Genomic DNA, 113913 nt, shown 5'->3' with positions numbered 1-113913 from the left:
GCATCCTTCCTATGTCTTCCTCGAAAACCGCATCTTCGGCGATACGAGGGTGCATTTCTTCCGGTATCAGCCGCAATAAGCGGGGGCGGGCGTGCAGCAGGCAGAGATCATCAGCCCGAAACTGCCGGCGATCAGTGATCTCCCGACGGTCGCCGTCGCATTCGGCGGCGGCGGTGCGCGCGGGCTTGCCCATATCCATGTGATCGAGACGCTCGACGAACTCGGGATCCGGCCGGTGGCGGTATCAGGCTCGTCGATGGGTGCGATCATGGGGGCCGGCATGGCCGCCGGCATGTCCGGCGCCGAAATCCGCGAACATGCGCTGGCGACCGTCGGCAATAGGACGGCCGTCGTCAGTCGCATCTGGGGCCTGAGGCCGGCGACGGTGCGGGATGCGGTGGCAAAGGGCATCCGCATCGGCCAGTTCAATCTGGAGCGGATCCTCAAGGCCTTCCTACCGTCCGAGCTGCCGGCCCGCTTTGAAGATCTGCGGGTGCCGATGAAGGTCATCACCACCGATTATTACGGGCAGTGCGAAGTCATCATCGAGGAGGGCGAGTTGTTTCCGGCACTCGCCGCTTCGTCCGCCATCCCCGCCGTCTTCATGCCGGTGCGCCTGCGCGACCGCGTGATGATCGACGGCGGCATCAGCAATCCGGTGCCCTACGAATGCCTGATGGATCTTGCCGACATCGTCGTCGGCATCGATGTCGTCGGCGCGCCGGAAGGCGACGGCACCCATATCCCGAACCGCATGGAGAGCATCTTCGGTTCCGGCCAGCTGATGATGCAGACGGCGATCACGCTGAAGCTGAAGCTCCGCCCGCCGCATATCTTCCTGCGCCCGGCAGTCGGCCGCACCGGCGTCATGGATTTCCTCAAGGCCCGCGACGTGCTGGCCATGTCGGTCGGCGTCAAGGACGACCTGAAATTCGCCCTCGACCGCGAGATCGAAGCGCGGCTGAAGCGCTAACTATTTAATCTAATGCATGTCGCAGCGGATCGGGGATGCGACATGCATAAAGACAACGAGCTTAGCGGTCATTTCGCGTCATTGGGCATGGACCTCATGGCCGCCGCCGGCGCCATTTGATGCCTCGTTCATCATCATGACTGTGCCCTCGAAGCTTGAGAACAGCGCGAGCGCGGAAGGATCGAGGCCGGCCTCGGCATCCTTCAGTTTCGCAGCCAGCCCGGCGGCATCATTTGCCGAGATCCCGATCTTCTCGAGCGTCCCGGCGTCCTTCAGGCCGTCGCCGCTGCAAAGATAGATGCTCCAGCCATGATGCGTCTTTTTCAACAAGGCGCGTCCACCGCGTCCGTCCTGGCGCCAGCTGGCGATCGCCCAATCCGCCTGAACGACGACCGGGGCAATGTCCAACGGCTTGTCCGGCGTTTCGAACATCGCCTTCAATCTTGCCGGGATCACTTGCTGTGGATCGTCCTCTGCAGATGCCATGGCTGCGAGCAGCACGCAGGCAAGAACAGCAATGATTTTCTTCATCGAATGGTCTCCCTCACGCGAGAACGCGTTTCAACACGGGCACGAGCCGCACGACGATCTGGTCGAAGGCGATCATGGCAACAATGGCGACCCCGCTCATCGGGAAGGCGATGGCAAAGATCCCTGCGATCACCCACAGGCCGTAGTAGATCGAGCGCTTTGGCGGCATGGGTGGCACGCCAAGCCGGCCGGCCGGTCGCCGTTTCCACCACATGATGACACCAGTCACGCAGCTCAGAATGATTGCCAGACAGGTCGCGAGCATCAGCAACTGGTTGAACCGCCCCCATTCCTGCCCCTGGTGGACATTGATGCCCCACTCGATCACCTTGCCGAGGAATGGATACTGATTGAAGCCGATATCGATCAGCGGTTTGCCGGAATACTGGTCGATATGGAGGGTGCGTTCGTCGGCGAGATTGTCGGGAAAGAGCGAGGCGGTATAGACGCCCGTCTGGTCGGAGGGAATTGCCACGTCGAAGCCCGGCGCCATGCCCAGCCGCTTGGCAATCTCCACGGCTTTGTCGAGACCGATCGGCTTGGCCGACTGCGCTGCGGCGATATCGGAAAGCGGAACCGGCGCCTTTTCGACGATCCAGCCGCTCTTCGGCAGGATGTCCTCGGTGACCTTCTGCGACTTCGGCACGTCGTCCCAGAGCTGGACGGGATAACCGAGGCCGTGTTCGGTCAGCCAGGCATTGGCGTTCGCCCCCCAATAACCCGACCACGGCATGCCGGTGATCGCAAGGAAGAAGATCAGGACCCCGGCGAAGGCACCTGTCACCGCATGCAGGTCACGCCAGAAAACCCGACGGCCCGGCTTTCCCCGCACGCTGACGACACCACCCGGCCGGCGTCGCGGCCACCAGAGATAGATGCCGGTGACGACGAGCATCATGGCAAAGCCGCCGGTGATCTCAATCAGCCGGTTGGTTATGCCGCCGAAATAGGCCAGGCTGTGGATACGCTTGACGACGTAATTGAACTCGTCGGTCGATCCGACCACATCGAGCACCTTGCCGTCATAGGGGTTGACGAAGACCAGCATCGCGCCGGCATCGCTGGCGACGGTGACGATGGCCGATCGCTCGGGCAGGGCCGGGTCCTTGTAGGAGGTCGCGGTCGAGCCCGGCACAGCGGCGGCGGCGATCGCTGCGATCCGCTCGGCCGGCAGCGCTTCGCCGGTCGGCTGAACGATGTAACGGGTGCGGAAGACGGTGCCGTTGATCTCGTCCTTGAAGAGATAAAGCGATCCGGTAACGGCCAGATTGAGCATGAAAGGTATGACGAGAAGCCCGGCAAAGAAGTGCCAGCGCCAGATGGCACGGTAGAGCGAAACGCCGTTGGCGGCGTCCTCCGCCGGTCCGGCGGCAGTAAGAGTCGACATGATGATGGGTCCGTATCCACGGCCGACTGCGGGAGCGCAGTTCAGCCGGCGTTGAAGGCGCGTCACGGCGCCGCCGCGACACGAGGTTCAGGTCAGGATCGGATCGGAAGGGGGAGCGCGAGGACCGGTATTCGGCGGGAAAAGCTGGCGATGGAAGACCTTGGCCCGGATCGGCAATTCAACCGCGACCGCAAAGCCAATGGGAGCGCCGGCCACATCCATCGGCGCCGGCAGCAGGGTCGAGGCGCCGATCCGGCAGGCCTCGCAACCATGTGAATGGGTTTTGTCGTGCTGGCCTTGGTCGGATTGGTCGGTGGCGGTGACGCAAAGCGTCGGCAGCGTTCCATCAGGAAGCACATATTGGGCGAGTTCAGCCGGACCAGCATCGCTGGCGGCTGCGACCGGAGCCTGATGGGCGAATGCGACAAAAACGAGGGCGGCCGCGCACAGGATGCGCAATGCCCATTGTTCGATCTGTCTCGCCCGTCTGATCAAGATTCCCTCTTGGATCGCTCCGATTGCCCGGTGATAAACGCCGCGGAGCTCATATTCAATGCGTCAATTTCGCGAAGCCCGCCAGTGCTGATCAGGCTTCCGCCGTCGCATCCACGGTGCCTGCCAGCGGATCGTCGTCGAAAGCATCGGCGGCGCGTTTCGGCTTGACCAGCGGTTCGGGGCGGACGGGATGGGAAAACAGCATGTCGCGGCCGGCCTGCAATCCTTCGGAAACCTGCAGCACCAGGCGCGCCTCATCGCGCTTGCGGATATCCTCGCCGATCTCATAGGCATCGACCTCGGGCACACCAAGCGCCTCCAGCGTCCGCCGCCCGAACAGCAGGCCCGATTCCAGCGTTTCGCGCAGTTCGTAATCGACACCCTTGTTGCGCAGCTCGATCGAATGGATGCGGTCGTAGGAGCGCACGTAGAGCCTGGTGTGCGGATAGTCCGCCTGCACCAGTTCCACCACCCTGTCGGTGATTTCCTTCTTCTGCGTGCAGACGAGCACGATCTTTGCCCGGTCGATGCCGGCTGAGCGCAGCACGTCCTTGCGGGCGCCGTCGCCGAAATAGATGCGAAAGCCGAAGGCGGAGGCCTGGCGGATACGGTCCGCCGAAAAATCGATGACGGTGACGCTGCGCCCGCCGGCAAGCAGGATCTGGGCGGCGATCTGGCCGAAACGCGAGAAGCCGACCATCAGCACGTCGGCGCCGGCGCCCTCGAAATCCTCGTCCAATTCCTCATGTGCGTCGCCCCGCAACAGCCGCTTCGAAAGAGCCGCGCCGATCGGGGTCAGCGCCATGGACAGCGTGACGATCGCGACCAGCAGCGATGCCGTGCTCGCCGACATCAGCCCGACGGTAGCCGCCGCGGTAAACAGCACGAAGCCGAATTCGCCGCCCTGCGGCAGCAGGAAGGCGATGCGGATCGCATCGTCGTGCGGGGAGCCGGAGATCCGGCAAAGCCCGTAGATGACGATCGCCTTGACCGCCATGATGATCGGCACCGCGACGATGACGAAGAGCGCGTTGTCGGCAAGCACGTCGAGCTGCAGCGACAGGCCGACGGCGATGAAGAAGATGGCGAGCAGCACGCCGCGGAAGGGCTCGATATCGGCCTCCAGCTCGTGCCGGTAGGAGGATTCGGCGAGCATCACCCCGGACAGGAAGGCGCCCATCGCCATCGAAAGCCCGGCAAGCTGCATCAGGCTTGCCGATCCCATGACGACGAAGAGGGCGGCGGCAATCATCGCCTCGCGTGCGCCGGTCCGGGCGATGATCTGGAAGAGCGGCGTCAGCAGATAGCGCCCCATGACGACCATCGCCGCGACCGCGCCGATGGCGACGGCAAAATCGGCAAGCGGCGCATTGCTGCTGCCCTTGCCGCCACCGTCGAGAACGGTGATCAGCGCCAAGAGCGGCACGATCGCCAGGTCCTGGAACAGCAGCATCGAGAAGGAACGCTGCCCGTATTTCGTATTGACGTCGCCGTCGCCCTCGAGAATTTGCATGGCAAAGGCCGTTGAAGACAGCGCCAGGCCAAAGCCGGCGACGATGCTGCCGCGCCAATCGAGAACGTGGGAAAACCAGGCGAGCGCCGTCAACGCCAGCCCGGTCACCACCACCTGCGCCGTGCCGAGGCCGAAGATGTCGCGCCGCATCTGCCACAGGCGCGTGGGTTTCAATTCCAGTCCGATGATGAAGAGCAGGAAGACGACGCCGAGTTCGGCGACGGCGAGGATCTGTTCGCCGTCGGTAATGCCGTGGAAAACCGGGCCGATGACGATGCCGGCAGCGAGATAGCCGAGCACCGTGCCGAGCCCGAGCTTCTTGAAGATCGGCGCGGCGACCACGGCTCCGCCGAGCAGCAGGATCGTTTCGGAAAAAAAGGCATTGGGCGCGGACATCAGGGCAATTTCTTTCGACGGCGGAGAGCAGGCAGGCAACCCCGACAAAGAATCGGCGGCGGCGGCCTTGATGCTTGGGAGAGTGCACAATAAATGGAAGCCGAAGGAAAGGCCAAATCATGTCCTCAGAAATTGATTCCTCGACACTTCTTTCCCGCGCAAGTCAATTGATCGATCTGGCCAGGAAGGCGGGGGCCGACGCCGCCGACGCCGTCGTCGTCCGGTCGCGCTCGCAATCGGTCAGCGTCCGTCTCGGCAAGGTCGAGGGCACGGAATCTTCCGAAAGCGACGATTTTTCGCTCCGCGTCTTCATCGGCAAACGCGTCGCCAGCGTTTCGGCCAATCCGGGCTTCGATCTCCAGGCGCTTGCCGAACGCGCCGTCGCCATGGCCAAGGTCTCGCCGGAAGATCCGTTCGCCTGCCTGGCGGATGAGGCGAGCCTTTCGAAATCCTATCCCGACCTGCAATTGCTGGATACCACCGAGGTCTCCTCCGAGATGCTGCGCGAGGCGAGCCTTGCCGCTGAGGCAGCCGCCCTGGCGGTCAAGGGTGTGACCAACTCCTCCGGCGCCGGCGCTTCGGCCGGCATGGGCGGCCTCGTTCTTGCCACCTCGCACGGTTTCAAGGGCAGTTACATGGCCTCGCGGTTCGGCCATTCCGTCAGCGTTATTGCAGGCGAGGGCACCGGCATGGAGCGCGACTATGACTATGACAGCCGCCTCTACTATGCCGAGCTCGACGATCCCGCTGAAATCGGCCGTCGCGCCGGCGAACGGGTGGTAAAGCGCATCAATCCTCGCCAGGTGCCGACCGGCAAGGATGTTACCGTGATCTTCGACCCGCGCGTCGCCCGTGGTTTCGTCGGCCATATCGCCGGCGCGATCAACGGCGCTGCCGTCGCCCGCAAATCCAGCTTCCTGCGCGACAAGATGGGCCAGCAGGTGCTGAAGGCCGGCCTGTCGATCACCGACGATCCCTTGATCGTGCGCGGCCCCTCCTCACGGCCCTTCGACGGCGAGGGCGTGTCGGGCGAGCGGCTGGTGATGATCGAGGACGGCGTCTTGAACCACTGGTTCCTATCGACCTCGACCGCCCGTGAGTTGGGTCTGGAAACCAATGGCCGCGGCGTGCGCGGCGGCACCGCCGTCTCGCCGTCCTCCACCAATCTTGCCCTTGAACCCGGCGACATCTCGCCCGAGGAGCTGATCCGCAGCGTCGGCAACGGTTTTTATGTCACCGAATTGATCGGCCACGGCGTCAACATGATCACCGGCGAATACAGCCGCGGCGCCACCGGCTTCTGGATCGAGAACGGTGAACTCACCTTCCCGGTTTCCGAGGTGACGATTGCCTCGAACCTCAAGGACATGTTCATGCGCCTGACGCTGGCAAATGACATCGACCGCAAATTCGGCGTCGCGGCCCCAACCTTCGCCATCGAAGGCATGACGTTGGCAGGCCAGTAGGAAACGGCTAGCAAGAAACGGATTTGACGGGATGAGCGATAGGGAAAAGTCTCGCTGGCAGAGCGATCTCACGCTGATCGTCGATGCTGCGAAAGAGGCCGGCGCGGTTGCTTTCGGCTTCTTCAATCAGTCCCCTGAGGTCTGGTGGAAAAACGGCGACCGCTCCCCCGTCAGTGCCGCCGACTTCGCCGCCAACAAGACGCTCGAGACCATTCTGCGCAAGGCCCGGCCGGATTACGGCTGGCTGTCTGAGGAAACCGACGATGATGCCGACCGCCTCTTGCGTGAGACGCTGTTCATCGTCGATCCGATCGACGGCACGCGCGCCTTCCTCGGCGGGCAAAAGGTCTGGTGCATCAGCGTCGCGGTCGTTCATCGCGGCCGGCCGGTCGCCGGCGTGCTCTATGCCCCGGCGCTCGAGGAACTCTATGAGGCGGCCGAGGGTGGCGTGGCGATGAAGAATGGGGTGACGTTCACCGTCTCCGCCGCAGGACCGGAGCAGGTGAGTCGCCTGGCGATCGGCGAGGATCTGTTGAAGACCTTTGCGCCGGAGTTTCGTGAGCGGGTCACCCGCCAGAAGCACATCCCCTCGCTTGCCTATCGCATCGCCATGGTGGCGGACGGTCGTCTCGAAGGCACCTTCGTCAAGGGCAATTCGCATGATTGGGACCTTGCCGCCGCGGATCTGATTCTCAGCTGCGCCGGCGGTGGCCTCGTCGACCTTGAAGGTCGGCCGATCGTCTATAATCGGGCCGCCGTGACCCATAACGTCCTCTGCGCTGCACCGACGCCCCGTCTCGACGAATTCCTCGCGGCCTTTGCGGGACGACGAGACAGTTGACGTTTCCGTCAAAATCCCGCAGATGGGATGGCGGAGGAGAATAGCAGAAAGAGAACAAAAAATGACTGACTCCGGTGACAAGAAGCAGCTTCTGCATCTCGTTTTTGGCGGCGAACTGGAAAGCCTGGATGACGTCCAGTTCCGTGATCTGAACGGTCTCGATATCGTCGGCATTTTCCCGGATTATGCCACGGCGCTGACGGCCTGGAAGGCGAAAGCGCAACAGACGGTCGACAATGCGCATATGCGCTACTTCATCGTCCACATGCATCGTTTGCTCGATCCGCAGGAAAAGGCCAGGGGCAACTGACCTCGCCAGAAACAGGTTGATTTCAGGCCGGGTCGGCCCCAAGTCTGAATCCTGTTCTGGATTAAATGGTTAGAGCATGGTGTCATGAGAAAACCGCTCGCACTTTTCGGCATCATGCTGTTGTGCCGCCGGCGAGCGAGGTTTTCCTGCATCCGGCGCCTGTCGTTCCGGATTGTTTGACGCATTCTGAACAAATTGATCGGTCATTGCGGCCGCAACGATAATGAGGGAATGGGTTTGATGTCGATCTTGGATCGGAGGCTGGCACGATGAGTTCCCGGATGGCTCGGTTCGGTCTGAGCGCATACCGTCTGGCGGGAACCGTGGCCTCTCCTGTTGTCGGCCTCTATATCACCTACCGCACCGCCAAGGGCAAGGAAGACCGGGCGCGCCGCCTGGAACGTTTCGGCTATCCGAGCGCCAATCGGCCGCAAGGCCCGCTCGTCTGGTTCCATGCCGCAAGTGTGGGTGAAACCAATGCCGTCATCCCGCTGATCCGCGAAATCCGCCGCCGCGATATCCATGTCATCTTGACCACCGGCACCATCACCTCCGCCAAGCTCGCCGCCGAGCGGCTCGGTCAAGATGCGATCCACCAATATGTGCCGCTCGACCTGAAGCCGTCGGTCAGCCGCTTCCTCGATTACTGGCAGCCCGATTGCGCCATCATCGCCGAATCCGAGATCTGGCCGGCAACGGTGCTGGAGCTCGGCCGCCGCCGCATTCCGCAGATTCTGATCAATGCCCGCATGTCGGACCGCTCCTTTACCCGATGGCGGCGCCGCCCGGCAATCGCCGAAGCCCTGTTCGAGAATCTGGCCCTCGTCATCGCTCAGTCGGATATGGATGCCGAACGTTTCCGCGATCTCGGCGCCGTTCCCGTCATTACCTCCGGCAATCTGAAAGTCGACACCGACGCACCGCCCTATGACGGTGCTGTCCTTGCCCGCTACAAGAAGCAGATCGGCGACCGCAAGACCTGGGCGGCAATCTCGACCTTCGACGGCGAGGAGAATGCCGCTGCCATCGTCCATCGGGCGCTGAGGGAGCGCGATCGGCAATTGACGATTATCGTGCCACGCCATCCCGAACGCTGCGACGAGATCGAGGCGGCCCTGGTCAAGCTGGGGCTGAAGGTCGCCCGCCGCACCCGCGACGATGTCTTGTCGGCCGATGTCGATATTTTCCTCGGCGATACGATCGGCGAAATGGGCCTCTATTTGAGACTGACGGAAATCGCTTTCGTCGGCCGCTCGCTGTTTGCCGAAGGCGGCCAGAACCCGCTGGAGCCGGCCATGCTCGGCTGCGCCGTTCTCTCCGGCGGCCATGTGCAGAATTTCCGCGATGCCTATCAGAAGCTTGCCCGCAGCGGCAGCGCCCGCATGGTGCGCGATACCGAAATGCTGGCCAAGGGCGTGCATTACCTGCTCATCAATGATGAAGCCCGCCGCAATATGATCGAGGCCGGGATCACCGCCGTGCACGAAATGCGCGGTGCGCTGACCGCGACCGTCAAGGGGCTGGAACCCTATATCAATCCGCTGACGGTGAAGGCGCGGCTGCTGCCCAAGGCCGTGGCCCAGGTCTGAGGATATATCATGTCGGCAGCGTCTCCTATCAAAGGCATTCTCTTCGACAAGGACGGCACGCTGCTCGATTATGACGAGAGCTGGCTGCCGGTGAACCGGGAGCTTGCCCGCATCGCCGCCGAAGACGACCCGCTTCTCGCCGACCGGCTGCTGTTGGCCTGCGGCATGGATCCGGTGACCGGCCATATCGTTCCCGACAGCCTGCTTGCCGCCGGCAACACCCGCCAGATTGCCGAGGGCCTGGTTGCCGCGGGCTCGATGGTCGATGTCGGCGAACTGACGGTGCGCCTCGACGCTCTGTTTTCCAGCGCCGCCGAATTTTCCGTGCCGGTGACCGACCTCGCCGGCTTCTTCGCAAGGCTGCATCGGCGCGGTTTCAAGCTCGGTGTCGCCTCCAGCGACAATGAGCGGTCGATCCGCCAAACGGCCGAACGCTTCGGGTTCGCCCGCTACATCGATTATATCGCCGGCTATGACAGCGGTTTCGGCGTCAAGCCGGAGCCGGGCATGGTGCTCGGCTTCTGCGCCGCGACCGGACTTTCGCCTGAGGAAGTCGCGATGGTCGGCGACAACAATCACGATCTGCACATGGGGCTGAATGCCGGGACCGGGCTGAGGATCGCGGTGCTGACCGGCACCGGTTCGCGCGATTCGCTTGCCGCCGCGGCCGATCATGTGCTCGACGATATCACCGCTCTCGAGACGCTGCTGCCGGACCTGCAGCCGGCTTGACTGGTAAGGGCTTGCATTTTCATCGGTTTTGGCTTCTCAATCCGGCCTGTCGAGAAAAGCAGGGGTCTGGCCGCAATAAAGGCGGGCAGGGGAGCGGGACGGCAAGATGATATCTGAAGCGCCGCCGTTCTGGTGGCGGAAAGCCGATTGGCGGGCCTGGCTGCTGCTGCCGCTTTCCTTTGTCTACGGCCGCATCGCCGGCCACCGCATGGCTCATGCGCGCCGCGCCTCGGTTCCCATTCCCGTCATCTGCGTCGGCAATTTCACCGTCGGCGGCGCCGGCAAGACGCCGACGGCGCTGACGATTGCCCGTGCCGCCAAGGCGAAAGGGCTGAAACCCGGTTTTCTCAGCAGGGGGTACGGCGGCTCGCTCGATGTGACGACGGTGGTCGATCCCGCTCATCACCGTGCTGTCGCCGTCGGCGATGAGCCGCTGCTGCTTGCCCAAGAGGCATTGACGGTGATTTCCCGCCGGCGCGTCGACGGCGCTCAGCGTCTGGTGGCGGAGGGCGCCGATCTCATCATCATGGACGACGGTTTCCAGAGTGCGCGGTTGGCGATCGACTATGCCCTGCTGGTGATCGACGCGACCCGCGGCCTCGGCAACGGCCATCTCGTGCCCGCCGGCCCGGTGCGGGCGCCGATCGGCCAGCAGTTGCGTTCGGCCACGGCCCTGTTGAAGGTCGGTGGCGGCAATGCCGCCGACAGGATCGTTCGCATGACGGCGCGCGCCGCAAAGCCCTATTTCACCGCATCGCTGAAAGTGCGCGGCGACAACACGCTTGCCGGCATGAAGGTGCTCGCCTTCGCCGGCATCGCCGATCCCGCCAAATTCTTCCGCACCGTTGAATCGCGCGGTGCCGAAATCGCCGTCGCCAAGTCCTTCGGTGATCATGAGCACCTGACCGAGGACGAGATCGACGACATCCTGACGACCGCCGAGCGTCAGGACCTGCTGATCGTCACCACCTCCAAGGATTTCGTCCGCCTCTCCGGCCATCCCGGCAAGGCGGCGCAACTCACTGAAAAGTGCCGGGTGATCGAGGTCGACATGGTCTTCGAAGATCACCTCGCTCCCAGCCTGATCATCGACCGGGCGATCGCAGCCTGCCGCGAGCGGCGTTTGCGGGAGATCAAGGCCGGGGTTAAAGCGATTCCAGGAAAGGCTGAACCGCTCTAATCGGGCCGCTATGGGCCTTCTTCTCGATCCGCTCGGAGCGGATGCTGATGGAGCAACGGCTACCTCTCCTCCAAGATGCCGACCGTTCCTTGCATAGCACTGCTCACATCTGTACATGCACGATCGAGCGAAGCAAAGTTTCGCGCGCGGAGATCAGATGCGACCGACAAGCGTGATCGATCAAGGTGATATCGCGGCTTTCGAGAGCATCGATCAGCGCGATATGTTCGCCGATGGCGACCTCGTTCCGCGCGCGTTCATCACGCTTGTTCCACTGATAATGATAGTGGAAGACCATGGCGATCACGTCTTGGAAGCTTTCGATAAAGCGGTTTGGCGCGACAGCCGTAATCAGCCGATGGAATCGGCTGTCCAGCTCCGAGAAATCCTGAAACCGGGCGTCGATATCCGCGAGCAGTTCCAAATGCGCCGCCCGTACAGCACGAACCTGCTTCCAGATGGGCGAGCCGTGGGGCAGGGTAGCGAACAGTCGTGCGGAGCGCATTTCGAACATCTCTCTGATCTCGAACAGCTCGAGTGCAAAACTCGCTGTGAATCCTTTGAAAACCCAGCCTGCATTCGGACGCTTCTCGATCAGCCCATATTTCTGAAATCGATTGAGAAATTCACGAACTATCGTTGTCGCGACGCCGAATTTTCTCGCTAACTCCGCCTCATTGATTTCTGTGCCCGGAGAAGCATCGCCGCGCAGCATCCATTCCATGAAACTCGTCTCGACCTGTTCCGAGATTGCTAAGGTTTCTTCCTTCGGATAGCGCTCTGTCTGCCGCGGCTGCTGACGTATGATCCGCCCGTGCGCTTCAGATACAATGATTCCACGTGCGGACATCCCCGCCAGCACCTTCCTCACCGTCGTTCTGCTCACGCCAAGCTGGGCGCGCAGCGCGTTTTCGGACGGCAATTCCTCCCCGAGATCGAGCGTCTGAAGGATATCGATCATATCATTGAATGCCCGCTTAAATGTCGTGTCCGTTCGCATACGGCAACTCCAGGTATGATTAGATATCCATAAAAAACAAGTTGACGTACGTGTATCATATGTTTCTTATGTTTAAAAAACCAGGGAGGCTAGGGGAATTTGGAAGACTCCGGAATTCTGCCTCAGAATTCGTCCCGGCCTGGCGGTGCGCAGGATGCAACCTTCCAACCGAGGCAATCGGGCATCACACTAGCACTGAAGCTATTGAGCCTGGGCCCTCTGTTGATCCTCGTTATACTCATCGCCGTCGTCAGTTTGATCACGCCGGCATTTCTAAAGCCCATGAACCTGGGAAACATCCTGGCGCAGACAGCGGTGATTGCTGTTGTGGCAATGGGGCAGCAACTCGTTATCCTGACACGCGGGATCGACCTGTCTGTCGGCTCGAATCTCGCGCTGGCGACAGTCATCGGCGGACTCGTCTACCAGCAGGTTGATTCCTCAATCGTCGTCATTATGGCCATGCTGCTCGCGGGTGCTGCTATCGGTGCGGTAAACGGCATAGTCTTTGTCCATGGTCGGCTGCCACACCCCTTCATTATTACCCTTGCGACCTTGAGTATCTGCCGCGGCCTGGCGCTTGCATTGGCGCCCGGCCACACCACCATGCGCGGGATGCCCGATGCAATTACTGCGATCGGTGGCGGCACGACGTTTGGTGTGCCCAATTCCTTCTTTGTCGTCGGGATGTTCGGGTTTCTTTTTCTGATGCTGACGAAGTCGATGGTCTGTGGCCGATGGATCTATGCGGTCGGCGGCTCGCCGAGTGCCGCCAGAAGCATGGGTATACCGGTAAAGGGCGTTCTGCTCTCGACCTACATTATCTCCGGCTTTTGTGCCGGTACCGGCGCGGTACTGCTCGCAGGCAGGACCGCGGCCGCCTCGCCAATCTACGGCAATCTTTTGGAACTCGACACGATTGCTGCGGTGATTATCGGTGGCGCGAGTTTTCTTGGCGGACGAGGCCATCTCGGCCACGCCCTGATCGGCGCCGTGCTGATCGGCGTCATCCGCAATGCCCTTAACCTTCTCGGGGTCGACGTGTTTTTTCAAATGATCGCGATTGGGCTGGTCATCGTCATCGCCGTAGAGGCCGATGTGCTTCGTAACCATCTCGAGGCGCGCGCGCGTGTGCTTCAATCGGCGAGAGTCCAATGAACCCTGCATCCACCATACCGGCACTTTCGGTTCGAAACGCGCAGAAGCGCTTTGGCGCCATCCATGCCCTGAAAAACGTAAGCTTTGATGCCTATGCTGGCGAGGTAACCGCTCTCTTGGGTGACAACGGCGCTGGCAAGTCGACCCTCGTCAAATGCATCAGTGGGCTTCACAGTCTCGACGAGGGAGAGATCCTCGTGGATGGAGCTCCCGTATGGCTTCATTCAACGGCGGCGGCCCGCCGCGCCGGCATTGAAACCGTCTATCAGGATCTGGCGCTTTTCGACAACCTGACCCCCGTCCAGAATTTCTATTGCGGGCGAGAAATCTCTTTCCCTTCTTGGCTGCCGCGCCCGCTCCGCTTCCTCAACACCGGCGTGATGAAGCGGGAAGCAGCGCGTGTAATCGATCGCCTGAAGGTCAAGCTGCCGAAGTTCGACGCGCCGGTCGCGATGATGTCTGGTGGACAGCGACAGGCGATTGCGGTCGCGCGCGCCATTGTGTTTGCACGCAAGCTGGTGATCCTTGACGAACCGACGGCCGCCCTCGGTGTTCGCGAATCTCGCCAAGTTCTCGACCTTCTCAATCAGCTGAAAGCTGAAGGCAATGCCGTGATCATAATCACGCACAATATGGAACATGTCGTCGAAATCGCCGATCGGGCGGTGGTGCTGCGGCAGGGGCGCAAGGTGGGTGAACTGAAGCCAACGGAAGCGAACAAGCAGGACGTTGTCGCGATGATTGTCGGCGCCGAAACTTAAGGGAGATCGCTGCTTCGTTAGGGCAGCGGACAACGAGATCGCTCTAGAGGAGGGCGGTCGAAACATGGGAGGTGTATCATGAAACCGCAATCCCTGCTGGGAGCTCTTGCGTTCCTGGCTGTCGCTGCAGTCCCGTCCTTGGCGCAGGAGCCGGTCAAGCTCGGCTTTATAACCAAGTTCCCGGTACCGTTCTTCGCAACAATGGAGAACGCAGCCAAAGATTATGCAAAGAAAAATCCCGGCGTCGAGATCATCTACGGGCAGGGTACGTCCGCAACCGACATCGAGGGCCAGATTGCACAGATCGAGTCCATGGTGACACGAGGCGTGCAGGGCATTGCCCTCACGCCCGTCGATCCAACCGTGTCCGCAGCCCTGGATAAGGCGGTGGCTTCAGGTGTCAAGGTCGTCCTGATGGATAACAATATTCCGGATTGGAAAGGCAGGACGGCGCTTGCCACGACCGATAATTTCGCCGCGGGCAAAATCGCCGGCGAATATCTCAAAACTGTTCTTAAAGCCGGCGACACGCTCGGGATTCTCGAGGGCGTGCCCGGTGTGCCAGCGCTTGATGACCGCGTGAAGGGTATGCTTGAAGGGCTCCAGGGTCTTGACGTCAAGGTCGTCGGGAAAGGCGCGACAAACTGCACCGAGGAACTCGGGATCAGTGTCGCCGAAGATCTGCTCACGAAGAACCCGGACCTCAAGGCCATTTACGCCGCTTGCGGCCCGCCCGCTGCTGGCGCGGCGCGCGCAATCAAGAATGCCGGAACTGCCAATGACAAGATTGTGCTGGTCGGTTTCGACTTCTGCTGCGGCGAAGAGGAAGCGCTGAAGAGTGGAATCGAGGATGCTTCGGTGGCGCAGTTCCCCACCAAGATGGCTGAACTCGGTGTGGATGCGCTGGTAAAATCGATCCGTGGAGAGAAGGTTGAATCTTTGATAGATTCCGGCGCCGCGCTCGTGACGCCTGAGAATATGGCGCAATTCAAGTAAGCATTGCCGCTCTGTGCAAACGGCCCGTCCTGCAGGGGGCGGGCCGGACCTGTGGCCGCTCGCACGCGGCCGCGCTTTAACCTTTGGTTCTTACGCAATTCCGGACGGAAAAACCGCTTCGCACTTTTCCTGGAATTGCTCTAGAACAGGATGATTTTAGGCCCGGTTGGCCTAAAATCTGAATCCTGTTCTAAATTAAAGAGTTAGAGCATGATGTCGCCCGAAAACCGCGTACACTTTTCGGCATCATGCTCTAGCGCCGCTGGTTCGGCAGCACGCCGGCGCGTTTGTCGGCTTCGATGGCCGAGATCACATCGGCATAGGGTTCCTGCCGGGCGACGCTCCAGTAGCGCAGCTCGTCGAGCGGGACCTGCTTTCCCGTCATCGCGCAGACGACATAGGCGCCGGGCGAGAGAATCTGGAAATCGCCGTCGAGGTACCGGATCTTCGCCTCGCGGTTTCCGTGTCCTTCGAACAAATTCATGCGCTCCGTTCCCTGCAGCCTGTCATTAAAGCATGTCGCGCAAAACTGTGCCGCTGTTTTGCGATCACGACATGCGGAAAACCAAAGACCTAAAGCGTGGGCCAAGCGAATCTAAGAGATCGCGGCACGCTTTAGTCTGCCATACTCCCGCAACGGCTGCTTTTCCAGCTTTTTTAGCTTCTGCCGAAAAGCCGCTCGATATCGCTGAGCTTCAATTCGATGTAGGTCGGCCGGCCATGATTGCACTGGCCGGAGCCTGGCGTCACTTCCATTTCCCGCAGCAGTGCGTTCATTTCCTCCGGCCGCAGCCGCCGTCCGGAGCGCACCGATCCATGGCAGGCCATCGTCGCCGCCACATATTCGAGCTTGGCCGACAGGCCCGAGGCCGTATCCCATTCGGCAATCTCGTCGGCAAGCTGGCGGATCAGCCCATGCGCATCGACCTCGCCGAGCATGGCCGGCGTCTCACGCACGGCGATCGCCCCGGGACCGAAACGCTCGATCGCCAGGCCGAGTTCGGAAAGCTCGGCTGCATGCTGCATCAGCCGGTCGCAATCCTCTTCCGGAATGTCGACGATCTCCGGGATCAATAGCACCTGCGAGGCCAGTCGCTTCGAATGCAGCGCCTTGCGCATCGCCTCGAAGACCAGCCGCTCGTGTGCGGCATGCTGGTCGACGATGACAAGCCCGTCCTCGGTCTGGGCGACGATATAATTGGCGTGAATCTGCGCCCGCGCCGCGCCGAGCGGATAGCGCCCGGTTGTTTCGGGAGAGGCCGTCTCGGCTGCTGCCGGCTGCGGCGAAAACTGCGGCTCGGCCCGCGCCGTCGGCATCGACAGCCCGTCGAAGGAGGCCTGTGGCCGTTCGGAAAAACCCGTTGCCGGTTGGTAGGGCCGGAAGGGCGAGGTCTCGGCCGACCATGCCGTCTGCGGCCGCTGCGCCTGAAAGCCGGGGCGGAAGGAGCGCAGCATGTCGCTTGCCCCGGTCGTTGCCGCCCGGCTGCCGTCTCGCGCAAGCGCCTCGCGAATGGCGCCGACGATCAGGCCGCGCACCAGGCCGGGATCGCGGAACCGCACGTCGGATTTTGCCGGATGCACGTTGACGTCGACGAGCGCCGGATCGAGCGTGATCGACAGCACCGCAACCGGATGGCGCCCGGACGGGATGGTCTCGGCATAGGCGCCGCGGATCGCCGAGAGGATCAGCTTGTCCTGCACCGGCCGGCCGTTGACGAAGGCGTATTGATGGGCGGAGTTGCCGCGGTTGAAGGTCGGCACGCCGGCAAAACCGGTCAGTGAGATCTCCTCGCGCTCGGCGTCGAGCGCAATGGCGTTGTCGCGGAATTCCTTGCCGAGCACCTGCGCCATCCGCGCCAGATGGTCGTCGCCGGTTGCCGGAAATTCCAGCGTCGTGCGGTCCGAGCCCGACAGCACGAAGCGCACAGCTGGAAAGGCAATTGCCATGCGCTTGACGATCTCGGTGATGGCGCCGGCCTCGGCTTTCTCGGTCTTCAGGAATTTGAGCCGGGCGGGCGTCGCGAAGAACAGGTCGCGGACTTCGACGATCGTGCCGGGATTGGCGGCCGCCGGGCGCATATGCGCAATCTTGCCGCCGTTCACGGCAATCTCGTGGCCGCCGGCGCTGTCGCGTCTGCGGCTGGCAATGCTGAGCCTCGCGACCGAGCCGATCGAGGGCAGCGCCTCGCCGCGGAAGCCGAGCGTGCGGATATCCTCGAGCGTCTCCGATAGTTTCGAGGTGCAGTGCCGCCTGACCGCCAATTCGAGATCGGCCGCGTCCATGCCCGAGCCGTTGTCGCTGACGCGCAGCAGCGCCTTGCCGCCGCCTGATGTGGCGATCTCGATGCGCGTCGCGCCGGCATCGAGCGCGTTTTCGATCAGCTCCTTGGCAGCGCTTGCCGGCCGTTCGATGACTTCACCGGCGGCGATCTGGTTGATGAGCGTTTCGGAGAGCTGTCTGATGGCCATGGGCTATTTTCGAGGATTCGGGGGCCGGAGGGAAGGGGCTTCGATAGGCTTTCCGAAGCGTGATCCGGGGTTCCCTCAAACTTGGGGGCGCCGCTGCATAATTTCATCCTTAAATCGGAACCGATTTAAGGATAAAATTATGCAGCAGTTCAAAGTGTTACAGCGTCCTATGCGCGCCTGGAAAAGACGCTGGGCGCTGTAATGTTAAGCCGGTTTTAACATAAAACTGGCATTTCTATTCATATACCTCCGGAAGCTGTGAAATCGAACAGATGTGGGACGCAATGGAATGAGTGCCGGCTTCGAAAAGGCGGACACATCATCGGAAACCGACGGGATTTCCGCCGATGCCGATCTGCAGACGGCGCTTTTCGATGTGGTGTGCGACAGCCTTGCGGCAGCTTTCATCATCTATGACAAAAACGATCATCTGATCTTCGCCAGCCGCCAGACGCTGGAGTTTTTCCCGCTGCCGCCCGAAATGCTGAAGCCCGGCACACGGCTTCGCGATTTTCTCGGCGCGATGTACGACACCGGCATTCGCCAGCAATATGATGTGAAGCAGCGCGGCTCGCTGAGCCGCGAGGACTGGCTGTCGCAGAAAATTGCCTCGCATTGGCGCGAGCGTTTTGACACCGTCGAGCGCCACGGGACCGACAGCTGGGTCCGTTTCGTCAAACGCCGGCTGCCGGGCGGTTACGGCGTTACCATCATTTCCGACATTTCCGAAGACAAGAAACGCGAAGAGCAATGGCGCTCGGATCTGGAGCGCGTGCAGCTCACCGAGGACATTCTCGACAATCTGCCGTTCCCGCTCTTCGTCAAGGACCGCAACCTCACCTATGTCGCGGTCAACCTCGCCTTCTGCGAGAAGTACCAGACGACAGCCGACGAGGTGCTCGGGCGCAAGAGCGCCGATCTTTTTTCAGATGAGATTGCCAAACGCTTCGAAGAGAGCGACCGCCATGTGATGGAGACCGGCGAGATGTCGATCTCCCGCCAGCGGCAGATCTCCCGCGACGGTATCGAGCGCGACATCGTCAGCCGCAAGCACCGCATCGGCAAGTCGGGCCGCTATTTCCTGGTGTCGACCATGCAGGACCTGCCGCGCGACGGCGCCGATCTCGACGAGTTCGGCCATGCATCGGCGATCACCACCTCCAGCAATCAAAGCTATCGCCGGGCCTATGTGCCGGCGCCGAACGCCGTCGAGCGCCGCGAGCCGGCCGCAATGGAAGCGATCGTTCCGGAGAATTTCTCCGGCCGCAAGGTCCTTGTCGTCACTGCTGACCTCGCCGCCGAGACCGCCGCGCTACGGACGCTGTCGAAATACGGTTTCGAATCCTGCTCGGTCCGCGGCGAGGACGAGGAGGAGCGGTTCCTGGAAATTGCCACCTCCTCCGGCATTTCGCTCGATCTGCTGATCATCGATAATCAGATGGGCATGCGCTGCCTCGAACTGTCAGAGCAATACGGTATCCCGGCGCTTGTTATGGACGGCTTCCAGATCGCCAACGAGCTTACTTTCCAGATCGCCCGCCATTTCAACCGTAACAGCCGCAATAGCAGCGCTGGCGCGGATACGGATTGGGAGATCAGCATTTCCGATGACGTCGTCGGCCTGCAGGTTCTCGTGGCCGAAGACAATGATATCAATCAAATCGTCTTTTCGCAGATCCTCGAAGGCCTTGGTTATCGCCATATGATCGCGGCAACCGGCGACGAGGTCGTGCGCCTGTGGGCCGAGCACCGGCCGCAGATCGTGCTGATGGATATTTCGCTGCCCGGCTTCAACGGCTTCGAGGCCGCCCGCCTTATCCGGCAGATGGAGGAGACCGGTGGCGGAACCCGCACCCCGATCGTCGGCGTACTCACCCAGGCCTTCGAACGAGACCGCGCCGAATGCGTCAAATCGGGCATGGACGACGTCATCATGAAACCCGTCAGCCCTGATATGCTCGAGGCCGTATTTCAGAGGCACCTGATCGAAGAGGCCGTGCGAGCGCGAGGCTAGCCGGAAATCGCCGACTCCCTGGATTTCGGAGGGGCCGACGGCAAGGGCTGCTGATTTACTATCGAATTGTTAAGATATGCCGGTCATTCTCTGCGTGGCGCGGGAAAGCTCGGGTGGATAATGAAATCGGCGGAAATGGCCTTCTCGACCGTCGGTCAGAATGAGCTTCAGGCGATGGCCTATACCGATCCGCTGACCGGATTGGGAAACCGCAATCGCATGCGGGATAAGGTCTTGCAGATCTCTTCGGAGCGCGCCAGCGATCCGGCTCCCTTCACCATCGGCATCGCCAACCTCGACAGTTTCAAACCGATCAACGATCTCTTCGGCTCGACCGCCGGCGATGAAATCCTGTGCCAGGTCGCCCATCGCCTCAGGGCCTGTATTCCGGATGGCGCGCTGGTTACCCGCCATGAAGGCGATGAATTCGCCTTCGTGCTGCCGCTGATTTTCGAGCGGGCCAGTGCCGAGAAATTCGGCCAGATGATCCGCGAGGTGCTGTCGGCGCCCTATGACCTCGGCGGCCGCAACGTCCGCCTCTCCGCCTCCCTCGGCTTTGCAATCTACCCGTTCGCCGGAGAAGATTGCGAGGAACTGCTGAAGAGCGCCGAAACCGCACTCTACCGTTCCAAGCGCCGCGGCCGCGGCCAGGTCACCGTCTATTCGCGCGAAATCGCCCAGGAAATGAAGCGCGCGACGCAGCTGGAGCAGGCGCTTCGAAACGCCATCATCTCCGACGCGATCGACGTGCATTTCCAGCCGATCGTCTCGCTCTCCAACAATCAGGTCGTCGGCTTCGAGGCGCTCGCCCGCTGGAACGATCCCGATCTCGGTTTCGTTTCGCCCGGCGTCTTCGTGCCGCTCGCCGAAGAGCGCGGCTTCATCGATGCGCTGTCGGAGGCGCTGCTGCGCAAAGCCGCCGAAGCGGCCCTTTCTTGGCCGCGCGAACTGTTTCTGTCGTTCAATCTCTCCTCGGCCCAGCTGATGGATCCGGGCACGAGCAGCAGCGTCCTGTCGATCCTCGGCCGTGTCGGTTTCGATCCGCATCGCCTGGAGCTGGAGATCACCGAGACCGCAGTCATGAGCTCGGCCGATACCGCCCACCGGATCATCGCCGATTTGCGCGCCGCCGGTGTGCGCATTTCGCTTGACGATTTCGGCACCGGCCAGTCGAGCCTCGGGCGCCTGCGCGACTTCATCTTCGACAAGATCAAGATCGACCGTGCCTTTGTCTCCCGCATCAATTCCGACCGTGCCTCCGAACACATCATCAAGGCGATCCTGACCATGTGCGACGGCCTGGACTTGGAAGTCGTAGCCGAAGGCATCGAGGATTACGCCGAGGCGGTCAAGCTGCGCACGCTCGGTTGCGGCATGGGGCAGGGTTACCATTTCGGCCGTCCGGCCGACGGTATCGCCACGCTGCGCTTCCTACACGAGAACTATTATGATCCGGCCATGGTGGAGCGTGTCAGCGCATAAAGCATGATGCCGAAAAGTGTGTGCGGTTTTCGGACAACATCTCTAGCTACCGACATAGCAAAAAGCGATGGCGCCCCTAGGAGCGCCATCGCCTACGCTATACTACCGCGCGGTTTTTGTGGCCCGGCTGTCCTAACGCCAATTACTTGGGCGTTGTCGAGCCGGTGGCCGTGGTGTCGGTGCCGGTCGCAGCCGGGGCCTTTTCGGCTGACTGCATGGCCAGCGTCTTGAACTCAGGTGCGGCCTTCAGCGATTCAGCCGTTTCGCTTGTCGTCAGCTTGACGCTGCCGTCCTGGGTGTTCTGAGCGACGGTGATCTTTTCCATCGGCACCGCGACATTCTTTTCGCCGATGCCGAGGAAGCCACCGACGCCGACGATCGCAGCAACGAAGCCGCCGTCCTTCTTGAGGATCAGGTCGTTGACGCTGCCGATGCTTTCATTATTGCCGTTATAGACCGACTGGCCAATATAGGTGTTGGCGCTGACCTGGTCCGGAGCCTGTTCCGTGATATAGCCGGCCTGCGCCGTGTCTGCCGTCGGTGCTGCAGCCGGAGCCTGTGCGGCATCGCCGGCGGGCTTGGTGACATCAGGGGTCATCGGCTTCGGGGCTGCCGGATCGGCAGGCGCTGCCTGGGTGGAAGCAGCTGGATCTGCCGGCTGCGGGGCCGCCTGCGAGAATGCCGCCGGTGCGAAAGCCGTGGCAAACAGGGCGCCAGCAGCAACGGTCGTCAAGAGTTTGCGTGTCATTTCGAACCTACCTTCATTTTTCCTGGAGTAGTCGCTGACCCGGCAATATCTGTGTCATTGCCGCGCCGGTTCGAAGAGAAAATGACTGGTGCGCCGATTGGTTCCGATTGAAAACACGGAAAATTTCTCGATTTTCACGGAACATTTTACAACAGGCGGCAGCCGAAATAAGAAAAGGCGCCCCGGTCGGGAGCGCCTCTGGCAAGCAAATCAGGTGATCCGATGTTCAGATCACATAGACCGGATCGAACACGCCTTTGACCTCGATGCCGAGTTCCAGCAGCGCACCGGCGCTGGGTTGCGCAGAGCGCGCATCCTCGTCCAACCCCTCCCAGGCGGTCGTCACTGCCAGCCGGTCGGCATTGACGCCGATAAAGGCGGGGCAGGAGGGCTGGACGGCGGGAACCTTGTAGCGCGAGATGCGCAGGCCGTCGGGATTGTAGCGATCGACGACGCCGGCGCCCCAGCGCGAATTCCAGATATAACCGTCGGCATCGACCACCGAGCCGTCGATGTCGCCGGGCTCGTTGGCGCTGTCGACCAGCACGATCGGCTCGCCTGTGGGCAGGCCGGTGTTCGGATCGACCATGACGCGCATCAGCCGGTTGAGGCGGGAATCCGTGTAATAGCCGATCGTGCCATCAGGCGAGAAGCAGATCGAATTCGGGATGCTGATGCCGTTGAAGATCTTCGTCACCTTGCCGCTGGCGACATGATAGATGGCGCCGGCCTGGTTTTCCGCCCGCTTGCTCATCGTGCCGATCCAGAGCGCACCGGAAGGATGGGTGCGGCCGTCGTTCGAACGGTTTTCCGGCCTGTCGTTTTCGAGCGCGGCGTAGAAGGTAAGGTTGCCGCTGGCCACATCGCGGACGAAAAGCCCTTCTTCGGTCGCGATCAGCTGCCGTCCGGCGTCGATACGGGCAAGCACGCTGGCCATGGCCGGCAGCGAGTGCACCTTTTTCGCGCTCGTCGAAAGATTGAGCTCGTGCAGTTCCTTGCCGAGGATGTTGAACCACCAGACGGTATTGCTGTCCGGATCATAGGTCGGGCCTTCGCCGAGAACGGAATTGGTGTTGCAAAGGGTCTTGCCCTCGAACTCATAGATATCGGTCATACGTTCACGCTCCCAATGGCTGCATCATAGGCGTAAATGGTCGCCTTGGCGCGCTCGGCAACCTCCGCCGCGGTCATTCCCGGCTTGTAGAGGCTGGTGCCGAGGCCGAAGGAGAAGATGCCGGCCTTGGTATAATCGCCGAAATTCTTGTCCGATACGCCGCCGACCGCGGCAATTTTCAGCTCCGGCGGCAGGATGGCCCGGATCGCCGTGATGCCGGATGGACCGAGCACGCTGGCCGGAAAGAATTTGAGACCGGTGGCGCCGGCGCGCGCGGCGGCCAGCGCCTCGGTCGGTGTAAACACACCCGGCATCGTCACCATGCCGTAGTCGCGGGCCCGGATGATCACCTCGGGCTCGACATTCGGCGTGACCAGCAGCTTGCCGCCGGCGGCATGCAGGCTGTCGACCGCCTCGACCGTCAGCACCGTGCCGGCACCGATCAGCACTTCGGCCGGCGCCATCTTGGCGGCGATCTCGATGGATTTGAACGGTTCCGGCGAGTTGAGCGGGATCTCGATCGCTGTCAGGCCATTGTCGATCAAGGCGCCGACGATGCTCTCGGTCTCGTCAGGCCGGATGCCACGAAGGATGGCGATCAGCGGGCGCTGCATGTCGGGGAAGGGGATACGGTTCATCGTGTCAGCTTTCTCAATTCGGCCAGATGGCTTCGGCAGCGGCCGAAAGCCCGCGGCGCACGGCGGCGTCCGCATCGATGGCGGTGAAGGGAAGGGCGAGTGTTCTGAACGCCTGTTCGTAGACCGCCTGCAGGCGTCCGGAAGCGATGAGGGTAATGTCTGAGTTGGCGGCATCCTGCAGCGCGCCGGCGATTTCGAGACCGATCAGCGTGCCGGAAAGCCGGGCTTGCGCGGCAGCGGCGGATATGCCGTGCAGAAGCTGGCCCGAGCGGGCGGTAAACAGCAGGTTGGAGGCAAGTGCTGGACGCTGGAAGGCCGCCGATACCGCCGCCTCGAAGGTTTCCGTGTCCGCCGGCTGCTCTCCCGCACCGGCAACGGCATGCGAAAGGATCGTGTGTTTGGTGATGACGTCGAACAGTTCGCCGGTCATGAAGGTCGAAAAGCCGGTGACCTTGCTATCCTTGACATGCACCCATTTCGAATGGGTGCCGGGCATGCAGACCGCCTGCGCGCCCGCGCTTGCGGTGCCGAGCGCGCCGAGAAGCTGGGTTTCCTCGCCGCGCATGACGTCTGGCGTCGCGCTATCCCGCTGGGCAAGGCCCGGCAGGATGCGGATGTCGCGGCTTTCGCCAGGCACGGAGACTGCCGCGGTCAGGATCGAGGTGAGCGGGGCCGGCACGTCGATATAACCGGCCTCGATCCAGCCCTGCCGGGCGCCGGCCATGCCGCAGACGATCACCGGCAGGTTTTCCGGTGCCTCGACGGCGGCGAGATGGGCCGCAAGCACTTGGGAAAAACCGGTCTTTGCTGCGCTGGTCATGCCTTCGCCGCTGCGGCGCTCGGCAAGCACGCTGCCGTCCCTGGCGATCAGCCAGAGCCGGAAACTGCTGGTGCCCCAGTCCACCGCGACATAAGCGGGATTTGTCATTACAGAACGCCTCCATCGACAATCAGTGACTGGGCGGTCATTCCAGCCGCGCAGTCGGATGCAAGAAACAGGCAGGGACCGACGATCGCGTCGGCCTGGAGCGGAACTTTCAGGCACTGCTGCTCGACCGAGCGCGCAATGCTCTCCTCCGTCAGCCAGAGCTGCACCTGCCGTTCGGTGACGACCATGCCGGGCAGGATGCAGTTGACCCGGATGTTCTCCGGCCCGAGCCTGCCCGCCATGCTCTTCGTCAGCCCGACGACCGCAGCCTTCGCCGCCGCATAGGAGGGAAAGCCGCCCATGTTCAGTTTGAAGGCGATCGACGACATATTGATGATCGCCCCGCCGCCGGCCGCCCGCATTGACGGCGCCACCGCCTGCGAGGCGAAGAATACATGCCGCAGATTGACCGCCTGGTTGTTGTCCCAATAGGCCTCGGTCACCGCGTCGAAATCATGGCGGTCGTCCCACGCGGCATTGTTGACCAGCACGCGGATCGGCCCTGAGTTCGCAACGACAGTATCGACCGTGCGCCGGATCGCCTCGATGTCGCGCAGGTCGGCATGGTAGAAAGAGACCGGATGGGTCGTCTCCCGCGATAGCCGTTCGGCGAGCTCGCGGCCTGCCGCCTCGGCGATATCGATGAACGAGACCTTGGCGCCTTGGTGGGCGAAACCTTCGACGATCGCAGCACCTATGCCCGATCCGCCGCCGGTGACCAGCACGGCTCGGTCTTTAAACTCGGGAAATTGTGCTGCTTGCATCATGGTCATCGTCTCCTCCCGACTTTGCCAGTGTTCCATTATTTGGAACTCAATTTGACTATATGGAATTATCGGTTTACGCTGGCCTTTCTGTCAAGGGGTGGATGAGGCGATGAATTCAAACGGCGAAGGCGCAGCACAGGCCCGCGAGACCGGCACGCTCGGCAAACTGATGGTTCTGCTCGATCTCGTCACCCATGCGCATGCGCCGCTACGCTTCACCGATATCCTGGCCCTTGCCGGCCAGCCGCGCGGCACATTGCATCGCCAGCTGAGCCATCTGCTGGAGGAGGGTCTGCTCGAACTCGATGGCGACGGCCGTTATGCGCCCGGCCTGCGCCTGCTCGACTTCGCCGCGCGCAGCTGGGCGCGCAACGAATTCCGGTTGATTGCCGAGCCGCACCTTTCCGATCTGCAGCAGGCGACCGGCGAGACGGTGCATCTCGGTGTTCTCCGGGGTCAGTCGATCATCTATCTCGATAAGGTCGACGGCCGTCAGCCGGTGCGCATGTATTCGCAAATCGGCAATGCCTCGCCCTGTTACTGCACCGGCGTCGGCAAGGCCGCGCTTTCGCTGCTTCCGGCCGAAAGCCTCGTCGATCTCCTCGCCGGGCTGAGCTTCACCAGCTTTACCGCCTCGACCCATCGTTCAGCCGAAACGCTGCTGGCCGAAATCCGCGAGATCGCCGACCAGGGTTATGCTTTCGACCGCGAGGAGCATGAGGCCGGCATCTGCTGCGTCGCCGCACCCGTCTGGTCGCAGGACCGGACCTTTATTGGTGGCATTTCGATCACTGGCCCGGCCTACCGCTTGTCGATGGAACTTCTGCGTCAATGGGCCGTTCCGGTTCAGCTGGCGGCTGGAAGGATCATGGAAGACATGCGCATCCGGCTCGGCCCCCGCCGCTAGGCCATGATGCCGAAAAGTGCGCACGGTTTACCGACGACATCATGTTTTGGAGAATAAATTACGCTCCGCCCCTTGCCGAATGCAATCTGAGAGCATGCTTATGATGAGGGCGATATTGAGATTTGCCGGCGAATCACGACAACTGCAAATAGTCTGCGAAATCGATTAACCACTTGCCGGCCGAACGCTGCATGCCGAGGCCAATTCCGTTTGATCCAAGCGATCGTCATTCCCCGATGCAATCGAACCGGCCGTAGCGCCGAAGATGAAGAAATGTGATGGCACCCTTGTCGCAAACATCCCCGGAACAAGACGACGACTACATCACGGAAATAGCCGGCCTAAAGACCCAGTTCGATATTTTCCGGTTCCTGAAACGCGTGACCGAAGCCTATCGCAGCCGCGCCTTCATGGTTCTCAACCTGCCTCCGATCACCTCCCTGGATATCCAGGGCAGCACGGTCATCACCAGCTGGCCGGCCGAGCTTCTGGCGCTCTACGACCAGGAGGGACTGCTGGTGAACAGCCCGGTTCTGAGACGCCTCAGAACATCGGCGCGGCCCTTCTCCTATGACATGTCGCGCCAGAACTGGTCGCGGGACGACGGCAAGTCCGCCCTCGTCGCCACGCTGTTCGAACGGTTCCGGATGATGCGCGGCGCCTATTTCCCGACGCATGAGCCATCCGGCCTGCGCGGCGCCATCTCTTTCACCGGCGACCGCGAGCCTTTCAGCCCGGCGGAGATGCGTGAACTCTGCTACATCTCTATCCATGTCTACGACAGGCTCGCCGAGATCCGTAACCTCGATACGCGCATGACGGACACGCTGACCGACCGGGAAATCGATTGCCTCAACTGGACGGCGGCCGGCAAGACCAGTGCGGAAATCGCCGAAATCCTCACCCTCTCCGAGCACACCGTCAATCACTACCTCAACCGAGCCACCAAGAAGCTCGACACGGTCAACCGGACCCAGGCGGTTGCCAAGGCGCTGCGCATCGGCCTGATCAAATAAGTTGCAAAAAGCACGGCATGGTTTCGCCGACGCCCAGCGCTTGGGCATTTTCTTGCCGTTGCCGCCGTCCTCAGGGCCGCTTTTGTGCCATTTCTGCCCGATTTCCGTCTGGCACGCTTTCTGCATCTCTTTTGCCAAAGGCCCAGAGGGGACTTGGACCAGCGCCAGCAAATGGCGCGGCCGACACGCCGCTGCCCGACGCCGAGGCCGCTTTTCGCAAGCCTTCGGTGTCGGCGGTGGTTGTTGCGTTTTGGCACCGCTTGCTTCGCAGCTGGTGGTGATCTGGCCTTTCCCCTTCGTTTTTCGCTGGCCTTTTTTTCGGCTTGCGCTAGTTCGCCCGGATTGCGCCGGTTCTCGGGGAGAGACCGTTGCGGCCATCAGGGCGAAAGCCCGGCGGACTTGATGGCCGCAACGGATTGCCGGTTGTCCCCCGCGCTTTTTTGCTGGCCGGCAAATCGATTTTCCCGGCGATGATTTTGTTTGGCGAAGGCGTCCGCCTCCACTATCTCTACTGCATGATGTCAGTCTTGATCGGAATCGATGAGGGCTGAAATCATGCAGCAATTCAAAATGCTACAGCGCTCCTTGCGCGTCTTGAAAGACGCGCGGCGCTCTAGTCTGCGAGAAGAGGCAGTGAGGGTGGAATGACCGACGTCACCAAGGAACAGGTTCTCGAAACGCTGAAGACCGTGCGTGGACCGGATCTCGAGCACGATATCGTCGAGCTCGGCATGGTTTCCGACGTCTTCATCTCCGACGGCAAGGTCTATTTCTCCATCACCGTTCCGGCTGATCGCGCTAAGGAGCTGGAGCCGATGCGGCTCGCCGCCGAGCGCGTCGTCAAGGCAATGCCGGGTGTCAAGGGCGCGCTCGTCACACTGACCGCCGACAAGAAGGCGGCGGCCGCCGCTCCGGCCGCCCGTCCAGCACCGAACCCGCCGCACGGCCATGCCGGCCATGATCACCAGCATGAACACCGGGGCCATACCCATGCCCCGCAACAGCCGCCGCGGGTCGGCAAGATCGGCGTTCCCGGCATTGCTGCCATCATCGCCGTCGCCTCGGGCAAGGGTGGGGTCGGCAAGTCGACCACCGCCGTCAACCTGGCGCTCGGGCTGCTTGCCAATGGCCTTCGCGTCGGCATTCTCGATGCCGATATCTACGGTCCCTCGATGCCGCGGCTCTTAAAAATATCCGGCCGTCCGACGCAGATCGACGGCCGCATCATCAATCCGATGGAGAATTACGGCCTCAAGGTCATGTCGATGGGTTTCCTCGTCGACGAGGAGACAGCGATGATCTGGCGCGGCCCGATGGTCCAGTCGGCACTGCTGCAGATGCTGCGCGAAGTCGCCTGGGGTGAACTTGACGTGCTCGTTGTCGACATGCCGCCCGGCACCGGCGATGCGCAGCTTACCATGGCCCAGCAGGTGCCGCTTGCCGGCGCAGTCATCGTCTCCACGCCGCAGGATCTGGCGCTGATCGATGCCCGCAAGGGCCTCAACATGTTCCGTAAGGTCGAGGTGCCGGTGCTCGGTATCGTCGAGAACATGAGCTATTTCATCGCGCCGGATACCGGCACCCGCTACGACATCTTCGGCCATGGCGGCGCCCGCAAGGAGGCCGAGCGCATCGGCGTGCCTTTCCTCGGCGAAGTGCCGCTGACGATGAACATCCGTGAAACCTCCGACGCCGGCACGCCGCTCGTCGCTTCCGAGCCGAATGGCGTCGTCGCCGGCATCTATCGCGGCATCGCCACCAAGGTCTGGGAACAGATCGGTGGCCAGCCGCAGCGTCCTGCTCCGGCGATCGTCTTCGAATAAGCCCTGTCGTCAAAAAGGTGTGCAGCGTCAGGCACGCGCAAAACAGAGCCTTTCGAACCTCGAATCACCGCGGCGGATACCCGAAATTGTCAGGGAAACGTGGTGAAAAGCCGCGGATCACGGAAGATGTCTTGATTATTGCATGGCTTTGCTTCATATGCCGCGGCGCCATGATGGCGTTTGCTGCAGATGCTCAATGACGGCCATCTTCGTTTTCGAAGGGTCGCCTCGCCTGCAAGTTCGGAGTTGTCTTGTCGATCGAAGGATTGGTAGCTGCGATGCGGTGGAGCACAATGCGCATGCTGGCCGTTGAGGTTGCATGCAGCCGGAGTTGTATGAACTTTCTTGGTCCGCTTTCGCTTCGAGCGATGCACACGAGCGACCGTCGCGTTGCCGCGCTGGCGGCCGCATGGAAAGGCTTTCGATGAAAAGCGCAATGGCCGCGAAGCGTCGTGAGCATCGGAGAGGCTGCCGGTGATCACCGCTTACTGTTCCAATTGCACGTCGGTCGAGATCCGCGATCTGTCGCATGCCGCATCCTTTCCCGGGGATGTCGTATGGATCGACATGATCGAGCCGACCCGCGACGAGGAACTCTATGTCGAGAAGGTTCTCGGCATCGAGGTTCCGACCCGTGACGACCTTAAGGATATCGAGCCTTCCGCCCGCCTCTATGTCGAAAACGATGCCGTCTTCATGACCGGCTCGCTTCTCTGGAAGGCTGATACCGAGGCGCCGACGCTGACCGATGTCGCCTTCATCCTGGCCGGTAACCGGCTGGTCACCATCCGCTATGCCCACCCCAAATCCTTTGCGCTGTTCATCGCCGCTCTGCACCGGCTGCCGGAAAACTGGCGCAGCGGTGCTGCGCTTCTGGCCAAGCTGTTGGAGACGATCGTCGACCGCACCGCCGAAATCCTTGAGGTTTCGATCTCGCGCCTCGATATCCTGTCGATGCATGTCTTCGGCGACCGGGCGAAGAAAACGCGCAAGCCCTCGAACTACCTCGAAGAGAAATTGCGGGATATCGCCGGCCATCACCGGATGATCAGCAAGGTGCGCGACAGCCTCGGTTCGCTTTCCCGTCTGCTGACCTTCTTTCACACGATCCCGGCGATCCAGCAGGACCGCGAGGCGAAGGAGCTCTGCCGCACCGTCTCGCGCGATATCCAGTCGCTGTCGGAGCATGCATCCTTCGTCGCAGGCAACATCACCTTCCTGCTCGACGCGTCGCTCGGTCTGATCAACATCGAGCAGAATTCGATCATCAAGATTTTCTCGATCGCCTCGGTAGTGTTCTTGCCGCCGACATTGGTCGCCTCCGTCTATGGTATGAATTTTCAGGTCATGCCGGAGCTGGCCTGGGCCGCGGGTTATCCCTATTCGCTGGCCCTGATGGTGGTCTCCGCCGTCATCCCCTTTTTCTTTTTTCGCTGGAAAGGCTGGCTCTGAGGAGCCTGTTGCAACTTCATGTCTGAAGAGAGCCATCCGAACGAATCCCAGATGACGCCGAAAAAGCTGTTCTATCTGACGCTGGGTTCCGTCGGCGTCGTCTACGGCGATATCGGCACCAGCCCGCTCTATGCCTTTCGCGAGGCGCTGAAGCCCGTGGCCCATGACGGCCTCACCCGCTTCGAGGTCATCAGCCTGATCTCGCTGATGATCTGGGCGCTGACGATCATCGTCACCATCAAATATGTGCTGTTCCTGCTGCGCGCCGACAACGAGGGGGAGGGCGGCACGCTGTCGCTGCTTGCTCTTCTGATGAAGACCGCCAATGGCCATACCGCCATACTGATGCTGCTCGGCCTGATGGGAGCTGCCCTCTTCCTCGGCGATGCGATGATCACGCCGGCGCTTTCGGTGCTCTCTGCCGTCGAAGGCCTGAAGCTCGTCACACCGAGGCTCTCGGAATATATCGTGCCGATCTCGGTGATGATCCTGGCGCTGCTCTTCGTCGTGCAATCGCGCGGCACCGGCGCCGTCGCCAGGTTCTTCGGCCCGATCACCGCCGTCTGGTTCATCGTCATCGCCGCCGCCGGCATATCGCATATCTCGGACGATTTCGGCATCCTCGCCGCCTTCAATCCCTATTATGCCGTCAGCTTCCTGCTGCATGAGGGCTTCTACGGTGTCGTCGTGCTTGGCGCCGTCTTCCTGACGGTGACAGGCGCCGAAGCGCTTTATGCCGATCTCGGCCATTTCGGCCGCCGGCCGATTCAATGGGCCTGGTTTGCGCTGGTGTTTCCGTCGCTGACGCTGAACTATCTCGGGCAGGGCGCCCTCGTGCTCGGCAAGCCGGAGACGATGTCCGATCCCTTCTATCTGATGTTTCCGCAATGGGCGCTGCTGCCGGTCGTCATCCTGGCGACCGCCGCGACGATCATCGCCAGCCAGGCTGTCATCACCGGCGCCTTCTCGCTGGTGCGCCAGGGCATCAACCTCGGCTTCCTGCCGCGCATGGAAATCCTCTTCACCTCGGAAACCAATACCGGCCAGATCTTCGTGCCTTCGGTCAATGCCGTGCTGTTCATCGGCGTCATCTTCCTGGTCCTGAGTTTCAAGACGTCGGACGCGCTGGCGACCGCCTATGGCATCTCCGTCACCGGTGCCATGGTCGTCACCTCGATCATGGCCTTCGAATTCGTTCGCGCCCGCTGGAACTGGTCGCTTCCGGTTGCGGTGATCGCACTCGCGCCGCTGGTCGTGCTCGAATTGATCTTCCTCGGCGCCAACCTTTTGAAGATCCATGACGGCGGCTATATCCCGATCCTGATCGCCACGGCCTTTACCGTCGTCATGTGGACTTGGCGCCGCGGCAGCGCGATCCTGATGGAAAAGACCCGCCACACCGATATTCCTCTCGCCTCTTTCGTCAGTTCGATCGAGCGCAAAAGCGACCATTCGCCGGCCCAGGTTCCGGGCACCGCGATCTTCCTGACCAGCGATCCGGAATCGGCCCCCGCCGCCTTGCTGCACAATCTCAAGCACAACCATGTGCTTCACGACCGCAACGTCATCCTGACGATCCGCACCGTCAACAAGCCGCGCGTCCCAAGCCAGGACCGCTACAAGGTCGAGCAGATTTCCGAGCGCTTCTCCCGCGTCGAATTGCTCTTCGGCTTCATGGAATCGCAAAACGTCTCGCAGGCCTTGGCGACGCTGCGCAAGACCGGGCTGAAGTTCGACATCATGTCGACCTCCTTCTATCTCGGCCGCCGCAAGTTGGTGCCGGACGCCAAGTCGGGCATGCCTTACTGGCAGGACCGGCTTTATATCGCGCTCGCCAACGCCGCCGCCAACCCCTCGGACTACTTCCGCCTTCCGGCCAACCGCGTGGTAGAACTGGGCTCGCACGTTATTATTTGATAGGCGTGTAGGCGACATTCCTGATGCGGCTGGCCCCTTCCGTCACCTCGTACTCCGTCCTCCCAGGCCTTGAGCCGAGCATCCTCGGCTCAAGGCCTGGGAGGACGGAGATTGGGATACGTCCCCCATCAAACCAGCGACATTAGAACATCAAAATATTCTCATGGTCAGGCACGGCCCGTTAACCGGACGTCAAGGTTAATGAGAGATTTTCGATGGAATGTTCCCGCGTTCCGTTGCCGGAGTTGGTTTTGCGTCGAAAGAGCTCTTCCCGTAGCAAGCTGCGCCTTCTTCCCGAGAACTGGGTATCGCCCGCTATCTTCGGGCTTGCCGGCTGGCTGATCTTCCCGAGTGTCACGTCCCATGCCGATCTCGCCGCCATGCTTGCCGGCCTCGATCATGAGGGTGAGAACTGGCGCATGGTGCTGACCAATTCGCCGGCCGGCTCGATTCATCAGGCCGAACTTGCTTTCGCCGACCCGACAATGACCGGCACGATCTCGTCGGGCGCCGGCATGGTGCTTCCTGATGGCCGCAAGGTTGCTTTCTCTGCCCTGGACAAGGGCGCTGCCATGGACAAGGGCACCGCCAACGACAAGAGCCACGAGGACACGCCGGACGAGGATCGCGTCAATCGCGCCGCCAAGAAGGGCCGCGTCGTCGCCGTCGAGAGGATGCAGCCGCCGAAGGACTTTTCCGCCGGCTCTATCCTCGAGCGCACCAAGATGCTGTTCACCCCGAGCTTCGATCTCAAGGACAGGTCGGCCTTCGTCAAGCCGAAGATCCTGGGCAAGGAAATCGAGATCGCCACATCTTTCTATAAGAAGCAGCCGGTGGTGCCCGATGACGGGGTGCCGGCAATGCTTGCAAGCCTCGTCACCAGCGACAAGGCCGATGTGCTTGCCACTGCCTATGGGCCGGCCGCACCCGACTATTCCCGCCAGTCGCCCTTCGATTCCATTCTGACCGAGCAGGGCAGCGGCCGCTTCGTTCCGGAGATCGGCCCGCGCGACCATGCCTGGGCCGCAAGCATATTGGCGCCGAGCGTCTTTTCCGCCCGCGAACAGCAGTGCCTTGCTTCCGGCATCTATTTCGAGGCGCGTGGAGAATCGGTAAAGGGCCAAGCGGCCGTCGCCCAGGTCATCCTCAACCGCGTCCGCAACCCTTCCTATCCGAAAACCATCTGCGGCGTCGTCTACCAGAACGAGGATTGGCGCAATCGCTGCCAGTTTTCCTTCGCCTGCGACAGCATCAAGGACCGGGTGAACTCGGGATACCACTGGCGGATGGCCCGCGATGTGGCGATGGCGGTCACATCAGGCAAGATCTGGCTGCCCCAGGTGGGTTCGGCTACGCATTACCATGCGGTCTATGTCAGGCCGAAATGGGCAAAGACCATGGAAAAGGTCGGCCGCATCGGTCTTCACGTCTTCTATCGCACCTATGGCGGCGGCTGGAGCTGAGATAATCGCCTGCCCAAGCCGATTTGTCGGGCTCAAAAGCGGATTCTTTCCATCGAATTTAAGCGATCGCCCAAAAATCGGTTTATCTCTTTGATTCGATGAAATTATTTTCTCGCTGGACAGAAGCTGTCTACGCCTTGACTATGCTAATCCCTAAAACTATGTTGCGCGCGACTTCAGAACGGGCCGGAAGGGTCTCAACCTTCGCGTCCGGGGTCCGAATGACCGGGGTAGCGGGAGTGCGGGCGACGGGCAGGCGAGGAGAGATCCATGGCGGACGACCGCGAAGAAAGTCTTGAGAAGCGCCGTGCGCAACTGGAAGCGAAACTCGCGACCAAGCGCGTCGAGGTGGGGAAGGACGAGGCCAGGGAAGCCCAAGCCGAGGTAAGCCGCAAAGGTTATGCCCAGGCGATGAAGCTTTCCAGCGAGTTCATTGCCGCAATCCTCGTCGGTGCTTTCCTTGGCTATGTCTTCGACCGTTTTGTTGGCACGGCGCCTTGGGGGATGATTGTTCTTCTGCTTCTCGGATTCTGTGCCGGCGTTCTGAACGTGCTGCGTTCTGCGGGGGTGATAGCCCATCCCCTGGACGACAAGGACGACAAGAAATAGGGACCGGTTCCGGTCTAGTGCAATGTCCCCGCGTCCTGCGGGCCAAAGTAGAGAGAACAAGCGGTGTCTAACGATCCGACTCATCAGTTCCTGATCCAGAAGATTGTGCCGATCGAAATCGGCGGAATTGATTTTTCGTTCACCAACGCATCGCTCTTCATGGCCGCTTCTGCTGCCGTTGCCGTCGGCTTCCTCTATTTCGCGACCTCAAACCGCGCCATCGTGCCGGGCCGTTCGCAGTCGGTTGCGGAAATGTCTTACGAATTCATCGCCAACATGCTGAAGGAAGGCGCCGGCAAGCAGGGAATGAAATTCTTCCCGCTGGTCTTCTCGCTGTTCATGTTCGTGCTGACGGCGAACCTGCTCGGCATGTTCCCGTATTTCTTCACGGTGACGAGCCAGATCATCGTAACCTTCGCCCTTGCCCTGCTCGTCATCGGCACCGTCATCGTCTACGGGTTCTACAAGCACGGTTTCCGCTTCCTCAATCTCTTCGTGCCGCACGGCGTGCCGGGCGCGCTGCTGCCGCTGGTGGTGACGATCGAAATCATCTCCTTCCTGTCGCGTCCGATTTCACTCTCGGTTCGTCTTTTCGCCAACATGCTCGCCGGTCACATCACGCTCAAAGTGTTCGCAGGCTTCGTCGCCTCGCTTGGAACCCTGGGTGCTCTCGGTGTCGGCGGCGCCGTTCTTCCCCTCATCATGACCGTCGCCCTGACCGGTCTCGAGTTCCTCGTCGCCTTCCTTCAGGCTTACGTCTTTGCGGTGCTGACTTGCATGTACCTCAACGACGCAATCCATCCGGGCGGGCACTAAGGATAACGACATCGACGTCTCGAGGGCGTCAGTCATTCGCCGCAACAACCATTTCAAAGGAGTTCAACATGGAAGCGGAAGCAGCAAAGTACATCGGTGCAGGCCTGGCTTGCTTTGGTATGGCCGGTACGGCTCTCGGCCTCGGCAATATTTTCGGCAGCTACCTCTCCGGCGCACTGCGCAATCCGTCTGCCGCTGACAGCCAGTTCGGCCGTCTGGTATTCGGTTTCGCCGTTACGGAAGCTCTGGGCATCTTCTCGCTGCTCATCGCTCTCCTCCTCCTCTTCGCCGTCTGATATCGGCGAATAGATGGATCACGGCCTGCGACCGCAAGCCGTGATCCTTTGCATTTGCAGTCCACCTGGAGGTGAGAATGTTTTTTGTGACCCCGGCTTACGCTGAAGAAGCACCGGCGGCAGCGACGGGTACGGATGCGCATGCCGCTCCGGCCGCAGGCGAGGTCCATACCGAGACCGGTGTTGCCGAAGGCGGACACGCCCGAGGCCCTTTCCCGCCTTTCGATTCGACGACCTTCGCGTCTCAGCTGCTCTGGCTGGTGATCACGTTCGGCGTCTTCTATTTGCTTATGCAAAAGGTCATCGCGCCGCGCATCGGGGCGATCCTCGATCAGCGTCACACGCGCATTTCCCAGGATCTGGAAGAAGCAGGCCGCCTAAAGGCGGAAGCCGACGCTGCCGTCCGGACCTATGAGGGTGAACTGGCCGCTGCCCGCGCCAAATCCAACGCGATCGGCGCTGCCGCGCGCGACGCCGCTAAGGCCAAGGCCGAAGAGGATCGCCGCGCTGTCGAGGCGAGCCTGTCGGAAAAGATCAAGGCTGCCGAGCTCCGCATCGGCGAGATCAAGGCCAAGGCCTTTGCCGACGTCGGCACCATTGCCGAGGAAACCGCGGCTGCCGTGGTCGATCAGCTGATCGGCGGCACCGTTGCCAAGGCCGATGTCGCCGCTGCCGTCGCGGCAGTCAAGAAGGAGGCTTGATCGATGGGATTTGCTTTTGACGCGACTTTCTTCGCCTTTGTCGGCCTCGTCCTCTTCCTGGCGCTGGTCGTCTACCTGAAGGTTCCGGGCATGATGGCACGGTCGCTCGACGACCGCGCCGACCAGATTCGCAACGAATTGGCCGAAGCCAAGCGTCTGCGCGAGGAAGCGCAGCACCTGCTCGCTGAATACCAGCGCAAGCGCAAGGAAGCGGAAGCCGAAGCGGCCCACATCGTTGCCGCCGCCGAGCGCGAAGCCGAAATGCTGACCACCGAGGCGAAGAAGAAGACGGAAGAATTCGTCGCCAACCGGACGGCGCTTTCCGAGCAGAAGATCAAGCAGGCCGAGGCCGAGGCGATGAAGGCGGTCCGTTCCGCTGCCGTCGATCTCGCAATCGCGGCTGCCGAAACGGTGCTCGCCAAGCAGGCTGATGCCAAGGTCCAGTCCGAGCTCTTCGGCAATGCCGTCGGCCAGGTCAAGACGCGGCTCAACTGAGCGTTTCGAATGGAATAAGGAAAAGGCCGGGCATGTCCCGGCCTTTTCTTCGTTGATAGATCTTTTTTGAAGTATGAGCCTGTCCGGTTGTGGTTGAGCCAAGACCCCTCCCCAACCCTCCCCACAAGGGGGAGGGGCTTACCTGCGGCCCCCGCTCATCCAATCTTGAATGCAGATCATGCGGCTGGCTCTAGCCCCTCCCCCTTGTGGGGAGGGGTTAGGAAGGGGGCCTTGAGCAGCTCTCCGCAGTCTGGAGTTCAGACCTATTCCGAGATCAGCTCGTCCATCTCGGGACCATCCTCAACCTTGCGTAGCGGCCTAAAACTCATCCGGTGCAGGGAGCAGGGGCCATGCTTTTCGATGCCGGCACGGTGCTGTGCCGTGCCGTATCCGACATGGGCGGCAAAGCCGTAATCCGGAAATACCCAATGGACCCGGGCCATCATCCGGTCGCGCGTTACCTTGGCGACGATCGAGGCGGCAGCGATCGAGACTGAACGGGCATCACCCTTGACCACAGCCTGCCCAGGGCAATCGAGGCCGGGCGGCACGTCGAGTCCGTCGGTCAGCACGTAGCTTGCCGGGATGGAAAGGCCGCAGATCGCGCGGCGCATGGCGTCGAGGCTCGCCTTGCGGATATCGGTCTCGTCGATGCGCGTCGAGCTGGAGGAGGCGATGGAAACGGTGGCAGTCGCCAGGATCTGCACGAACAGCTCCTCACGCCGTTGCGCCGAAAGCTGCTTGGAATCGTTCAGCCCCTCCGGGATGCGCTTCGGATCGAGGATGACGGCGGCTGCGACGACCGGTCCGGCCAGCGGTCCGCGGCCCGCCTCGTCGGCGCCGGCGACCGGCCAGTGGCCGGCCTTGCGGGCTTTGAGTTCCAGCCGGAAATCCGGCACCAGCGGAACCGCTTGGAAAAGCAGCGGAGAATCGGGTGGCGTGCGAGGTTTCATGCGGCTGAACCTCGCACGCCAACCCGATTGCCCGCAAGTCCCCGATCAGGGCGGCGGTCGGGGACCGGGTCCGGCGGATGGCGGCGGTCAGGCCCATCCGCGGGAATTGCGCTCGGCGCTCGAGAACAGGGCGGTTTCTCGATGGGCCGATGCGCAAGCTTCAAGCAATTCCAGGAAAAGTGCGAAGCTGCTGCCAGGAATTGCGTAAAACAAACGGTTAGAGCAGCGATAGTTGAACGCCGCTGCCATCCGGCGGCACGAACAGATCGTCGCGCAACGGCATGCCGCGTCGCGTCAGGCCAAAACGTCTTGCCGCCATTTCAAAGCGCCGGGCGATCTGCCAGGCATAGGGACCGGCACCCTTCATGCGCTTGCCGAATTCGGCATCATAATCCTTGCCGCCGCGCATCGAGCGCACCAGCGACATCACATGCCGGTAGCGATCGGGGTAGTGTTGCAGCAGCCAGTCGCGAAACAGCGGGCTGACCTCGAGCGGCAATCTCAGGATGACATAACTCGCTTCGGCTGCGCCGGCCGCCTTGGCCGATTCGAGGATGCGTTCCAGCTCGTGATCGTTCAGCGCCGGGATCAGCGGAGCGGCCATCACAGCCGTCTGGATGCCTGCTTCCGACAGCGTGTGAATGGTCTCCAGCCGGCGCGGCGGCGTGGCGGCGCGCGGCTCCATCGTCCGGGCAAGCTTGCGGTCGAGCGTGGTCACGGAGATGCCGACGCGCACCAGGTTCTTAGCCGCCATATCCCGCAAAATATCGAGATCTCGCAGGATCATCGCCGACTTGGTGACGATCGATACCGGATGGTTCGCCTTGTTCAAGACCTCGAGAATGCCGCGCATGACGCGCCATTCCTTCTCGATCGGCTGATAGGGGTCGGTATTGGTGCCGATCGCGATCGCCCGCACCTTGTAACCCGGCTTGGCGAGTTCCCGCTCCAGCAGTTTTGCCGCATCCGGCTTGGCAAACAGCTTCGTCTCGAAATCGAGCCCTGCCGAGAGCCCCATATAGGCATGTGTCGGCCGGGCGAAACAATAGATGCAGCCATGCTCGCAGCCGCGATAGGGATTGATCGATCGGTCGAAGGGAATATCCGGCGATTCGTTGCGGGTGATGGCTGTGCGGGGTTTCTCGATCTGCACATCGGTCTTGAACGGGGGAAGCTCTTCCAGCGTCTGCCAGCCGTCATCGAAGGTTTCCCGCTGCAGCGCCTCGAACCGCCCGGTCGGGTTCAGTCCCGCCCCACGCCCGCGCCGCCGATCGACCTCGATCCGCAGGCCGGAGGACGCGATCATCGCATCGGCAATATCTGCCGTGTTGGCAGGCGCGAATGCGGCCTGCCCTGCCAGGGACTGCTCTCTCATCGGATTCTCCCGTGACGGAAAGCCATCGCTCCCGCCCGTTTTGATGATTAAATTCCTATCCGTAAAACCAGAACATTGCAAGAACAAAATGCGGAAAACGCCGCTGGCAAAAATTTGTGCGGCGCATTATGAATAGGCGATGTTGACGGTTGTTCTCGAATGCCAGGATCAGGAATCCGAGCTGGCGCAGACTTTATCGGTATTGGTGGCAGGCGCGGTGGAGGGGCTCGTCAGCGATGTGGTCGTGCTCGATCACGGCTCGCGCGACGGCACCTCGCGGGTCGCCGACGCCGCCGGCTGCCGTTTCCATTCGCAGTGGGATATCAAGGACATCGTCCGCTCCGCTCGCGGCGAATGGCTGCTTTTCGTCGAGCCGGGCGCTAGACCCCAGGCCGGCTGGATCGACGAGATCGCCGAATATGTCGCGCTGAACAAGCTACCGGCGCGTTTCACCGCCTCGCGCGGCTACCGGCGCCCGTTCCTCCGCCGCCTCGGCCGCGCCGTGCCGCCGCTGGAACTCGGTCTGCTGATGCCGAAGAAACAGGCGCTCGCCGCTGCCCATAGCGGCATGCGCCTTGCTGAATTCACCAAGGGCCAGAAGCCGCGCAAGCTCGTCAGCGAACTGATTCCTGCCTGGGTGGCGCGCGCTGCTCGCTAAGCAATTTCGCTCGCCACCTTCCTCAAGGCTTGACCGTGCATGTCTGGTTGGCGCCGAAAACTGCCCCTCACCCTAACCCTCTCCCCCGTAAAAACGGGGCGAGGGGACGTGCTAGCTAGGCGCGACGCTGGCGAGGAAGGGAGAGATTGCGACTATCCCCCTTCGCCCCGCAAGCGGGGGTCCGAAGGACGGGTCGAGACCCGTGGCTCGCCCCCGGTGGTGGCGGCAGCCGGATGAGGGGCGGGTCTCGCAATAACGTCGGCGATCGTACCCGCCCACCGTCGCGTAAAGATGGCGCCCAATGGGATTTTGCGCTATAATTTGCCTATGGCGCCGTCGAAGCGCCTCGCTTCGCAACGGATGGCCATGGAATGCCGGTGGACGGCAGAGCAGGTCAGCGAAATCTCCTCTTCTGCCGGGGTTCCGGCGAAAGGAGGTGCGTCATGGCACACGGTATGGTCTACGGCCTGCTGGCCGTCATATTGCCGACATTGATGATCGCGCATCCGCATTCGGCAGCATCGCAGACGATGCTCAGTTGCGCAGGCCGATCCGACGTCATCAATTTCCTCGACACGAACTTCGCTGAAAAGCTGACGGCAGTCGGCCTGGTCAACGAGAACGCCGTTCTCGGGTCTATGCCGCCGAAAGCGGAACCTGGACACTCGTCGTCACGGATGTTCATGGCATCAGCTGCATCCTGCTGTCGGGTGACAGCTGGGAAACGATGCCCGCTTTGCCGGGCCTTGCTACATAGCGAATTCTAAAGCGCGACTCGCTTTGGTCGTTTGTTTTATGAATATCGGTATCCCGGAACCGCGGCACCCTCCCGGGCGACATGCATTATTTCGCCGCGCCGCGTTTCAAATGCTCGTCCAGACGCGGCATGATTTCGACGAAATTGCACGGCGCGCTGCGGTAGTCGAGCTGCCCTTTCAAAATGCCGTCCCAGGCATCCCGGCAGGCGCCGGGCGAGCCCGGCAGCGCGAAGATGAAGGTGGCGTTGGCAACGCCTGCCGTGGCGCGCGACTGGATCGTCGCCGTGCCGATCTTCTCATAGGAGATGCGGTGGAAGATGGCGGAAAAGCCGTCCATGCGCTTTTCGAACAACGGTTCCAGCGCCTCAGGCGTCACATCGCGGCCGGTAAAGCCGGTGCCGCCTGACGTTATGACGACGTCGATCTCATCTAGTTCGGTCCAGGCCTTCACCCGGGCTGCGATTTTCTCTCGATCGTCAGGCACGATCGCCCGGTCGACCAGCCTGTGGCCCGCCTCGGTGATTCGCTCCGCCAGCGTGTCGCCCGACTTGTCCGTCTCCGGCGTGCGCGTATCCGAAACTGTGAGAATCGCGATGCCGACGGCGATGAAGGGCCGCTTTTCGTCCAGACTTGCCATCACATGCCTCCCGAAATCGTTTCCGTTACCTGGAAATACCAGTCGGGCCGCTCGGCGTGAAGAGCGGTCGCCGCATCTTGCGCCGCCGCCATAGTCGAAAAGATCCCGAAACAGGTGGCGCCGGAACCGGACATGCGGGTCAAAAGCGCGCCGCGCGCCCGCAGCATCGCCGAGATCGCTGCGATCTCAGGCACGAGATCGCGCGCCGGCGGCTCCAAGTCGTTACGGGCAGCACCGATCGCTGCCAGCCAGTCGGCACGCCCAGCGAGATCCGCAGCCAGGTTCAGAGCCGGATTGTTCTTTGTCGTCAGTTGGCGGAAAACCTCGGGCGTCGAGACGCCCTTCAGCGGGTTGGCGAGCAGCATGGCAAAGGCAGGCAGGTCCGGCACGGCTTCGATCTGTTCGCCGATGCCGCGGGCAATCAGCGGCCGGCTCTCAAGGCACATCGGCACGTCGGCGCCGAGCTGCAGCGCGAGGGCTGCGCGCGTCTCCACGGGCAAGGTCGCGTCCCAGAGCCGCATCAGCCCGCGCAGCGCGGCGGCCGCATCGGCCGAGCCGCCGCCGATGCCGGAGGCGATCGGCAGGTTCTTTTCCAAGTGGATGTGAACGGGGAAGGCGAGGGGGCCGACCGCCATGCGCAACAGATCACGCGCCCGTAACACCAGATTGGTGTCGCCGTCGCCGGCAAGCGTCTCGCCGAACCGGCCCGACAGGGAGAAGGCGTCGGCCGGCGCGCGCGTGAAGCTCAGCCGGTCGCCGCAATCTGCGAAAGTGACCAGCATATCGAGCAGATGATAACCATCTGCCCGCTGGCCCGTCACATGCAAAGCGAGGTTGATCTTGGCGCGAGCCTCTTCGGTGACGCTGAAAGCGCCTGATAAGCCCTCGTCAGGCATGTCTCGCCCGTCAGGATTTCTTGTCGACCGGCGGCGGGGTGACCGGTGCCGGGTCCGGCTGCTTCTTATCGGCCGCTTTGGCATCGTCGCTGACGGCAGGCAGGCCATTGGCGACCTTGTCCTTGATCTTCGGGATCTCGGCGGCTTCGGGCTCGGAGGCCAGCGCCCGGTTCCACTGATAAACGGCTTCGAGCTTGCGGCCGACGCGCCAATAGGCATCGCCGAGATGGTCGTTGATCGTCGCGTCGCCGGCCTTGATCTGGGCTGCCCGTTCCAGTTCGTCGACGGCATCGTCGAAGCGGTTGAGGCGGAAATAGGCCCAGCCGAGCGAATCGATGATGTAGCCGTCGTCAGGACGAAGGTCGACGGCCTTCTTGATCATGCCGAGACCTTCGTCGAGGTTCCGGTTCATGTCGATCCAAGAGTAGCCGAGATAGTTCAGCACCTGCGGCTGGTCGGGATTAAGCTCCAGGGCCTTGCGGAAGTTCGGTTCCGCCTGGTCCCACTTCTTCAGCCGCTCATAGGCGATGCCGCGCTGGAAGAAGACGCTCCAGTTGGCGCGGCCGGGAATCGGACCGATCGCTTCGACGGCCTTGTCGTAATTGGCCGCCATCGCTTCGTAATCCTTGGCGTCGGAGAGCACGCTGCCATAGGCGAGGTAGCTGCGAATGTCCTTCGGGTCGGAGGTGATCAGCGCCTGCAGGTGCTTGCGCGCCTCGTCCACCTTGCCGCCCTGGGCAAGGGCGAGGCCGAGCTGCAGCTCGGAGATGCGCCGCATCGGCGAATTCTCCGGCACCTTCTTGTAGAGCGCAATGGCGCGGTCCATCTGGTTCTGCTTCTCGGCGATGCCGCCGAGCAGAACCAGCGTATCGGCGCTGTTGGGGTCGAGCGCATTGGCGGTCTGCAGGTAAAGCGAGACGATATCCTCGGCGCCGTCGCGGTTCAGCGCGCCGCCGACCGAAAACAGCACGCCGGCTGCCCCTTCTTCGGCCGTCTTGACCTGCTGCTCCTGCTTCTCATCTTTTTCGATACTGTCGCGCAGGGCGTTCAGCGGCGCATAGTTCGGCAGCAAATTGTCGCCGACGGAAACGGCGTCGAGCGCCTTCTGCTTATTGCCTTGTGTGGCTTCAAGGCGGGCAAGCGCCATCACGGCGCGCATGAAGGTGTCGGGGGCCGTGGCACCTCCCTCCTTGTCGAGCACGGCATCGTTCAGATGCTTTCGGGCGGATTTCACGTCGCCGGTGGCGATGGCGATCGCGCCTGCATTATAATTCTGGAAGATGCGGACCCAGTCCGGCCCCTTCATCTTCTCGACCATGGCGAGCGCTTCCTTGCCGCGGCCGGCGCCGACGCGGGCCCAGGCGAGCAGCAGGTCATTCATCATCCGGTCGAGATCGTTCGGCCCGTTATATTTAAGGATGGTCTCGGCGGTCTTGTAGTCATCCCGGCGCACGGCATCCATACCGCGCACGATCGTGGTAATGCGCTCGACGGACGGATCGCCCTTCAGGTCGTTGGCATATTTGACGCCGTCCTTGATGTCGCCATTGAGCAGCAGCGAGATCATCAGCCGCTGGCGGATCTCGGGATTGCCGGGCTCGATCTGCAGCGCCTTCTTGTAGAGTTCGATCGCCGTTTCATAGTCATGATCGACATCGGCCGTGCGCGCCGCGAGAAAGGCGCCGGAGAAAGTGGTAACGCTATCGGCATCGAAGCTGTCGGTCGTTGCGGCTTCACTCGCCTTGGCCGCATCCTCAGCGTTGACGCCGCCGACACCGCCCAGCGAAAGGACAACGGCAAGCGCTGCGCTCGTAAGAAGACGGATGGCAATTCTCTGCCGCATTAGGAAACCTTTCTTCGACAGCGTCCCGACGATGGTGCCGGTCGCAAACCAGTTGCGCTCACTGATTCATAACAGGATGGCTTTTTTGAAGCGGCGCTGCAACAAAATCAGCCCGCAATCGAGCATGTGTGATCAGTTGACACGCTCGATACAGAAATCGATCACTTCCATCAGGGCGGCTTTCCACACCGTATCGGGCAGCGGCGCAAGCGCGTCTCTTGCGATCGTGCCGTAATGGATCGCGCGGCCGATCGTGTCGGCAAGCGTGCCGTATTTGGTGATCAGCCCGAGCGCTTTTTCGAGGTTGGCGTCGGTGCTGTTGCCGGCTTCGATCGCATCGCGCCAGAAGGCGCGCTCGTCCTCGGTGCCGCGGCGATAGGCGAGAATGACCGGCAGGGTGATCTTGCCCTCGCGGAAATCGTCGCCGACATTCTTGCCGAGATCGGCGGCCTTGCCGCCATAGTCGAGCGCATCGTCGACGAGCTGGAAGGCAAGCCCCAGATTCATTCCATAGGATTTCAATGCATTGCGGCCGGAGCGACCGGCCTCGGCGACGATCGGCCCGACTTCGGCGGCAGCGGCAAAAAGGGCGGCCGTCTTGGCGCGGATGACGGAGAGATAATCGTCCTCCGTCGTCTCCATGTTCTTGGCGACGGAAAGCTGCAGCACTTCGCCTTCGGCGATCACGCAGGCAGCCGAAGACAAGACGTCGAGCGCATCGAGCGAGCCGACATCGACCATCATGCGGAAGGCCTGGCCGAGCAGGAAGTCGCCGACCAGCACGCTTGCCTGGTTGCCCCAGATCATCCGCGCTGTCGATTTGCCGCGGCGCAGATCGCTTTCGTCGACGACGTCGTCATGCAGCAGCGTCGCCGTGTGCATGAACTCGACTGAGGTGGCGAGCTTGACGTGGTTTTCGCCCCTATAGTCGAACAGCGAGGCCGACGCCAGCGTCAGCATCGGCCGCAGCCGCTTGCCGCCGGACGAGATCAGATGGTTCGCCACTTCGGGGATCATCTGCACATCGGAGCCGGCCTTGGACAGTATGAGCTGGTTCACCCGCTCCATATCCGCCCTGGTGAGATCGACCAATGGCTTGATGGATGCCAGTTTGTTTTTGCTTTCTTCAAGCGGTATGACCACGCCCAACGACCCGGACTCCTGTTCATTCTTTGCATCTGACAATAGAAAGGGGCGATGGACGCGGCAAGGGGTGAATTGTCGCGCAAGGCGAAATTGGAAGGAAAACGACGGCAAATGCATGAACTTATCCGCGCCAACGACCCCGTTCTGCTCTCCTTTGCCGAGAGTTTGATGAAGGATGCCGGAATTCACTGCTTCATCGCCGATCAGGGCATGAGCGTGCTGGAAGGCTCACTCGGCATGCTGCCGCGCCGCCTGCTGGTGGATGAAGAGATGGCCGACCGGGCGCGCCGCATTCTGACCGACGCCGGCCTCGGTGGCGAATTGCGCGACAGGAAGTGAGCGGGGGATGACCGGGGAGCCTGGCCAAACCATCGATGCCTTTCATCGCGGCGCCTTCCATGTGGTGCAGCCGAAGGGCAGGGGCCATCGCTCCGGCATGGATGCGATGCTGCTTGCCGCCCTCGTCGCCGATGATCGGCCGGTCAGGGTCGCCGACCTCGGCGCCGGCGCCGGTGCTGCCGGCCTTGCCGTCGCCTCGCGCCTAGCCGATGCGGACGTGGTGCTTTTCGAGCGTGCGGCTGAAATGGCCGATTATGCCCGCCGCAGCATCCTGCTGCCCGAAAATGCCCATTTCGCCGCCCGCGTCAGTGTCGTCGAAGCCGATGTGACGCTGACTGCCAAGGCGCGCAACGATGCCGGCCTCATCGATGAGAGTTTCCACCACGTCATCATGAACCCGCCCTTCAACCACGCCGGCGACCGGCGCACGCCGGATGCGCTGAAGGCCGAAGCCCATGCGATGACCGACGGTCTGTTTGAAAGCTGGATCCGCACCGCCGGCGCGATCATGATCCCGGGCGGGCAATTGTCGCTGATTGCAAGGCCCCAATCGATCGCCGAGATCGTTATCGCCTGCGGCCGGCGTTTCGGCGGCATCGAAATCACCGCCATTCATCCGCGCCAGGGCGAAAACGCCGTCCGTATCCTGATGACTGGTATCAAGGGATCGCGGGCGCGGCTGTCGCTACGCGCGCCGCTGATCATGCACGAAGAGGGCAGCCACAAGTTCTCCCCTCTCGTCGACGATTTCAACAACGGCCGGGCGGCCTATGCCAGGCTTTGAAGACGCCTTGCATCGAAGCTGTTCATTGGCGAGGGATCATCTGTGACAATATCCGACCCGCGAAAGCGTCTGCTCGATCTTCTGCGCATCGTTGCTGCCTATAATGACAAGGGATATCAGTGGATCCCGCATGACGCCGCGCAGGTGGCGCTTTACCGAGATCAGGCCCAAAGCGAGATCCTGCAACTGACGGCGGAGATCGGCGAGCAAGCCTTCAGCGGCGATCTGCTTGATATGTTGAAATCCGGCGCCGCCGCCCGAGACAATAGCGGCGATACCTATCTGCTGGCCAAATCGGAACTCGCTTGAAAAATTCGGAAATCCGCAGTCAGAGATCGAATGCATCCAAATCGATCGATGAATGGTGGACAAATCAAAACGCGGCGCATCAACCAAGGTCGATGCGCCGCGCTGTCGTTTCTTAATCGCGGACCGCCGCACGGGGCGATGCACGTTCGTCAGCCGGTCACGAAGTCGAAGAGCAGCTTGACGTTGAGGCCGGCGATGACGACCGCGATCAGATAGGCAAGGCCGCTCAGCCAGCGCGGGGCGACGAGCTCATCCATTTTGGCCTTGCTGGCGGTGAACATCACAAGCGGGAAGACCGCGAAGGAAAGCTGCAGGCTGAGCACCACTTGGGTGAGGATCAAGAGCTCCGCTGTGCCCTGGTCGCCATACCAGATGGTGACGATCGCCGCCGGGACGATGGCGATGGCGCGGGTGATCAGCCGGCGCACCCAAGGTTTCAGCCTGATCTTCAGGAAGCCTTCCATGACGATCTGGCCGGCAAGCGTTGCCGTCACCGTCGAATTGAGGCCGCAGCATAAGAGCGCGATGCCGAACAGCGTCGGGGCGATGGCGAGACCGAGCAGCGGCGACAGCAGCGAATAGGCGTCGCCGAGTTCGACGACATCGGTCTTGCCATGCGCATTGAAGGCGGCAGCCGCCAGGATCAGGATCGAAGCGTTGATTAGCAGCGCGAAGCACAGCGCCACCGTCGAGTCGATCGTCGCAAAGGTCAGTGCCTCCTTCTTCTCGGGAACCGTATGGCCATAGGCCCGCGTCTGGACGATGCCGGAGTGGAGGTAGAGATTGTGCGGCATGACGGTCGCGCCGAGAATGCCGAGCGCCAGATAGAGCATCTCCGGATTGGTGACGATCTCCGTCGTCGGGAAGAAGCCGGTGACGACGGCGCCCCATTGCGGGTCGGCAAGCAATATCTGCACGCCGAAGCAGACGGCGATGACGCCGAGCAGCGCGATGATGAAGGCTTCCACCCAGCGGAAACCAAGCTTCTGCAGGAAGAGGATGACGAAGACGTCGAGTGCGGTGATCAGCACGCCAAGTTCGAGCGGGATGCCCATCAGCAGATTGAGGCCGATCGCCGTTCCGATCACCTCGGCGATATCGGTGGCGATGATGGCGATTTCCGCAAAAGCCCAGAGTGGTATCGAGACATATTTCGGAAAGGCGTCGCGGCAGGCCTGCGCCAGGTCACGGCCGGAGGCGATCGCCAGACGCGCGCAGAGCGATTGCAGCACGATCGCCATCAGGTTGGAGAGCAGGGCGACGGTGAGCAGCGCATACCCGAATTTTGAGCCACCGGCGAGTGACGTCGCCCAGTTGCCCGGATCCATGTAACCGACGGCGACCATGTAGCCCGGCCCCGCGAAGGCGGCCGCCCTTCGCCACTTCGAGCTATGACGCCCGGTTCCGACGGTGCGGTAGACATCCGATAGCGACGCCTCGCCGCGTTCGTGCCGCCAGCCGCTTCGAGCATTCGGATTTAGGGCGTCCATGCAATTTCCACCTGTTTATCGTGTCTGCACTATGACGAATTAGAATGATAATGCAAGTCATTCGCAACAACAAAATCATCCGATGTTTTCGGGCCTAATGTTTTCAGGAACGCGGCCATTGCGTTTGTCGTTCCAGCGCATACATGGATGCCGATCGCGGATTGACGATCGTGCGACCCGAAGCGAAGGATGAGAGATGGCTGGATTGTTGCGAAAGCTGCTGCCGAAACGGTTCCGCAAGGACGGCATCACCATCCCGGTCGTCCGGCTGCAGGGTGCGATCGTCAGCGGCGGCGGCCAGTTCCGGCCGGCCCTCAATCTCGCCAATGTCGCTCCGGTTCTGGAGAAGGCCTTCGCCATGAAGGACGCGCCGGCGGTTGCCATCTCGATCAATTCGCCCGGCGGTTCGCCCGTCCAGTCCCGCCTGATCTTTACCCGCATTCGAGAACTCGCTCGCGAGAAGCAGAAAAAGGTGCTGGTCTTCGTCGAGGACGTCGCCGCCTCCGGCGGTTACATGATCGCCCTTGCCGGCGACGAGATCATTGCCGACGCCACCTCGATCGTCGGCTCGATCGGCGTCGTCTCCGGCGGGTTCGGCTTTCCCGAGCTGTTGAAGAAGATCGGCGTCGAGCGCCGCGTTTACACCGCCGGCGAAAACAAGGTGATCCTCGATCCTTTCCAGCCCGAAAAGGAAAAGGACATCGAATACCTGAAGAGTCTGCAGCTCGAAATCCACCAGGTTTTCATAGCAATGGTGCGCGAACGCCGCGCCGGGAAGCTGCGCGATGATGCGGCGGTGTTCTCAGGCCTGTTCTGGAGCGGCACCCGCGGCCTCGAACTCGGCCTCATCGATGGCCTCGGCGACATGCGCCAGGAATTGAAGCGGCGCTACGGCCAGAAGACCAAGCTGGAGCTTGTCACCGCCGGCCGAGGCCTGCTCGGCCGCCGTCTTCCCGGCGTCTCGCCGGTGTCGCTCGAAGGGGCCGCGTCCGGTCTTGCCACGGGGCTTGCCGAAGCGGCGGAAGAAAGAGCATTGTGGAGCCGTTTCGGGCTTTGACGGGAGCAGAAGAGGGTCATGCCGCAGCTTATCACCATCCTGATCCTGGTCTTCTCAGCCTGGTGGCTCTATCGCCGCTTCGTCTCCGATGCCCGCAAGCTCGCTGAAAAGTCGCGCCGGGCTGAGAAAGAGCGCCAGACCGGCGCGATCGGCACGCTGGTCAAGGACCCGGCGACGGGGGAATACCGGCTGAAGCGCGAGGGAGAATAGGCGTCACCGATTGCCTCTGCCCCTCATCCACCTGCCGGCATCGCGGCTGGGCAACCAGCCACCCGTGCAAAACTCTTGACCCCTGCCGCCCTGCATGGCACCTGTCGCGCCGATAATCCCTAATCAATCGGTGCCGTTTCATGTCAGCTATGCCAGACCATATGAACCCGAAGCGCTCCTTCCAGGCGCTGATCCTGACCCTGCATAACTATTGGGCGGACAAGGGTTGCGCGGTGCTGCAGCCCTACGACATGGAAGTCGGGGCCGGCACCTTCCACCCTGCCACAACGCTGCGCGCCCTCGGCCCTAAGCCATGGAAGGCCGCCTACGTCCAGCCGTCGCGGCGTCCATCCGACGGCCGATATGGCGAGAACCCCAACCGGCTGCAGCATTATTACCAGTATCAAGTCATCCTGAAGCCAAACCCGCCGAATCTGCAGGAACTCTATCTCGGCTCGCTCTCCGCGATCGGTCTCGATCCGCTGCTACACGATATCCGCTTCGTCGAGGACGACTGGGAGAGCCCGACGCTCGGCGCCTGGGGCCTCGGCTGGGAATGCTGGTGCGACGGCATGGAAGTGTCGCAGTTCACCTATTTCCAGCAGGTCTGCGGCATCGAATGCTCGCCGGTCGCTGGCGAACTGACCTATGGCCTCGAACGCCTCGCCATGTATGTTCAGGGTGTCGACAATGTCTACGATCTGAACTTCAACGGTCGCGAGGGCGACGAGAAGATCAGCTACGGCGACGTCTTCCTGCAGGCAGAGCAGGAATATTCACGCCACAATTTCGAATTCGCCAATACCGAGATGCTGCATCGCCACTTCGTCGATGCCGAGAAGGAATGCCGGGCGCTGCTCGATGCCGGCGCGCCTGCCGACAACGCCAACCAGCGCCTGCATAAATGCGTCTTCCCGGCCTATGACCAGTGTATCAAGGCCAGCCATGTCTTCAACCTGCTCGATGCCCGCGGCGTCATCTCGGTCACCGAGCGCCAAAGCTATATCCTGCGGGTGCGCACGCTCGCAAAAGCCTGCGGCGAAGCCTTCCTGCTGACCGATGCCGGCGGCGTCAACCTGTCGAAAGAGGCGGCGTAAAAGCCGCCGCTTGAGCATGTACATGCGCCCGTCATCCTGGCAAATCTCGGATGACAAGCAATAAGAAACCTGCATAGTCTCGCCAACACTTTGCTTCGTTTGGGGGATTCGCGATGTATATTGCACTTGGCGCCATCGTTTTGGTCGCACTCTATGTCGTCTTCATCTACAACGGCCTTGTTCGCTCCCGGCAGATGGCGGAGGAAGCATGGTCGGGCATCGACGTGCAGCTGAAGCGGCGCGCCGATCTGATCCCCAACCTGATCGAGACGGTCAAGGGTTATGCCGCCCATGAAAAGACCACGCTCGAAGAGGTGGTTTCGCTTCGCAACAAGGCGCAGGCCGTGCCATCGGGCGATGTCGCCGGCAGGGCGCAGGCGGAAGGGCTGCTCGGACAGGCGCTCGGCCGGGTCATCGCGCTCGCCGAAGCCTATCCCGATCTCAAGGCCAACCAGAATTTTGCCGAGCTGCAGGCCTCGCTGGAAACCATGGAAGGCGAGCTGCAGATGGCGCGGCGGTATTACAATGGTGCCGCCCGCGACCTGAACGTCAAGGTCGAAAGCTTCCCCTCCAATCTCGTCGCCGGCCAGTTCGGTTTTGCCAAGCGGGAATATTTCGAAATCACCAACGAGGCCGATCGCGCCGTCCCCAGCGTCAAATTCTGACGATCCGGCATTTTGCCTTTGCAAGAAAGCGATTAAGAGCAAAGGCAGATTGCGGCCGGCAAGAGTATGTCGCGCAAACTGTGTAGCGGCACGATGGACGGAAGAAACAGCATGACACCCACAGCCAAACTCACGATCATCCCGCCGGGCAAGCCGCTTTCGGGCCGCGCCATGCCGCCGGGCTCGAAGTCGATCACCAATCGCGCGCTGCTGCTCGCCGGCCTTGCCAAGGGCACGAGCCGGCTGACCGGCGCGCTGAAGAGCGACGATACGCGCTATATGGCCGACGCGTTGCGCGCCATGGGTGTTGCGATCGACGAGCCCGATGACACCAGTTTCGTCGTGACCGGCAGCGGCAGGCTGCTGCCGCCGAAAGCGCCACTCTTCCTCGGCAATGCCGGCACGGCGACACGCTTCCTGACGGCCGCCGCCGCCCTGGTCGACGGCACCGTCATCGTCGACGGCGACGAACATATGCGCAAGCGCCCGATCGGCCCGCTGGTCGAGGCGATGCGCACGCTGGGTATCGACGCGAGCGCCGAAACCGGCTGCCCGCCCGTCACCGTCAAAGGCACCGGCGGCTTCCAGGCCGACCGCATCCGCATCGATGGCGGCCTCTCCAGCCAGTATGTCTCGGCCTTGCTGATGATGGCGGCCGGCGGCGACCGGCCGGTCGATATCGAACTGGTCGGCGAGGATATCGGCGCGCTCGGTTATATCGATCTGACCACGGCGGCGATGAAGGCCTTCGGCGCCAAGGTCGAAAAGACCAGTCCCGTCACCTGGCGCGTCGAGCCGACCGGTTACCGCGCCGCCGACTTCATCGTCGAGCCCGATGCCTCGGCTGCGACCTACCTCTGGGCCGCCGAAGTCCTGACCGGCGGCGCGATCGATCTCGGCATTCCCTCCGACGCCTTTTCGCAGCCGGATGCGCGCGCCTACGACATGATCGCCCGTTTTCCGCAGCTGCCGGCCGAAATCGACGGCTCGCAGATGCAGGATGCCGTCCCGACGCTTGCGGTGCTCGCCGCCTTCAACGAGACGCCGGTTCGCTTCGTCGGCATCGCCAATTTGCGCGTCAAGGAATGCGACCGCATCCGGGCGCTCTCGACCGGCCTCAATCGTATCGTCCCGGGGCTTGCCCGCGAAGAGGGCGACGATCTGATCGTCAAGTCCGATCCGGCCCTTGCAGGACAGCGTCTTCCAGCCGAGATCGACAGTTTCGCCGATCACCGCATCGCCATGAGTTTCGCGCTCGCCGGGCTGAAGATCGACGGCATCACCATTCTCGATCCCGATTGCGTAGGCAAGACCTTCCCCGCCTATTGGCGGACGCTTGCCGCCCTCGGGGTGACATATCAGGACAAGGATTGAGGCAACGCGCAGCCGAGGCTGCCCGCGGGGAGACAGGGATGGGGCGTCGGTTTTTCGGCTTTTGTTTTGCACTGCTGTTGATATTTACCGCTCCGGCGGCCTTTGCCGCCGAGGTCATCGACAGTTTCGCCTCCGACATCGTACTCGAAAAGAGCGGCGCGATGACGGTGACGGAAACGATCACCGTCAATGCCGAGGGCAACCAGATCAATCACGGCATCTTCCGTGATTTCCCGCTCTATTTCACCGATGCCGCAGAGCGTCGCCGCAGCGTCGATTTCGATATGGTCTCGGTGCAGCGCGACGGCGCGGATGAGCCCTGGCACACTGAATCGATTTCGGGCGGCATCCGCATCTATGCCGGTTCTGCCGACGTGAGGGTGACGCCGGGCCGTCATCGTTATGTCTTCACCTACAAGACCAACCGCCAGATCCGCTATTTCGACGATCATGCCGAACTCTACTGGAACGTCACCGGCAATGGCTGGATCTTCCCGATCCGCTCGGCCACGGCGACGGTGACGCTGCCGCCGGGTGTTGCCGCCACCGACACGGTCTTTTTTACCGGCCCTCAGGGCGGGACGGGAAAGAACGCCCGCGTCGACGAGACCGGCGCCGGCCTGGTCTTTGCAACGACCGCGCCGCTTGACGCCAATGAGGGCCTGACCTTCGCCATCCGCATGCCGAAGGGGGCGATCGATCCGCCGAGCGCGGATATGGAAAGCACATGGTGGCTGAAGGACAACCGCAATTATTTCATCGGCTTCGGCGGTCTGATCCTGGTTTTCGCCTATTACACCTGGTCCTGGCTGAAGGTCGGCCGCGATCCCGCCCGCGGCGTCGTCGTGCCGCGCTGGGACGCACCTGATGGCATCTCGCCGGCGCTGGTCAACTACATCGACAATAAGGGCTTCTCCGGCGAGGGCTGGACGGCGCTGTCTGCCACGGCGCTCAATCTTGCCGTCCGCGGTTACGTCAAGCTCGAAGACCTGAAGAATTCGATCGTCATCCAAGGTACCGGCAAAGCGCTCGGCAAGGAGAAATTCCAGGCCGGCGAAATGGAACTGCTGAAGGTTGCCGGCGGTGCGGGTTCGACACTGACGATCGACAAGGCCAATGGCGAGCGGGTCAAATCCGTCGGCCAGGCTTTCCGTTCGGCGATCGAGAAGGAGCACCGCGGCAAATATTACAATTCCAACCTGGGTTATACCGCAGGCGGCATCGCGCTCAGCGCCGCCGCCCTGGTGGCGCTGTTCGTCTTTGGCTCGCTGGAACCGGAGACGATCGCGCTGATGCTGATCCCGACCGCCATCGCGGTTTTTGTTGCCGTGTTCGCTGCCGGCCTCGTCAGGTCGCTGCATCGCGGCACGTCGCTGTTCGGCAAGATCATCGCCATCATCACCACCGCGGTCGGCGTTTTCGTCGGCATCAGCATTCTTGCGGTCGTCGTTATGGCGCTTGCCTCGTCGCTGGTAGAACTGCATGAAACGCCGATGCTCTTTGCCGTCGGCGGCATCGTGCTTTTGAACATCCTCTATTTCTTCATCATGAGCGCGCCGACCCCGCTTGGCGCCAAGATGATGGACGGCATCGACGGCTTGCGCCAATATCTGACGCTGGCCGAGAAAGACCGGATGAACACGGCGGGCGCCCCGCAAATGTCGCCGCGCCATTTCGAGACGCTGCTGCCCTATGCCGTGGCGCTCGGCGTCGAAAAACCCTGGTCGCGCACCTTCGAGACCTGGCTTGCAGCCGCCGCGGCCGGTGCGGCCGCTGCTTACGCGCCCGCCTGGTATTCCGGCAATTTCAACAGCGGCAGCTTTTCCGACCGCATCGGCGGCTTTTCCTCGTCGATGGCCTCGACCATCGCGTCGACGATCCCTGCGCCGCCGCCCTCGAGTTCGTCCTCCGGTTTTTCCGGCGGCGGTTCGTCCGGCGGGGGTGGCGGCGGCGGCGGGGGAGGCGGCTGGTAAGCTTTCCCGCTTGACCTTTCAGCCCTTGGCCCTTAACCGCCAGAGGCAAAAGGAAAGGGTCGCGCATGAAGGTTCTGTTGATCGGATCGGGCGGACGCGAGCATGCGCTCGCCTGGAAGCTGGCGCAATCGCCGTTGATGACGGAATTTTACGCCGCACCCGGCAATCCCGGTATTGGCGAACACGCCATCCTCGTGCCCCTCAATACCGAGGATCATGAAGCGGTCGCCGCTTTCTGCAAGGACAAGGCGATCGATTTCGTCGTCGTCGGCCCGGAAGCGCCGCTCGTCGCCGGCCTTGCCGACCGGCTGCGCGCCGATGGCCTGACGGTCTTCGGCCCCTCCGCCGCCGCTGCCCAGCTTGAGGGCTCGAAGGGCTTCACCAAGGATATCTGCGCCCGCTACGGCATTCCGACGGGCGCCTACCAGCGCTTCAACAATGGGCCGAAGGCCAAAGCCTATATCCGCGCTGAAGGCGTGCCGATCGTCGTCAAGGCCGATGGGCTTGCCGCCGGCAAGGGCGTGACGGTGGCAATGACGCTGGATGAAGCCTTGGCCGCGGTCGACGACTGCTTCGAGGGTGCCTTTGGCGAGGCCGGCGCCGAAGTCGTCGTCGAAGCCTATCTCGACGGCGAGGAGGCAAGCTTCTTCTGCCTCTGCGACGGAAAGAACGCGCTGCCGCTCGCAACCGCCCAGGATCACAAGCGGGTGGGCGAGGGCGATACCGGCGTCAATACCGGCGGCATGGGCGCCTATTCGCCGGCGCCCGTGATGACCGCCGAAATGGTCGAGCGGACCATGAAGGAGATCATCGAGCCGACGATGCGTGGCATGGCCGAGAGCGGTCATCCTTTCTCCGGCGTGTTTTTTGCCGGGCTGATGATCACCAGCAAGGGGCCGGAGCTCATCGAATACAATGTCCGCTTCGGCGATCCGGAATGCCAAGTGATGATGATGCGGTTGAAAAGCGATCTGCTGCCGCTGTTGCTCGCCACCGCCAACGGCACGCTTGATCAGGTGAAGGCGGAATGGAATGACGATCCGGCGCTGACCGTGGTCATGGCCTCAAAGGGCTATCCCGGCGCCTACGCGAAGAACACCCCCATCCTCTCCGTGCCCGAGGCAGGCGAGGGCGAGAAGGTGTTTCATGCCGGCACGGGTCTGAAGGACGGCGCGCTGGTTGCCACCGGCGGCCGCGTGCTGAACGTCACCGCCTCGGGCGGCACGGTGGCCGAAGCCAAGGACCGCGCCTACGCGCTGCTCGATAGGGTCGGCTGGGAAAACGGCTTCTCCAGGCGCGACATCGGCTGGCGGGCGATCGAGCGCGAAACGGGCTCGGACAAAGTATAAACCGCGGCGTTCTTTAAATTTTTACCCTTTCCCCTGACGGGATGGAAACAAAGCTACGCTATACCGCTCTCATAGTGAGACGGAGGTGCGTTGATGCGTCAGATTTTCCTCGGTGCGGCAATCCTGCTGATGGCAGGCTCGGCGATGGCGTCCTCTATCGAGGTGATCGGCAAGGCGGCGCCACGGGCTGACGGCAGCATCGTCACCGAAACCTGTGCCGATTGCCCACCACTGCGGGCCGAACTGACCAAGAAGGACTATGCAGTGCCGGAACTCAAGCCCGGCGTTCTTCAGGCCAGTGAAGTCCGCGATGTCGGCGGCGAAAAGAAGATCTATCGCACCGAAGGCTGGATGGGCGGCTCACCCGTTGTCTTCGTCAGCAAGGCGACCCCGGAAGCGATCATTGCGGCCATGCCGCCGACCCCGCCTGCCGATGGCATCGATATGAGCGCGACGACCGCAGCCGTCATCGGCAGCGACGCCAAACCCGTTGTTGCCGGCATGGCGGAACAACCGGCGACGCTTAACGTTTCCGAATTCAATATACGCTTCTAAAGCAATTCGGTTTAGCGTCCGAAATTGCGCAAAACAAAAGTTCCCTGCCCCTGCCTGATCAAGGTTTCGATCGCTTGGGGTTCCACTCCGGTGGACCGGATGCACTCTCGAAGAGAAGCGAGGGTGCATTCCTGTTTTGGAACATGATGCCGAAAGTGGGTGAGGATTTGCTTTGCCGGCGACCCCCGGATTTTTAGGGAATTCGCGTCGCAAACTGTAAAATTAAAGCTTTCTTATCGGATAAGCCTCAATTGTGGCTCACCGGTCGCAGCATGTTGTTTTTAGCAGCGGTAGACGCGTCGTATTTTTCGGCGCGCTCGCACAAGCGGTAGAAGACCGCACCGGAATGCCCCACCATTCCCGTTGCGAGGATTCATGAAAAATCTCAAAATATCGAAGCAGCTTATATTGCTGGTTATCGGCCTGATGATAGCCTTTGCGATCGCCACGTCCCTGCAGATCCGCTCCTCGGTCGATGCGATCTACAAGGAGCGCTACGACATGCTCCGTTCTGAAGTTCAGTCGGCGGTCTCCGTTCTCAAGCTTTACCAGGCCAAGGTCACCGCGGGCGAAATGACGCTCGAGGATGCGCAGAAGCAGGCCTACGCCACCGTTAACGCGATGAAATACGATCCCGATGGCTATTTCTTCGGCTATAGCTACGACATCCAGATGATGTTCCACTTCGATGCCTCGAAGATCGGGCAGATCAACAAGGGCCAGCCGGACAGCAAAGGCAAGCTCTATCGCGAAGAGCTGGTCAAGCTCGGGCAGCAGGGCGGCGGTCTCGTCGAATATTATTCCACAGCCAAACCCGGCCAGCCGGCGGGCGATTTCCGCAAGACAGCCTATGCGCTGGCCTTCGACCCTTGGAAGGTCGTCGTCGTCACCGGCGTCTACATGGAGGATCTCGATGCCCAGATCAACAGCACGATCCTAACCGCCCTGTCCGGCAGCATCATACTGTTCTTCCTTGCTATTGCGGCCGCTTATCTCGTCATCCGCGGCATTTCAGGCCCTCTCAACAACGTCCATGCCGCCCTGAAGGCGGTGGCCGAAGAGGATGTTTCCATCGCAATCCCGCATACCGGCATGAACAATGAGGTCGGGATGATGGCCAAGGCGACGCTGTCGCTGCAGGAAAAGATCCGCGAACGCCACGCGATGTCGGATCGCGTGGCGGCCCAGCAGCTGGCGCTGGAAAACGAGCGCGAAAACAATCTGCGCCAGCAACAGGACGAAGCGACGCTCCAGACCCGGGTGGTGACGACCATTGGCCAGGCGCTGGAGATGATTGCCCGTGGCGATCTCACCGTCCGCTGCGCCGATCTCGGCCAAAAATATGCCGCCCTTCGCGACAACTTCAACGATGCATTGTCGCATCTCGAAGCCGCCATGGCCAAGGTCAGCGCCAAGGGCACCGATATCGGCACCAGCAAGGAAGAGATCCGCCGCGCCTCCAACGAACTGTCGCAGCGCACCGAGCGCCAGGCTGCCAGCCTTGAGGAAACCTCGGCGGCCCTCGACGAGCTCACCGTCGCCGTCCGCCAGACGGCCGATGGCGCCCACGAAGCCAGCAAGCGCGTCCACTCCGTCAGCACCGAAGCCACCCACAGCGATGCGATCGTCGGCCAGGCGATAGAGGCGATGAGCGGCATCGAGAAGTCGTCCTCGGAGATCACCAAGATCATCGGCGTCATCGACGAAATCGCCTTCCAGACCAACCTGCTGGCGCTGAATGCCGGTGTCGAGGCGGCCCGCGCCGGCGAATCCGGCAAGGGTTTTGCGGTCGTCGCCCAGGAAGTCCGCGAACTTGCCCAGCGTTCCGCCGCTGCGGCCAAGGAGATCAAGGACCAGATCGCCCGCTCTTCCACCCAGGTGGACCATGGCGTCCGTCTGGTCGGCGAGGCTGGCGAGGCGCTGAAGCGCATCTCCGACCAGATCAAGGCTGCCAACGAGATCGTCGCCAAGATCGCCCATAGCGCCTCCGAACAGGATACGACGCTGCGCTCGATCTCGTCGTCGATGAACCAGCTTGATGCCGCCACCCAGCAGAACGCCGCCATGGCCGAGGAGACCACGGCATCGGCCGAAACGCTGGCCACTGACACCGACGAACTGATCGACCTCATTCGCGGCTTCCGCGTCAGTGGCACCGGCGCGGCTCCGGCCATGCAGGGGCGCCGCGCCGCTTAAACGGCCCGCGAGTTCCGTCACCAGAGCCTGTGCGGCCGCCGGTTTCCGGCGGCCGTGCTGTCTTGGACGCAGATACTGTGTTGGTGTTCGAACTGACAAAGGCCACGGCAGCCGAACAAATTCAAGCGACGTGCTTGCGGCATGGATACTCGGGTCAAGCCCGAGTATGACGGAGGGTGGGGGCGAGATGGGCAAGAGGCGAGACGCCTGAGGAAATTCCAGCAAAATGCGCGCGCGATTTTGCATGGGAATCGTAGAAACAAAGACGGCAATTCCTACAAAATTACCACGCGCTTGCGGTACTTGCCGCATGCGTTACCACACCCTCCGTCGTCCTCGGGCTTCACCCGAGGACCCATGGCCGCAAGCACTGCGTCACGCTAAAGAACCCGGCCGAAGCCGAACATCACCCCGAAATCTTCGAGAAATCCGCAACCGTCCCCGTCGCCGCACGGATCAGCCGCAGCAAAGCGAGGCGGTTGGCGCGGATGGCGGCGTCTTCGTCGTTGACGAGCACTTCTTCGAAGAAGCGGTCGACCGGGCCGCGCAGCTTGGACAGCGCTGCCATCGCCGAGCGGAAATCTTCGCCGGCGACGGCATCAGCCGCTTCTTTCGATGCGCCTGAAATCGCCGTGAACAGCTCCTTTTCGGCGTCGAGTTTCAGCAGCGCCGGTGAAACCCCATCGGCGATCACTGTGCCCTTCTTTTCCTCGGCGGCGAGCAGCTGCGTGGCGCGCTTGGTGCCGGCAAGCAGGTTCTTGCCATCCTCGGAGGTGATGAAGGCGGTCAGCGCTTCGACGCGGCGCGCCACCATCAACAGGTCGTCGGCATCGGCTGTCAGCACGGCGTCGATCAGGTCGTGGCGGGCGCCCTGGTCGCGCAGATAGACCTTGAGACGGTCGTGGAAGAAGGAGAGCAGATCGGCGTCCTTGGTCGTCGCCAGCAGCGGCAGGCGGATTCGGCGCTCCAGCAGGATCCGGACGACGCCGAGTGCCGCACGCCGCAGCGCAAACGGATCCTTCGAGCCGGTCGGCTTTTCATCGATCGCCCAGAAGCCGGTCAGCGTGTCGAGCTTGTCGGCAAGCGCGATGGTGATCGCCACCTTGTCCTCCGGCACGCGGTCCGACGGACCCTGCGGCTTGTAATGGTCCTCGATGGCTGCGGCAACTGAGGCATCCTCACCCTGCAGCATCGCATATTTGCGGCCCATCAAGCCCTGCAGCTCGGGGAATTCGCCGACGGCTTCGGTGCGAAGATCGGCCTTGGCGAGCACGGCGGCGCGATCGGCGAGAGCCGCATCCGCACCGATGATCTTGGCCAATTCCTTGGCCAGCGCCCGGATGCGGGCGACGCGCGCCCCCTGCGTGCCGAGCTTGGCATGGAAGGTCACGTCGAGCGCATCGAGCTTGGCCATGCGCTGGTCGAGCGGCTTCTTCAGGTCGAGGCCGAATTTCTTTGCGGAAGCGTCAAGCGTCTCCAGATCCGGCAGGTCGCCCTGGTCGCGCTTCCAGAAATGCAGCGCATCCGAAAGCCGGGCCCGCACCACCTTGCCATTGCCATGGACGATTTCCTTGCCGCCGTCGTTCGCCTGGATATTGGCAACCAGAATGAACTTGTTCGACAGCGGTTCCTCGCCCTGCTTGCGGGTGACGAAACACTTCTGGTTGGTCTTGATGGTCAGCCGGATGATCTCGGAGGGGATCGAGAGATAATCTTCCTCGAAGCTGCCCATCAGCACCTGCGGCCATTCGACGAGGCCGGAGACTTCCTCCAGCAAGCTCTCGTCCTCCACGAGTTCAAGCCCATTGGCGAAGGAGATGTCGCGGGCGTCGTGCAGGATGATGTCCTTGCGCCGCTCGGCGTCGAGGATGACCTTCGCCTTTTCCAGGCTTGCCGCATAATCGTCGAAACGCCGGACGGTGATCGGCTCGGGCGCGTGGAAGCGATGGCCAAAGGTGATGTTGGAAGCGGTGATGCCGTCGATCTCGAAGGGGATGACGGTGGTCTCTTCATGCTCCGGGCCGAAGGTGCAGACGATCGACTGCAGCGGCCGCACCCAGCGCAGCGCGCCGGGTCTCGTGGAAGCCTTGCCCCAGCGCATCGACTTCGGCCAGGGAAAATCGCGGATGATGCCGGGCATCACTTCGGCGACGATCTCTTCCGTCCCGCGGCCGGGCTTGGAAATGACCGCGACATAGAAATCGCCCTTCTTCGGATCGCTGACCACCTGCGCTTCGGAGACCGACGAAAGGCCGGCGCCGCGCAGAAAGCCTTCGATCGCCTTCTCGTTGGCGTCGGTGCGCGGCCCCTTGCGCTCCTCGCGCACATCGGCCGAGCGCGCCGTCAGGCCGTGAATGTCGAGCGCAAGCCGCCGCGGCGTCCAGTATTCGCGCGCGCCCTCATAGGACAGACCCGCCTCGACAAGCGCATCGGTGACGAGCTTCTTGAGGTCGCCGGCAGCCTTGCGCTGCATGCGGGCCGGAATCTCTTCGGAGCGGAGTTCGAGAAGAAGGTTTGGCATGTCACACTTTTCCTTGCGCCCGCGGGCAGGGCGATCCAAAACGTTGCTTCTGCTATCAAAGAATGCCGCATCTGCACAACCGCAAAAACGGAAGAGGGCGATGGGCAGGGCGACCTAGCAAAGGTGTTGCCGCGCGGCCCCCTCATCTGCCTGCCGGCATCTTCTCCCCGAGGGGCGAAGGGATATGCCGCACTGTTTTCCTCCATCACAGACGGCGGCGGCAAGAATGGGCCGCTGCCGCACCTCCCCTTCTACCCATTGGGGAGAAGGTGCCCGGCAGGGCGGATGAGGGGGCCACGCGGCAACACGTCTGCCGATCCCCCAATCACTCAACTTCCGCTGTGAAAACCACAGTCGGGCATTGCCTTGCCGCTTTTCGCCGCTATGGTCCCGCAACTTTCGTCGAAACAGGAAACCTTCATGGCCGCTGACCTCCGTTTTCTCGCAGCCCGCATCTCGGCCGAAATCAGCGCCCGTCCCGAACAGGCCAAGGCCGCCATCGAGCTGCTCGACGAGGGCGCCACCGTGCCCTTCATCGCCCGCTATCGCAAGGAAGTGACCGGCGGGCTAGACGATACGCAGCTGCGCAATCTCGCCGAACGGCTGGTCTATCTGCGCGAACTCGAAGCCCGTCGCGACGCGATCGTCGAATCGATCACGGGCCAGGGCAAGATGACCGACGAGCTGAAGATGAAGGTTGCAGGCGCCGAGACCAAGGCCGAGCTCGAGGATCTCTATCTGCCCTACAAGCCGAAGCGCCGCACCCGCGCCGAAATCGCCCGCGAACGTGGCCTCGGCCCGCTTGCCGAGGCGATCCTTGCCGACCGCGGCCGGGAGCCGGCGGTGCTCGCCGAAGGCTTTATCACCGCTGACGTGCCCGATGTGAAGACGGCGCTCGAAGGCGCACGCGACATCGTCGCCGAAAGCATTGCCGAAAATGCCGCCCTGCTCGGCAGATTGCGCGCGCATCTGCGTCAGGCCTCGCTGCTGAAGGCCAGGGTCGTCGACGGCAAGCAGGCGACGGGCGAGAAGTTCTCCGATTATTTCGACCATTCCGAACGCTGGGCGACCGCCCCCGGCCACCGCGCGCTCGCCATGCTGCGCGGCTGGAACGAGGAGGTGCTGACGCTGACGATCGAAGCCGACGCCGAGACCGCCTCTCCGAACAAGCCGGTCGAACGCATGATCGCGTCAGCCTACGAGATCGGCGCGAGCCGCCCCGCCGATCGCTGGCTGATGGAGGTCGCAAGCTGGGCCTGGCGCGTCAAACTTTCCATGTCGCTCTCACTCGACCTGATGCGCGAACTGCGCGAAAGGGCCGAAGAGGAGGCGATCCATGTCTTCGCCCGTAATCTCAAGGATCTGCTGCTGGCAGCGCCCGCCGGCTCGCGCGCGACGATGGGTCTCGATCCCGGCATCCGCACCGGCGTCAAGGTCGCCGTCGTCGACGGCACCGGCAAGGTGATCGCGACTTCGACCGTCTATCCCTTCCAGCCGCGCAACGACGTGCGCGGCGCCCAGGTCGAGCTCGCCTCGCTGATCCGCAAGCACAATGTCGAGCTGATCTCAATCGGCAACGGCACCGGCAGCCGCGAAACGGAAAAGCTGGTGGCCGACATGCTGGCCGAGTTGCCGGCGCCGAAGCCGACCAAGGTCATCGTTTCCGAAGCGGGCGCCTCGGTCTATTCCGCCTCGGCGACTGCAGCGGCGGAGTTTCCCGATCTCGACGTGTCGCTGCGCGGCGCCGTCTCCATCGCCCGTCGCCTGCAGGATCCCCTGGCCGAGCTCGTCAAGATCGAGCCGAAGTCGATCGGCGTCGGCCAGTATCAGCACGACGTCGACCAGCAGAAGCTGTCGCGTTCGCTCGATGCAGTGGTCGAAGACGCGGTCAATGCCGTCGGCGTCGATCTCAACACCGCCTCTGCGCCGCTGCTTTCCCGCGTCTCCGGCCTCGGCCCGTCGATTGCCGATGCCATCGTTCGCCACCGCGATAGCGAGGGCCGTTTCGAGACACGGCGAGATCTCATGAAGGTTGCCCGGCTCGGCGGCCGCACCTTCGAGCAATGCGCCGGCTTCCTGCGCATCCCGAACGGCAAGGAGCCGCTCGATGCCTCGTCGGTGCATCCGGAGGCCTACGGTGTCGCCAAGAAGATCGTCGCCGCCTGCGGCCGTGATCTGCGCGCGCTGATGGGCGACAGCGCCATGCTGAAATCGGTCGATCCGCGCCAGTTCATCGACGAGAAATTCGGTCTGCCGACGGTCAGGGACATCATTTCGGAGCTGGAAAAGCCAGGTCGCGACCCGCGTCCGAGTTTCAAGACCGCGACCTTCGCCGAGGGCGTCAACGAAATTTCCGACCTCACGCCCGGCATGGTGCTTGAGGGAACGGTGACCAATGTCGCCGCCTTCGGCGCCTTCGTCGATATCGGGGTGCACCAGGATGGGCTGGTGCATGTGTCCCAGCTCGCCGATCGCTTCGTCAAGGATCCGCACGAGGTCGTCAAGGCGGGCGATGTCGTCAAGGTGCGGGTCGTCGAGGTCGATGCCAAGCGCAAGCGCATCGCTCTTTCGATGAAACGCGACGACGGTTCTTCGGCACCTGCGCCGCGGGGTGATTCTCGCGGAAACCAAAACTCCAAGCTGCAGAACGAGCGCCGGCCTGCCGCTCCGAAACCGGAGAGCCAGGGTGCTTTCGGCGCCGCACTTGCCGAAGCCATGAAGCGAAAATAAGGGTTTAGCTGGTGTTTCGGCAGAAATGCAACAGTTTGGCAACGTTCTGAGTGGAGTGCTAAATCCGGCGCTTGTAAGGCGAAAGAGAGTGATTAAGTTGATGTGACCATCCTGTCACATTTGCGAGGCGTCCATGGCGTCAGCTTTCCTTTCGATCGTCCAGCAAATCATCCGCAAGGGTTCGTTGATACTTACCCTTGCGGATGGCGAGACCCATATGATCGGCGACGGCAGCGGTGAAACCGTTGCCGCCCGCCTTGCCGATCAGGAGGCCGAGGACGCCATCCGGCGCGACCCGACGATGAAGCTCGGCGAAATGTACATGCAAGGCCGGTTCATTCTCGAACAGGGCGACATCTATGATTTCCTGTCGCTGGTGAAGCAGAACACCACCAACGAGATCTTCGATTTCAAGATGGCAACCTTGCTCGTCGGCCGCATTGCCTGGCAGCAGGTAAAGAGCCGCATGCCCGGCAATCGCAACAAGCACAACGTCGCCCATCACTACGACTTGTCGGCCAAACTTTTCGATCTGTTTCTCGACGAGGACTGGCAATATTCCTGCGCCTATTTCGAACCACCAGGCATCGGTCTCGACGAGGCGCAGCTTGCCAAGAAACGCCATATCGCCGCCAAGCTTCTGCTCGAGCCGAACCAGCGCATCCTGGAGATCGGCTCCGGCTGGGGCGGTATGGGCATGTACCTGACGGAGGCGACCGATGGAGCCGATTTCACCGGCATCACCCTGAGCGAGGAGCAGCTCAAGGTCTCGCGCAATCGGGCGGAAAAGCGCGGTCTGTCCGAGCGTGTGCGTTTCGAGCTGCAGGACTACCGCACCATGACCGGCAGGAAGTTCGACCGCATCGTCTCGGTCGGCATGTTCGAACATGTCGGCATCGGCAATTACCCCAATTTCTTCCGCAAGGTATCGGACCTGCTCGACGACAACGGCGTCATGGTGCTGCATTCGATCGGCCGTCCGAAGCCGAGCTTCGGCACCAATGCCTTCATCGAGCGGTACATCTTCCCGGGCGGCTATATTCCCTCCGTCGGCGAAGTCGTGCCGCCGCTCGAAAAGGCCGGGCTGCTGGTCAAGGATGTCGAAATCCTGCCGATGCATTATGCCTATACGCTGCGCCATTGGCGCGAGCGTTTCGTGGCGCGCAAGGCCGAAGCGGTGGCGCTTTACGACGAGCAGTTCTTCCGCATGTGGGAATTTTATCTGGCCGGTTCCGAAATCGGTTTCCGCTGGGACGAACTCTTCATCCTGCAGATCCAGATCGCCAAGAACCAGTTCGCCGTTCCCGACAACCGCAACTACATCGCGCGGAACGAGGCCAGGCTGAAGGAATTCGAGGCGAGGCGCGCGCCGCTGGAAAAGGTAACGTTCTGAGCGGCAGTACCTGTGCCCTCCACAATGAAAGGACTGCGGATGAGCAGTGCGTTCCCCGAAATCTATCTCGTCCGCCATGGCGAAACCGAATGGAGCCTGTCCGGGCGCCATACCGGACGCAGCGATATTCCGCTGACGGCGAACGGCGAGGACGCCGCCGGCAAGCTTGCCGAACGGCTGGCCGGTCACGCCTTCTCCGCCGTCTGGTCGAGCCCGTCGGCGCGAGCCCGCAAGACCTGCGTGCTTGCCGGTTTCGGATCGGGCGTAGTGATCAACGAGGATCTCGCCGAATGGGATTACGGCGCATATGAAGGCATCACCACCAAGGCGATCCTGACGGAGCGCCCCGGCTGGCAGCTCTTTCGCGACGGCTGCCCGAATGGAGAGTTCGCTGCCGATGTCGGCGCCCGCGCCGACGCCGTCATCCACGCGCTTCGCCAAGCGGCCGGCACCATCCTGATCTTCTCCAGCTCGCATTTCCTGCGTGTGCTCGCCGCCCGCTGGCTCGGCCTGCCGCCGGAAGGCGGTGCGCATTTCGTGCTCGATACGGCTTCTATCAGCGTGCTCGGTTACGAACACGATCTGACGGAGCCGGTCATTCGCCGGTGGAACCAGAGATAGGGAACCGCGGGGGGGGTGGTTAGCGGAATTCGATAGCAGATGCGACCACCGTGTGGCAGGCCGTTGATTAGCGCCCTTTGTTTCGCCGTGGTTAACACTGGGGTAACGACATCCGGATAAATGTAGCGACCGCCGCCCTCCGCGGCTTTGTTTTCGCGTTTTCTGGAGTGCGGACGTGTCTCATCGGTCAGTCGTATCGATCTCTTTGGCTATTGCCCTTTTATCCTTTGGTTCGGCGGCGGCGCAGGAAAGCGGCCAGCATTTCTGGTCCGGCGACTGGTATCTGAACGTCGGCCTCGCCGGCTTCTCCGCGCCCAAATTCGAGGGCTCGTCGCATAATGAATTCAAGTTCAGCCCGCTGATCTCGGTCGGCCGCCAAGGCGCCGGCCCGCGGTTTTCCTCGCGCAACGACAATCCGTCCTTCGCCCTCATCGACAAGGGCGCCTTCCGCGCTGGCATCGTCGGCCGGTTCGTGCCGTCGCGCGATGACGGCGATGGCCATGAGCTGAAAGGCTTGAAGAAGGTCAAGTGGGGTGCCGAAGCCGGCGGCTTCGTCGAAGTCTACCCCACGAATTTCCTGCGCGCCCGCGCCGAAGTCCGGCAGGGCATCCGCTCATACGACGGCGTCGTCGCCGATCTCGCGGTCGATGCCTTCACCGATATCGCGCCCGACCTGCAGCTGTCAGGCGGCCCGCGCGCGACATTTGCGACAAGCGGCTATTACGACGCCTATTACGGCGTAAGCGCCAAGCATGCCGCCGCAAGCGGCCTCGATCCCTACAAGCCATCGTCGGGCATCCAGTCCTATGGCGCGGGTGCCGCCCTGACCTGGAAGGCGACCGAAAACCTCTCGGCAAGCTCCTTCCTCGAATATAAGCGGCTGGCCGGTCCCGCCGCCGACAGCAGTCTAGTGCGCGACCGCGGTTCGAAGAACCAGGTCCTGATCGGCGTCTCGGCGACCTACAAGTTCAATTTCTCCCTGCAGTGATCCAATGCATGTCGCCCGGAAGTGCGTAGCGGTTCCGGGATAACGATATGCATCAAACATCCAACGCATGTCGTCCGGAAGTGCACAGCGGTTCCGGGATAACGACAGGCATAAGACAAAGAGATCGCTTCTTGACCGGATCGCCGGCCGGTCGCTAGATGGCGGCATGCAAGATACCGGCGACTTCAACGATCGCGTTTCCGACGCACCTTCCGACAACTGGGTCTATCGGATCCTGCCGCAGTGGCTCTGGCCTTATGCGCAGCTTGCGCGGTGGGATCGCCCGATCGGCTGGCAGCTGTTGATGTGGCCATGCTTCTGGTCGGCAACCCTTGCCGCCAATGCGGCGATCGGCGAGGGGCTCTACTCCGGCAGTCTGCTGGTGTCTCACCTTTTGCTCTATTTCATCGGCGCCGTCGCCATGCGCGGCGCCGGCTGCACCTATAACGATCTCGTCGACCACGAAATCGACATGGAAGTGGCGCGCACCCGTTCGCGTCCGCTCCCCTCGGGCCGCGTGACGCGCGCCCACGCGAAGATCTTCATCGGCCTGCAGGCGCTGGTCGGCCTCGTCGTGCTCTTGCAGTTCAACTGGCTGACGGTTTTCCTCGGCGTGCTTTCGCTGGGGATCGTGGCGTTTTATCCCTTCGCCAAGCGGTTCACCGACTGGCCGCAATTCTATCTGGGGCTTGCCTTCTCCTGGGGCGCGCTGATGGGCTGGGCCGGCATCTTGGGCGGCCTCTCCTTTGCCGCCATCCTGCTCTACGCCGCCTCCGTCGCCTGGACGATCGGTTACGACACGATTTACGCCCATCAGGACAAGGAGGACGACGAACTGATCGGCGTCCGCTCCACCGCGCGGCTGTTCGGCGACAGGACGAGGCAATGGCTGATCGGCCTTTATGGACTGACGCTGGTGCTGATGTTTATCGCTTTCGTTCTCGCCGGCGCCAATGTCATCGCGTTCCTGGCGCTGCTCGGGGCCGCCGGCATGTTCGCCTGGCAGATCGTCCGGCTGGATATCAATGATGCCTCCCAATGCCTGGCGCTCTTCAAGTCGAACAATCGCGTCGGCCTGATCATCTTTTTCGGCCTGTTCATCTCGCTGCTATTTGCCATTCCCTAAATGGGGCGATGACTTAAGCCATGCATGAAACGATAAACCCGGCGCGGGCGCCGGGTTTCAAAATGCTTGCGAAAACGTGGTGTCGTTATTTCGCTCAATTGCGGGCGATGATTTCCTTGCCCTCGATCTTCATGGCGACACCCAGCCGACCGGTGGTGCGGCGCACGAGGAAGCGCGGGCGCCGGTTGGCGAAGTAGGAATGACGGCGGCGCGGCTTGAGATCGCTGGTGCGCAAGCCGCCGATATGGTCTTCGAGCGGACGGGCGACGCCGTCGGCCTCGACCATCAGCATCGGAATGTGGAAGGCTTCCGACCAGCTGCGCCAGTCGGCGGCGATATCGCTGAGGTCATGGGCGACGAGCAGCGGAATGCAAAGCTCCGGATCGGCGTGGTGAAGCTCGAGAGTGACGGTGACTTCGCCGTCGCCATGGTCGATGGCGCGGGCGGCGACGCCCTTGAAGACGCGCTTCGGCAGGGCAATCGAGAGCGGCAGGCCGCTGGAAGGGAGGACCTTGCGCAATACTGCGCCGCGTTCGTCTATGGTGATGTTGACGTCATCCGAACAATCATGGATGGCGTAGCTGACCTGCTGGGGAAAGCGGGCCGGATCGAGGCGTAACGTCGTGCCAGCCCAGGCGGGCTTCATTGCGGGATTGTTCATGTCATTCTACCCTTGTCTTACCTGAGAGCCGATTTCCGGTCTTCTCCTTGGGACTTTTCGTCCTCTATGGCCGACAATAGGGGCCTGCCGTTCCGTACAGCTTAAAAATTGCGGTTAAGAAAACTTTGCCTCCTATGATGGTTATCAAAACCGAATCCGGCAGGGTTTCCGGAAGGTGAACGGTGTGGTGTGCTGAAATGATGCATCCTGAGGTAAGCCTCAGGTAAGCTTTCCGTGGCAAAATATGCTTACCAGCAGTTCGTTCTTTTAGAGAGTTTGCCGAAAAGGGCGCTTTTAATGATCACGGCTTCCCTCGCTTACACGATCCTGTCGAAGGATATGACGTCGAGCCTCAACAAGGTTGCGTCGCAGGCGACGGTCAAAAAGGACGCTCAGTACTACGCCGACCATATCAACAAGGTCAAAACGGTCGACGACTTTCTCGGCGATTACAAGCTCTACAGCTATGCGATGAAGGCCTATGGTCTGGAGGATATGACCTACGCCAAGGCCTTCATGAAGAAGGTGCTCGAAAGCGATCTCACCGACGCCAACAGCTACGCCAACAAGCTTTCCGATACGCGTTATCGCGAATTTGCCTCCGCCTTCAATTTCAATGCGCCTGCCAAGGATGTGCAGACGGACGCGCAGGAGGACGATCTGATCGGCCTCTACAAGCAGTCCTTCATCGATGCCGACAAGGCGGCGAGCACCGAGAGCACCTATTACAGCAACAATATTGACAGCGTGCAGACCGTCGACGATCTGGTCAACAACACAAGGCTGCGCACCTATGTCCTGACGACGTTCAAAATCGATCCCACCTATGCGTCGAAGGATTTTCTGCGCCAGGTGCTGACGAGCGATCTCAGCGACCCCACGAGCGTCGTCAACACGCAAGGTGGCGACAAGTACAAGGCGCTTGCCGCCCAGTTCGGCTTCAACGCCGACGGCACCGTCACCGGCACGGCGCAGACGGCGGCGCAGAAGGCGTCGGTCGTCGAGACCTACACGCTGAATTCCCAATCGGTGATCATCGACAATTCGGTCGGCTCCGACGTCTACTATGTCGGCAAGACGGCGGCTGACTACAATAAGGCCTATTATACCGCCAAGATCGGCACGATCACCAATGTCGACGATCTGGTCGCCGACAAGCGCCTGACCTCCTACATCACCACGGCCTACAGCATGGGCGCCGACTTTACCGCGGCAGCGCTGCGCACGGTGCTGACCGACCCCGGCTATGCCCAGCTGATGGGCTTTACCAACGTCTACAACGCCTTCAATTTCAAGGCTGACGGGTCGACCTCGAGCACGGCGCGCGTCCAGACGCTTGACCAGGCGAACAAGCTGTCATCGGCAGCGTCGAGCACCAGCAATTATTACACCGTGACCTCGCAATCGAGCGGCATCACCAATGTCGACGACCTGCTCGCCGACAATGTGCTGGCGCGTTCCATCAAGGATGCCTATGGGCTTGGCACCAATTTCAGCAATGCCGACCTGAAGAATATCCTGACGGATTCGGCCTATGCCGCGGCCCAGGGCTATGCCGATCTCAATGCCGACTTCAATTTCCAGGCGGATGGCTCGATCAATGGTTCGGTGATCCAGACCGCGGCGCAGCGGAAATCGACGACCGACAAGTTGGCGGCGAACGCAGCGCATTTCAACAGCATGATCGGCAATGTCACCAATGTCGACAACATCATGTCCGATCCGGTTGCAGTCAGCTATCTCAGAAACAGCATGCAGATCGCCGACAGCGTCTCCGATGCGACGTTGAAGACGTTCCTCGTCGACCCTGCGGCTGCCAGCGCCCAGGGCTACAGCGACGTTCACGACCTCTTCAATTTCAAGGCCGACGGTTCGGTCGCGACGCTTTACGCCTCGCAGAGCGCAACCCAAAGCGCCAGCACTGCCAACAAGGCCAATGATGCGGCCGTCTATTACCAGGCGACCATCGCCGGCATCTCAAACGTCGATCAGTTGCAGTCGGATCAGAAGCTGAACAATTTCGTGCGCAACGCTTTCGGCATCCCGTCCACCGTCACCGACGTCGCTCTTCGCACTATCCTGACCGATCAAAGCGGCACCGGCACCTATGCCGATGTTGCCGCCGCCTTCAACTTCAAGGCGGATGGCACGCTTGAGGACGGCATGCAGGCGCAGACGGCGGCACAGATCACCAACACGAAAATTGCCGCCGGAGCCCGCACCGACGATTATTCCGCCCGGATGGCGACAATCGGCAATGTCGACGATCTCATCGCCGATGACGCCATCACCAATTTCCTGAAGAGCACCTACAATCTGCCATCGGCTATCTCGAACGCTGATCTGAAGAGCATTTTGACCGATGCGACGGCGGCCGCCGCCGCCGGCCACGCCGATCTCAATGCCGACTTCAACTTCGCCGCCGACGGATCGCTCCCGGCCATCAGTTCGGTCCAGACGGCCGATCAGGCGCAGACCACCAATGACAATTACATGGCGCGCTATGACGACGAGCGCGACGAGGCGATCGACGAAGTCACCTCCAACTACACGAGCATGATGGCCGATAGCACCAGCCTGCTCGATTTCTCCGAGATCAAGAGCGTCAACGATTTCCTGCGCACCAATTCCTCGGCCGATTTCAAGAAGAGCAACGACAAGCTGCCGGATCCCTATCATGTGGCGCTGCAGGCCTTCGGACTGACCGACCAGGAGGTGCCGCGCTCGATGATGCGCAAGATCCTGACGAGCGATGCATACGACCCGAAAGGTTATATCGCCTCGCTGAAGGACGAACGCATCACCAACCTTGCCCGCGCCTTCAACTTCGGCCCCGACGGCAAGGCGGCATCACCCTTCCAGGCGCTTCCCGACGCGACCTTGGCCAAATACGCCACCGATTATAAAGCGCATGTCACCATGCTGTTGAAGGCCGGCCCGGTAAAGGACAAGGCATCGAAGGATGCGACGACCGAGGTTGATTATTTCGCCAAGGGCATGGCGAAGGTGAAGTCGCTCGACGATTTCCTCAACGACAGTCGCCTAACGGATCTGGTGCTGAAAGCCAACAACCTCGACCCGAAGGATTACGACAAGGCGACGCTGAAGAAGATCTTCACCTCCGATCCCGACGACAAGAAGAGCTATCTGAACACCAAGGCCGATGCGCGCTTCAAGGATATCGTCGCCGCCTTCAATTTCGACAAGGACGGCAATCTCACCCGTGCCAAGATAGGCACTATCCAGAACAAGGCTGCCGAGGACCACACCCAGAAGCTTTTCGTCCAGCAGACGATGGAAGCCCAGCAGGGCGAAAGCAATGACGGCGTCCGCCTGGCGCTCTATTTCAGCCGCAAGGCCCCGAGCATCACCTCGATCTATTCGATCCTCGGCGACAAGGCGCTCTATCAGGTGATCACCACCGCCTTCAGCCTGCCTTCGCAGATCTCGGGCATGGATGTCGCCAAGCAGGCCGACCTGATCAACCGCTTCGTCAAGCTCGAGGATCTCCAGGATCCGAAGAAGGTCGACAAGCTGCTGCGGCGCTTCACCGCCATGTACGACGTCCAGAACAGCACCCAGCAGTCGCCGGCGCTGCAGATCCTGACCGGCGGTGGCAAGCAGTCGTCTTAATTGCTCTTAAGTTTCAATGATTTGCCCCTCACCCTAAAAACGGGACGAGGGGACGTCCCCTGCGCTACGTGGTGAGGGACGGAGAGGTAGCGGCATATGCCCTTCTCCCCGCAGGCGGGGGTCCGAAGGACGGGTCGAGACACGTGGCTCGACCCCGGTCGGTGCCGGCAGGCGGATGAGGGGCTGCCCCCCCAACCGTCACCCTCAAACGTCCAGACTGACAACCTTTCCCGGGTTCATGATATCGGCCGGGTCGAAGGCGCGCTTGATGCGGCGCATCAACTCGATTTCGATTGCCGGGCGGATCGCCGCCAACTCGTCGCGCTTCAGCTGTCCGATGCCGTGCTCGGCCGAGATCGAGCCGCCGTGCGCAATGACCAGCCCATGAACGATGTGGTTCATCTCGTGCCAGCGGCCGATGAAGGCGTCCTTGTCGGCACCGACCGGCTGGGAAATATTGTAATGGATATTGCCGTCGCCCATATGCCCGAAAGCGCAGATGCGGGCTCCGGGCATTGCCGCCATCACCGCTTCTTCGGCCTCGGCCATGAAATGCGGAACCTTCGACACCGGCACGGAAACATCGTGCTTGATCGACCCGCCTTCCGGCTTCTGGGCATCCGACATGCTTTCGCGCATGTGCCAGATCGCCTTCTGCTGGGCGACCGATGAAGCGATCGCCGCATCGAGCACCAGCCCGGCCTCGAAGCCTTGTTCCAGTACGCCGTTGATCATCCGCTCCGCCGTCTCGGCCGAGTCCGACGTGGAGATATCGATCAGCACATACCAGGGATAGGCCGCTTCCAGCGGATCGCGCACGCCGTCGATGTGGCGCGTGGTGATTTCGACGCCGAAACGCGGCATCAGCTCGAAACCGGTCAGCGAAGCGCCGCAGAGGCTGGAGGCGAGATCGAACAGACCAAGCGCATCCTCCACCGAATTCAGGCCGGCGAATGCCACCTGATGGCCGAGCGGCTGGGGAAATAGCTTCAGCACCGCGCCGGTGATGATGCCGAGCGTGCCTTCGGCGCCGATGAAAAGGTCGCGCAGGTCGTAGCCGGTATTGTCCTTCTTCAGGCGGCGCAAGCCATCCCAGATCTCGCCGGTCGGCAGCACCACTTCGAGGCCGAGGCAGAGCTGGCGCATATTGCCGTAGGCAAGCACGGCCGTGCCGCCGGCATTGGTGGAAAGGTTGCCGCCGATGCGGCAGGAGCCCTCCGAGCCGAGCGACAGCGGAAACAGCCGCCCATGCGCCTCGGCTGCCTTCTGCACTTCGGCGAGGATCGCGCCGCCATCGGCCACCAGCACGTTGGCCACCGGATCGACATCGCGGATCTTGTTCATGCGCTCGAGCGACAGGATGATATCGGCCTTGCCCTCACGCGGCGTCTGGCCGCCGACGAGACCGGTATTGCCGGTCTGCGGCACGATCGCCGTCCCGGTCTCCGTCGCAAGTTTCATGATATCAGAGACTTCCGCGACCGAGCCGGGCTTCAACAGGAGAGGGGAGGAGCCGTGATAGAGCCCGCGGTTCTCGATCAGATGCGGCGCCAGATCGGCCTCGCTGGCGAGCGCGTATTTGGCGCCGACGATGGCTGTGAAGCGGTCGAGAAGTTCGGCGGAAATGCTGGGGCTGGTCATCGGGTTCGATCCTCCATCGTAATTTTTTAATCGCGGGGTGCAGCTGCCCGCTGCAGGCGATCGTTGATCGCTTCGCCCAACCCCTCCTCGGGGATGGTCGAAAAGGCAATGCTCGGTGCCCCGCTGGCATCGGCCCGCTTCATGTAGTCGAAAAGATTGGCCGCCGCCTCGGCAAGGTCGCCCTGCGGGCTGAGATCGAGGACGATCCGGGCGCTGTTTGCGCCGGAGACCGCCGCACCGCCGAAGGCGATCAGCGCTTCGCCAGGCTCGACCGTCGTCGCATTGAGGCGCACCGAGGCGCCTGGCGCGTAATGCGAGGCGAGCATGCCTGGTGCTTCGATCGCCGCCGATGCTGTCTTCGCTCTGAGCAGCGGCCGGCCCGCGACGCGCTCGATCTCGCGTGCTGTCAGACCACCGGGGCGAAGCAGCCTTACCCGCTCGCCCTCCACCTTGACGATCGTCGATTCGACGCCGACAGCGCTTGCGCCCGCGTCGAGGATCAACGGGATCTTCGCCCCGAGATCGGCCTCGACATGGGCGGCACTCGTTGCGCTGATTGCGCCCGAGGTGTTGGCGCTGGGGGCTGCGAGCGGTCGCCCGAAGGCGCCGATCAGCGCGCCTGCAAAACCCTTCGGCACGCGGATGCCGACGCTGTCGAGCCCGGCGGTCGCCAGCGGATGGATCGAGCTTTCAGGCTTCAGCGGCAGTACGAGGGTCAGCGGCCCGGGCCAGAAGGCGGCGGCGAGCGCGCGCGACATCGGATCGAATTCGGCGTGCTCTTCGGCCATGGCGAGGTCGGCCATATGGCAGATCAGCGGGTTGAAGCGCGGCCGTCCCTTTGTCTCGTAGATGCGGGTGATCGCCGCCGGATTGGTGGCGTCGGCGGCAAGGCCGTAGACGGTCTCGGTCGGAATGGCGATGGCAAAGCCGTCCGCAAGAGCGGCGCAGGCCGCCTCAAGCGCTGCCTGCCTGTCTGCCTTTATGTCGATCGTGCGTGCCATATGCTGCCTGATGCTCTCGTTCCGGCAGTCATTAGGCGTTCCGCCGCCCGCGATCAATCGCGTTGTTGGCCTCGCGCATGAGGGAGCATCACAGCTGGCGAATGATTTCGCGCAATTGTTCGTTGCGGGCGCCGAGCAGCAGGATATTGCGGATCGCCGCCTGCGGATCGTGGGTGCGGAAGAGCAGGCCGTTGCCGCGCACCGACCGGTCGACGCTCATCTTTTCCTGGGAGTCCGCGCCTGCTTTGATGGCGACGGCGAAATACATGCGGGAATAGCCGACATCGATGCGTTCGAAGAAGTTGTCGTTCTCGCCGATGTCGGAATAAAAATTGGCGATGTAGAAGGCCCAGCTCACATCTTCGTAATGGGCGAACTTCGTCCGTGCGGCGGTGACGTGGCAATAGCCGAGATGCGGGCTGTCCTGCAGCGTCCGGTGAAAGATCATCTTCGGAAACTGGATCGAGTGGTGAAAGCCGTTGATGTGCTGATGGGTCTTTTCGCCGGCCACCTGCAGCTTGCGGCCGGTCTTTTCGGCGACTTCATCGTGGGTGAAATAGCGCTTTTCCTCGGCCAGCCAGTGTCGCCGCTCGCGGGGGATCCGGCCGGTGCGCAGAAATTCGGAATGCGCGGCAATCGGCTGCCGCTCTTGCATTCTGTTTGCATCTCTCGCATCGAAATAACGGAGTCTGGCCATGGTTCGCGTTCTTCGCTCGGTCTGAATCAACGGCAGGATAGGGTGACATGCTTAAGGCGATGTTAAAATCATCCGGCAGCCGGCCGGTCAAAAGGCAAACGCCGACAGATGTCGCAAACGCGACGGACATCTATGCCGGCCGGCTTACCTCTTTACGCAACGGGTCTTTACGCCATGTCGCAATTGACGATAATTGCTGCAGCGTCGAGAGATGCGATCGACCTGGACCGGCCGCCTGCATCCTGTCGTCAATTTCGAAGCCGATGTCGCATTACAACCGAGCGGCAGCCAGCCCAGATGATTAAATGGCTGCCATGAACAATTCTCCCGAAGGAGAAGGAAGCGGGCGCGCTTCCGCCGGCCTTCTGCTCGAGGGTGGCAACCGGGTGCACGAGGACATGAAGATGGATATTCGCAGCAACGTTTTGCGTCAGCTCAAGGGTCGCCGTGAGGGCTTCAGCCTCGAGCAGCCGTTTTATATCGACGAGGATTATTTCCAGCTCGACATGGAGATGATCTATTATCGCGACTGGCTGTTCATCGGCCATGATTGCGAGCTGCCGAAGCCGGGCGCCTATTTCACCGTCCAGATCGGCAGCTATCCGGTCGTCGTCGTCCGTGGCCGCGATAATGTCATCCGCGCCTTCCACAACAGCTGTCGTCATCGCGGCTCGCGCGTCTGCACCAAGGAGCACGGCTCCTCCGTGCGTCTCGTCTGCCCCTATCATCAGTGGACCTATGATCTTGAAGGCAAGCTCGCCTTCGCCCGCCACATGGGCGATGATTTCGACAAGACCGGCTTCAACCTGAAACCCGTCCATTGCGAAGTCGTCGCAGGCTATGTCTTCATCTGCCTTGCCAACACCGCCCCCGACTTCCAGCCGGTGCGCGACAAGATCGAGCCCTATGTCGCGCCGCACCGGATCAGCGAAAGCAAGGTCGCCTTCCAGAGCACGATCATCGAGAAGGGCAACTGGAAGCTTGTCTGGGAAAATAACCGCGAGTGTTATCACTGCGCCGCCAATCACCCGGAGCTTTGCCGCACCTATCCCGAAGCCCCGAGTGTCACCGGCACGGATGGCGGCGCCGACGATCCGGAAATCGCCGGCCATTGGGCGCGCTGCGAGGCCGCCGGCCTGCCGAGCAAATTCCAGATGTCGCCGGACGGTCAGTTCCGCACCGCCCGCATGCCGCTGATCGAAGATGCCGAGAGCTACACCATGTCGGGCAAGCGCGCCGTCAACCGTCCGCTCGCCGACGATATCTCGATCAGCCATATCGGCACCATGCTGCTCTTCCACTACCCAACCACTTGGAACCACCTGCTCGGTGACCATGCCATCTCCTTCCGGGTGCTGCCGCTCAGCGCCAACGAGACGGCGGTGACGACCAAGTGGCTCGTCCACAAGGACGCGGTCGAAGGCGTGGATTACAATCTCGAGGAACTGACCCACGTCTGGACCGAGACCAACGACCAGGATCGCCGCATCGTCGAAGAGAACGCCTTCGGCATCCACTCGCCCGCCTACGAACCCGGCCCCTATTCCACCCTGCACGAGGGCGGCGTCATGCAGTTCCTCGAATGGTATTCGAACTTCATGGTGAACCGCCTGCAGGGCGACCAGGCGAAAATTTCTGCCGTGGCCTGATGCATGTCGCTCGGGGCGACATCATGGGGGGCCTCCCGGTTAATGCCCGGTTCAGATCGATTTCTTTAAAGATACGAAAGCAGCCAGCCCCGGCCGCTTTCGGAACCATTCGGGCACGAAAGCGTTGCTAAACAGGCGGTTATCGCTGTCGAATGGGAGAGAAGAATGTTTAGTTTGAGTAATAAGATCGCGACCGCAGTTCTGGCTGCGGCCGTCGTTCTGACAAGCTTCGTGCCGTCGCAGGCAGTCCAGATGCCGACCGCCCCGCAGGTGGACAAATCCTCCGCCGTCGAGAGCGTCCAATACCGCCGCTATTATCGCCCCGGTTATGGGTCGGGCGGCTACTATCGCCCCGGCTATCGGCCGGGTGCCTACTATCGGCCGGGCTATGGCGGCGGCTACCGCCCCGGCTATTACGGCGGCTATCGCGGATATAGCTATTACCGTCCGGGCTATCGCCACTATAACGGCTACTGGTATCCGCTCGCCGCCTTCGGCGCCGGCGCGGTCATCGGCGGCGCCATCGTTGCACAGCCGCGTTACGTCGAGCCTGCGCCTCGCATGGGTTCAGGCCATGTCGCCTGGTGCGCCAACCGCTATCGGTCCTATCGCGCCTACGACAACACGTTCCAACCCTATAACGGCCCGCGCCAGCAGTGCTATTCGCCGTAATGATCGGCCCCGAAAGCTGCCCCTCACCCTAACCTTCTCCCCGTAAAAAACGGGGAGAGGGGACGTGCCAAACGTTGCGTCGAGTCGCCGTCCATTCGGCTTTCTCGACAAGGTTGACCGAGCCGATGAACCCATTTCATCGGCTGCGAAACTCAGTGAACGACGGTGATCACCGAAATGCCAGCTTCGTCGGCGGCACGGATAAGCGCTGCTCGCGCGTCCTGAGCTGGAATCTCCCCGTGTATTGCATCCCGGCAAGCCATAATCGCCACGAGGTATTCTTCTCCATCGTCGATTGGCCAGCCAACGGTCAGCATCTCGGCGGCTTGCACAAGAGTTGCGACCAGCTTGTATTTTTCCGGCCCACTTACAACGAGCATCAGCGGGACGAACTCTCCGGATGTGCACCATTTCATGACATTAGGTCTCCCCACGGTAAATATATTAGTAACCGTGCAAGAACTGTTCCGAGCGAGAGGGCGGCATGAACCAGCTGGCCACCCGAGCGTCGATCGCCGAAATTGTCCGTTGCTGTGGAGGCAAACAGCAGATGCACGAAGCCGTCGCAACGCTGAAGGTGGCCGCGCCAGCAGTGCATTCGCGGTATTGAGGTGAGGTGAGGTGAGGTGAAAGAAGCGCAACGCTTGCTGCTTCGACGGAGGAGTTGGCCGGAGTATCACCCCACCCTCCGTCATCCTCGGCCTTGAGCCGAGGATCCATGCCTACTGCTGATGGAGACCGGCGTGGATCTTCGGGTCAAGCCCGAGGATGACGGAGGGTGGGGCAATCTTTGCGGCAAGAACCGTGACGTTTGCTGAAATAGCAGCCGGAATTGCCAGCGCCCACCCCACCGCTCCCATTCAGAGAATATCCACCCGCCGCAGCAGCCACCAGGCAAAGGCAATCGAGGCGACGATGAGGGCGACGGCGTATTCGGTGCCGTAGTCGCCAACGGCGAAGGGCAGGTTTGCGGTGTTCATGCCGAAGAAGCCCGTCACCAGGGTCGGCGGCAGCAGGAAGGCCGTCATGATCGACAGCAGATAGAGGTGGCGGTTGGTCTCGGAGGATTGCTTGGAATCGATCTCTTCGTGCAGCAGCCGCGCCCGGTCCTGCAGCGCGTAAATATCGTGGTCGACCGTTTCCAGCCGGCTGGTCAGCCGCCGCGCCACGTCGTCGAAGCCGAACGGCATCTCATCGTCGTCGGCCGCCGCCGCGCGCCGCATCAGCGCCAGCACCGTGCGCAGATGCCGATGCAGCCGGACGACGGTGCGCCGCACCGGCGCCAGCCGCCGGCGTTCGTCGCGCGGCGCATTGTCGTAGACGAAATCCTCGATCAGGTTCAGCTCTTCGGTGAGTTCCATGACGATCGCGATCAGCGTGCGCTGAAACTCGATCACCAGCAGTTCGAACAGATCGACCGGCCGCGAGAATTTGCCGGGGTTCTTCTCGATCAACGCCCGCGCCCGCTCGACGCTGCGCAGCGGCTGCAGCCTCGTGGTGATGATGAAGCGGTCGGACATGGCGAAATGCAGCCAGCCGAGATTGTTGGTATCCTGGTCGAAATCGCGCTGGCAGTCGACCAGCGTGCCGTAGAGCATCTGCTCGTCGACGGTGATGGTCGCATGCGTGTCACGCGTCGTCAGCGCCGATTTCGCGTCCTCCGTCAGTCCGGTGAGCGTTTCCAGCAATGCCGGCACGCGGGCGTCGACAAGGTTGAGGTGCAGCCAATAGAAACAATTTTCGGCAGTCAGGTCCGCCACCGTCGCACTGTTGTTCAGCCGCACCGCGGTCTTTTCATCCGGCGAGAAGCGATAGGCCCAGACGAAACCGGGTATGTTGACGGGCAATGTATCCATCGGTCGCCGATCCTTTGCGAAGGCGATGTCCTTATCGGCTCTTCATGACGTTCATGTGTGCAAGAGCGCAAGAGTCGAGCTGTGATGTCGGCAAACTATTGCACGGCAGTCCATGGAATCGAAATTGACGTTTACGTAAAAATCAATTAGCCCTTGCCTCGGAGGGCTTTGCCCAAATGCAGAGGTGCAGGTCGTCTGCGGAGGAAAACCATGTACAAGGCGCCCGTTGAGGAAATCGCGTTCACGTTGAAGCATGTCGCCGGCATGGGCGAGGCGATTTCAGCAGGCTTGCTCGGCGATCTCGGCGAAGATCTGGTCGACGCCATTCTGGCCGAGGCGGGACGTTTTGCCACAGAGGAAGTGGCGCCGCTCGCCGACATCGGCGACCGCCAGGGCGCCCGTCTGGAGGGTGGCGAGGTTCGGTTGCCTGATGGCTGGCGCGATCTCTATCGCAACTGGATCGCCGGCGGCTGGAACGGCCTGACGGCACCCGAAGCTTTCGGCGGCCAGGCCCTGCCGCATATGCTGAATGTCGCAGCGTTGGAAATGTGGAATTCCGGTTCCATGGCCTTCGCGCTCGCCCCGACGCTGACGATGGGCGCCATCGAGGCGGTCAGCACCCATGGCAGTGCCGCGCTGAAGGCGAAATACCTGGCAAAGATGGTCTCCGGCGAATGGACTGGCACCATGAACCTGACCGAGCCGCATGCCGGCTCCGATCTCGGCGTGCTCAAGGCCCGCGCCGAGCGCCGCGCCGACGGCAGCTACCGCATATCCGGCCAGAAGATTTTCATCACCTGGGGCGAGCATGACGCGGCCGACAATATCATTCATCTGGTGCTCGCCCGCCTGCCGGATGCGCCGGCCGGCACCCGCGGCATCTCGCTTTTCCTGGTGCCGAAATTCCTGGTGAACGACGACGGCTCGCTCGGCGCCCGAAACGATCTGTTCTGCCACTCGCTGGAGCACAAGCTCGGCATCCACGGCTCGCCGACCTGCACGATGATCTATGGCGACGGCCGGTTCGGCGACGAGAAGGGTGCTGTGGGCTGGCTGGTCGGCGAGGAGAATAAGGGGCTCGCCTGCATGTTCACGATGATGAACAATGCCCGCCTGGCCGTCGGCATGCAGGGCGTGGCGATCGCCGAGGCCGCTACACAGAAGGCCCTCGCCTATGCCAGGGAACGCACCCAGGGCAGGGCGCCGGGCTCCACCGCCGCCGGCATGAGCCCGATCGTCGACCATCCCGACGTTGCCCGCATGCTTCTGACCATGAAGGCGCTGACCCAGGGGGCGCGCGCCATCTCCTATGCCTGCGCCCATGCGATCGACATGTCCCACCGGGCCGGCGACACCGGCCGCCACTGGCAGGAGCGCGCCGCGCTTTTGACCCCGATCGCCAAATCCTTTTCGACCGATGCCGGCGTCGATGTCGCCTCGCTCGGCATTCAGGTGCATGGCGGCATGGGCTTCATCGAGGAGACGGGGGCGGCGCGTTACCTCAGGGATGCCCGCATCGCGCCGATCTACGAGGGCACCAACGGCATCCAGGCGATCGACCTTGTTACCCGCAAGCTGCCGCTTTCGGGCGGCAATCAGGTGAAGGGTTTCGTCGCGGAGCTCAGAGGGATCGCCGAGAACGTCCGCCGCTTCAATCTCGATGGTCTCGGCAAAACCGCCGTCAGGCTCGACGCAGCGATTTCAGATCTCGAAACGGCGACCACCTGGCTCACGAAGATGCTGGCCGACGGCAAGGTGGCCGAGGCGCTTTCGGGCGCGACACCCTATCAGCGCCTGTTCGGCCTCGTGCTCACCGGGTGCTATCTCGCCAAGGGCGCTCTTGCCGAAAGCGATGATGGCAAAGGCGAGGGTCGCATCGTGCTCTGCCGCTTTGCCGCCGAAAACCTGCTCGCCGAGACCGCAGCCCTTCGCGACCGCGTCGTCAATGGCGCGGCAAGCCTTGCCGCCGCCCGCATCCTGCTCGCCTGAGGCGACCCCATGACCTCTGAGGAGATCCAATGACCGATCACATCATCGTCGAGCGGCCTTCCGCCCACCCAGGCGTCCAGCTCATCCGCTTCAACCGGGCGGAGAAGAAGAACGCCATCACCCGCGCCATGTATCGTACCATGGCCGATGCGCTGAAGGCGGCCGATGCCGATACGTCCATCCGCGCCACCGCCTTTCTCGGCACCGAAGGCTGCTTTTCCGCCGGCAATGATCTGAATGACTTCCTTGCTGCCGCAATCGGCGGCGGCGGCTTGGGGCAGGAGACCCTCGATTTCCTCTATGCGCTGGTGAAGGCCGAAAAACCGGTGGTCTCCGGCGTCGACGGCCTGGCGATCGGCATCGGTACGACGATCCATCTCCATTGCGACCTGACAATCGCCTCGAGCCGCAGCCAGTTCCGCACCCCCTTCGTCGATCTGGCGCTGGTGCCGGAGGCCGGCTCCAGTCTGGTTGCGCCGCGGCTGATGGGCCACCAGCGCGCTTTCGCCCTGCTTGCGATGGGCGAGGCCTTTTCGGCCGCCGAGGCGAAGGAAGCCGGTCTCATCTGGAAGGTGGTCGAACCCGGCGAGGTCGATGCGGTAACGCTGGCGACGGCCGCGCGTCTCGCCGTCAAACCGCCGGAGGCGTTGCGCATCGCCCGCGATCTCATCCGCGGCGACAGTGGCGAGATCACCGCCCGCATCGACGAGGAGGCCCGCCATTTCTCCGCCCGTCTGAAAAGTGCCGAGGCCCGCGCCGCCTTCGAAGCCTTCATGCGTCGCTAAAGCGCGTCGCGATCTTTCAGATTCGCTCCTTGCGCTTGAGCTCCTTGTTTTTACGCATGTCGTTGCCGCAAAACCGCTGCACACTTTTGCGCGACATACTTTAGAGCATGGGCACATCGAAGACCTCGCCGGCCCTGAGCGGCCGGAACCGGTCCGCGGCAATATCGTGCTCGCGCATTGCCTCTTGCAATGCTTTTGTCGGCGCGTCGACCGCTTCGTCTGTCAGTTGGAACGTCGCGAAGTGATGCCCTGCCGCATAGGCCGCATTTGCCAATTTCATCCCGATCACCGCTTCCTGCGGATTCTGGTGCTGGCCTTTCATGAACCATCGCGGCTCATAGGCGCCGAAGGGTAGGATCGCCAAGCGAAAGCCGCCATGTTTCTGCTGTGCCGCCTTGTAATTGATGCCGTGGTGAAAGCCCGTATCGCCGACGTGATAGATCGTTCCGGCCGGAGTCGATAAAACGAACGAGGCCCAAAGGGCCATTCGTCGATCGGCGCCGCCGCGGGCGGACCAATGATGTGCTGGCTCAGCATCAATGCTGATGCCGGCGTGCGAGATGCGCTCGCCCCAGTCCATCGATGTCATCCCTATATCGGCCACGGCGCGGCGGATGATCGTGTCATTGCCGAGTGGCGTCACGACACGCGGCCGATGCTTCTCATGCAACCGCTTGAGCGTTGCGATATCGAGATGATCATAATGATTGTGCGATACCAGCACGAGATCGATTGGCGGCAGATCATCGAACGCGATGCCCGGTTGGACGACGCGTTTGGGACCGGCAAAAGTAAAAGGGCTGACGCGCTCCGACCACACCGGGTCGGTAAGGATATTGAGCCCGGCGACCTGCACCAGCATGGTTGCATGGCCAACCATGGTCACCCGCAGATCCTCCCCGCCGACACGTGCATCCGGCTTGGCCGGCGCATATGGACTTGGCACCGACTTCGGCCACCGCTCACGGCCACCGCCGAATTGCCACCGCAGCAAATCGCCGAAACCAAGCGGCTCGGTACCGTCGGGATTGAAGAAATGCGTGCCGTCGAAGTGATCGGACACCGGGCCGGTATAGTAGGGATTGCGTCTTTTGGTCTTGCGCATTCGGAATCGGTCTCGTTGCTGACAGCGCCGCGCGTCTTTTCAGACGCGCCAACGACGCTGTAACACTTTGAATCGCTGCATATGCAGTAGAACAGGACGACCTTAAGCGTGTCGGCTTAAAATCTGAATCCTGTTCTAAAATAGAGAGTTAGACCGAGGCGGGAAGCTCGTTGACCTTGCGCAGGATGCTGTCGACCAGCCGCTCCGGCAGGTAGCGGCGAAGCGAGCGGACCTGACGCGACTGCTTGCCGGCGGAATAGCGCAGCTTCGGCTTCTTGGCGGTTGCGGCTTTGACAACCATGTCGGCGACAACCTGCGGCGCGTCGCCCGCCTCTACCCACTTGCGCATCAGAGCCTCGCTCCTGGCCCGCTCCGAGTCGTAGACCGGAAGAGGCTGATCGACGCGTGTCAGATTCTCCTCGAAGGATGTTTTGGTGACGCCGGGTTGGACGAGAATGACACGAATGCCGAAGTTGCGCACTTCATGGTCGAGCGATTCCGAATAGCCCTCGATCGCATGTTTCGTTGAGGCATAGAAGGCGTTGTAGGGGGATGGGATCAGTCCGAGGATCGAGCTCATGTTGACGATCCGGCCGCTCTTCTGCTTGCGCATGATCGGCAGAACGGCATTGACGACGCGGGCGACGCCGAAAAGGTTGACGTCGAAAAGCCGCTGGGCCTGGTCGATCGATGATTCTTCCGCACCGCCGAGCAGGCCGATCCCCGCATTGTTGACGACGAGATCGATCCGGCCGGCTTGTTGCAGGATCTCGGCAATCACCGCCTCCACCGAGGTCTTATCCGTCACGTCGCAGATCAGCATGGTGATCCCCGGCTTGCTGGCAACCTGTTTGCGGCTTGTCCCATAGACGCGATAGCCGGCTTTCACCAGCGATTGGGCTGTGACAAGGCCAATGCCGGAGGAAGCGCCGGTAACCAGGGCAATGTTTTTGGTTCTGTCGATCATGCTGTCGGCTCTCATTTGAAGTGGATCATTAGCTGACACGGTGTTAGTATCTTTTCGATATCATGTCACTATCGAAAAGATACCGAATGAAAAATAATTCAATTCTCCAGTGCCCGGTGGCCCGCGGCCTTAACTCTGTGGGTGATGCGTGGAGCATTCTGGTCCTGCGGGATGCACATACCGGCCTTACCCGGTTCGACCAGTTCAGGAAGAGCCTCGGCATCGTGCCGACCATGCTCACCAAGCGCCTCAAAGCACTGACCGACGACGGTCTGCTGGAAAAGCGCCTCTATTCCGAGCGACCGCCGCGCGAGGAATACGTGCTGACCGAAGCAGGCCGGGATTTCCTGCCGGTGCTGATGATGATCGGGGCCTGGGCGCACCGCCACTGCGACGGCGAACTCGCCCGCTATGTCGATGTCGAAACCGGCTCAGAGATCGAGCCGATCGCCATCGATGCGGTTACGGGCGCCAAACTCGGAACGCGGGCAATGCGGCTGAGTGCTGGCCAGGACCGGGAATCCGGCAACCGATAAAGATGCATGAGGGCACCGCGCCCTCGGCACTGACGGAGGAGAGCCGATGGGGCGGCCCGCCTATTTCTCCAGCGTTGCCACCACCTCGACATGCGAGGTCCAGAGGAACTGGTCGATCGGCGTCACGCCGGTGATCCGGTAGCCGCCCTCGACGAGGATCGCCAGATCCCGCGCCAGCGTCAGCGGATTGCAGCTGACGGCGGCGATCCTCTTTACGCTTGAGCGAGCAAGCTCCTTGCACTGGAACTCGGCACCGGCGCGAGGCGGATCGAAGACGACGGCGTCATAGGGCTTGAACTCCTGCGTCATCAACGGGCGGCGAAAGAGATCGCGCTTTTCGATGGTCACCGGCTTCAATCCGGGAGTGTTGCGGGCGGCATGATCGAGGGCAGCGAGCGCCTTTGCTTCGGCTTCGACGGCATGCACGCGGCCGATCCGCGCCAGCCGCAGCGAGAATGTGCCGGCGCCGGCAAAAAGATCGGCGATCCGCTTGGCCTTGCCGGCATGGGCAAGCACCAGCTCGGCCATCGCTTCCTCAGCCGGCTTGGTCGCCTGGGTGAAGCCGCCCGGCGGCGGTGAAACCTGAATGCCGCCGAAATCGACGAGCGGCTTCGACGGCTCGACGAGGATTTCGCCGTTCAGCGAAACACGGGCGATGCCGCGCAGGCCGAGCACGGTCTCAACCGCTTTGCGCCGCTGCGGGTCGGACAGTTTCTTCACCTCGTCGACCGCGATATCGAGGCCGGAAAGCGTTTCGAGCACGGAGACGCGGAAGGGTTCGGCATTGGTCGCCAGTGCCGCGGCAATGGCCCGGATCGCCGGCAGCCGGGCGATGATCCCTGCCGACGAGATCGGACATTCCTCGATAGCGACGATATGGTGGCTTTCGGCCTGGTTGAAACCGATCAGCATATCCTTTTCGGTCTTGCGGGCCGCAAACACCACGCGCCGGCGTTCGCCCGGCCGGGCCGGAACGATCTCGCCGACCTCCGGCGTCAGCCCCTTGGATTTCAGCGCATCGATGACCAGCTGGCGCTTGAAGGCGCGGTAGGGGCCATCTGCCATATGCTGCAGCGTGCAGCCGCCACAGGTGCCGTTGAGACCATCCGGGCCGAAATGCCGGCAGGGCGGCTCCTGCCGGTCGGGCGAGGGCGTCGTGATCGACATGATCGTGCCCTGGCTTTTGACGCGGACGATCGCCACCGTCTCCCCCGGCAGGGAGAAGGGCACATAGACAGGCCCGCCGGCGCTGCTGGCGATGCCGTCGCCCTGGGCGCCGAGCTTCTCGATCGTGACGGTTTCGGTGCTCACGGTTTCAATCCTGCCAGAAGAAATTCCTGGTTGCCGTCGCCGCCGGAAATCGGGGAGGGGATGAGGCCGAGGCTGTTCCAGCCCATGTCCTCGGTGAACCAGCGCGCAAGCTCCGCAGCGACGGCGGGAGCAGACGCTGGATCCTTCAACAACCCGCCCTTGCCGATCGCTTCGCGCCCGGCCTCGAACTGCGGCTTGACCAGCAGCACGGCGACAGCACCCGGTTCGGCGATCTCGAGAGCCGGCGCCAGCGCCAGCTTCAGCGAGATGAAGGAGACGTCGGAAACGATGAACGTGGCGGGATCACCGATATCCTCTGCCGTCAGATTGCGGGCATTGAGGCCTTCTTTGTTGGTGACACGCGGATCGCCTGAAATGCGCGGGTGCATCTGCCCATGGCCGACATCGATCGCGGTGACATGCACGGCACCGCGTTGCAGCAGCACCTCGGTGAAGCCGCCTGTCGACGCGCCGATATCCAGACAGTGATGGCCGGCGGGATCGAGCCGGAAATGATCGAGGGCGCTAGCAAGCTTCAGCGCGGCGCGCGAGACATAGTCCTGCGCCGGGTCGTCGATCTCGATCTCAGCGTCGTCGCCGAAGACCGCCCCGGCTTTCGTTATGATCTGGCCGGCGATCCTGACGGTGCCGCGTTGCACGGCGTCGCGGGCCCGCGAGCGGCTGGCGAAAAGGCCGCGGGAGACGAGAAGTTGGTCGAGGCGTTGGCTGTTTTGATCTGACATCGGCTGTGAATGACCGGCAAAGCCGCCGGTTGCAAGCATTTTGTTCCAGACTGCGTCATTGACCCTTGAAAGCTTTCGGCGATAATCCTGCCGCGGCGATCACGGGGCGGCCGCAGACACGGGGGTGTTTTATGCTGAAGCTCTTCACTCTTCTTGTCGCGGCAGGGATCGCATCGCCGGCATTGGCGAACGATACCATGGCCGAGGTCAAGACCGGCGGGTTGATCTTTGCCCAGTCCGACGATGTCAGCATGGCGGAGGAGGATCTCTTCATCTCCGCTTCGCAAGTGCGTGTCGACTATGTGTTCGAGAATACATCCGATAAGGATGTCGAAAGCCTGGTTGCCTTCCCGATGCCTGACATATCAGGCCAGGTGGACAGCAACTCCGCCATTTCAGATTATGACAGTGACAACTTCCTGCATTTTTCCACCGTGCAGGATGGCAGGCCGATCACCGCCAAGCTGCAGCAGCGCGTCGTCTCGCTCGGCATCGATGTGACCGACGAGCTCGCCAAAAACGGCGTTCCCGTTCTGCCTTACAGCGATAAGACCCGCGACGCGCTCGCCAAGCTTCCCGAAACCGTCCGGAAGGATTGGATCGCCCGCGGCCTGATCTATATGATGACAGACTCCGATTTCGTGCCGCTCTGGACGCTGCGCTCGACCTATTGGTGGCGCACCACCTTTCCGGCCAAGAAGAAGGTCAGCGTCGAACATCGCTACCAGCCGGCCGTCGGCGGCACCGTCGCCATCAGCTTTCTCGAAAACGGCGAGCCGAAGGGCGAACGCTTCGAGGAATATTCCCGCAAATACTGCCTCGACGCGGATTTCGTCCGGGTCGCCCAGCAGCATGTCCGGGAAGCCGAGGCCGGAGGCGCCAACTTTACCGAAAGCTGGATCTCCTATGTGCTGTCGACCGGCGCCAACTGGGCCGGACCGATCCACCGCTTCCAGCTGACGATCGACAAGGGCAAGCCCGGCAGTCTCATCAGCTTCTGCGGCAGCAATGTCGAGAAGATCGGCCCGACCACCTTCCGCATGACATCAGAGGACTTCGATCCCGCCAAGGACTTCGACATCCTCATCCTCAATCCGCCGGAAGCGGAACCGAAGACGCCTTGATTTAAGCATTTTAATCATGGGTCCGGCTGGTGCTGCGACGCACAATTTAAGCAAATTTAAAGCCAGCCGGCATAGGTTCGATCCGATTGCGGCGGTTCATTTGAACCGCTTCGCGCCATGAAGGCAAAGGCGTCTGCACGCCGATCATGTTCCCAATTCAAAAAAGGCCTTGCGGTTGCGACCTCGCGCGCGACCCGCCTTTTTCCGCGTCGACTGTCGTCAGGAGAAATTCACCGATGTCCGCCAAAAACATATCCTTGAACGGCAAGCTTGCCGCCACCTTCGCAGTCCTCATTCTGATCTTCATCGCTGTCTCCGCCTTCGTTTATTCCAAGGCGACGGCGTCGGCGGCAGCGTCCGCCGAGCAGGAAAAGTCCGAGCTGCTGGTCAACCAGATCGACGATGCGCTGCAGGCGATGCTCGAGCAGGCCGTCAACCTGCGCGGCTTTATCCTTTTCCGCAGCGACAGCACCTATGGCGATGTCTTCGCCAACCGCGAGCGCATGCTGAAGGCGATTGCCGCCGCCAGGCAGACGGCGGCGGCCGAGCCGCAACTGGTCGAGATGATCGACGGCATGCAGAAGGCCGCCGACCTCTATTTCCATGAACTTGCCGAGCCGCAGACCAAGGCGCGCAAGGAAACCGACATGCCGATCGAAGAGGTGATCAAGATCGGCGTCAACGCCACCAAGGGCCAGCTCGACGGCTTCCGCCAGGCCTCGGCCAAGATCAAGGCCAGCGCCCGCGAAAAATCCGATGCGCTCGCTGAAATCCGCGCCGGTGCCAACAGCGATCTGAAGACGACGCTGCTTGCCGGCGGTATCGTCGCCTCGTTCGCCGCCGCCGTGCTTGCCTGGCTGATGTCGCGCACCATCGTCCGCCCGATCGTCGGCATGACCGGAGCCATGGATCGCCTCGCCGGCGGTGACAACGACATCACGGTCCCGGCGACCGACCGCGGCGACGAAGTCGGCCGCATGGCCCAATCGGTGCTGGTCTTCAAGCAGGCGGCGATCGAGAAGCTGCGCCTTGCCGGCGAGACCGACCGCATGCGCGATGACGCCGAACGCCAGCGCCGGGCCGGCGACGAGCAGAAGGCGCGCGAGGAAGGCGAAATCCGCCATGCCATCGATGCTCTGGCGGGCGGCCTTGCCGAGCTTGCCAACGGCGATATGGCCGGTCGTCTCCAGACGCCGTTTGCGCCGCAATATGACAGCCTGCGCAATGACTTCAACCATGCCGTCGAAAAGCTGCAGGCAGCCCTGCAATCGGTCGGCCGCAACGCCTCGGCGATCAACGCCGGCGCCGGCGAAATCCGCTCGGCTGCCGACGATCTCGCCCACCGCACCGAACAGCAGGCTGCCGCCGTCGAACAGACCGCCGCAGCGCTCGAGCAGGTGACGACCACTGTCCGCGACAGCGCCAAGCGCGCCGAGGATGCCGGCAATCTCGTCGAGCGCACCCGTCTCGGCGCCGAGAAATCCGGCGAAGTCGTCCGCAAGGCGGTCTCCGCCATGCAGCAGATCGAAAAGTCCTCGGGCGAAATCTCCAACATCATCGGCGTCATCGACGACATCGCCTTCCAGACCAACCTTTTGGCTCTGAATGCCGGCGTCGAAGCCGCCCGTGCCGGCGATGCCGGCAAAGGTTTTGCCGTCGTCGCCCAGGAAGTGCGCGAACTCGCCCAGCGCTCCGCCAAGGCGGCCAAGGAGATCAAGGCGCTGATCACCACATCAGGCGAACAGGTCGTTGCCGGTGTCTCCCTCGTCGGCGAGACCGGCAAGGCGCTGGAAGCGATCGTCACCGAAGTGCAGGAGATCAACCGTAACGTCAGCGCGATCGTCACCGCCACCCGCGAACAATCGATCGGCCTGCAGGAGATCAACACCGCCGTCAACAACATGGACCAGGGCACCCAGCAGAATGCCGCAATGGTCGAGGAACAGACCGCGGCAAGCCACGCGCTCGCCCAGGAAGCAAGTGCGCTGGACGAATTGCTTCGCCAGTTCAAACTCGGCCAGACGAGGCCGGATGCCGCACCGCGCGCGGCCGTTGCAAACGCCCGCCCGGTCGCCTCACCGGCCCGCGCGCTCGCCAGCAAGGTCACCAAGGCCTTTGGCGGCAGGCAGACAAGTGCCGCGGTTGCGGTTCAGGAAGACTGGACGGAGTTCTGAGGGCGTTTTCTCACGGACGTTAAATGAAGAGGGCGGCGCAACGAATGCGCTGCCCTTTTTTGATAGACGAACCGCTATGATAAACACGAAAAATGTAACGTTATCCGCTGTTTCGACGGCGAGTTTGGCTTGGGCATCTCTTCACTCTCCGTCATCCTCGGCCTTGAGCCGAGGATCCATGCCACCCGCACTGGTGGATGCGGTGTGGATGCTCGGCTCAAGGCCGAGCATGACGGAGGGTGGGGTGGCTGCTGGAGCAAGTATCGCGATCCGCGGCCCCCTCATCCGCCTGCCGGCACCAACCGGGGCGAGCCGCAGGTCTCGCCCGTCCTTCGGACCCCCGAGGGGAGAAGAGATATGCCGCAACGTCTCGATTCCCTCTTCTCCCCTCGGGGAGAAGGTGCCCGTAGGGCGGATGAGGGGGCCGCACGGCTCGCCCTCACACAATCACCTAGCCGGCAACCCCAACCGCAACACCGCGCCCCAGCGCCTTGAACACCGTCGAAACAATCCCCGCGCGGTCGAGCCCGGCATGGGCGATCATCGCTTCGGGTTTAGCCTGTTCCATCCACATGTCGGGCATGACGAGCGAGCGGATCTTCAGCCCGTTGTCGAGCAGGCCTTCGCTTGAGAGATACTGCATCACCTGGCTGCCGAAGCCGCCGACGGAGCCTTCCTCGACGGTGATCACCATTTCGTGGTGGCGTGCAAGCTGGCGGATCAGATCATGGTCGAGCGGCTTGGCGAAGCGTGCATCGGCGACCGTCGTCGAAAGCCCGGCGGCATCGAGATCTTCGGCGGCAAGCAGACAATCGGCAAGCCGTGAGCCGAAGGAGAGCAGCGCCACCTTGGTGCCTTCCTTGACGATGCGACCCTTGCCGATCTGCAGGATTTCGCCGCGCTCCGGCATGTCGACGCCGACACCTTCGCCGCGCGGATAACGGAACGAGATCGGCCCGGCATCATAGGCGACAGCCGTGCGCACCATATGCTTGAGTTCGGCCTCGTCGGCCGCCGCCATCACCACGAAGCCGGGCAGGGTGGTGAGGAAGGCAGTGTCGAAGGAACCGGCATGGGTCGGCCCGTCGGCGCCGACGAAGCCGGCGCGGTCGATCGGAAAACGCACCGGCAGTCCCTGGATCGCTACATCGTGCACGACCTGGTCGTAGGCGCGCTGCAGGAAGGTCGAATAGAGGGCCGCGAACGGTTTGTAGCCTTCCGCAGCAAGGCCGGCGGCAAAGGTCACAGCATGCTGTTCGGCGATGCCGACATCGAAACAGCGCGACGGAAAGGCGTCGGCAAGCTTATCGAGGCCGGTACCGTTCGGCATGGCGGCGGTGATGCCGACGATCTTGTCGTCGAGCGTTGCTTCCTGCACCAGCGCTTCGGCAAAGACGCTGGTATAGCTCGGCGCATTCGGCTTGACCCTGGCCTGGGCGCCGGTGATGACGTCGAACTTGTTGACGCCATGATATTTGTCGGCTGCGGCTTCCGCCGGCGGATAGCCCTTGCCCTTCTGGGTGACGACATGGATCAGCACCGGTCCGCGGCCATTGTCGCGCACGTTGCGCAGCACCGGCAGCAGGTGGTCGAAGGAATGCCCGTCGATCGGCCCGATATGATAAAAGCCCATCTCCTCGAACATCGTGCCGCCGGTGACGTAGCCGCGCGCATGCTCGACGGCGCGGGTGATCGCCCGGTCGATATTCTTGCCGAGATAGGCCGTCAGTTTCTTGCCGAGATCACGGAAGCCCATATAGGTGCGGCCCGAGGCGAGGCGGGCGAGATAGGCGCTCATTGCGCCGGTCGGCGGCGCGATCGACATGTCGTTGTCGTTGAGGATGACGATCAGGCGAGCATCGAGCGCACCGGCATTGTTCAGCGCCTCATAAGCCATGCCGGCCGACATCGCCCCGTCGCCGATGACGGCGATGACGCGCCGGTCGGTCTTGTCGAGATCGGCGGCGATCGCCATGCCGAGGCCGGCCGAGATCGAGGTCGAGGAATGCGCCGCCCCGAAGGGATCGTATTCGCTCTCCGCCCGGCGGGTGAAGCCGGAAAGCCCGTCTTCCTGGCGCAGGGTGCGGATGCGGTCGCGCCGGCCGGTGAGGATCTTGTGCGGATAGCATTGATGGCCGACATCGAAGATCAGCCGATCGTCAGGCGTGTTGAAGACGTTGTGGATGGCGATCGTCAATTCGACGACGCCGAGACCGGCGCCGAGATGGCCACCGGTGCGCGACACCGCATCGATCATCTCGTCCCGAACTTCGCGGGCAAGCTGCGGCAGCTCGCGATCCTCGAGCTTGCGCAGGTCGGCGGGGTAAATGACCTGGTCGAGCAGGGGGGTCTTCGGCAGTTGTGTCACGGGCGGGCGCTCTTTCTTGCTTTTCCTTGTTTCGCTTTATTCGATTAGATTGCGGCAAAACAAGTGCATTTCAGGAACCGAAGGTTTTCACCTTAGAGCATGGCGGAAAAAAGTGTGAGCGGTTTCGGGAGATATCACGTTCTATTTCCGTGAGTTGCACTTGCCTGATCTTGCCGGGTTCCACCCTTTTTCCAGCCCGGCCGATCGACCAGGCGAAGGCTCGGCGAGCCGCTTGAATATGACACGGAATGGTAGCAAGGTTGCCGCGCCGACTGGGGGAACGCGTCATGGGAACGATTGTTGCAGCGCATGCCTATGTGAACAACGAGGTCGCCTATCTGGCCTGGGACATCGACGCCAAAATCGACGGCTGCCTCGGGTTCGAAGTCGTCCGCGTCTATCTCGACGAGCAGGGCAACGTGTCGAAAGGGCCGGATGGCGGGGAGGACCGCGTAACCTGCGCGGCCTGGGTCGCCTTCAAGGGACAGCGCAATCCGCATTGGCTGCCACAGACGACATCGCTCTGGCCGGTACAGAAGCTATCCTGGCGCGACCTGACGCTGCGCAAGCGGCGCAACGAAATGAAAAGGCGGCCGGACGAGGTCCGCGTGCGTTACGAAATCCGTCCGCTCGGCGACCTGAAGCCGGGCATGCAGGCCGCACCCGATCCGACGCCCGAACTCGTCGAGATCAACAAGCGGGACCAAAACGGCAAGCCGATCAAGAAAGATGACGGCACCTACGAGAAGATCGCAGTCAAGGCCTATGACGGTCCTGCGCGGCCGCTCGGTTATCTCGGGCCTGCCGTCTCCACCAACCCGGTCCATGTGACGCGCAAGCGCGGCCAGTTCGAATCCACCTTCACCAATGGCATTCTCGCAGCCCAATGGTTGCGAAACGTCCTGCTGGAAGACGGCGTGAAGCAGCCGAACGAGCTGATCGAGATGATTTCCAATCCGGCGAATGGCATTCGCAAATATCTTGCCGGCGATGTCATTCCGATGCTCAAGGAATTCATGGATGCGCCGGGACGTTTCCTGGTCGCGCTTTACGAGCTGGAGGACGAGGAACTGCTGGAGCTGCTCCTTGCCAACAAGGACAGGCTGCGCGTGATCCTCGCCAATACCGGAAAGGTCGGTGACGCCTGGGATGTGCGCAATGCGCATGCACGCCAGGCGCTGATCGATGCAGGCGTCGAAATTCACCACCGGATGTTCAACAATTCGAGCCAGATCGGCCACAATAAATTCGTCGTGCACATGCCGCCGAATGGGGCTCCGCGCAGCGTCTTCACCGGCAGCACCAACTGGACGGCCACGGGGCTTGCCGGCCAATCCAACAATGCGCTGATCGTCAGAAACGATGCGGTGGCCGCGGCCTATGTCGCTTACTGGGGGCGGATGCTGGAGGACAATGCGACGCTGGAAGCGCCCATCGAATTCGATGACGGCATGCCCGACAACGAGCAGAGCAAGGAATTCCGCCGCTCCAACGAAACGCCTTCCGTCGTACCCACAGCCAACGGGGCTTCGCTTGAAACCTGGTTCTCACCGAACATGCAAAGCCGCCGAAAAGGCAAGGCAATTCCGCCCGACCTCCGCGAGGTCTATCGCCTGATGCGCCGTGCCGAGCATGCAGTGCTGTTTCTGGCCTTCTATCCCGGTCAGTCTGGCCGGGATTGTATCGTCGGCGAGGCGATCGATATCGCCCTCAAGGATCAGAAGCTGATTGTCACCGGCGCCGTTTCCAGCCCGCAGGCCATGCCCAATTACGTCCCCGGCAAGGAGAACGATCCCGATGATCCGGATGACGATGAAGAGGGCATTTCGCCCCACACCTTCGATGAGGCCAATGTCTCGATCGTCCGGGCGTCGCGCATCGATGACCGCCAGTTGCTGGCGGATTTCGGCGCCGAGGAACTGACGGCCAAGAAGGTCGGCGCCATCATTCACGATAAGGTGCTGGTGATCGATCCTCTGTCGGACGACTGCGTCGTCGTCCTCGGCAGCCACAATCTCGGCTTCAAGGCCTCCTACGCCAATGACGAGAACATGCTGATCGTCAAAGGCGACCGGGCGCTCGCCGAAGCCTATGCCGTCCACATCCTCGATGTCTATGATCACTATCGCTTCCGCGCCGTCGAGGCGGAATTGAAGCGCCAGGGCAAGAAGGGCTGGTCGGGTTTTCTCAATGTCGACGACAGCTGGCAGGATGGCTATGTCAACCGCACCAAGGGAGCGCTGACGCGCTATTTCGCGGCGGGTTGAAATTCAGGTGGCGTGTCGCGGCTGCCGTCAGCCTTCCGGCAAAGGCACGAATTCCTCTTCGTCGCCCGGAACGATGTCGAAGCGGCCGCTGCGCCATTCCTCCTTGGCCTTTTCGATCCGCTCCTTCGAGGAGGAGACGAAATTCCACCAGATATAGCGTTTCGAATTCAGCGCCGCGCCGCCGAACAGCATCAGGTGGCAGCCGTCGCTGCCGGCTTCGAGCGTGATCGGATCGCCCGGCCTGAAGACCAGCAGCTGGTCGGCGGCGAAACGGTCGCCCGAGATGACGACTTCGCCCGAGAGCACGTAGACGGCGCGCTCTTCATGCGCCGCGCCAAAGGGAAATTTGGCACCTGGCTGCAGGCTAAGATCGACATAGAGCGTGTCCGAGAAAACCCCGACCGGCGATGTCATGCCTTCGAACGAGCCGATGACCACGCGCCCGCGCACGCCTGGAATCTCGATCAGCGGCATCTCGGACCTTTCCGTATGGGCGAAGGAGGGATCGATCTCCTCCTTGTCGTCGGGCAGCGCCAGCCAGGTCTGCAGCCCCGACATCAGCAGCGGATGGCCGCGCAGATTGTCGGGCGTGCGCTCCGAATGCACGATGCCGCGGCCTGCCGTCATCAGGTTGATATCGCCGGGACGGATGACCTTTTCGGTGCCGAGGCTGTCGCGATGGCGGATCTCGCCATCGAAGAGATAGGTGACGGTCGACAGGCCGATATGCGGATGCGGCTTCACGTCGAGTGCCTCGTCGGGCTTCAGGATCGCCGGTCCCATGCGGTCGAAGAAGATGAACGGCCCGACGAGGCGCCGCTGTCGCGTCGGCAGCGCCCGCCGCACCTGGAGCCCGCCGATATCGCTGGTGCGCGGAATGATCAAATTCTCGATCTCATCACAAGCGAAGGCATCGCCGGGCAGCGGATCTTTACCGGGAAAGAAGGACATGACGGATCTCCGATCTCTAGTACCGGCTAGACATAGCGCCTGGAGCGCCGCGCGTCCAACATCGCTATCCCTCGGCGCGTCCAACCCGTTTCCACGCCTGCTGTGCGTATTTTATCTGTTGATTTGCGTGGGCCAGAATATTCCCGTTTAAATTACGCAAATTTGGAGACGTCGACTCTTCACGAGGCGGGAATGGAATTTGTTAGCGCATCGGCAGCCTTCGCACGCGTTTTCATCATGGGAAATGGCGGGAGCGGCAAGACCTGGCTCGCCCAACGCATTGGCGAGCGGCTCGGTCATCCCGTCATTCATCTTGATGATATCCATTGGGAGCCGGGTGGCTATGGCGTCGCTCGCGACAGGACGCTGAGAGACACGATGGTCAAAACGGCGGCCGAAACGGATCGCTGGGTTATGGAAGGGGTCTATGGTGAATTGGCGAACATGGCCCTCGACCGCGTGACCGCATTGATCTGGATCGATCTTCCCGAAGAGCTGTGCATCGCCAATATCAAGGAAAGAGGTATTCAGGGCGGTGAGACCGAGACGCAGTTTGTCGGCCTTCTCAAGTGGGTGGCGGAGTACCGAATCCGAGCAAACAACTGGAATTCCTTCGATGCGCATGCGCGATTGTTTTCAGCATTCCCCGGTCCGAAGTGGTTGCCGTCGGATCGTGAAGCCGTGACGCATCTGGCCGGCAGTCTGCCTGTGGGCATCGAGCTTACTGATGAGTGAGGCAGACTTTCCGGACGGTGGGTGTCGCTGTGCCGGTTTCAGATCGCCGTAAAACCATTGTCGACGAACAGATGGGCGCCGTTGACGAAGTTCGATTCGTCGCTGGCGAGGTAGAGGGCGGCCCGCGCCACGTCTTCGGGCTCGCCGATCCGTCCCTGCTGCGCGGCGATGGCGGCATCGGAAACGTCGACGCCGAGCGCCTGCAGGTCGGCCACCTCGCGCAGGCCGTGCGGCGTGCGGATGAAGCCCGGGCAGACGGCATTGCAGCGGATATTGCGGTCGCGGAATTCCACGGCGATGGCGCGGGCAAACATATGCACGGCGCCCTTGGTGGTGTCGTAGAGCACTTCCATCGGCGTGGCGGCGACCGCCGAGATCGACGAGGTGCAGACGATCGATCCGCCGCCCGCCGCAATCATCTTCGGCAGCACCGCCTTGGTCATCAGGAACATCGAGCGCACATTGACGGCGTGCAGCCAGTCCCACTCCTGAAGCGTCGTTTCCAGGAAGGGCTTGATGACGATCGTGCCGGCGTGATTGAAAAGCACGGTCACCGCGCCGTAACGTTCTTCGACACCAGCGACGGCGGCATTGACGGCGGTTTCATCAGAGACATCGGCCGTCCAGCAGTCGGCCTCGCCGCCGGCCTCACGGATCTGCTTGACGGTCTCTGCTGCAGCCTGGCCGTTGCGGTCGATGATCGCGACGCGCGCCCCTTCCGCCGCAAACAGCTTCGAGGCGGCACCGCCCATGCCGGTCGCGCCGCCTGAGATGATGGCGACCTTGCCCTTCAATCTGTCCGTCATTTTCTGTCCCCTCATGATATTGGAAGGGGATCATAGATCGGTCGCAAGCCGATCGCCAAGCGCCAAAAGGCAGCTATAGCGACTTGTTTTCATGCACGTCGTTATCCCGGAACCGCGGCACACGTCCGGGCGATATGCATCAGGCCTCAGGCCCCGTCGAGCGGCTCGACGGCCTGAGGCTTGCCGGCGCGGTCGAGCCTGATCTTCTCGATGCGGTTCTCGGCGGCCGAAAGCAGCGTCTCGCAATGTTTCTTCAGCGCTTCGCCGCGCTCATAGATCTCGATGGATTCATCAAGCGCCACGTCGCCGCGTTCCAGCCGGGCGACGATGCTTTCGAGTTCGGCGACCGCCTTTTCGAAGGAAAGGCCTGATACCTCAGGCTTGGCGCTGTCAGTCATTCTCAACCCTTCATCATTCGCAGAATATGCATGCCCGCCGATTCGGCGAGCCCCTCCAGATCATAGCCACCTTCGAGCAGGCTGACGACCCGGTTCTTGGCGTGCCGGTCGGCGAGTTCGAGCACGCGCCCGGTCGCCCAGTCGAAATCCTCGCCGGTCAGATTGATCTGCGCCAGCGGATCGCGGTGATGGGCGTCGAAGCCGGCCGAAATGATGATGAGATCCGGCCGGAAATCGTCAAGCGCCGGCAGCACGCGCGATTTGAACGCCTCGCGAAAATGGTCGCTGCCGACATTCGGCGAAAGCGGCGCATTGACGATGGTGTTGTGCTTGCCCTTCTCGTCCTTGGCGCCGCTGCCGGGATAGAGCGGCATCTGATGCGTCGAGCAGAACAGCACCGAAGCATCGTCCCAGAAGATATCCTGGGTGCCATTGCCGTGGTGCACGTCCCAATCGACGATGGCGATACGCTCGGCGCCATGCCTCTTTTGCGCATGGCGGGCGGCGATCGCCGCATTGTTGAAGAAGCAGAAGCCCATCGCCGTCATCTTCTCGGCATGGTGCCCCGGCGGGCGGGCGGCGACGAAGACATTGTCGGCCCGGCCGGAAAAGACGTCGTCCACCGCCGCCATCGCCCCGCCGATGCCGGTCAGCGCCGCCTGCAGGCTTTTGGGACTGGCATAGGTATCGGCTTCGAGCTGGTTGATCTCGCCCTCTTCCTCGGGAATCTCCCGCATCACGGCTTTCAGATGTTCCTCCGGATGCGCCAGCAGCACCGCATCTTCGCTGGCCTGGGGCGCCTGCCGGCGCTCCAGCCGCTCGAAATTCGGATGTTCGAGCGCGACATTGATGGCGCGAATCCTGTCCGATCGCTCCGGATGGCCGGCGGGCGTCACATGTTCCAGGAAGATCGGATGTTCATAAAGACGGGTGCTCATGGAGACACTCTATCGGTCGCTTATGTCATGTTCCACAGCAGATGGGGCATCGACTGACGATTTCAACAAGCGCTCCTGCCGCGCCATCTCGCCACCGGCTGCATTATAAATTCCTGTCATCTCAGCCGTTTACTTCGAAGGCCTCCGTCGCTACTGTCAATGGCGGGGAATTTTGTAGCAGAGTTATTGATGAACCAGTCGAAACGCCCTGGTGTGGCGGAAATACACGTGCCGTTTCGCGATGTCGATATGACCGGCCAGATGTTTCTGGCCTCCTATATTTCTTACGCCGAGTCCGTCATTGCGAGCTTCTGGTCGGCACGGCCCGAGGTCGAGGATGAACCGGTCTATATCGCCAGCAAGATTACCTGCGTTCTCCACCGCCCGCTGCATTACGACGAGCCGGCAATCTTCACCGCCGCCGTCGATAAGATCGGCGTCCGCTCCATCGGCTTCATCGTCTCGATCGACACCGGCGAGGAGCGCGCCGCCGAGGTGGAGATCATCTGGCAGGCCCGCGCCCAGGAGGATCAGCAGCCGGTGTCTTTGCCGGAAGAGACGCGGGACTGGCTCTATCGTTTTCTGGATTAGAGCCTGCAACCAGGACATCTGAGGCAGTTTCATCGAAGATCAACATGCGAATTCCGTTGCATTTCCGAATTCAACGCTATTGATTATTCGAAGATGCTTTCATTCGCCGATGTTGAAAATCGATCATGGTTCAATCGACTGACGTTTCATCTCATTTGACGGATTTGATTTATGGAAGTCTCTTCGGCGAGTGCAGCTGGCAGGATTTCCTCGATTGTGTTGCGCAAACGTCGCCGGGCGGCAAGGCCGCGCTGCACTACCACGATCTGACCTCGTCCGTTGCCCATGTTCCCTTCATGTCGGGCTTCTCGCAGGCCGAGGTTGATGAGTTCAGCAGCCACTTCGCCGCAGTCAATCCTTGGATCCCGAGATTGGGTCTCGTGCCCGTCGGTCAGGGCCTGTGCGGCGACGAGATCTTTCCGCGCGAAGAGCTGATCAAATCGGAATTTTATAATGATTGGCTGAAGCGGCAGGCCGGATGCGAAACGAGTGTGGGTGTTTCCATCATTCGCGAGGAAACCCGTACCTTCATTCTGTCGACCTCGACATCTTCGGCCGACCCCGATCTTAACAGGGAGGCAGCCGAACGGTACACGATCCTCGCGCCGCATCTGAAGAGGGCGTTCGATTTCATTCGCAAACGGGATTTGTTCGCGCCGCACGAACACGCAAGCCAAACCCTGTTCGACAGCATCGGGGTCGGCTTGATCTATATTTCGGAGCAAGGGAAAGTCCGCTGCCGGAATAAGAGCGCGGAGGCCTTGGTGGAAGCCGGTCTGCCGGTGCGGATCACCGCGGATGACAAGCTCCAGCTTCATTGCCAGAAGTCGGCCGCCGTTCTCGACTTCCTGACCTCCAGGAACGGTATGCAGACAAAACCGCACACGGCAATCGTCAAGGGCAGGAACCAGGACAATTATCGCATCACCCTCGTCCGGCTTCAGTCCGATGCCTTCACCGAGTTTCTGGAGGGGCCGACCGTGGCTCTCATCGCCGAGCCGATGATGGCGACACCGCTGAGTGAACGGCGCGATTTGCTGATGCAGCTTTACAAACTGACGGCAACGGAAGTCCGGATCGCATCGAGCATCGCCTCGGGCCATTCGGCCAGGGAAGTGGCTGTAGCCGACGATATCAGCTACGAGACGGTCAGAACCCATCTGAGAAACATCTATTCCAAGCTCGGGGTCAACTCCCAGGCCGGCCTGGTGTCGCTGTTGATGCGTTGAATGGCACTGGCCAAAGCAGAGTCGCTCGACCGGCGCTACGGGTTTTTGCCCCGGAGGAGCGGTTCATTTCGCCTTAGTATTCGGAACCGCTTCCGTTGTTCAGATCGTGACGTTCCGTCCCTTTCAGGGGCGGGTTGAAGACGCTGACGAGAATGAGGTCCTTGTCCTTGCCGCCCCGCAAATAGTGACGGTCATGTTGATCGAGGACGTAGATGTCGCCGACGCGGATCGGAAAGACGTTTCCGTCCATATCCTCGACCTCGCCTTCGCCCTGGATGCAATAGCAGGCCTCCAGGTGGTTGCGGTACTGCAGCAGGGCTTGCGTGTTGGCGCGGACGACAGTGTGGCAGACCGTAAATCCCATCCCGTCATCGTTGGTCAGCAGGCGATGGCTTGTGCCATTGCCCCAATCGACGAAGCGCTCGGTCTGCTCCACTTGTTTCAGGCTTCTCACAAACATGTTCTTTCCTCTCGCGAATGACGGAGATGTTTCTGATCTCCATGATCCATTAGGCACTGGAATCCATGCTTGCTTCAAATGATCAAAATTGAGAAATATGTTAGAATAAATTACATGCCATGTTTGAATTCGACGCATCGCGAACAAGATATAGATAGGCTTTGACATTTCCAGCGGATGATGAACCCGGTCTGTCATATGAGGAATTTGAACATATGCAGCTGCCGCCCCTGAATGCCTTGAGAGCATTCGAAGCGACCGCCCGGCTCATGAGTCTGTCAAAGGCCGGAGACGAACTGCATGTGACCCATGCGGCGATCAGTCATCAGCTCAAACATCTGGAGGCGTGGCTCGGGCGCAAGCTGCTTCAAAAATCCGGGCGCGGCGTTGCGCTGACCCCGGCGGGCAGCGAATATTATCTGGCCGTCTCGGGTTCATTGGCAGCGATCGCTCACGCCACGGGCAACATGCGCAGAGACCACAATATGCGTTCGATCACCGTCGGATGCATTCCTTCGATCGCGTCGCGCTGGCTGGTTCCGGCGCTTCCGTCTTTCCGGGAGAGCGATCCCGACCTCGACGTCAGGATCGTCTATGCAAAAGCGGAAGAGCGCTTCGATGACGAAAGCCTGGATGTTCTGATTACCATGGGAGAAGACCTGTCGGGCGGGCGGGAGAGCCGCCTGCTTTTCTCCCGCCGCAACCAGCCGGTGGCGAGCGTTCATTATCTGGCCAAGCGGAATTGGGCTGTCGGCAGCGTACCCTTTGCAGCAGCCGACCTGCTGCACGACGAATCCGCCGATGGCTGGAGAGAATGGTTTCGAAAGACTGATATAAGGGCGCCCGTGCCGGTTCGGGGGCCGATATTTCAGGACTTCAACATTCTAGCGACGGCGGTGATCGCCGGGCATGGGGTGGCATTATGCCCGGTCGAAGTGTTTCGGCGAGAGATCGATCGCGGCGACCTCGTCGTGCTTTCTGATATCGCGACGGCAGAGACCCAAGGATATTACCTGATCACCAGTTCCTGGGCGAAAAAGCCGGTGCGCCGTTTCACCGAGTGGTTCATGCAGGAATGCCGATCCGCTGGTCCGCCGATCATTGAATAAGTGACGACAACAATCCGGGAATACTCTGCGCTGTAATTTGGCAACGCAGAGCGCGAGACTGTTTGAAGGGAGAGGGCTTCAGCCTGTCATGAAAGTTTCATATTGGAGCCATTGCCGCGATCGAAATAGTAATCTACTATTTTAATCAGGAAACGAGATTTCCTGAAACGAACGAAAGGAAACTGATTGGAAACACTGTTCTCGAATGGCCTGCTCATCATCTGCTTCATCCTGTTTTGTGTCGGGATCTCAGCCAATAGCCACAAGCCGGGTAGTTCTGGCGACGGCGGTGGAGATGGGGGCGACTTTTCACATGGCGGCGACTGCCACGGTGGCGCCTGTGACGGTGGTGACGGAGGAGGGGGAGATGGTGGAGGTGGAGACTAGATAAACAGAAATCGATAGAATGCCCGACCGCCTCAAGGCGGTTTTTTGTTGCCTTTTACCCAAGCCGTGAGAGACGGCAACAGACAGGAACGCCAGACGTTCCGATACTCCCCCGCAGCTTTCCCGTCGCTCCTCGGAGTTAATGCCGATGACGCAATCGATGTTGAACGCAGCCATCAACGGAAAATGGCCGCCTTCGAACCGAAGGCAGCCATTGTTACACTTGCGATAGAGTGGCCTACGCCTTACGCGCGCGCCGGCAGCAGGGGATAACCGACCATGACGGCGCGGCCGAGCAGGGCGGCGACGAAGGCCTTGATCACATCGCCGGGAACGAAGGCCATGGAGCCGACGAAGGCTTTCGGGAAGCCGAGACCGGCGACGGTGGCGAGATAGGTGATGCCGAAGGCGTAGAGCACGACGACGCCGCCGGCCATGGCGGTGAGGAAGAAGCTCACCGTCTGCACCAGGCCGGACTGCCGGTCATTGACCAGCCGCTCGCTGAGATAGCCGGTGACGAAGGCGGCAAAGATCCAGCCGATCAGGAAGCCGGCGGTCGGCGAGGCGAAGATCGCCAGGCCGCCGCGGCCGCCCGAAAGCACCGGCAGGCCGATGGCGACGAGCAGCAGCACGATCATCACGGCAATGGCGCCGCGCCGGGCGCCGAGCACGACGCCGGCCATCATGACGCCAAGCGATTGGGCGGTGATCGGTACCGGAATGAAGCCGAGCGGGATCGGCGGCAGCAGGCCGAGCGCCACGATGATCGCGGCAAAGAGGGCAGTGAGAACGAGGTCGCGGGTGCTCATCAAGAATTCCGTGGTTAAAATTGGTTAACTTCCATGCCGCCGAATGCCGCGCGCGTCAATCGCTGCGGCGATATTTTCCGCATCCTTGAGCGTCAGGATGATCAGCGGCGCAAGCAGGCTCGCCGGCCGGACCTTCAGCCCACGCGCCCTGTGCGCCTCGCGGATCGCCTGATAACGCGAGACGATCTCGGGCACGAAGCGCAGCACCAGCCCAAGCGCCAGGCCGATATCGTCGGCCTGCACCCAGCCGGTGCGCTCCAGCGGGCGGGCAAGCGCCGTCACCTCGTCGATGAACGCGGTGATCGACGTCGTCGCGGTCACGGTGGCGGCAAAAAGCATCAGCGCCGTCAGCCGCAGCAGCGGCACGAGCGCCTCGTGCCAGGGATTGAAGATCAGGTTGAAGAGCGCGACGACGGCGATCGTCAGGAAGATCGGCCGCAGCCGCCTGAGCGCATCCGCAAACGGCAGGCCGACCATGCCGTAGAGAACCGCCGTCATCAGCACGGCGATGGAAAGAGGAGCAAGATTGTCGCTGATGAACAGCACGACACTGAAGGCCGCAAGCGACAGCAGCTTTAGCCGCGGCGAAAGCCGGTGCATCATGCTGTTGCCTTCGACATAGAGCGATTGCATCAGGCGGCGATCTCCCTGTAGCGCGTGATCGCCTCGGTGGCCGGCGCATCCGCGGCAAGCCGCCCTTGATGAAACAGCAGCACCCGCTCGAAATCGGCGATCAATTCCAGATCATGGGTGATGACGATGGCGCTTTCCGGCAGCCCGGCGATGATCCCTTCGACCAGCGCCCGGTTTTTCAGGTCGAGCTGGTTTGTGGGTTCGTCGAGGATGAGAATGCCAGGCCCAGTCGCCAGCACCGAGCAGAGGGCGGCCACCTGCAGCTCGCCGCCGGAAAGCTCGTGCGCCCGGCGACCCCCGAGCGCTTGAGCGCCGAAGCGGGCAAGCACGGCTTCGACCTTCGTCTCGATCTCCGCCTTGGTGAAGCCGCGCCGCTTCAGCCCGAAGGCGATGTCGTCCCTGACGATCGGCAGGATGATCTGGTTTTGCGGCGACTGGAAGATGAAACCGACATCGGCCACAACAGTCTTCTCGTCGGCCGTATCGCGGCCGTTGACGGTGACGCGCCCGACCGTCGGCTTGCTCAGCCCGTTGATCAGCCGCGCGAAAGTGGTCTTGCCCGAACCGTTCAGCCCGATGACGCCGATGCGTTTGCCGCTGATGCCGAGCGTCAGCGGCTCCAGCGCCACGCGCGACCCGAAACTGACCCCGGCACCTTCGAAAACAATATCCAAACCAATCCCTCGCTCCCTGCGACGCTGGAAAACGTCGTCATGGGCAGATCCGCGTAGACCTGCCCCTCATCCGGCTGCCGCCACCCCACCTGGGTTGAGCCACTCGTCTCAACCCGTCCTTCGGACCCCCGTAAACGGGGCGAAGGGGTATGCCGCAACCTCTCCGCTCCCCGCCGACGTTTCGCAGGGCACGTCCCCTCTCCCCGTTTCTACGGGGAGAGGGTTAGGGTGAGGGGCAGCCACTGCGCTAACCTGACAGCAGTGCTTCTACAAAGAGCAAACCTCGCTGTCGACATCCGATAGCGATATCGGGTGGCTAGGAAGATTTTCCGCAGTATGATGTCGCCATGACGAATCTGCTTTCCAATTCCGACGCCCGCCGTGTCTTTCTTGCCAAGCAGGGCCTCAGCGCCCCACCGAACCGCGCCTTGACCAAGGAGGGCCTGTTGCAGCTCATCCGCGAGCTGGGTTTCGTTCAGGTGGACAGCATCCAGACGGTGGAGCGGGCGCATCATCAGATCCTGTTTTCCCGCAACCAGACCTATCGGCGCGAGCACCTGACTGCGCTGCTCGAAAAGGACGGCGCGCTGTTCGAGCACTGGACGCATGACGCCTCGATCCTGCCGAGCGCCTTCTTCGTCTATTGGAAACACAAGTTCCGCCATCAGGAAAAGGTCATCATCGAACGCTGGCGCAAATGGCGCGGCGAGGGTTTCGAGACGGCTTTCGAGGAGACCTATGAGCGCGTCGAGCGCGACGGCGCGATCCTCGCCCGCGACATCAAGGCCGACGGCCATGTCTCCGGCGGCTGGTGGAACTGGCATCCGAACAAGACGGCGCTCGAATATTTCTGGCACACCGGCAAGTTCGCCATCGCCGGCCGATCGAACTTCCAGAAGATCTATGATCTGACCGAACGCGTCATCCCGGCCGAATTCCGCGAGCCGGAGGTGAGCCGCGAGGAATTTGTCGACTGGGCCTGCCGCAGCGCGCTCGCCCGCCTCGGCTTCGCCACCCATGGCGAGATCTCAGCCTTCTGGAACCTCGTCTCGCCCGATGAAGCCAAAGCCTGGGTATCAGCCCATCGCGACGAGCTGATCGAAGTGCTGATCGAACCGGCGCTCGGCGCCAAGCCGCGCCCCTCCTGGGCTTTCGCCGATTTTCTGTCGACGCTCGACAATTACCCCGGGGCGCCGCCGCGCATCCGCGTGCTCAGCCCCTTCGACCCGATGATCCGCGACCGCAACCGCACCGAACGCCTGTTCGGCTTCTTCTACCGCATCGAGATTTTCGTGCCCGAGCCGAAGCGCGAATATGGCTATTACGTCTTCCCGCTGCTCGAAGGCGACCGGCTGATCGGCCGCATCGACATGAAGGCCGATCGGAAGAAATCGACGCTCGATGTGCGGCGGCTCTGGCTGGAACCGGGTGTCAAGGCTTCGGCGGGGCGGCTGGAGAGGCTGGAGGCGGAGTTGGAGCGGGTGGCCAGGTTTGCGGGAGTGGAGAAGGTTGTGTTGCTGGAGGGGTGGAGAGGGTAAGCGAAGTCGTCCGATATAATCTTGCTCAACGTGGGACCGAGGCGTTGCCACGACGCGGCTTCTCCCCAGCGGGGAGAAGATGCCGGCAGGCAGATGAGGGGGTGAGCGGCAAAGCCGCGAATGCGCTGAGCGTAAGCGAAGGGCAATAAATGTCGTGCCGTGCGGCCCCCTCATCCGACCCTTCGGGCCACCTTCTCCCCGCTGGGGAGAAGAGGGAAACCCTCAGCAGATCTGCGTCTTGCTGATCTTGATGCCGAAACCTTCGAGGCCGACATAGTGGCGTTCGCGGCTGGTCAGCAGCTTGATTGAGCTGACGCCGAGGTCCTTGAGGATCTGGGCGCCGAGGCCGATTTCCAGCCATTCGCTGTCGCGGGTCTGGGCTTCGGCATGGGCTTCGCGGCCCTGGTTGCGGGCCTTGCGGCCATTGTCGTGGTGGCCGACGCCGACCGAGCCCTCGCGCAGGTAGACGATGACGCCGCGGCCTTCCTCGGAAATCTTCTGCATGTAGAAATCGACCGGGCTGTTCTTGCCGAACAGATCCTCGGCGACGTTTTCCGGATGCAGGCGCACCGGGATGTCGACGCCGTCGCGGATATCGCCGAAGACGACGGCGAGATGCTGCATCGGGTCCCAGGGCAGGGAATAGGTATGGGCCTTGGCCTTGCCGAACGGCGTGTCGACATCGAAACTGGTGCCGAGTTCGATCAGCGTTTCCTTGCGCTGGCGATAGGCGATGAGATCGGCGACGGAGACGAGCTTCAGCCCGTGCTGCTCGGCGAAATCGACCACCTGCGGGCCGCGCGTGACGGTGCCGTCGTCATTGACGAGTTCCGAGATGACGCCGATCGGCGGCAGGCCGGCGAGCTTGCAGAGGTCGACGGCGGCTTCCGTATGGCCGGAGCGCATCAGCACGCCGCCTTCGCGCGAAACCAGCGGGAAGATGTGGCCGGGACGAACGAAATCGGCAGCGCCGACATTCGGATTGGCGAGGTTGCGCACCGTCAGCGTCCGGTCGTCGGCGGAAATGCCGGTCGTCGTGCCATGCTTGAAATCGACCGAGACGGTGAAGGCCGTCGTATGGGCCGAATCGTTTTCCGCCACCATGGCATTGAGGTTGAGGCGCCTGGCTTCCTCCTTCGGCATCGGCGCGCAGACGATGCCGGATGTGTGGCGCACGATGAAGGCCATCTTCTCCGGCGTGGTATGGACGGCGGCAACGATCAGGTCGCCCTCGTTCTCGCGGTCATTGTCGTCCATGACGACGACGATCTCGCCGGCCTCGAAGGCCCGGATAGCGTCGACGACGCGCTTCTGGTCATAAGACATGGACGAGCACTCCTATTTCAGGCGGCCGGTCTGGCCGCGGTCGCGAAGATAATGGTCGGCGATGGCGCAGGCGACCATCGCCTCGCCGATCGGCACGGCCCGGATGCCGACGCAGGGGTCGTGCCGGCCCTTGGTGCGGACGTCGACATTCTTGCCGCTGGCATCGATCGACTGGCGTTCGGTCAGGATCGACGAGGTCGGCTTGACGGCGAAACGCGCTACCACCGGCTGTCCGGTCGAGATGCCGCCAAGAATACCGCCGGCATTGTTGGAAAGGAAGATCGGCACGCCGTCATTGCCCATGCGCATCTCGTCGGCATTGTCTTCGCCTGAGGTTTCGGCGGCGGCAAAACCATTGCCGATCTCGACACCCTTGACGGCGTTGATCGACATCAGCAGTGAGGCGATATCCTGATCGAGCTTGGCATAGATCGGCGCGCCGAGGCCGGCCGGCACACCTTCGGCGATCACTTCGACGACCGCGCCGATCGACGAGCCGTTCTTGCGAATGCCGTCGAGATATTCCTCCCAGACCGGCACGATCGCCGCATCGGGGGAGAAAAACGGGTTCTGCCCGACCTGATCCCAATCCCAGTTGCGGCGGTTTATCTTGTGCTTGCCGATCTGCACCAGCGCGCCGCGCACGCTGACACCAGGCACGACGAGCCGGGCGATGCCACCGGCAGCAACACGTGCCGCGGTCTCGCGCGCCGAGGAACGGCCGCCGCCGCGATAATCGCGAATGCCGTATTTGAGGTCATAGGTATAATCGGCATGGCCAGGGCGATATTGCCGGGCGATCTCGCCGTAATCCTTGGAGCGCTGGTCGGTGTTTTCGATCAGCATCGAGATCGGCGTGCCGGTTGATGTCATCGTCTCGCCGTCGGCGTCGAGCATGACGCCGGATAGTACCTTGACCAGGTCGTCCTCGCGCCGCTGGGTGACGAAGCGGGATTGCCCGGGCTTGCGCTTGTCGAGCCAGACCTGCAGGTCCGCGAGCGTGAAGCGCAGCCCCGGAGGGCAGCCGTCGACGACGCAGCCGAGCGCCGGACCATGGCTTTCGCCCCAGGTGGTTACGCGGAAGAGGTGACCGAATGTATTGTGCGACATGTGTTCCCACGGTGGCGCGCTAAAGCCGGTCGCGCCATTGCTTGAAAAGGCGCGACACTCATAGGCCAAAAAAACCCCGAGGCAAAAGCCTTTCTTTGCGTCAAACCGGCGGTGGCGGAAATGCTGTTTCCGTCCATATCAAAGGAAGGCGCTCACGACGCCAGCCGCCATCCCGTTCCGGTCGCCTCGTTGGTGAAATCGTCGAACGAAAGCGGCCGGGAGAAGGCGTAGCCCTGCAGGATATCGCAGCCGAGATCGCGCAGCAGTTCGGCATGCGCCGCCGTTTCCACCCCTTCGGCCACCGTTTCGACGCCGAGCGAGCGGGCAATCTCGATGATCGAGCGGACCAGCGCCCGCTCCTGCGAGGCATTGACGATCGGCTGCACCAGCTGGCGGTCGATCTTCAGCCGCTTCGGCTTCAGCTTCAACAGGCTGACGATCGAGGTATGGCCGGTGCCGAAATCGTCGATCTCGATATCGATGCCGAGCGCCTTGATGCGCTCGAGATTGTGCGAAACTACATCCTCGCTCTCGTCGAGGAAGATCGATTCCACCAGTTCGAAGGAGATTTCGCCGGGGCGGATCTGCAGATCGGCAAGCGATTCCAGCAGGCTGCCGTCATGCAGCCGCCGCGCCGAGACATTGACCGAGACCTTGGGCACGGCAATACCCAGCGCCGTCCAGCGCATCTTGTCGCGCAGCGCCGTTTCCAGCACGATCCGGTCGAGCATCTGCACGACATTGATCTCATCGGCAATGCGCAGGAACTTGTCGGGCGCGAGCCAGCCCTTGGCCGGATGGTTCCAGCGCACCAGCGCCTCCACACCCGTCAGCTCCATCGTCCGGGCGCAGAATTGCGGCTGATACCAGGCGGTGAATTCGCCATTGTCGATGCCGGCGAGGATCTCGTCGGCGGTGCGCTTGGTGTTGATGATATCGGCCTGGAGATTGTGGTTGAAGAATTCGAAGCGGTTGCGGCCCATGCTCTTGGCGCGGTAGAGCGCGATATCGGCGTTGATCAGCACCTTGCGCGCATCGACATGAATGCCGTTGGCGAGCGCCACGCCGATCGACACGCCGCAGCGGCAGGAAAAACCCTGGAAATCGATCGGCTGGCGCATCTCCTCGATAATCCGGGTCGAAAGCTGCGCCATCTCCTTGTCGCCGACCTCAAGCGCAAGGATGACGAATTCGTCGCCACCGATGCGCGCGACGATGTCGCTGCCGCGGACATTTTTGGCGAGCACCTTCGAGGCATGCACCAGCATCGCATCGCCGGCGGCATGGCCGAGCGTGTCGTTGATGTCCTTGAAGCGGTCGAGGTCGATGTGCAGGATCGAGAATTTCTGCCGTTGCCGGCGGCCGTCATTGGTCAGTTCTTCCAGTGCGATGTCGAGCTTGCGGCGATTGGCGAGTGCGGTCAGCGGGTCGTGCAGCGAATTGTGCTCGATCCGGTTCTTGACAAGCTCGAGCTCGATATTCTTGGCGACCGCCTCGTCCTTGGCCGCCTTCAGCCGGATCGTCATCAGCACGTCTTCGGTGGCGTCGAAGGCGATGCCCATGATCTTCATCTCGCCGGTCCCCGTCTGGTGGACCTTGCCGACCGAGCGCACGTAGCGCACCGAGCCGTCGTCGACGATCACCCGGCAGACGAGGGTGTGCGTATCGCCGTTTTTCTTGAAGTGGCGTGCGCTTTCGAGCGCCAGAGCCCGATCCTCGGGATGGATGCGCGAAAGCCAGATCTCCTCGGTCATGAAGCCGTTGCGCGGCGCAAGCCCATAGAGTTCGTGCATCCGCTCGTTCCAGATCGAGCCGCCCCGGTGGGGCCGCGCTTCCCAAATGCCGCATTGGTAGGAATTGAGCGCCAGGTCGAGCCGGCTCGACAGCTCGGCGAGCTGCCCCTCGCGGCTGGAAAGCTCTTCAAGCGCCAGCTCCAGCTCGGCGTTCTTGACCTCGCTCGTGTCCTTGGCCTTGCGCAGCATGTCGGTGGTCACCGCATCGGCGGTCACGTCCCAGACGATGCCGATCGTCTTGCTGACGCCGCCGGCATCCGTATAAAAGGCCCCGACCGAGCGCAGGTGCCGGATGCCGCCATCGGCAAGCAGGATGCGGTACTGCGCCGTGCAGGCAGCGCCGGCGATGCTGCAGCTGAAGAAATGCACTTCGGCGGTGTCTCGGTCTTCGGGCAGGATCGCCGCCAGCCATTCGTCGAGCGCCCGGCTTCCTTCCTGCGCCGGCTTGCCGTGCAGTGCTGCGGCGCGCGCATCCCAGAGCAGGCTGCTCGTATGATCCTGCAGCTCCCAGATGCCAATATTCGAGGATTCCAGCGCCAGATTCAGCCGCTGCGACAGTTCCTTGAGTTTCGCCTCGCGCGTCTCCAGCTCGGTGATGTTGCGATTGCGCTCGCCGAGCAGGAGTGTGGCGAAGAAGATCGGGATGATGATGATGCAGCCGGCGGCAGCGACGATCAGGCGCAGCTCCGTTCGGTTTTCCGGTATCGCGTCCCAGCCGCTGTTCGGGACGACGGAGAGTTCCCACTTGCCGCCGGCAAAGCCGATCTTCTGGCGCATCGGATCCTTGTCGTCGATCTCGGACGACCCGAAAAAGGGCGCGGTTGTCGTGGCCCTCGCCGGCGAGCCGATATCCCGGATGGCGATCGAAAGATGGTTGAGATGCGGAAAGCGTTCCCGGTTCTCGCGGTCGCGCGCCGGCATCAGCCCGGTCGCCTCGTAGAACATCTGCTGGTCGATGACGAGTTCGACCGCCCCCCAGAGCCGCCGTTGGCCGTTTTCCTTGACAAAAACCGGGAAGAATATGGCAAAGCCGTCCCGGCCGTCGGTGCTGACAGGGCCATAGAAGCGCGCCGACTGATCGCCGGCCGCCGGCGTCATTGCCTGGCGTGAAAACAGCGTTGCGCGCACGTCGCGGCCGATCTCCCCATTGCCGGGTAGCCTAGGATAGAGGTTGTCGATGATGAAATCCGGTGCGACCGCAATGTGAATGAAGGACGGATTCTGGATCAGCAGCCAGTTGATCTGTCGCTCCATCTCCTCTCCGTTTGCGGCGCTGACGGAGATCAGATTGGTAAGGTCGCGGACCATGCTGAGGTCCATATTGATCTCAGCCATCACCCGGGCGCGGATGAGGTTTGCCTCGCTTTCGGTGCGGATATGAAGTTCGCGCGCATAAGATTGAGTATTGGCGCGGTCGAGGCCGAAGCCGACCATGATGACGACAAGTGCGACAAGCGATGAAACCAGGAACGAGACGCGGGTATTCCTCAACACGCGCCGCAACTGCTTGTTGTCGCTCAGCCTGGATAGCAAAATGAAACCCCCATCGTCCGGGCAACTGTAGGGGGCGGGGGTTAATTTACGATTGCTCGCAGGCGATGCCAAAAATCATGGGAAGGGAAAACCGCGGTTAACGCGGCATCTTGATTATATTTAAAATCCTATTCATCAATTAGGCGGGAAAAGCCATTCTTACGGGCAATTTTCGCCATATTCAGGAGGCTATCTGTGGCCAGTCATGTTCTCGTGCAGTGTTTGAAAAGGATTGTCGCCATGCGTTTCGTCGTCGCCACGCTTTTGGCAACAGCAAGTTTCCTGTCGCCGATGAGCGGTTTTGCCGAGAGCGCCGATGTCGAGGCGACGATCAAGAAGGTCGACACCGCCAATCTCGTGCTGACGCTCGATGACGGCAAAACCTATCAGGCGCCCGAGGAATTCAATTTCGATGGCCTGGAAGCCGGCGTGAAGGTGATCGTCTTCTACACCGAGGTCGACGGCAAGCGGGTTATCAACGATCTCGATATCGTCAAGTAGGCGGGCCAATGGAGCACGCCTCAATCATAGTGCGCGCGGTTGGGATGAAGAGGCTGGCGTTTGGGTTGCCAGCAGCAACGATATCGAAGGGCTGGCGATCGAGGCAGGCACCTTCAAAGCCCTCGAGCCTAAGGTCGTCGCAGCGATAACCGACCTTTTTGAGCTGAACGGTTTTACCTCGACCCTGCCGGAAATCCCCGTCCACATCATGGCCGAACGGCTCGTTCTTATTCGCAATCCAATTTACTGAGCGCAGGGCCGGCTACAGCCAGACGATCGTCCGCTCGGCGGTGTCGATCTTGGCGATCCGGTCCTGAGGGATTGCGCCTTCGGCAGCGCTGCTCTTCGGCAGGTCGGAAATCATCTGGAACAGCGTGCGGATGACGCCGCCATGGGTGACGCAGACGGTCGGGCGATCGACGGATTGCAGCCATGAGCCGGTCCGCCAGGAGAGGATCTCGTAGCTCTCCGCGTCATTGCCGGGCGGGATGAAATCCCATTTCGAGGCGTTGCGTTCGGCCACCCGCTCGCGCTGCGTCGCCTTCAGCTCCTTGAGCGTCGAGCCCTCCCAGTCGCCGAAGGAAATCTCCACCAGCCGCGGATCGGTGCGATAGGCTAGCGGCGACAGGCCCATGGCGGTGCGCATGATTTCCATCGTCGCGCGGGTGCGGCCGAGCGGGCTTGCGACGAAATCGAATTCATCGACGGTGTCGCCGACAATCCCGGCAAGCGCGATGCCGTTCTGCCGGGCCTGTTCCAGGCCCGTGGCATTCATCGGAACGTCCTTCTGACCCTGCAGGCGACGCTCGGCATTCCAGGCAGTCTGGCCGTGTCTGATCACGTAGATAAGCACGGGTCTCGGCTCCGGAAATGCTTTAGTCCTTGATGACGGAAATGTCGGGCGCGTCGACCGCCTTCATGCCGATGACATGATAACCGCTATCGGCATGGTGCACTTCGCCGGTGACGGAACGCGACAGGTCCGACAGGAGATAGAGGCCGACATCGCCGACTTCCTCGATGGTGACGGTCCGGCGCAGCGGCGCGTTGTATTCGTTCCACTTTAGAATATAGCGGAAATCGCCAATGCCGGAGGCGGCGAGCGTTTTGATCGGGCCGGCCGAGACGGCGTTGACGCGAATGTTCTGCGGCCCGAGGTCGACGGCCAGATATTTGACGCTCGCTTC

At 61.9% G+C, this 113913-nt stretch carries 104 protein-coding genes and 2 pseudogenes (2 of these 106 only partly in view); 60 read left to right on the top strand and 46 right to left on the bottom strand.

Annotated elements, in window-relative coordinates; all coding sequences use genetic code 11:
* Both rsmD and GR197_RS12900 read left to right on the top strand, forming a co-directional pair.
* A protein-coding gene (gene rsmD, locus GR197_RS12905; RefSeq protein WP_164009986.1) for a 16S rRNA (guanine(966)-N(2))-methyltransferase RsmD crosses the window boundary here: on the top strand, positions 1-79 show its final stretch. 482 nt of this gene lie to the left of the window's left edge; 79 of the gene's 561 nt are visible here — the last part of the coding sequence; the start codon falls outside the window, past its left edge; its stop codon occupies positions 77-79.
* A 12-nt stretch (positions 80-91) separates the two neighbouring features.
* Positions 92-973, top strand: a complete 882-nt coding sequence (locus GR197_RS12900) for a patatin-like phospholipase family protein (protein WP_164009984.1) — start codon at positions 92-94, stop codon at positions 971-973.
* A gap of 78 nt (positions 974-1051) precedes the next feature.
* Here the strand turns inward: GR197_RS12900 and GR197_RS12895 are convergent, their stop codons facing one another.
* The 4 genes from GR197_RS12895 to GR197_RS12880 form a co-directional block, all read right to left on the bottom strand.
* On the bottom strand, positions 1052-1504 hold the full coding sequence (locus tag GR197_RS12895; RefSeq protein WP_164009982.1) for a copper uptake system-associated protein: 453 nt from the start codon (positions 1502-1504) through the stop codon (positions 1052-1054).
* A gap of 13 nt (positions 1505-1517) precedes the next feature.
* A complete protein-coding gene (locus GR197_RS12890; protein WP_164009980.1) occupies positions 1518-2891 on the bottom strand; it encodes a PepSY-associated TM helix domain-containing protein in 1374 nt (457 codons plus the stop codon).
* An 87-nt stretch (positions 2892-2978) separates the two neighbouring features.
* Positions 2979-3386, bottom strand: coding sequence for a DUF2946 family protein (locus GR197_RS12885; RefSeq protein ID WP_164009977.1), 408 nt, complete (start codon positions 3384-3386; stop codon positions 2979-2981).
* Between the two features lie 91 nt (positions 3387-3477).
* Positions 3478-5295 carry a monovalent cation:proton antiporter-2 (CPA2) family protein gene (locus GR197_RS12880; protein WP_164009975.1) on the bottom strand — a complete coding sequence of 606 codons (1818 nt, stop codon included), beginning with the start codon at positions 5293-5295 and terminating at the stop codon, positions 3478-3480.
* 119 nt (positions 5296-5414) lie between these two features.
* On the opposite strand from GR197_RS12880, the gene GR197_RS12875 reads away from it, so the two are divergent.
* The 6 genes from GR197_RS12875 (at position 5415) to lpxK (ending at position 11413) form a co-directional block, all read left to right on the top strand.
* On the top strand, positions 5415-6761 hold the full coding sequence (locus tag GR197_RS12875) for a TldD/PmbA family protein (protein ID WP_164009973.1): 1347 nt from the start codon (positions 5415-5417) through the stop codon (positions 6759-6761).
* A 31-nt stretch (positions 6762-6792) separates the two neighbouring features.
* Positions 6793-7602, top strand: coding sequence for a 3'(2'),5'-bisphosphate nucleotidase CysQ (locus GR197_RS12870; protein WP_164009971.1), 810 nt, complete (start codon positions 6793-6795; stop codon positions 7600-7602).
* A 61-nt stretch (positions 7603-7663) separates the two neighbouring features.
* A complete protein-coding gene (locus GR197_RS12865) occupies positions 7664-7912 on the top strand; it encodes a DUF4170 domain-containing protein (RefSeq protein ID WP_164009969.1) in 249 nt (82 codons plus the stop codon).
* Between the two features lie 269 nt (positions 7913-8181).
* Positions 8182-9501 carry a lipid IV(A) 3-deoxy-D-manno-octulosonic acid transferase gene (gene waaA, locus GR197_RS12860; RefSeq protein WP_164009967.1) on the top strand — a complete coding sequence of 440 codons (1320 nt, stop codon included), beginning with the start codon at positions 8182-8184 and terminating at the stop codon, positions 9499-9501.
* A 9-nt stretch (positions 9502-9510) separates the two neighbouring features.
* Entirely contained in the window at positions 9511-10233 is a 723-nt protein-coding gene (locus GR197_RS12855) for an HAD family hydrolase (protein ID WP_164009965.1), read from the top strand.
* Positions 10234-10339: 106 nt separating this feature from the next.
* Positions 10340-11413, top strand: a complete 1074-nt coding sequence (lpxK, locus tag GR197_RS12850; RefSeq protein WP_164009963.1) for a tetraacyldisaccharide 4'-kinase — start codon at positions 10340-10342, stop codon at positions 11411-11413.
* 103 nt (positions 11414-11516) lie between these two features.
* Here lpxK and GR197_RS12845 read toward each other — a convergent pair whose 3' ends face one another.
* Positions 11517-12413, bottom strand: coding sequence for a GntR family transcriptional regulator (locus GR197_RS12845; RefSeq protein ID WP_164009961.1), 897 nt, complete (start codon positions 12411-12413; stop codon positions 11517-11519).
* Between the two features lie 99 nt (positions 12414-12512).
* Between GR197_RS12845 and GR197_RS12840 the strand changes: the two genes are divergently transcribed.
* The 3 genes from GR197_RS12840 to GR197_RS12830 all read left to right on the top strand — a co-directional run bounded on the left by GR197_RS12840 (position 12513) and on the right by GR197_RS12830 (position 15328).
* Positions 12513-13571 carry an ABC transporter permease gene (locus tag GR197_RS12840; protein WP_204330184.1) on the top strand — a complete coding sequence of 353 codons (1059 nt, stop codon included), beginning with the start codon at positions 12513-12515 and terminating at the stop codon, positions 13569-13571.
* Positions 13568-14332, top strand: coding sequence for an ATP-binding cassette domain-containing protein (locus tag GR197_RS12835; protein ID WP_164009958.1), 765 nt, complete (start codon positions 13568-13570; stop codon positions 14330-14332). The genes GR197_RS12840 and GR197_RS12835 overlap by 4 nt, the downstream gene beginning before the upstream one ends.
* 78 nt (positions 14333-14410) lie before the next feature.
* Positions 14411-15328 carry a sugar ABC transporter substrate-binding protein gene (locus GR197_RS12830; protein ID WP_164009956.1) on the top strand — a complete coding sequence of 306 codons (918 nt, stop codon included), beginning with the start codon at positions 14411-14413 and terminating at the stop codon, positions 15326-15328.
* A 253-nt stretch (positions 15329-15581) separates the two neighbouring features.
* Here GR197_RS12830 and GR197_RS12825 read toward each other — a convergent pair whose 3' ends face one another.
* Positions 15582-15812, bottom strand: coding sequence for a DUF2093 domain-containing protein (locus GR197_RS12825; RefSeq protein WP_164009954.1), 231 nt, complete (start codon positions 15810-15812; stop codon positions 15582-15584).
* 173 nt (positions 15813-15985) lie between these two features.
* The gene (mutL, locus tag GR197_RS12820; RefSeq protein ID WP_164009952.1) at positions 15986-17797 is read right to left on the bottom strand and encodes a DNA mismatch repair endonuclease MutL; all 1812 of its coding nucleotides are present in this window, start codon (positions 17795-17797) and stop codon (positions 15986-15988) included.
* Between the two features lie 289 nt (positions 17798-18086).
* On the opposite strand from mutL, the gene GR197_RS12815 reads away from it, so the two are divergent.
* Both GR197_RS12815 and GR197_RS12810 read left to right on the top strand, forming a co-directional pair.
* A complete protein-coding gene (locus GR197_RS12815; RefSeq protein WP_164009950.1) occupies positions 18087-19811 on the top strand; it encodes a response regulator in 1725 nt (574 codons plus the stop codon).
* 117 nt (positions 19812-19928) lie between these two features.
* A complete protein-coding gene (locus GR197_RS12810) occupies positions 19929-21293 on the top strand; it encodes an EAL domain-containing protein (RefSeq protein ID WP_164010244.1) in 1365 nt (454 codons plus the stop codon).
* Between the two features lie 142 nt (positions 21294-21435).
* Here the strand turns inward: GR197_RS12810 and GR197_RS12805 are convergent, their stop codons facing one another.
* The 5 genes from GR197_RS12805 to GR197_RS12785 form a co-directional block, all read right to left on the bottom strand.
* Positions 21436-22041, bottom strand: a complete 606-nt coding sequence (locus tag GR197_RS12805) for a PRC-barrel domain-containing protein (protein ID WP_164009948.1) — start codon at positions 22039-22041, stop codon at positions 21436-21438.
* Between the two features lie 226 nt (positions 22042-22267).
* A complete protein-coding gene (locus GR197_RS12800; protein WP_164009946.1) occupies positions 22268-23155 on the bottom strand; it encodes an SMP-30/gluconolactonase/LRE family protein in 888 nt (295 codons plus the stop codon).
* Entirely contained in the window at positions 23152-23793 is a 642-nt protein-coding gene (locus tag GR197_RS12795; RefSeq protein ID WP_164009944.1) for a 2-dehydro-3-deoxy-6-phosphogalactonate aldolase, read from the bottom strand. Before GR197_RS12795 ends, GR197_RS12800 begins: the two co-directional genes overlap by 4 nt.
* A 13-nt stretch (positions 23794-23806) precedes the next feature.
* A complete protein-coding gene (locus GR197_RS12790; RefSeq protein WP_164009942.1) occupies positions 23807-24721 on the bottom strand; it encodes a 2-dehydro-3-deoxygalactonokinase in 915 nt (304 codons plus the stop codon).
* On the bottom strand, positions 24721-25488 hold the full coding sequence (locus tag GR197_RS12785; protein ID WP_164010242.1) for an SDR family NAD(P)-dependent oxidoreductase: 768 nt from the start codon (positions 25486-25488) through the stop codon (positions 24721-24723). Before GR197_RS12785 ends, GR197_RS12790 begins: the two co-directional genes overlap by 1 nt.
* 109 nt (positions 25489-25597) lie before the next feature.
* Here GR197_RS12785 and GR197_RS12780 point away from each other — a divergent pair, with 109 nt between their 5' ends.
* The 11 genes from GR197_RS12780 (at position 25598) to GR197_RS12730 (ending at position 36983) form a co-directional block, all read left to right on the top strand.
* Entirely contained in the window at positions 25598-26395 is a 798-nt protein-coding gene (locus tag GR197_RS12780) for an IclR family transcriptional regulator (RefSeq protein WP_164009940.1), read from the top strand.
* Between the two features lie 278 nt (positions 26396-26673).
* On the top strand, positions 26674-27411 hold the full coding sequence (locus GR197_RS12775; protein ID WP_164009938.1) for a LuxR family transcriptional regulator: 738 nt from the start codon (positions 26674-26676) through the stop codon (positions 27409-27411).
* A 644-nt stretch (positions 27412-28055) separates the two neighbouring features.
* Positions 28056-29234, top strand: a complete 1179-nt coding sequence (locus GR197_RS12770; protein ID WP_164009936.1) for an Mrp/NBP35 family ATP-binding protein — start codon at positions 28056-28058, stop codon at positions 29232-29234.
* Positions 29235-29708: 474 nt separating this feature from the next.
* A complete protein-coding gene (locus tag GR197_RS12765) occupies positions 29709-30686 on the top strand; it encodes a magnesium transporter CorA family protein (RefSeq protein WP_007632972.1) in 978 nt (325 codons plus the stop codon).
* 18 nt (positions 30687-30704) lie between these two features.
* Positions 30705-32603 (top strand): potassium transporter Kup, encoded by a 1899-nt coding sequence (locus GR197_RS12760; protein WP_164009935.1) that lies wholly within the window; start codon positions 30705-30707, stop codon positions 32601-32603.
* A gap of 215 nt (positions 32604-32818) precedes the next feature.
* Positions 32819-34066: a cell wall hydrolase gene (locus GR197_RS12755; protein ID WP_164009932.1), complete on the top strand. Its 1248-nt coding sequence runs from the start codon at positions 32819-32821 to the stop codon at positions 34064-34066.
* 270 nt (positions 34067-34336) lie between these two features.
* Positions 34337-34675, top strand: coding sequence for an AtpZ/AtpI family protein (locus GR197_RS12750; protein WP_164009930.1), 339 nt, complete (start codon positions 34337-34339; stop codon positions 34673-34675).
* A gap of 63 nt (positions 34676-34738) precedes the next feature.
* Complete coding sequence (locus GR197_RS12745; protein ID WP_164009928.1) at positions 34739-35491, top strand: F0F1 ATP synthase subunit A; 753 nt, start codon at positions 34739-34741, stop codon at positions 35489-35491.
* Positions 35492-35559: 68 nt separating this feature from the next.
* A complete protein-coding gene (locus tag GR197_RS12740; protein ID WP_007632966.1) occupies positions 35560-35787 on the top strand; it encodes a F0F1 ATP synthase subunit C in 228 nt (75 codons plus the stop codon).
* A 77-nt stretch (positions 35788-35864) separates the two neighbouring features.
* Positions 35865-36488, top strand: coding sequence for a F0F1 ATP synthase subunit B (locus GR197_RS12735; RefSeq protein WP_164009926.1), 624 nt, complete (start codon positions 35865-35867; stop codon positions 36486-36488).
* A gap of 3 nt (positions 36489-36491) precedes the next feature.
* Entirely contained in the window at positions 36492-36983 is a 492-nt protein-coding gene (locus GR197_RS12730; protein ID WP_164009924.1) for a F0F1 ATP synthase subunit B, read from the top strand.
* A 263-nt stretch (positions 36984-37246) separates the two neighbouring features.
* Here GR197_RS12730 and GR197_RS12725 read toward each other — a convergent pair whose 3' ends face one another.
* Positions 37247-37936, bottom strand: a complete 690-nt coding sequence (locus GR197_RS12725; protein WP_164009922.1) for a ribonuclease HII — start codon at positions 37934-37936, stop codon at positions 37247-37249.
* Positions 37937-38153: 217 nt separating this feature from the next.
* Positions 38154-39311 (bottom strand): PA0069 family radical SAM protein, encoded by a 1158-nt coding sequence (locus GR197_RS12720; RefSeq protein ID WP_164009919.1) that lies wholly within the window; start codon positions 39309-39311, stop codon positions 38154-38156.
* Between the two features lie 139 nt (positions 39312-39450).
* On the opposite strand from GR197_RS12720, the gene GR197_RS12715 reads away from it, so the two are divergent.
* The gene (locus GR197_RS12715; RefSeq protein ID WP_164009917.1) at positions 39451-39969 is read left to right on the top strand and encodes a glycosyltransferase family A protein; all 519 of its coding nucleotides are present in this window, start codon (positions 39451-39453) and stop codon (positions 39967-39969) included.
* A 443-nt stretch (positions 39970-40412) separates the two neighbouring features.
* A pseudogene (locus tag GR197_RS32295) lies at positions 40413-40726 on the top strand (hypothetical protein).
* An 86-nt stretch (positions 40727-40812) separates the two neighbouring features.
* Here GR197_RS32295 and moaB read toward each other — a convergent pair.
* The 4 genes from moaB to GR197_RS12690 form a co-directional block, all read right to left on the bottom strand.
* Positions 40813-41364: a molybdenum cofactor biosynthesis protein B gene (gene moaB, locus GR197_RS12705; RefSeq protein WP_164009915.1), complete on the bottom strand. Its 552-nt coding sequence runs from the start codon at positions 41362-41364 to the stop codon at positions 40813-40815.
* Positions 41364-42260 carry a 4-(cytidine 5'-diphospho)-2-C-methyl-D-erythritol kinase gene (locus GR197_RS12700; RefSeq protein WP_164009913.1) on the bottom strand — a complete coding sequence of 299 codons (897 nt, stop codon included), beginning with the start codon at positions 42258-42260 and terminating at the stop codon, positions 41364-41366. The genes moaB and GR197_RS12700 overlap by 1 nt, the downstream gene beginning before the upstream one ends.
* A gap of 10 nt (positions 42261-42270) precedes the next feature.
* Positions 42271-44103, bottom strand: coding sequence for a tetratricopeptide repeat protein (locus GR197_RS12695; protein ID WP_164009911.1), 1833 nt, complete (start codon positions 44101-44103; stop codon positions 42271-42273).
* A 132-nt stretch (positions 44104-44235) separates the two neighbouring features.
* The gene (locus GR197_RS12690; RefSeq protein WP_164009909.1) at positions 44236-45252 is read right to left on the bottom strand and encodes a polyprenyl synthetase family protein; all 1017 of its coding nucleotides are present in this window, start codon (positions 45250-45252) and stop codon (positions 44236-44238) included.
* A 108-nt stretch (positions 45253-45360) separates the two neighbouring features.
* On the opposite strand from GR197_RS12690, the gene GR197_RS12685 reads away from it, so the two are divergent.
* The 3 genes from GR197_RS12685 to GR197_RS12675 are packed head-to-tail and all read left to right on the top strand — an operon-like array spanning position 45361 to position 46681.
* On the top strand, positions 45361-45588 hold the full coding sequence (locus tag GR197_RS12685; protein ID WP_164009908.1) for a DUF2007 domain-containing protein: 228 nt from the start codon (positions 45361-45363) through the stop codon (positions 45586-45588).
* Positions 45589-45595: 7 nt separating this feature from the next.
* Positions 45596-46372, top strand: coding sequence for a tRNA1(Val) (adenine(37)-N6)-methyltransferase (locus GR197_RS12680; RefSeq protein ID WP_164009905.1), 777 nt, complete (start codon positions 45596-45598; stop codon positions 46370-46372).
* Between the two features lie 42 nt (positions 46373-46414).
* Positions 46415-46681, top strand: coding sequence for a hypothetical protein (locus tag GR197_RS12675; RefSeq protein WP_164009903.1), 267 nt, complete (start codon positions 46415-46417; stop codon positions 46679-46681).
* Between the two features lie 149 nt (positions 46682-46830).
* Here the strand turns inward: GR197_RS12675 and GR197_RS12670 are convergent, their stop codons facing one another.
* Positions 46831-48171, bottom strand: a complete 1341-nt coding sequence (locus GR197_RS12670) for an Nramp family divalent metal transporter (RefSeq protein ID WP_164009901.1) — start codon at positions 48169-48171, stop codon at positions 46831-46833.
* Positions 48172-48367: 196 nt separating this feature from the next.
* Here GR197_RS12670 and GR197_RS12665 point away from each other — a divergent pair, with 196 nt between their 5' ends.
* From GR197_RS12665 to GR197_RS12625, 9 genes are all read left to right on the top strand, one after another.
* Positions 48368-49228: a S49 family peptidase gene (locus GR197_RS12665; RefSeq protein WP_164009899.1), complete on the top strand. Its 861-nt coding sequence runs from the start codon at positions 48368-48370 to the stop codon at positions 49226-49228.
* Between the two features lie 18 nt (positions 49229-49246).
* Entirely contained in the window at positions 49247-49438 is a 192-nt protein-coding gene (locus GR197_RS12660) for a membrane protein (RefSeq protein WP_003556931.1), read from the top strand.
* 140 nt (positions 49439-49578) lie between these two features.
* Positions 49579-50535 carry a glycine--tRNA ligase subunit alpha gene (locus GR197_RS12655; protein WP_164009897.1) on the top strand — a complete coding sequence of 319 codons (957 nt, stop codon included), beginning with the start codon at positions 49579-49581 and terminating at the stop codon, positions 50533-50535.
* A 113-nt stretch (positions 50536-50648) separates the two neighbouring features.
* Positions 50649-51200 (top strand): LemA family protein, encoded by a 552-nt coding sequence (locus GR197_RS12650; RefSeq protein ID WP_164009895.1) that lies wholly within the window; start codon positions 50649-50651, stop codon positions 51198-51200.
* A 111-nt stretch (positions 51201-51311) separates the two neighbouring features.
* On the top strand, positions 51312-52574 hold the full coding sequence (locus GR197_RS12645; protein ID WP_164009893.1) for a 3-phosphoshikimate 1-carboxyvinyltransferase: 1263 nt from the start codon (positions 51312-51314) through the stop codon (positions 52572-52574).
* Between the two features lie 38 nt (positions 52575-52612).
* Positions 52613-54547 (top strand): DUF2207 domain-containing protein, encoded by a 1935-nt coding sequence (locus GR197_RS12640; protein WP_164009891.1) that lies wholly within the window; start codon positions 52613-52615, stop codon positions 54545-54547.
* A 65-nt stretch (positions 54548-54612) separates the two neighbouring features.
* The gene (gene purD / locus GR197_RS12635) at positions 54613-55896 is read left to right on the top strand and encodes a phosphoribosylamine--glycine ligase (protein ID WP_164009889.1); all 1284 of its coding nucleotides are present in this window, start codon (positions 54613-54615) and stop codon (positions 55894-55896) included.
* A 93-nt stretch (positions 55897-55989) separates the two neighbouring features.
* Complete coding sequence (locus GR197_RS12630; RefSeq protein ID WP_164009887.1) at positions 55990-56451, top strand: plant virulence effector HPE1-like domain-containing protein; 462 nt, start codon at positions 55990-55992, stop codon at positions 56449-56451.
* A 375-nt stretch (positions 56452-56826) separates the two neighbouring features.
* Positions 56827-58647, top strand: coding sequence for a methyl-accepting chemotaxis protein (locus GR197_RS12625; RefSeq protein ID WP_164009885.1), 1821 nt, complete (start codon positions 56827-56829; stop codon positions 58645-58647).
* Between the two features lie 406 nt (positions 58648-59053).
* Here the strand turns inward: GR197_RS12625 and glyS are convergent, their stop codons facing one another.
* Positions 59054-61168, bottom strand: a complete 2115-nt coding sequence (gene glyS, locus GR197_RS12620) for a glycine--tRNA ligase subunit beta (protein ID WP_164009883.1) — start codon at positions 61166-61168, stop codon at positions 59054-59056.
* Between the two features lie 420 nt (positions 61169-61588).
* Between glyS and GR197_RS12615 the strand changes: the two genes are divergently transcribed.
* The 5 genes from GR197_RS12615 (at position 61589) to ubiA (ending at position 68026) form a co-directional block, all read left to right on the top strand.
* On the top strand, positions 61589-63898 hold the full coding sequence (locus GR197_RS12615) for a Tex family protein (protein WP_164009880.1): 2310 nt from the start codon (positions 61589-61591) through the stop codon (positions 63896-63898).
* A 133-nt stretch (positions 63899-64031) separates the two neighbouring features.
* Positions 64032-65291 carry an SAM-dependent methyltransferase gene (locus GR197_RS12610; RefSeq protein WP_164009878.1) on the top strand — a complete coding sequence of 420 codons (1260 nt, stop codon included), beginning with the start codon at positions 64032-64034 and terminating at the stop codon, positions 65289-65291.
* 39 nt (positions 65292-65330) lie between these two features.
* Positions 65331-65912: a histidine phosphatase family protein gene (locus GR197_RS12605; RefSeq protein ID WP_164009876.1), complete on the top strand. Its 582-nt coding sequence runs from the start codon at positions 65331-65333 to the stop codon at positions 65910-65912.
* 175 nt (positions 65913-66087) lie between these two features.
* Positions 66088-66900 (top strand): MipA/OmpV family protein, encoded by an 813-nt coding sequence (locus tag GR197_RS12600; protein ID WP_164009874.1) that lies wholly within the window; start codon positions 66088-66090, stop codon positions 66898-66900.
* Positions 66901-67066: 166 nt separating this feature from the next.
* A complete protein-coding gene (ubiA, locus tag GR197_RS12595; RefSeq protein ID WP_164009872.1) occupies positions 67067-68026 on the top strand; it encodes a 4-hydroxybenzoate octaprenyltransferase in 960 nt (319 codons plus the stop codon).
* 94 nt (positions 68027-68120) lie between these two features.
* Here ubiA and GR197_RS12590 read toward each other — a convergent pair whose 3' ends face one another.
* Positions 68121-68687 carry a DUF6101 family protein gene (locus GR197_RS12590; RefSeq protein WP_164009870.1) on the bottom strand — a complete coding sequence of 189 codons (567 nt, stop codon included), beginning with the start codon at positions 68685-68687 and terminating at the stop codon, positions 68121-68123.
* A gap of 297 nt (positions 68688-68984) precedes the next feature.
* Between GR197_RS12590 and GR197_RS12585 the strand changes: the two genes are divergently transcribed.
* Positions 68985-72320 (top strand): DUF1217 domain-containing protein, encoded by a 3336-nt coding sequence (locus GR197_RS12585; protein ID WP_164009868.1) that lies wholly within the window; start codon positions 68985-68987, stop codon positions 72318-72320.
* Positions 72321-72524: 204 nt separating this feature from the next.
* On the opposite strand, the gene GR197_RS12580 is transcribed toward GR197_RS12585, so the two are convergent.
* The 3 genes from GR197_RS12580 to GR197_RS12570 form a co-directional block, all read right to left on the bottom strand.
* Positions 72525-73961 (bottom strand): FAD-binding oxidoreductase, encoded by a 1437-nt coding sequence (locus GR197_RS12580; RefSeq protein ID WP_164009866.1) that lies wholly within the window; start codon positions 73959-73961, stop codon positions 72525-72527.
* Positions 73962-73987: 26 nt separating this feature from the next.
* Positions 73988-74962 (bottom strand): L-threonylcarbamoyladenylate synthase, encoded by a 975-nt coding sequence (locus tag GR197_RS12575; protein ID WP_164009864.1) that lies wholly within the window; start codon positions 74960-74962, stop codon positions 73988-73990.
* Positions 74963-75050: 88 nt separating this feature from the next.
* The gene (locus tag GR197_RS12570; RefSeq protein ID WP_164009862.1) at positions 75051-75659 is read right to left on the bottom strand and encodes a DUF6656 family protein; all 609 of its coding nucleotides are present in this window, start codon (positions 75657-75659) and stop codon (positions 75051-75053) included.
* Between the two features lie 404 nt (positions 75660-76063).
* Between GR197_RS12570 and GR197_RS12565 the strand changes: the two genes are divergently transcribed.
* Positions 76064-77308: an aromatic ring-hydroxylating oxygenase subunit alpha gene (locus tag GR197_RS12565; protein ID WP_164010240.1), complete on the top strand. Its 1245-nt coding sequence runs from the start codon at positions 76064-76066 to the stop codon at positions 77306-77308.
* A 165-nt stretch (positions 77309-77473) separates the two neighbouring features.
* Positions 77474-77980: a BA14K family protein gene (locus tag GR197_RS12560; protein ID WP_164009860.1), complete on the top strand. Its 507-nt coding sequence runs from the start codon at positions 77474-77476 to the stop codon at positions 77978-77980.
* A 152-nt stretch (positions 77981-78132) separates the two neighbouring features.
* Here the strand turns inward: GR197_RS12560 and GR197_RS12555 are convergent, their stop codons facing one another.
* A complete protein-coding gene (locus tag GR197_RS12555; RefSeq protein ID WP_164009858.1) occupies positions 78133-78396 on the bottom strand; it encodes a DUF982 domain-containing protein in 264 nt (87 codons plus the stop codon).
* A gap of 68 nt (positions 78397-78464) precedes the next feature.
* On the opposite strand from GR197_RS12555, the gene GR197_RS32650 reads away from it, so the two are divergent.
* Positions 78465-78590 (top strand): hypothetical protein, encoded by a 126-nt coding sequence (locus tag GR197_RS32650; RefSeq protein ID WP_281409521.1) that lies wholly within the window; start codon positions 78465-78467, stop codon positions 78588-78590.
* Positions 78591-78702: 112 nt separating this feature from the next.
* On the opposite strand, the gene GR197_RS12550 is transcribed toward GR197_RS32650, so the two are convergent.
* Both GR197_RS12550 and GR197_RS12545 read right to left on the bottom strand, forming a co-directional pair.
* Positions 78703-78840, bottom strand: coding sequence for a hypothetical protein (locus tag GR197_RS12550; protein WP_164009856.1), 138 nt, complete (start codon positions 78838-78840; stop codon positions 78703-78705).
* Positions 78841-79836 carry a transporter gene (locus GR197_RS12545; RefSeq protein WP_164009854.1) on the bottom strand — a complete coding sequence of 332 codons (996 nt, stop codon included), beginning with the start codon at positions 79834-79836 and terminating at the stop codon, positions 78841-78843.
* 210 nt (positions 79837-80046) lie between these two features.
* Between GR197_RS12545 and GR197_RS12540 the strand changes: the two genes are divergently transcribed.
* Both GR197_RS12540 and GR197_RS12535 read left to right on the top strand, forming a co-directional pair.
* Positions 80047-81825, top strand: coding sequence for an acyl-CoA dehydrogenase (locus GR197_RS12540; protein ID WP_164009852.1), 1779 nt, complete (start codon positions 80047-80049; stop codon positions 81823-81825).
* Between the two features lie 29 nt (positions 81826-81854).
* Entirely contained in the window at positions 81855-82610 is a 756-nt protein-coding gene (locus GR197_RS12535; RefSeq protein WP_164009850.1) for a crotonase/enoyl-CoA hydratase family protein, read from the top strand.
* A gap of 100 nt (positions 82611-82710) precedes the next feature.
* On the opposite strand, the gene GR197_RS12530 is transcribed toward GR197_RS12535, so the two are convergent.
* Complete coding sequence (locus GR197_RS12530) at positions 82711-83715, bottom strand: MBL fold metallo-hydrolase (protein ID WP_164009848.1); 1005 nt, start codon at positions 83713-83715, stop codon at positions 82711-82713.
* A gap of 148 nt (positions 83716-83863) precedes the next feature.
* The gene (locus GR197_RS12525) at positions 83864-84682 is read right to left on the bottom strand and encodes an oxidoreductase (RefSeq protein WP_164009845.1); all 819 of its coding nucleotides are present in this window, start codon (positions 84680-84682) and stop codon (positions 83864-83866) included.
* A gap of 86 nt (positions 84683-84768) precedes the next feature.
* On the opposite strand from GR197_RS12525, the gene GR197_RS12520 reads away from it, so the two are divergent.
* Positions 84769-85218: a winged helix-turn-helix transcriptional regulator gene (locus GR197_RS12520; RefSeq protein ID WP_164009844.1), complete on the top strand. Its 450-nt coding sequence runs from the start codon at positions 84769-84771 to the stop codon at positions 85216-85218.
* A 60-nt stretch (positions 85219-85278) separates the two neighbouring features.
* On the opposite strand, the gene GR197_RS12515 is transcribed toward GR197_RS12520, so the two are convergent.
* Both GR197_RS12515 and GR197_RS12510 read right to left on the bottom strand, forming a co-directional pair.
* Entirely contained in the window at positions 85279-86529 is a 1251-nt protein-coding gene (locus tag GR197_RS12515; protein ID WP_164009842.1) for a TRAM domain-containing protein, read from the bottom strand.
* The gene (locus GR197_RS12510) at positions 86526-87311 is read right to left on the bottom strand and encodes a TlyA family RNA methyltransferase (protein ID WP_432444200.1); all 786 of its coding nucleotides are present in this window, start codon (positions 87309-87311) and stop codon (positions 86526-86528) included. Before GR197_RS12510 ends, GR197_RS12515 begins: the two co-directional genes overlap by 4 nt.
* Positions 87312-87403: 92 nt before the next feature.
* Here GR197_RS12510 and GR197_RS12505 point away from each other — a divergent pair, with 92 nt between their 5' ends.
* Positions 87404-88396, top strand: coding sequence for a DUF4424 domain-containing protein (locus GR197_RS12505; RefSeq protein ID WP_164009838.1), 993 nt, complete (start codon positions 87404-87406; stop codon positions 88394-88396).
* 236 nt (positions 88397-88632) lie between these two features.
* Positions 88633-90570 (top strand): methyl-accepting chemotaxis protein, encoded by a 1938-nt coding sequence (locus GR197_RS12500; protein ID WP_164009836.1) that lies wholly within the window; start codon positions 88633-88635, stop codon positions 90568-90570.
* Between the two features lie 451 nt (positions 90571-91021).
* On the opposite strand, the gene dxs is transcribed toward GR197_RS12500, so the two are convergent.
* Positions 91022-92938, bottom strand: a complete 1917-nt coding sequence (dxs, locus tag GR197_RS12495) for a 1-deoxy-D-xylulose-5-phosphate synthase (protein ID WP_164009834.1) — start codon at positions 92936-92938, stop codon at positions 91022-91024.
* A gap of 287 nt (positions 92939-93225) precedes the next feature.
* On the opposite strand from dxs, the gene GR197_RS12490 reads away from it, so the two are divergent.
* Positions 93226-95205 (top strand): phospholipase D-like domain-containing protein, encoded by a 1980-nt coding sequence (locus GR197_RS12490; RefSeq protein WP_164009832.1) that lies wholly within the window; start codon positions 93226-93228, stop codon positions 95203-95205.
* Positions 95206-95232: 27 nt separating this feature from the next.
* Here the strand turns inward: GR197_RS12490 and GR197_RS12485 are convergent, their stop codons facing one another.
* Positions 95233-96156, bottom strand: a complete 924-nt coding sequence (locus GR197_RS12485; protein ID WP_164009830.1) for a pirin family protein — start codon at positions 96154-96156, stop codon at positions 95233-95235.
* 192 nt (positions 96157-96348) lie between these two features.
* Between GR197_RS12485 and GR197_RS12480 the strand changes: the two genes are divergently transcribed.
* Positions 96349-96891 (top strand): AAA family ATPase, encoded by a 543-nt coding sequence (locus GR197_RS12480; RefSeq protein WP_164010238.1) that lies wholly within the window; start codon positions 96349-96351, stop codon positions 96889-96891.
* A 38-nt stretch (positions 96892-96929) separates the two neighbouring features.
* Here GR197_RS12480 and GR197_RS12475 read toward each other — a convergent pair whose 3' ends face one another.
* The 3 genes from GR197_RS12475 to GR197_RS12465 all read right to left on the bottom strand — a co-directional run bounded on the left by GR197_RS12475 (position 96930) and on the right by GR197_RS12465 (position 99033).
* Positions 96930-97697 (bottom strand): SDR family NAD(P)-dependent oxidoreductase, encoded by a 768-nt coding sequence (locus GR197_RS12475; protein ID WP_164009828.1) that lies wholly within the window; start codon positions 97695-97697, stop codon positions 96930-96932.
* A 146-nt stretch (positions 97698-97843) separates the two neighbouring features.
* The gene (locus GR197_RS12470; RefSeq protein ID WP_047613900.1) at positions 97844-98095 is read right to left on the bottom strand and encodes an exodeoxyribonuclease VII small subunit; all 252 of its coding nucleotides are present in this window, start codon (positions 98093-98095) and stop codon (positions 97844-97846) included.
* Between the two features lie 2 nt (positions 98096-98097).
* The gene (locus GR197_RS12465) at positions 98098-99033 is read right to left on the bottom strand and encodes a histone deacetylase family protein (protein WP_164009826.1); all 936 of its coding nucleotides are present in this window, start codon (positions 99031-99033) and stop codon (positions 98098-98100) included.
* Positions 99034-99222: 189 nt separating this feature from the next.
* On the opposite strand from GR197_RS12465, the gene GR197_RS12460 reads away from it, so the two are divergent.
* Both GR197_RS12460 and GR197_RS12455 read left to right on the top strand, forming a co-directional pair.
* Positions 99223-99624: an acyl-CoA thioesterase gene (locus GR197_RS12460; protein ID WP_164009824.1), complete on the top strand. Its 402-nt coding sequence runs from the start codon at positions 99223-99225 to the stop codon at positions 99622-99624.
* A 125-nt stretch (positions 99625-99749) separates the two neighbouring features.
* Positions 99750-100853, top strand: coding sequence for a LuxR C-terminal-related transcriptional regulator (locus GR197_RS12455; RefSeq protein ID WP_164009822.1), 1104 nt, complete (start codon positions 99750-99752; stop codon positions 100851-100853).
* 73 nt (positions 100854-100926) lie between these two features.
* Here the strand turns inward: GR197_RS12455 and GR197_RS12450 are convergent, their stop codons facing one another.
* Positions 100927-101313: an ectoine synthase gene (locus GR197_RS12450; protein ID WP_164009820.1), complete on the bottom strand. Its 387-nt coding sequence runs from the start codon at positions 101311-101313 to the stop codon at positions 100927-100929.
* Between the two features lie 215 nt (positions 101314-101528).
* Between GR197_RS12450 and GR197_RS12445 the strand changes: the two genes are divergently transcribed.
* Entirely contained in the window at positions 101529-102422 is an 894-nt protein-coding gene (locus GR197_RS12445; protein WP_164009818.1) for a LysR substrate-binding domain-containing protein, read from the top strand.
* 309 nt (positions 102423-102731) lie between these two features.
* Here GR197_RS12445 and GR197_RS12440 read toward each other — a convergent pair whose 3' ends face one another.
* The 4 genes from GR197_RS12440 to GR197_RS12425 form a co-directional block, all read right to left on the bottom strand.
* Positions 102732-102986, bottom strand: a complete 255-nt coding sequence (locus GR197_RS12440; protein WP_164009816.1) for a hypothetical protein — start codon at positions 102984-102986, stop codon at positions 102732-102734.
* A gap of 68 nt (positions 102987-103054) precedes the next feature.
* The gene (locus GR197_RS12435; RefSeq protein WP_164009814.1) at positions 103055-103618 is read right to left on the bottom strand and encodes a biotin transporter BioY; all 564 of its coding nucleotides are present in this window, start codon (positions 103616-103618) and stop codon (positions 103055-103057) included.
* 24 nt (positions 103619-103642) lie between these two features.
* A complete protein-coding gene (locus GR197_RS12430) occupies positions 103643-104251 on the bottom strand; it encodes an energy-coupling factor transporter transmembrane component T family protein (RefSeq protein WP_164009812.1) in 609 nt (202 codons plus the stop codon).
* On the bottom strand, positions 104251-104925 hold the full coding sequence (locus GR197_RS12425; protein WP_164009810.1) for an energy-coupling factor ABC transporter ATP-binding protein: 675 nt from the start codon (positions 104923-104925) through the stop codon (positions 104251-104253). The genes GR197_RS12430 and GR197_RS12425 overlap by 1 nt, the downstream gene beginning before the upstream one ends.
* Before the next feature lie 347 nt (positions 104926-105272).
* Between GR197_RS12425 and GR197_RS12420 the strand changes: the two genes are divergently transcribed.
* Positions 105273-106463 carry a winged helix-turn-helix domain-containing protein gene (locus GR197_RS12420; RefSeq protein WP_164009808.1) on the top strand — a complete coding sequence of 397 codons (1191 nt, stop codon included), beginning with the start codon at positions 105273-105275 and terminating at the stop codon, positions 106461-106463.
* A gap of 222 nt (positions 106464-106685) precedes the next feature.
* On the opposite strand, the gene ribB is transcribed toward GR197_RS12420, so the two are convergent.
* The 3 genes from ribB to GR197_RS12405 all read right to left on the bottom strand — a co-directional run bounded on the left by ribB (position 106686) and on the right by GR197_RS12405 (position 112225).
* Positions 106686-107789, bottom strand: coding sequence for a 3,4-dihydroxy-2-butanone-4-phosphate synthase (ribB, locus tag GR197_RS12415; RefSeq protein WP_164009806.1), 1104 nt, complete (start codon positions 107787-107789; stop codon positions 106686-106688).
* A gap of 12 nt (positions 107790-107801) precedes the next feature.
* The gene (aroC, locus tag GR197_RS12410) at positions 107802-108899 is read right to left on the bottom strand and encodes a chorismate synthase (RefSeq protein ID WP_164009804.1); all 1098 of its coding nucleotides are present in this window, start codon (positions 108897-108899) and stop codon (positions 107802-107804) included.
* A gap of 152 nt (positions 108900-109051) precedes the next feature.
* On the bottom strand, positions 109052-112225 hold the full coding sequence (locus GR197_RS12405; protein ID WP_164009802.1) for a bifunctional diguanylate cyclase/phosphodiesterase: 3174 nt from the start codon (positions 112223-112225) through the stop codon (positions 109052-109054).
* 240 nt (positions 112226-112465) lie between these two features.
* On the opposite strand from GR197_RS12405, the gene GR197_RS12400 reads away from it, so the two are divergent.
* Positions 112466-112726: a DUF1344 domain-containing protein gene (locus GR197_RS12400; protein WP_003569889.1), complete on the top strand. Its 261-nt coding sequence runs from the start codon at positions 112466-112468 to the stop codon at positions 112724-112726.
* Positions 112727-112734: 8 nt separating this feature from the next.
* Positions 112735-112976, top strand: a pseudogene (locus tag GR197_RS12395) (DUF1902 domain-containing protein).
* A gap of 12 nt (positions 112977-112988) precedes the next feature.
* Here GR197_RS12395 and GR197_RS12390 read toward each other — a convergent pair.
* Both GR197_RS12390 and fabI read right to left on the bottom strand, forming a co-directional pair.
* A complete protein-coding gene (locus GR197_RS12390; RefSeq protein ID WP_164009800.1) occupies positions 112989-113579 on the bottom strand; it encodes a histidine phosphatase family protein in 591 nt (196 codons plus the stop codon).
* A 22-nt stretch (positions 113580-113601) separates the two neighbouring features.
* A protein-coding gene (fabI, locus tag GR197_RS12385) for an enoyl-ACP reductase FabI (protein WP_164009798.1) crosses the window boundary here: on the bottom strand, positions 113602-113913 show its 3' end. It continues 507 nt past the right edge of the window; the window shows 312 of its 819 coding nt (coding positions 508-819); its start codon lies off the right edge, out of view; its stop codon occupies positions 113602-113604.

The organism is Rhizobium phaseoli (assembly GCF_010668805.1).
GTDB lineage: Bacteria > Pseudomonadota > Alphaproteobacteria > Rhizobiales > Rhizobiaceae > Rhizobium > Rhizobium phaseoli_A.
Note: the sequence above shows the minus strand (reverse complement) of the source record. Positions and strands in the feature narration are given on the sequence as shown.

What these genes read in the sequence shown, in the direction of transcription:
- waaA (WP_164009967.1), top strand. Translation starts at nt 8,182, where the DNA reads ATGAGTTCCCGGATGGCTCGGTTCGGTCTGAGCGCATACCGTCTGGCG.
- GR197_RS12540 (WP_164009852.1), top strand. Translation starts at nt 80,047, where the DNA reads ATGTACAAGGCGCCCGTTGAGGAAATCGCGTTCACGTTGAAGCATGTC.
- GR197_RS12490 (WP_164009832.1), top strand. Translation starts at nt 93,226, where the DNA reads ATGGGAACGATTGTTGCAGCGCATGCCTATGTGAACAACGAGGTCGCC.
- mutL (WP_164009952.1), bottom strand. Translation starts at nt 17,797, where the DNA reads ATGGCCATCAGACAGCTCTCCGAAACGCTCATCAACCAGATCGCCGCC.
- GR197_RS12485 (WP_164009830.1), bottom strand. Translation starts at nt 96,156, where the DNA reads ATGTCCTTCTTTCCCGGTAAAGATCCGCTGCCCGGCGATGCCTTCGCT.
- moaB (WP_164009915.1), bottom strand. Translation starts at nt 41,364, where the DNA reads ATGGCAAGTCTGGACGAAAAGCGGCCCTTCATCGCCGTCGGCATCGCG.
- GR197_RS12685 (WP_164009908.1), top strand. Translation starts at nt 45,361, where the DNA reads ATGCATGAACTTATCCGCGCCAACGACCCCGTTCTGCTCTCCTTTGCC.
- aroC (WP_164009804.1), bottom strand. Translation starts at nt 108,899, where the DNA reads ATGTCGCACAATACATTCGGTCACCTCTTCCGCGTAACCACCTGGGGC.
- GR197_RS12470 (WP_047613900.1), bottom strand. Translation starts at nt 98,095, where the DNA reads ATGACTGACAGCGCCAAGCCTGAGGTATCAGGCCTTTCCTTCGAAAAG.
- GR197_RS12520 (WP_164009844.1), top strand. Translation starts at nt 84,769, where the DNA reads ATGAAAAATAATTCAATTCTCCAGTGCCCGGTGGCCCGCGGCCTTAAC.
- GR197_RS12580 (WP_164009866.1), bottom strand. Translation starts at nt 73,961, where the DNA reads ATGACCAGCCCCAGCATTTCCGCCGAACTTCTCGACCGCTTCACAGCC.
- GR197_RS12845 (WP_164009961.1), bottom strand. Translation starts at nt 12,413, where the DNA reads ATGCGAACGGACACGACATTTAAGCGGGCATTCAATGATATGATCGAT.
- GR197_RS12610 (WP_164009878.1), top strand. Translation starts at nt 64,032, where the DNA reads ATGGCGTCAGCTTTCCTTTCGATCGTCCAGCAAATCATCCGCAAGGGT.
- GR197_RS12655 (WP_164009897.1), top strand. Translation starts at nt 49,579, where the DNA reads ATGTCAGCTATGCCAGACCATATGAACCCGAAGCGCTCCTTCCAGGCG.
- GR197_RS12460 (WP_164009824.1), top strand. Translation starts at nt 99,223, where the DNA reads ATGAACCAGTCGAAACGCCCTGGTGTGGCGGAAATACACGTGCCGTTT.
- GR197_RS12615 (WP_164009880.1), top strand. Translation starts at nt 61,589, where the DNA reads ATGGCCGCTGACCTCCGTTTTCTCGCAGCCCGCATCTCGGCCGAAATC.
- GR197_RS12400 (WP_003569889.1), top strand. Translation starts at nt 112,466, where the DNA reads ATGCGTTTCGTCGTCGCCACGCTTTTGGCAACAGCAAGTTTCCTGTCG.
- GR197_RS12450 (WP_164009820.1), bottom strand. Translation starts at nt 101,313, where the DNA reads ATGTTTGTGAGAAGCCTGAAACAAGTGGAGCAGACCGAGCGCTTCGTC.
- GR197_RS12775 (WP_164009938.1), top strand. Translation starts at nt 26,674, where the DNA reads ATGGCACCCTTGTCGCAAACATCCCCGGAACAAGACGACGACTACATC.
- GR197_RS12785 (WP_164010242.1), bottom strand. Translation starts at nt 25,488, where the DNA reads ATGATGCAAGCAGCACAATTTCCCGAGTTTAAAGACCGAGCCGTGCTG.
- GR197_RS12875 (WP_164009973.1), top strand. Translation starts at nt 5,415, where the DNA reads ATGTCCTCAGAAATTGATTCCTCGACACTTCTTTCCCGCGCAAGTCAA.
- GR197_RS12505 (WP_164009838.1), top strand. Translation starts at nt 87,404, where the DNA reads ATGCTGAAGCTCTTCACTCTTCTTGTCGCGGCAGGGATCGCATCGCCG.
- GR197_RS12770 (WP_164009936.1), top strand. Translation starts at nt 28,056, where the DNA reads ATGACCGACGTCACCAAGGAACAGGTTCTCGAAACGCTGAAGACCGTG.
- GR197_RS12535 (WP_164009850.1), top strand. Translation starts at nt 81,855, where the DNA reads ATGACCGATCACATCATCGTCGAGCGGCCTTCCGCCCACCCAGGCGTC.
- ubiA (WP_164009872.1), top strand. Translation starts at nt 67,067, where the DNA reads ATGCAAGATACCGGCGACTTCAACGATCGCGTTTCCGACGCACCTTCC.
- GR197_RS12440 (WP_164009816.1), bottom strand. Translation starts at nt 102,986, where the DNA reads ATGGCTGCGTTCAACATCGATTGCGTCATCGGCATTAACTCCGAGGAG.
- GR197_RS12695 (WP_164009911.1), bottom strand. Translation starts at nt 44,103, where the DNA reads ATGCGGCAGAGAATTGCCATCCGTCTTCTTACGAGCGCAGCGCTTGCC.
- GR197_RS12855 (WP_164009965.1), top strand. Translation starts at nt 9,511, where the DNA reads ATGTCGGCAGCGTCTCCTATCAAAGGCATTCTCTTCGACAAGGACGGC.
- GR197_RS12640 (WP_164009891.1), top strand. Translation starts at nt 52,613, where the DNA reads ATGGGGCGTCGGTTTTTCGGCTTTTGTTTTGCACTGCTGTTGATATTT.
- GR197_RS12735 (WP_164009926.1), top strand. Translation starts at nt 35,865, where the DNA reads ATGTTTTTTGTGACCCCGGCTTACGCTGAAGAAGCACCGGCGGCAGCG.
- GR197_RS12435 (WP_164009814.1), bottom strand. Translation starts at nt 103,618, where the DNA reads ATGAGCACCCGCGACCTCGTTCTCACTGCCCTCTTTGCCGCGATCATC.
- GR197_RS12480 (WP_164010238.1), top strand. Translation starts at nt 96,349, where the DNA reads ATGGAATTTGTTAGCGCATCGGCAGCCTTCGCACGCGTTTTCATCATG.
- GR197_RS12590 (WP_164009870.1), bottom strand. Translation starts at nt 68,687, where the DNA reads ATGAACAATCCCGCAATGAAGCCCGCCTGGGCTGGCACGACGTTACGC.
- purD (WP_164009889.1), top strand. Translation starts at nt 54,613, where the DNA reads ATGAAGGTTCTGTTGATCGGATCGGGCGGACGCGAGCATGCGCTCGCC.
- GR197_RS12445 (WP_164009818.1), top strand. Translation starts at nt 101,529, where the DNA reads ATGCAGCTGCCGCCCCTGAATGCCTTGAGAGCATTCGAAGCGACCGCC.
- GR197_RS12575 (WP_164009864.1), bottom strand. Translation starts at nt 74,962, where the DNA reads ATGGCACGCACGATCGACATAAAGGCAGACAGGCAGGCAGCGCTTGAG.
- GR197_RS12895 (WP_164009982.1), bottom strand. Translation starts at nt 1,504, where the DNA reads ATGAAGAAAATCATTGCTGTTCTTGCCTGCGTGCTGCTCGCAGCCATG.
- GR197_RS12870 (WP_164009971.1), top strand. Translation starts at nt 6,793, where the DNA reads ATGAGCGATAGGGAAAAGTCTCGCTGGCAGAGCGATCTCACGCTGATC.
- GR197_RS12465 (WP_164009826.1), bottom strand. Translation starts at nt 99,033, where the DNA reads ATGAGCACCCGTCTTTATGAACATCCGATCTTCCTGGAACATGTGACG.
- GR197_RS12455 (WP_164009822.1), top strand. Translation starts at nt 99,750, where the DNA reads ATGGTTCAATCGACTGACGTTTCATCTCATTTGACGGATTTGATTTAT.
- GR197_RS12755 (WP_164009932.1), top strand. Translation starts at nt 32,819, where the DNA reads ATGGAATGTTCCCGCGTTCCGTTGCCGGAGTTGGTTTTGCGTCGAAAG.
- lpxK (WP_164009963.1), top strand. Translation starts at nt 10,340, where the DNA reads ATGATATCTGAAGCGCCGCCGTTCTGGTGGCGGAAAGCCGATTGGCGG.
- GR197_RS12725 (WP_164009922.1), bottom strand. Translation starts at nt 37,936, where the DNA reads ATGAAACCTCGCACGCCACCCGATTCTCCGCTGCTTTTCCAAGCGGTT.
- GR197_RS12430 (WP_164009812.1), bottom strand. Translation starts at nt 104,251, where the DNA reads ATGCAATCGCTCTATGTCGAAGGCAACAGCATGATGCACCGGCTTTCG.
- GR197_RS12625 (WP_164009885.1), top strand. Translation starts at nt 56,827, where the DNA reads ATGAAAAATCTCAAAATATCGAAGCAGCTTATATTGCTGGTTATCGGC.
- GR197_RS12670 (WP_164009901.1), bottom strand. Translation starts at nt 48,171, where the DNA reads ATGGACGCCCTAAATCCGAATGCTCGAAGCGGCTGGCGGCACGAACGC.
- GR197_RS12780 (WP_164009940.1), top strand. Translation starts at nt 25,598, where the DNA reads ATGAATTCAAACGGCGAAGGCGCAGCACAGGCCCGCGAGACCGGCACG.
- GR197_RS12730 (WP_164009924.1), top strand. Translation starts at nt 36,492, where the DNA reads ATGGGATTTGCTTTTGACGCGACTTTCTTCGCCTTTGTCGGCCTCGTC.
- GR197_RS12550 (WP_164009856.1), bottom strand. Translation starts at nt 78,840, where the DNA reads ATGGGAGCGGTGGGGTGGGCGCTGGCAATTCCGGCTGCTATTTCAGCA.
- GR197_RS12750 (WP_164009930.1), top strand. Translation starts at nt 34,337, where the DNA reads ATGGCGGACGACCGCGAAGAAAGTCTTGAGAAGCGCCGTGCGCAACTG.
- GR197_RS12530 (WP_164009848.1), bottom strand. Translation starts at nt 83,715, where the DNA reads ATGCGCAAGACCAAAAGACGCAATCCCTACTATACCGGCCCGGTGTCC.
- GR197_RS12760 (WP_164009935.1), top strand. Translation starts at nt 30,705, where the DNA reads ATGTCTGAAGAGAGCCATCCGAACGAATCCCAGATGACGCCGAAAAAG.
- GR197_RS12500 (WP_164009836.1), top strand. Translation starts at nt 88,633, where the DNA reads ATGTCCGCCAAAAACATATCCTTGAACGGCAAGCTTGCCGCCACCTTC.
- GR197_RS12815 (WP_164009950.1), top strand. Translation starts at nt 18,087, where the DNA reads ATGAGTGCCGGCTTCGAAAAGGCGGACACATCATCGGAAACCGACGGG.
- GR197_RS12570 (WP_164009862.1), bottom strand. Translation starts at nt 75,659, where the DNA reads ATGGCCAGACTCCGTTATTTCGATGCGAGAGATGCAAACAGAATGCAA.
- GR197_RS12475 (WP_164009828.1), bottom strand. Translation starts at nt 97,697, where the DNA reads ATGACGGACAGATTGAAGGGCAAGGTCGCCATCATCTCAGGCGGCGCG.
- GR197_RS12560 (WP_164009860.1), top strand. Translation starts at nt 77,474, where the DNA reads ATGTTTAGTTTGAGTAATAAGATCGCGACCGCAGTTCTGGCTGCGGCC.
- glyS (WP_164009883.1), bottom strand. Translation starts at nt 61,168, where the DNA reads ATGCCAAACCTTCTTCTCGAACTCCGCTCCGAAGAGATTCCGGCCCGC.
- GR197_RS12800 (WP_164009946.1), bottom strand. Translation starts at nt 23,155, where the DNA reads ATGACCGATATCTATGAGTTCGAGGGCAAGACCCTTTGCAACACCAAT.
- GR197_RS12645 (WP_164009893.1), top strand. Translation starts at nt 51,312, where the DNA reads ATGACACCCACAGCCAAACTCACGATCATCCCGCCGGGCAAGCCGCTT.
- GR197_RS12420 (WP_164009808.1), top strand. Translation starts at nt 105,273, where the DNA reads ATGACGAATCTGCTTTCCAATTCCGACGCCCGCCGTGTCTTTCTTGCC.
- GR197_RS12525 (WP_164009845.1), bottom strand. Translation starts at nt 84,682, where the DNA reads ATGATCGACAGAACCAAAAACATTGCCCTGGTTACCGGCGCTTCCTCC.
- GR197_RS12790 (WP_164009942.1), bottom strand. Translation starts at nt 24,721, where the DNA reads ATGACAAATCCCGCTTATGTCGCGGTGGACTGGGGCACCAGCAGTTTC.
- GR197_RS12650 (WP_164009895.1), top strand. Translation starts at nt 50,649, where the DNA reads ATGTATATTGCACTTGGCGCCATCGTTTTGGTCGCACTCTATGTCGTC.
- GR197_RS12605 (WP_164009876.1), top strand. Translation starts at nt 65,331, where the DNA reads ATGAGCAGTGCGTTCCCCGAAATCTATCTCGTCCGCCATGGCGAAACC.
- GR197_RS12830 (WP_164009956.1), top strand. Translation starts at nt 14,411, where the DNA reads ATGAAACCGCAATCCCTGCTGGGAGCTCTTGCGTTCCTGGCTGTCGCT.
- GR197_RS12700 (WP_164009913.1), bottom strand. Translation starts at nt 42,260, where the DNA reads ATGCCTGACGAGGGCTTATCAGGCGCTTTCAGCGTCACCGAAGAGGCT.
- GR197_RS32650 (WP_281409521.1), top strand. Translation starts at nt 78,465, where the DNA reads ATGAACCAGCTGGCCACCCGAGCGTCGATCGCCGAAATTGTCCGTTGC.
- GR197_RS12585 (WP_164009868.1), top strand. Translation starts at nt 68,985, where the DNA reads ATGATCACGGCTTCCCTCGCTTACACGATCCTGTCGAAGGATATGACG.
- GR197_RS12665 (WP_164009899.1), top strand. Translation starts at nt 48,368, where the DNA reads ATGGCTGGATTGTTGCGAAAGCTGCTGCCGAAACGGTTCCGCAAGGAC.
- GR197_RS12865 (WP_164009969.1), top strand. Translation starts at nt 7,664, where the DNA reads ATGACTGACTCCGGTGACAAGAAGCAGCTTCTGCATCTCGTTTTTGGC.
- GR197_RS12510 (WP_432444200.1), bottom strand. Translation starts at nt 87,311, where the DNA reads ATGCTTGCAACCGGCGGCTTTGCCGGTCATTCACAGCCGATGTCAGAT.
- GR197_RS12545 (WP_164009854.1), bottom strand. Translation starts at nt 79,836, where the DNA reads ATGGATACATTGCCCGTCAACATACCCGGTTTCGTCTGGGCCTATCGC.
- GR197_RS12740 (WP_007632966.1), top strand. Translation starts at nt 35,560, where the DNA reads ATGGAAGCGGAAGCAGCAAAGTACATCGGTGCAGGCCTGGCTTGCTTT.
- GR197_RS12805 (WP_164009948.1), bottom strand. Translation starts at nt 22,041, where the DNA reads ATGACACGCAAACTCTTGACGACCGTTGCTGCTGGCGCCCTGTTTGCC.
- ribB (WP_164009806.1), bottom strand. Translation starts at nt 107,789, where the DNA reads ATGTCTTATGACCAGAAGCGCGTCGTCGACGCTATCCGGGCCTTCGAG.
- GR197_RS12630 (WP_164009887.1), top strand. Translation starts at nt 55,990, where the DNA reads ATGCGTCAGATTTTCCTCGGTGCGGCAATCCTGCTGATGGCAGGCTCG.
- GR197_RS12660 (WP_003556931.1), top strand. Translation starts at nt 49,247, where the DNA reads ATGCCGCAGCTTATCACCATCCTGATCCTGGTCTTCTCAGCCTGGTGG.
- GR197_RS12890 (WP_164009980.1), bottom strand. Translation starts at nt 2,891, where the DNA reads ATGTCGACTCTTACTGCCGCCGGACCGGCGGAGGACGCCGCCAACGGC.
- GR197_RS12720 (WP_164009919.1), bottom strand. Translation starts at nt 39,311, where the DNA reads ATGAGAGAGCAGTCCCTGGCAGGGCAGGCCGCATTCGCGCCTGCCAAC.
- GR197_RS12555 (WP_164009858.1), bottom strand. Translation starts at nt 78,396, where the DNA reads ATGAAATGGTGCACATCCGGAGAGTTCGTCCCGCTGATGCTCGTTGTA.
- GR197_RS12825 (WP_164009954.1), bottom strand. Translation starts at nt 15,812, where the DNA reads ATGAATTTGTTCGAAGGACACGGAAACCGCGAGGCGAAGATCCGGTAC.
- GR197_RS12565 (WP_164010240.1), top strand. Translation starts at nt 76,064, where the DNA reads ATGGATATTCGCAGCAACGTTTTGCGTCAGCTCAAGGGTCGCCGTGAG.
- GR197_RS12715 (WP_164009917.1), top strand. Translation starts at nt 39,451, where the DNA reads ATGTTGACGGTTGTTCTCGAATGCCAGGATCAGGAATCCGAGCTGGCG.
- GR197_RS12795 (WP_164009944.1), bottom strand. Translation starts at nt 23,793, where the DNA reads ATGAACCGTATCCCCTTCCCCGACATGCAGCGCCCGCTGATCGCCATC.
- GR197_RS12680 (WP_164009905.1), top strand. Translation starts at nt 45,596, where the DNA reads ATGACCGGGGAGCCTGGCCAAACCATCGATGCCTTTCATCGCGGCGCC.
- GR197_RS12835 (WP_164009958.1), top strand. Translation starts at nt 13,568, where the DNA reads ATGAACCCTGCATCCACCATACCGGCACTTTCGGTTCGAAACGCGCAG.
- GR197_RS12880 (WP_164009975.1), bottom strand. Translation starts at nt 5,295, where the DNA reads ATGTCCGCGCCCAATGCCTTTTTTTCCGAAACGATCCTGCTGCTCGGC.